Below are 112,282 nucleotides of genomic sequence, written 5' to 3'. Positions count from 1 at the left end.
GCCAAATCCAGAGTGCTGGTTCATCGTTCTGCCCATTCTGTCACGTGCCTGTGTCGTGGCCCTTGTTCTTGTTGCCCGTCTGCCCGGTGCGTCCTGTGGCCGTGGATCAGTTGTCTGTTCCTGTGGTCCCGGCGGCGCCAGCGTCGGGGTTGCCCCCCAGCGCCACAATCACCTGTAGGGCGCGTTGTTGCAAGTCCTGGGTGAGTTCGGCATCGACAAGGATCGCCTGATAGCGCTCAAGTGCGGCATCCGTGTCACCGGTCTCAACGTCGATCAGGGCCAGTTGCTCAACCGCCAGCAGGCGCAGCGGGTTGCCGGGCTGGGCCAGCGCCTCAAACGCGACGCGGCGGGTGGCGGCATCGGTGGTGCCGGCCTGAAGCGTCAGCGCCTTGAACTGCGCAATCTGGCGGTAGATGGCGGGCACATCGCCGTCCAGGGCAAGTGTTTCCAGCGTTGCGGCAGCCGCAGCGGGATCTCCCGCCTGCACCTGTTCGGCGGCCGTCATCAGCCGCAGAACAGCCGCCCCCTGCGGCGACGCGGCGGAGATATCCGCCAGCGCGCCTGCGCGCGTCGTGCTGTCATCCACCGACAAGGCCGCCAGCATCGCATCGCCCAGCGCCTCAGCCTCTGCGCGGGCCTGCGCCTTGCGCACCTCAAGCCAGGCCACGCCGCCGATGATCAGCGCCAGCACCAGCGCGGCAATCCAGCCATACCGGCGCAGCAGCATGTACAGCCGGTCGCGGCGCACCTCTTCGGTGACTTCATCAATAAAACTGTCGGTATTGCTCATCCGGCCTGCCCATAGGAGAGATTTTGCCCCTCATACCCCGCACACCGCGCCAAGCCAAGTCCTCCTTTGCCGCAGACACCGCAGGGTGTCGGCAGGAAAGGATCCTCTACCGCTGGCAGAAATTTGCAAAAAAACTGCGCATCTAAACTAGTCAGTTCACTTGTGATACACTACATACCACTTATGCCCCGACATTCTGCGCCGCGGCATGGATTCTGATCGAGGTTTCGACATGCGCATTTTCTCCATTCTCGCCGCAGCGGTTGTGATGCTGCTTTTGGCAATTTTCATCCTGGCCCGGCCTGAATTGACAGCCGCCATCGGCGGACAGCCTGACCCCGAAACGGTTGATGCCGCCCCGTCCGAGGCAGCGGAAGCGCCAGCCGCCAATCTGGTCAAGGTCGTGGCGCGCAAGGTGACCGCGCAGCAGGTCGACAGTGCCGTGATCCTGCGCGGGCAGACCGAAGCCGCGCGGCAGGTGGATGTGCGCTCTGAGACCTCTGCGGTGGTGGCGTCCGAACCGCTGCGCAAAGGCGCGCGGATCAGCGAAGGCGAAGTGATGTGCGAGCTCGACACCGGCACCCGCCAGGCCACGGTCGATGAATGGCGCGCCCGTCTGGAAGAGGCGAAGTTCCGCGTGCCGGAGGCGGAGGCCCGCGTGGAAGAAGCCCGTGCGCGGCTCGAAGAAGCGATGATCAACCAGAACGCGGCAGCCCGTCTCATCCAGGACGGTTTTGCCTCCCAGACTCGCGTGGCCACGGCAGACGCCAACGTCGCGGCGGCTCAGGCCGGTGTCACAACCGCCAGCTCCGGCCTGCGCGCAGCGCTGTCAGGGATTGAAGCGGCGACAGCCTCCCTGAACGCGGCGGAAAAGGAAATTGAGCGTCTGACCATCAAGGCCCCCTTCAGCGGCCTGCTGGAAAGCGACACGGCGGAGCTGGGCAGCCTGCTGCAACCCGGCGCGCTCTGTGCCACGATCATCCAGCTTGATCCGATCAAGCTGGTGGGATTTGTGCCGGAGACCGAAGTGAACCGTGTGACCCTTGGCGCGCGCGCAGGCGCACGGCTGGCCGCCGGTGGCAAACAGGTTGTCGGAGAGGTCAAGTTCCTCTCCCGCGCCGCCGATCCCGAGACCCGCACCTTCCGGGTGGAGATCGAGGTCGATAACGGTGATCTGTCGATCCGGGACGGCCAGACCGCCGAGATTGCCATCGCCTCTGCCGGGGTTGAGGCGCATATCATTCCGCAGTCCGCCCTGACCCTGAACGACGAAGGCACGCTGGGTGTGCGTCTTCTGGAGGAAGGGGACATCGTCGCCTTTGCGCCCGTCAGCATCATGCGGGACACCGCCGATGGGGTCTGGGTCACGGGTCTGCCGACAACGGCCAACATCATCACCGTGGGTCAGGAATACGTCACCGCCGGCGTCAAGGTCGCGCCGACCTTTGAGGAGCTCAGCCAATGACCGGCATCGTCGACTGGGCCGCCTCCCGCGCCCGCATGGTGCTGGCCTTTATCCTGCTCAGCCTCGTGGTGGGCGGGTATTCCTACACCACCCTGCCCAAGGAAGGGGAGCCGGACATTGAAATCCCGGCGCTCTTCGTTTCCGTGCAGTTCCCCGGCATCTCGGCCGCGGATTCCGAAACCCTGCTGGTCAAACCGATGGAGACGGAACTGTCCGATCTGGATGGGTTGAAAACCATGTCCGGCACCGCGGCGGAGAATTATGCCGGTGTGGCGCTGGAGTTTGAGTTCGGCTGGGACAAGACCAAGATCATCGCCGATGTCCGCGATGCGATGGGCAAGGCCGAGGCGCTCTTTCCCGATGGCGCTGAGACCTATTCGATCAACGAGATCAACTTTTCCGAATTCCCGATCATCATCGTGAACCTCACCGGCCCGGTGCCGGAACGCACCATGGCCCGCGTAGCCAAGGATTTGCAGGATGAACTTGAGGGCCTCGATGCCGTGCTGGAAGCCGCCCTTGCAGGCAACCGCGATGAGATGCTTGAAGTCCTGATCGATCCTTTGCGGCTGGAGGCCTACAACGTCACCGCCGGTGAACTGATCAATGTGGTGCAGAACAACAACCAGCTGATCGCGGCAGGTGAAGTGGAGACAGCCAACGGCACATTCGCGGTCAAGATCCCCTCCAGCTTTGACGAAGCGCGCGATGTCTATGCCCTGCCCGTCAAGACCAACGGCGACCGTGTGGTCACGCTGGGCGATCTGGCAGAGATCAACCTGACCTTCGAGGACCGCACCGGCACGGCCCGTTTCAACGGGGAGAAGACGCTGGCGCTACAGGTGGTCAAACGCAAGGGTTTCAACCTGATCGACACCTCCGCGCAGGTGAAAGAGATTGTCGAGGCACGCTCCGCCAGTTGGCCCGATGGGTTGCAGGCGGCGGTGACCGTGGGCACCTCGAATGACCAGAGCCGCATCGTGGATTCCATGGTGCAGCAGTTGCTGGGCTCGGTCTTTACCGCTGTGGCGCTGGTGATGATCGTGGTGCTGGCCGCCCTTGGCATCCGGGCTGCGTTGTTGGTGGGGTTTGCGATCCCCACGTCGTTTTTGTTGTGTTTCGCCTTTCTGGCGCTCATGGGCATTTCGATCTCGAACATCGTGATGTTTGGTCTGATCCTGGCCGTGGGGATGCTGGTGGATGGCGCGATTGTGGTGGTGGAATACGCCGACAAGCGCCAGCAAGAGGGCGCGGGCCCGATGCACGCCTATGTCGAGGCGGCGCAACGGATGTTCTGGCCCATCATCTCCTCCACCGCGACGACGCTTTGTGCGTTTTTGCCGATGCTGTTCTGGCCCGGTGTGCCGGGGGAGTTCATGGGTATGCTGCCGGTGACGCTGATCTTCGTTCTGTCGGCATCGCTGGTGGTGGCGCTGGTCTATCTGCCGGTGATGGGCGGTGTGACGGGGCGGTTGGAGAACCTGATCTCCAACATGATGGAGCGTTTCTCCAGACTGCCACTGTATCTACATCTGCCGCTGGCCCTTCCGGGACTCGCCGTATGGGCCGTTATCATTGTCGGGATCCTTGGCTTCATAACCAGCTTGATCACCGGGCCATCTGCAACCGCAGTTGCCGAACCAGATAGTCCAACCCCTTTCCCGTTCAGCTATATCAACAGCCTGTTTGACGCTATGGACGGCGCAAACATCGTCGGATCGGTTGCGCCAACCTTTCTGAAGGTGTTCTTAACCCTTGCTGCTACCTCTGCGGTGGTGGGCATCGTGTTGGGTATCGCCTTTGTCTGCGCTGTGGCCGCACTTGGGCTTTTGACGCGGCTGGGGCGGTTTGGGCGCTGGGTTCTGGCCAAGATCACCCCTGCCAGCCGTCAAGGCATCTCCGCAGGGTACAAACGCTCTCCCTTCGGGCGGGTCATTGCCTTTATTGCGGGCAACCCTATCATGCCGCTGGTCATGGCCGGCACCGTCTTTGTCTTTGTCGGCAGCGTGCTGATCTACTTCTCCAACAACTCCAAGGGCGTCGAGTTCTTCGTGGAATCCGAACCCGAACAGGCGATTGTCTATGTCCTTGCCCGTGGCAACCTCTCGCTTGAGGAGAAAGACCACCTGCTGGAGAAAGCCGAAGCCGTGGTCATGGCGCATCCGGGCGTGAAAACGGCCTTTGCCTTTGCCGGCGAAGGCGGTCTGGACAGCAACACCGGCGGTGCCATCGCCCCCAAGGACACCATCGGCCAGATCCAGTTTGAAACAATCGCCTGGGAAGACCGCCCCGTGCGCGAAACCCCGCTCTTTACCGTGCCTTTCGTGAACTTTGACGTGATGCGCGAAACATCCGATCCGGCCTTTGACGGCGACACCATCATTGATGAGTTGACGGCGTCCTTGCAGGACATCCCCGGCATCCGCGTCGAAATCCTCGCGCAGGACCGCGGCCCTGCCTCCGGCAAGCCGGTGCATCTGCGGCTCAAGTCCGACAGCTGGACCGACCTGCTGGCGGCCACTGAAATCGCGCGGGCGGAATATGACCGCACCCCCGGTCTGACCCTGATCGAAGACACCCGCCCCCTGCCCGGCATCGACTGGCAGATCGACGTGGATGTCGAGAAAGCCGGCCGCTATGGCGCGGATGTTGTGACCGTGGGCGCCATGGTGCAACTGGTCACGCGCGGACTGCTGCTCGATACGATGCGGGTCGATACCTCGGATGAAGAGATCGAGATCCGCGTGCGCCTGCCCGAAGAGGACCGCCTGCTGTCCACGCTGGACACGCTGAAGGTGCGCACCGCCGACGGTCTGGTGCCGCTGAGCAACTTCATCACCCGTACGCCGGTGGCCAAACTGGCTGAGATCAGCCGGGTTGATCAAAAGCGTCACCTCGATGTGAAGGCGGATGTGGCCGCAGGTCTGGTCAAAGCTGTGCGGCTGGAAAGCGGCGGCACGGATCGCACGCTGGGCATCAACCTGGCCACATTGCGGGAGACCGACGCGGAGGGTGATGTCACCGCTCCAGACGGCACAGCGTACAGGATCCTGCGCACAACCGATGCCGGTGCCCTGATCGATCTTGAACGCGCCGTGAGCGAGGGGGAGGTCAGCCTCATCCCCGTCAACGCCAACGAACGCATTGCCGAGATCACCAAATGGCTTGACACCAAACCTTTCCCCCTTGGTGTCACCTATGAATGGACCGGCGATCAGGACGACCAGGCCGAAAGCCAGGCTTTCCTCAGTTCCGCCTTCACCGCAGCACTTGGGCTGATGTTCATCATCCTGCTGGCGCAGTTCAACAGCTTCTACAACGCCATTCTGGTGCTGCTGGCGGTGGTCCTGTCCACCACGGGTGTGCTGATCGGCATGCTGGTGATGGATCAGACGTTCTCCATCATCATGACCGGGACGGGGATTGTGGCGCTTGCGGGCATTGTGGTGAACAACAACATCATCCTGATTGACACCTATCAGGAATATGAACGCTACATGCCCCGGATCGAGGCGATCATCCGCACCGCGCAGGCGCGTATCCGGCCCGTGCTGCTGACCACGATCACCACCATGGCGGGCCTTGCGCCGATGATGTTCGGCATCAGCCTGAACTTCGCCGACGGCGGCTATACCATCGACAGCCCCACGGCGCTGTGGTGGAAACAGCTGGCCACGGCTGTGGTGTTCGGCCTCGGCATCGCCACAGTCCTGACGCTGATGGTGACGCCCTCGATGCTGGCCATCCGGGTCTGGGCCACGACCTATGTGCGCTGGATCGCACGGCTGCTGGCGCGGATGTCGCTGGGCCGGGCCAGCCGCGCGGCACAGGACTGGTCTCTCGCGCGCGATGCGCGGCGCGCGCGCACGCAGGAGATCGTCTGGGATACCTCAGACCTGCCCCCCCATGCAGGCCCTGCGGGCTTCACCCCGGCGGAATGACACCGATCAAGCCATTGTGAGCGTGCAGCCCTTATGCTGCGCGCTCACCCTGCTACGCTCCGGCCATTGTTCAAAGGAGAGACCGATATGTCCCGCATGCCCACACGCCTGATGGCCGCCGCCGCTGTCACCGCCGCCATGGCCCTGCCCGCCGCAGCCGAGCTGATCCACAAGATGTCCCCCCATTCCGTGAGCGTTACCATGGACCGCCTCGCTGCTGCCGTCGAAGGCGCGGGGGCAACGGTCTTTGCCCGCGTCGATCACGCAGGCGGTGCGGCAAAGGTTGATATGGAACTGCGCCCCACCGAACTGCTGATCTTCGGCAACCCCAAACTGGGCACGCCCGCGATGCTGGACGGCCAGACCGCAGGCCTTGATCTGCCGCTGCGGGTGCTGGCCTATGCGGATGCCGACGGCATGGTGCATGTGACCTACCACAACCCCGCCACACTGGCCGCAACCCACGGCCTGCCCACAGACGCCAAATACATCCAGTTGATGACCGGCGCGCTGGACAAACTCACGTCCAAAGCCACCGCCGCCGACTAAAACAACCGCAGGCGCCGGGCCTCTCCCCTTCTCGGCCCGCGCCTGCCACACCTGCATCACAGCACAGCCCCCGCGACCCTATCGCTGCCCTGCCCCCTCTTTTTGGCCAAAAATATCCCGGCGCAACAGCACCCCAAAACGCAGCCCCCACGTTCAAGCGCTGCTAGGCTTCCTCGGATTGCTGACGATGCCACAACTGGGCATAGCGCCCGTCCTGCGCCAAAAGCGCGTCATGCGCGCCCTGCTCGACAATCTCGCCCTTCTCCAGCACGACGATCCTGTCGGCCTCCGCGATGGTCGACAGCCGGTGGGCAATGGTCAACACCGTGCGCCCCTGCCCGGCGCGGCTCAGGGCGTCCTGAATGTCGCTCTCCGTCTCTGAATCCAGCGCCGAGGTTGCCTCATCCAGCAGCAGGATCGGCGGGTCCTTCAACAGCGTGCGCGCAATGCCGACGCGCTGTTTCTCGCCACCTGACAGCTTCAACCCGCGCTCTCCCACCTGGGTGTCATAGCCCTGCGGCAGGGACTGGATGAAATCATGGATCTGTGCGTCCCGCGCGGCCTGTTCGACCTCAGCCTGTGTGGCCCCGTCGCGCCCGTAGGCGATGTTATAGCGCACGGTGTCGTTAAACAGCACCGTGTCCTGCGGCACCACGCCAATGGCGCGATGAAGGCTGGCCTGGGTCACATTCCTCAGGTCTTGTCCGTCGATCTTCAGGGCCCCGCCCTGCACGTCATAAAACCGGAAGAGCAGCCGCCCGATGGTCGATTTCCCCGACCCGGTGGAGCCGACAATCGCCACGGTTTCCCCCGGTTTGGCTTCCAGCGTCACCCCTTTGAGGATCTGCCGATCCGGGTTGTAGCCAAAGCTCAGGTTCTCCAGCGTGACATGACCGCCCGTTACCTTCAGGTCCGGCGCGTCTGGCTTGTCGGTGATCTCTGCGGGTTGCTCCAGCAGGCCGAACATCTCGCCCATGTCCACCAGCGCCTGCCGGATCTCCCGGTAAACGGTGCCAAGGAAATTCAGCGGCACGGTGATCTGGATCATATAGGCGTTGACCATGACGAAATCGCCCACCGTCAGCGTGCCATTCTGCACCCCGATGGCGGCCATCACCATCACGCCCACCAACCCTGCGGTGATGATCAGCGATTGGCCGAAGTTCAGAAAGGCGAGCGAGTAGCTGGTCTTGATCGCCGCTTCCTCATAGCCCGCCATGGCGGCATCATAGCGGCGGGCCTCACGTTCCTCGGCGGCGAAGTACTTGACCGTTTCGTAGTTCAGCAGGCTGTCGATGGCCTTCTGGTTTGCGTCGGTGTCCTGGTCGTTCATCTTGCGGCGCAGGCGCACGCGCCATTCGGTCACCGCAAAGGTGAACCAGACGTAGACCGCAATGGTCAGCGCCACGACCCCCAGATAGGACCAGTCAAAGAGCACCGTCAGGATCACCCCGATCATCACCAGTTCCAGGATCAGCGGTCCGATGCTGAACAGCATGAACCGCAACAGGAACTCCACGCCTTTCACGCCGCGTTCGATGATCCGGCTCAGCCCGCCGGTCTTGCGGGCGATGTGATAGCGCATGGACAGACGGTGGATGTGGGTGAAGGTTTCCAGCGCCAGCATCCGCAGGGCGCGCTGGCCCACGCGGGCAAAGATCGCATCGCGCAGCTGCTGGAAGCCGACATTCATCAACCGCGCCATGCCATAGGCCACGGTCAGCCCCACGGCCCCCAAGGCCAGCATCGGCGCCCCTTCGCCGGACAGCGCATCCACCGCATCGCGGTAAAACAGCGGCGTGGCGACCGAAATCAGCTTGGAGATGACCAGTGCCACCATCGCCCAGACCACCCGGCGCTTGACCCAGGGCATGTCGCGGGGCCACAGGTAGGGTACCACCTTGCGCAACACCAGCATGGCGGATTCGCGCTCTGCTGCGTCCGCCTGACGGGCCTCGGCTTCACGCTGCTCTTCGGTTTTGGGTGTATCGTCGGCGCTGGCGGTATCGGCTGGCATCTGGGGCTTTCCAAAGGTTGACCGTTACATAGCCCTCAGGACCCCGACTTGCCAGTGCCCGCATCGCTGCAACTCCGCCCTCTTCCAAATGGTTCAAAAAACCCGGGGTCTGGGGCTGGCCCCAGTCCCGTCCCATCCTCCCGCGCTGCCAGAGCCGATCCCGCACAGCCCCTTATGGCCTAGTCCGGCAAATCAAACACCTGTCCGGGATAGATCAGATCCGGATCCCGGATATCATCCGCATTGGCCTGAAACACCCGCACATAGAGCAGCCCATCGCCATAACGCTCCCGCGCAATCGCCCAGAGCGTGTTGCCGCGCTGCACGGTGATGCGTTTGAGCGGCCCGTCCTGATCGGCCGCCGCCTGCACCAGCACAGCGGGGTCTTCGCGTTTGAACGGTGTCTCCACCCGGCTGGTGACAGAGCCGTCCGCGGCCACCTCATCCACCCGCAGGGTATAGACCCCTTCGTCAATGTCCGGCAGATCACCGCGCCAGCGACCTGCTGCGTCCACCGCAAGGTCCGCGATGGGGGCGTTGTTAAGATAGACGCGCACGCTTTGGGTTTTCACCTGCGCACGGCCCGACAGCTGCACATTCCCCAGATCGGAATAGCTGATCGTGTCGAGTGCCACGCGTTTCATCACCTCAGGCGGCTGGGTGTTGAGCAGTTCCACCCCGTCAGAGGTGGATTTCAACACCACGGATGCCGTGGGCGCTGCGGGTGTGGGGCGCGCGGTTGCGCTGGGGGTGGCAGGCGGGTCGACCTGCGCGACGGCGACGTCCACCGGCTGCGCGGGCGGATCGTCAGCTGGCGGCTGGGGAGCAGATGTAGCGGTGTCGGTTGCAAGGGCCTGCGGTGCGGGCGTGGCAGGTGCGGTGGCGACTGTCGTCTGGGGGGGATCCGGCGCATCGGAGGGGGGTGCCGCCTCAGCGGTGGTGGTTTGCGTGCGCGGCACCTCAACCGCTTCTGCAACCACCTCGGCGGGGGGGGCTTCCTCTGTTGGCCGTTCTTCGGCGGCGACAGCGGGCGTCTCGGGGGCGGGTGCCGGCTCAGGGGTCGCTTCGGCAAGGGCGACGTCTTCTTGCGCAGTGTCCTCTGCCGGTGCTTTTGCAACAGCAATCGGCGCAAGGATGATCTGATCATCAGAGGCCAGCACCTGCCCGTCCACGATCTGCTCAAGGCTCAAAACATGGCCCTCGCCACTGGGCGGGATCATCAGGAAGGTGGCAAATTTACCGCTGCTGTCGGCAGTGACACGTGTCACCTCCACTCCGTTTTGCAGCACGCTCAGGACCGCACCGGGGGCGGCCCGACCGGCGATGATGGTCATCCCGTCGCCTTCGCGGCGGACCTCATCAAAGGCAGGCAGGATCGGGTCCGGGACTGGAGCTGGGGCGGAGCGGGCCATGTCTTCCGCAGGGCTCACATCCTCTGTGGCGGTGGTTTCGACAGGCGGCTCGGCTTCTGCCGATTCTTCACGCTCCACCACGGGGTCCGGGGCAGGCGCCGCTGCCACCGGGGGGGCCTGGGTCGGGACAAGAGCGGCTTGAGACACATCCGTGGACCGGCCCAAGCTGTACCACGCGGCACCGCCCACGATGACGACGCTGGCGCCCGCCGCCAGCCACAGGCCGGCCGCACCACTCAGACCTGATCCGCTTCCGCTCATGCCAACACCCCCCACAAGGTTGAGGCTTTCTATCAGCGGCGGTAACAGGGGTCAAAAGACCCGCTGCTCTCAGTCGATGATTTCTCCGTGAAAGGCGCTGTAATGACCCAACCTGCCCCCCAAAAATCGGTCTGCGTCTATTGCGGCTCGCGTCCCGGCGATGATCCGGCGTTCACCCGCGAGGCCGAAGCGCTGGGAGCCGGGCTGGCGGCGGCGGGGATGCGGCTGGTGTATGGGGCGGGCGATGTGGGTCTGATGGGGAGCGTGGCGCGGGCGGCGCAGACGGCGGGCGGGACCACCTTTGGCGTCATCCCGCAGCTTCTGGTGGATTGGGAAGTCGGCAAAACGGACCTGACCACCTATGTGGTGACCGAGACGATGCACGAGCGCAAGAAAGTCATGTTCATGAACTGCGACGCAGTGGTGGTCTTGCCGGGGGGTGCAGGGTCTTTGGACGAGTTGTTCGAAGCGCTGACATGGCGTCAACTGGGGCTGCACGAGAAACCTATTTTTATCGTGAATACAGATGGATACTGGACGCCTTTCATGCAGCTTCTGGCGCATGTGGTGGCGCGGGGCTTTGCCGATGCAAGCCTGTTGGGATTTGTGCGCGAAGTGCCGGATGCGGCTGCGACACTGACCGCTTTGAAAGCGCACTTTGGCTGAGGGGAGCGCAGAATTTTTCAAAAATTCTGACCGGAAACTTTCAAAGTTTCCGCCCCCCGTTGCAAAAAGGAAAGCGCCCCGCCGTGAGGCGAGACGCTTGATGTAGGCATCGAATTCTTCGAAGAATTCGGGCCGGAAATTTCGAAATTTCCGTGGCGTTGTTTACAGACGCGAAGCGACGTTTTCCCAGTTCACCCAGACTGCCACACAACGGCGGGCGTAGGTGACTGGGAGAGCAACGCTGGCCGTTACAGCCTCGAAGCGACGTTCTCCCAGTTCACCCAGACTGCCGCACAGCGGCGGGCGTAGGTGACTGGGAGCGCAACGCTGGCCGTTACAGACGGGAAGCGACGTTCTCCCAGTTCACCAGATTGTCCAGGAAGTTCGCCAGATACCCCGGCCGGGCATTGCGGAAATCAATGTAATAGGAATGCTCCCACACATCACAGCCCAGCAGCGCCGTCTGACCAAAGCACAGCGGGTTCACGCCGTTTTCAGTCTTGGTGACCTTCAGCCCGCCATCCGCGTCCTTGACCAGCCACGCCCAGCCAGAACCGAACTGGCCCGCGCCTGCGGCTTTGAAGTCATCCATCATCTTGTCGACAGAGCCAAAGCTCTCCACGATGGCTTTTTCCAGCTCACCGGGCATCTTGCTTTCACCGGGGCTCATCATCTCCCAGAACTGGTTGTGGTTCCACAACTGGCTGATGTTGTTGAAGATCCCGTTCTGTGCGACGGCAGAGGCGTCATAGGTGCCAACGATGATCTCTTCGAGGGATTTGCCAGCCCATTCGGTGCCTTCAATCGCCTTGTTCCCGTTGACCACATAGGCGTTGTGGTGCTTGTCGTGGTGGAATTCCAGCGTCTCCGCGCTCATGCCGTTGGCGGCAAGGGCGTCGTGGGCGTAGGGAAGATCGGGGAGTTCAAAAGCCATGGAGAGGGCCCTTTCGGTTATTTTGCATGTGCCTCACACATCGACCGAAACGGGCTGAAGTCAACCCCTGAGGAGACGATTCACCTCTTTATCAGAAAGGTTTTTGCGCAGTGCACAAGTGCCGTTGCCCCGCACCGACTCGCTATATCGCTGAGGCTTGCCGCGCACTTTGATCTTGCCTGTTTTGGTGTCCAATGTGCCCGAGAATATGAACGAGGGAATGGGGTTATCATAGACATCAGCCATCATCCCGTAAGACCAACGCAACTTGAGCGCATCCCCCTTTTGGCGCACACGGACAGGCCGGGGGGCGGCTTTATAGCCCCGCGTATGATCGTCGACGATTTTGGCACTGCCCTGTCCATCAAACACCATTGTCAAATCGCGGGGCACCCACCCGCCCGGTCCGGCGGTTTGCTTGATCGTGCAATTATAAGCCATCCCGCCCGCCAACGCTGGCGGAGCAAGCAAAATCCCCGATACGATGGTTGCGGCCGCGAGGCCGGGCATACGACTTTTCATCATTGCACTCCGATCAGGTTGTTACCGCCCCAGAACGCCGGGCATCCCGGCGCTTCAAGGCGTAAGGGTCGTCGCCAAACCGCCGAAGCGGTTTGTGTTAGCTGGTGCGCTTGCGGCAGGAGCCGGGGCTGCGCAGGCCCGTGTCGTAGTGGCCGGGGCGCAGGGTCAGCTCAATGCCGCCGCTCGATTTGGAGATCGAGGCGCGGTACTGAAAGTTGTTGAACGTCTGGCCACTGTCAGCGCGTGCATTGTTGATGGTCCAGGTGATCACCAGCCGTTTGTCATTCTCCCGGACGATCGTGCCGGGCAACGGCTCCTTGTTGAAATGGAGCGTGACAGCATCGACCACCTTTACGGTGCCGTCTCCGGGCAGGACAAAAGCGATCTTGGGGGATACCCAGCCCTTGCCCTGTTTCACATAAGTCATGTCACAATCGTACATGTAGCCGGGCGCGGCTTGGGCTGCGGAGGCGGTGAGGGCCAGAACGGCAGACAGCAAAATCTTTTTCATCAAACAAACTCTCAAAAACACACAAACTCAACACCAATGAACATAGAGCTCATTTGACGATCACACAACCAGACGGTGTAGACTTATCCGTAGTAATTGACCTCAGACCCCGGCATTGCGGAAACGTTGAGCAGGTCAAAGACGTATTGTGCCACGGATCGGAAACAGACGATGCGGAAGCAATCCTCCTGCGGCATCCAGAGTGCTGCCGCGACCTGGGCGAGTCGGGTGCGGCGGAACATGCCGGGGGTGAAGGCGCTTGGGTGCAGGTCGACCGGGGCGAGTTTGGCCATCACGTCGCGGGCGTGGGGGCCTTTGAGTTCAAACACCACGCGGGCGTCGGAGACGTTGACGGCCAGCGCGAACTGCCCCGCTACGGCCGCTGCCAGATCGGCGGTGCGGTCCTTGGCTTCCGCGTAGGGGCACAGGATCAGCAGCTCATCGGGGGACATCCACGCCATGCCGCGGTCGCCTTCGGTGTTGATGCGGCGTTGTTCAGGCAGGTTCACGCCGCCTGCGGCAACCGCGGCTTTGATCAGCGCCTTGTCCGCCAGATCGCCGCGCAGGGTGATCATACCAGCGGGGCCAACTTCGGAAATCTGAACGATTCCAGTGCTGTCCGAGGCGTTCTTGAGAGCAGATACAGGATCAGACATTCTGCTTCTCCCCTTCCTTGTCATAGAAAACCGGGTCAACGATGCGGGCCTGATAGGTCTTGCCATCGGTACCGGGGAAGTCGATCACCTCCCCCATGCGGTCCGGGCCATGCAGGACCAGCCCCATGGCAATGCCGCGGTCCAGCGTGGGGGAATGGTAGGTCGAGGTCACCCGCCCGATCATGTTGCGCTGGCCGTTCTCGTTGGTGCCCGCGCCCACCGCATAGGCCCCATCGGGCAATGTGCTGCCGTCCACGGTCTCAAGCCCGACCAGTTTCCAGCGGTTGGGATCAGCCATGTGGCTGCGCGCCTGCGCGCGTTTGCCAAGGTAGTCGTCTTTCTTTTTGCTGAGCGCCCAGTGCAGGCCCAGATCCTGCGGGATCACCGTGCCGTCGGTCTCATCCCCGATCATGATGAAGCCCTTCTCCGCCCGCAGGATGTGCAGGCATTCGGTGCCGTAAGGCATCACGCCCAGATCCGCACCAACGGCCATCAACGCATCCCAGAACGCCTGCCCATGGCTCGCCTCTACGGCGATCTCATACGACAACTCACCCGAGAAGGAGATGCGGTAGACGCGCACGGGAAAGCCGCCCAGCGTGCCGTCGGTCCACTCCATGAACCCCAGTGCCTCGCGTGAGACATCCATGCCGCCGAGGTTTTCCAACGCGGTGCGTGCGTTGGGGCCGACCACGGCGACCTGCGCGTATTGCTCGGTCAGGTTGGCGACGTGGACTTTCCAGTCCCACCATTCGGTTTGCAGCCATTCCTCCATATGGGCATGGATGCTGTCTGCACCGCCCGTGGTGGTGTGGCAGAGCCATGTGTCCTCATCAATCCGCGCGACAACGCCGTCGTCGATGAGGAAGCCGTTTTCGGAGCACATGAGGCCATAGCGGCATTTGCCGGGTTTCAGGGTCGACATCATGTTGGTGTAGAGCATGTCGAGGAACCGACCTGCGTCAGGGCCTTTGACCAGCAGTTTGCCCAGAGTGGAGGCGTCCAGAAGGCCCAGCTTCTCTCGGGTGTTCTTCACTTCGCGCATCACGGCGTCATGGGTGCTTTCGCCTGCGCGTTTGAAGGCATAGGGGCGGCGCCACTGGCCGACGGGTTCGAATTCCGCGCCGTTGGCTTCGTGCCAGTTGTGCAGGGGCGTGCGGCGGATGGGCTGGAACACATCGCCGCGCGCTTCGCCCCCGATGGCGGCCATGGCGATCGGGTGATAGGGCGGGCGGAAGGTGGTGGTGCCGACGCTTGGAATGTCCGTGTCCAAGGCACCCGCGAGGGTCGCCAGACCGTTGATGTTGCTCAGCTTGCCCTGATCAGTGGCCATGCCCAGCGTGGTGTAGCGTTTGGTGTGCTCAACCGAGACGAAGCCCTCCTGCGCGGCCAGCCGCACGTCGGAGACCTTCACGTCATTCTGATAGTCGAGCCAGGCCTTTTCGCGCAGTTTGACGGACGCGCCCTGGGGCATCATCCAGACAGGCATGAGCGGCGCTTCTTCGCGCCGGGTGGCTTTGGGGGCGCTGTCCCCCTTGGGCAGTTTGAAGTCGAGCGTGGTGGCCACGCCATCGCCCGCCGCATGGGCATCGCAGAGCACGTCATCCAGCGCAAAAACGCCGGAGGCCGAACCTGCGGTTGTCACAAACCCCATGCCGTCCGCGCCTTTGGGCGGGTTATCCACATCTGGGCTAAAACAGGCCTTTTCGGCGTTCCAGACCAACTTGCCGCCACAATGGGACCACAGGTGCACCACCGGGGACCAGCCGCCGGACATGGCGACGGCATCGCAGGGGATCTCTTCCAGCACCGCACCTTCGCCGGCCTGGCTGCAAATGGCGACACCGGTCACGCGCTTGGTGCCTTTGACGGATGAAATGGCGTGGCCCATCAGGATGCGGATGCCCAGCGCGCGGGCCTGTGCGACCAGTTCGCTGTCCTGCGGCAGGGCGCGGGTGTCAAGGATCGCAGGCACGTCGAGCCCAGCATGCTTGAGCGAAATTGCCGTTAGGTAAGCATTGTCGTTGTTGGTCACGACCACCGTGCGGTCGCCCGTAGAGACCCCGTAGTTGACCACATAGTCGCGCATAGCAGAGGCCAGCATGACACCGGGGATGTCGTTGCCCGCAAAGCTGAGGGGGCGCTCAAGCGCACCCGTTGCGGTTACCACATGTGCGGCGCGCACACGCCAGAGGCGATGCCGCGGCCCCGGCGTATCCGGCGCATGATCGCGCAGGCGTTCGTAACAGGTGACATATCCGTGGTCATAGACACCCGCGCCCATGGTGCGTGTGCGAAGCTGGACATTGTCCAGTGATTTCAACTCGGAGAGGATTTCTTCCACGAAGTTATCCACAGGCTTGCCGTCGATGCTGCCGCCGTCCACGGGGGCACGACCGCCCCAATGTTCGGTCTGTTCGACCAGCATGACCTGCGCCCCTGCCCGCGCCGCTGTCCGCGCCGCCGTGAGGCCCGCCACACCGCCGCCGATGACCAGCACATCGCAGAAGGCGTAGAAATGTTCATAGGTATCGTCATCGCGTGCCTGCGGCGCTTTTCCCAGGCCCGCGGATTTGCGGATGATCGGCTCATAGACGTGTTTCCACGCCGCTTGGGGGTACATGAACATCTTGTAATAGAACCCGGCGGGCAGGAAGCGGCTGAGCTTGGCGTTGATCGCACCGACGTCGAATTCGAGGCTGGGCCAGTGGTTCTGGCTTTCGGCTTTAAGCCCCTCGAAGAGTTCGGTGGTGGTGACCCGCGCGTTGGGTTCGAATTTCCCTTCGCTGCCGAGGTTGACCAGCCCGTTGGGTTCTTCCGCGCCTGAGGCCACCAGCCCGCGCGGGCGGTGATATTTGAACGAGCGGCCCACCATCATCTGGCCGTTGGCCAGAAGCGCAGAGGCAAGCGTGTCGCCTGCGTATCCGCGCATCTGTTTGCCGTTGAAGGTGAAATTCAGCGGCCTGTCGGTGTTCAACAGGCGACCGCCGTTGGCGAGGCGTGTGCTCATCTCAGCAGACCTTTCGCACGAAGGAAGACGGAGTGGATTGTGCGGGCAAGCCCGCGTTCGATTTTATGATTTTTGCTTTGGCAAAAATGGGCGAGACGCTGTCTCGCGCTCTGGGATATTTTTGGAGAAAAGAGGGGGGTGGTCATGGGTGTGGGTTCCAGTCCGGGCGGCGTGCGCGGATGCGGTCGAGGATGTCCTGTGGCGGCTCGGTGGTCTGGGCGCTGTAGGTGCCGAAGATTTCGAGGGTCATGGTGCAGCGGGCCATGTGGAACCACTTGCCGCAGCCGTTCTGGTGGCGCCAGCGTTCGAAGTGCACGCCTTTGGGGTTGGCGCGCATGAAGAGGTAGGATTCAAAATCGTCGTCGGACGCGCCGGGGCCGAAGCGGGTGAGATGCGCTTCGCCGTGGGCGTGGAATTCGGTTTCCTCGGCGGTGACGCCGCAGTTGGGGCAGTGGATGTTCAGCATGTCAGGCCTCCCTGCGGGGTTTGGAGCGGGTCGGTCATCAGTGTGCCACCCCCGCTGCCACGCTTTCATCGATGAAGCGGCCTTCGCGGAAGCGTTCCATCCCGAAGGCGTCGGTGAGCGGCGAGCGGCCTTTGGCCATCAGTTCGGCCATGGCCCAGCCGGAGCCGGGAATGGCTTTGAAACCGCCCGTGCCCCAGCCGCAGTTGATGAAGATGCCATCGACGGGGGTTTTGCTGAGGATCGGCGAGCGGTCACCGGTCACATCCACGATGCCGCCCCATTGGCGCAGCATTTTCAGGCGGGAGATCATCGGGAAGGTCTCGACCAGCGCGCGCACGGTTTCCTCGATGTGGTGGAAAGACCCGCGTTGGGTGTAGTTGTTGTAGCCATCCGTGCCGCCGCCGATGACCATTTCGCCCTTGTCGGACTGGCTCATGTAGCCGTGCACGGTGTTGGCCATCACGACGATGTCCATGCAGGGTTTGATGGGTTCAGAGACCAGTGCTTGCAGGGCAACGGATTCCACCGGCAGACGGAAGCCTGCCATGTCGGCCAGATGGCCGGAGTGGCCTGCGACCACCATGCCGAGTTTGTCGCAATCGATGTCGCCGCGGTTGGTGGAGACGCCGACGACTTTGCCACCCTCCGCGCGGATGCCGGTGACTTCGCATTTCTGGATCACGTCCATGCCCATGTCGGAACATGCCCGCGCATAGCCCCATGCGACAGCGTCATGCCGGGCGGTGCCGCCACGGGCCTGCCAGAGCCCCCCCAGTACCGGATAGCGCGGCCCGTCGATGTTCATGATCGGGCAGAGTTCCTTGACGCGCGCCGGGGTGATCCATTCGGTCGTCACACCTTGCAACGCATTGGCATGGGCCGTGCGTTTGTAGCCGCGCACTTCGTGTTCGGTCTGGGCCAGCATGATCACGCCGCGCGGCGAGAACATGACGTTGTAGTTCAGATCCTGGCTCATCGTTTCATAGAGAGAGCGGGATTTTTCGTAGATCGCCGCAGAGGGGTCCTGCAGGTAGTTGGAGCGGATGATCGTGGTGTTGCGTCCGGTGTTGCCGCCGCCGAGCCAGCCTTTCTCAAGGATCGCCACATTGGTGATGCCGAAGTTCTTGCCCAGATAATAGGCCGTGGCCAACCCATGGCCCCCTGCCCCGATGATGATCGCATCATAGCGTTTTTTCGGCTGCGCATCACGCCACGCCCGCGTCCAGCCGGTGTGGTGGCGCATCGCCTCACGGGCGACTGCAAAAACGGAATACTTCTTCATATGCGTCCCTGTGGCATGGCAAACGGGCGGATTCGGGGTGTGGTATGCCCCTGAACTCTTCTGAACGGATGCTCAGATAAGAGGATACTCCCCACGGCATTCCTTAGCAGTTTTGCGACATGGGCGGCAATTGAGCGGCGCAGATGGAGGGTGCGACACATTTGGCCCCTTTTGCAGCGGGCGCGCAGCGATTAGATACCGGGCAGGGAAAACCGAACGAAAAGGGCGCGAGCGCCGATGTTATTCTGGATCATCACCGTGGCGATGGGTTCCGCTGTCGCCTTCTTGCTGGCGCGCGCCATGATACGCGGTGCCGCAGACCCGGTGGAGGATGCCGCGGATTACGATTTGCGCGTCTACCGCGACCAGTTGGCAGGGGTCGAAAAGGATGTGGCGCGCGGCGTGATCTCGGCCGAGGATGCCGCACAGGCCAAGACAGAGATTTCCCGGCGCATTCTGGCAGCGGATGCTGCGGTGAAAGAGGCGGACGTGACCGGTGGCACGCCGCAGGGGTTGTTTGTTGCCGCCCTTGGTCTGGCTTTGGTGGGCGCGTCGGCGGGGCTTTATGCGGTGCTGGGTGCGCCGGGGTATGGCGACATGTCCCGCGCGGACCGGATCGCCTTTGCCGAAGAGCTGCGCGAAAACCGCCCCAGCCAGCAGGCCGCCGAAGACAGCCTGCCCGAGATGCCCAATGCGCCCGAACCGGCTGAGGAATTCATGGTGCTGGTCGAACAGCTGCGCACCGCCGTGGCCAACCGCCCTGACGATGTAGAGGGCCATATCCTGCTGGCCCAGACCGAAGCGCGCCTTGGCAATTTCGCCGCCGCTGCACGGGCGCAGGAACACTTGGTGCGCATGCGCGGGGAAGAGGTCACGGTCGCGGAACTGGGCGACTACGGGGAGCTTCTGGTGCTGGCGGCGGGGGGCTATGTCTCTCCGGAAGCGGAGCGGGTGTTTCGCGCCACGCTAGATCTGGATGAGACGGACGGGCGCGCGCGCTATTACATCGGGTTGATGCGCATCCAGACCGGGCGGCCGGATATTACGTTCCGCCTGTGGGATCAGCTTTTGCGCCGGGGGCCACCGGAGGCCGCGTGGATCGGCCCCATTCAGCAGCAGATCGGACAGGTCGCGGCTCTGGCCGGCGTGCGGTACGAGATCCCGGCGGTGGGCTCAGGTGCGCCCGGTCCGTCACAGGAGGACATTGATGCCGCAGGCGACATGAGCGTGGCGGAGCGGATGGAGATGATCGGCGCCATGGTCGAGGGCCTTGCCGACCGGCTGGCCAACGAAGGCGGGCCGCCCACCGATTGGGCGCGGCTGATCACCTCGCTTGGGGTGTTGGGCCAGCCCACGCAGGCGCGCGCGGTCTTTGACAATGCGATGGTGGTGTTTGACGGGGACGCGGGTGCGCTCGACATTATCCGCGATGCCGGATCGCAGGCCGGGGTGGCGGAATGATCCATGAGGAGGCCGCAGACTTCGCGGCCAGCCTGCCGCCGATGCAGGCGCTGATCGGGCTTGATCTGGGTGAAAAGACCATCGGCGTCGCGGTGAGCGACAGTTTCGGCCATGTGGCCACGCCATTGGAGACGATCAGGCGGCGCAAGTTCGGGCTGGATGCCGCCCGGCTGGTGGAGATCATTGGCGCGCGGTCCATTGGTGGGCTGGTGCTGGGCCTGCCGCGCAACATGGATGGCTCGGAAGGGCCGCGCTGCCAGTCCACGCGGGCCTTTGCGCGTAACTTCGACCAGCTGCATCCCCTGCCCATCACCTTCTGGGACGAACGCCTGTCCACGGTTGCGGCGGAGCGTGCGCTGCTGGAAGCGGACGCCTCACGCAAACGTCGGGCGGAGGTCATTGATCACGTGGCGGCGGGGTATATCTTACAAGGGCTGCTGGACCGTCTGGCAGTGCTGCGCAGTCAAGAGGTATCTGATGAGTGACGAGGTCTGGAAACGGCAGGAGATCGAAAGCCCCTGCGTGAAGATCTGCGTGATCCATCCCGAGACGCGGCTGTGTACGGGCTGCATGCGCTCGATTGATGAGATTGGCAGCTGGGGGCGGATGTCACCGGAGGTGCGCCGCGCCATCATGGATGAACTGCCCAGCCGTGCGGGTCTGCTGACCAAGCGCCGGGGGGGCCGTGCGGCACGTCTGGCGCGCAAGCCCTGAGCCTTGTTTGATGCGCTTAACGCGCGCCCGCGATGCTAAAAAGGAAATCGAGCCCCAGATCATGGGTGATCGCGCCGCCCAGCCCTTCGGGGGCGTAGTTGGCGTTGGCGGCATAGCCGGAAATCGTGGTGAAGCCGAGCATGTCAGGCTGGCGAAAATTGCCTTTCATGCCAAAGGCATGCTGCCCGCGCATGGGTGCGGTTGCGTTTGTATACATCACGTTGCCCTGCCCTGCGGTGTTCGGTCCCGTCATAACAATCATCATCGTTCAATACCCCGTCCCTACGGTTTGATACCCGTCCAAGTATCCGCGAAGAGATGGCAAGAATGGGGCACTGCGGGGGTCATGATGGGGAAATCAGGCGACAATGCGGGGGCAGACTTGGTCTTTGTCTGTGGATCAGAGCCAATCGGCGGCATGCGTCTGGGGACGGAAGTAGGCGATCATCCGGCCTTCGGGCGGTGCGGTCTCGTTGTCGGCCCAGGGGGCCACGCCATGCAGCAGGTGACGGTGGAGCAGGATCGACTGGCCCGGAGTGGCCTGGACGGGCTGCGGCGTGATTTGCGCGAAGACGTCGCGGCGGGCGGCCTGGTAGTCTTCGGTCAGGTCCACGGTTGCCGGATCCCGCGTGCCAATCGCCGCACGCAGGGCGTCGCCCATGATCCGCTGGCTGCCGGGCCAGACCATCAGCGGGGCGGCGGTGCAGGCATTCAGGGGCAGGCCGAGGATGAAGGCGTGTGGCTCCCGCAGAAACCGCCGCCGCGCGGGCCCTTCGGGCAGCAACCCGTCCACATGGGCCGCGTGCCGCGTGATGCGGTAGCGGTGGTTGGCGTCTGATTCCCCCACGTCCTGTCTGGGGTAACCGGGGTAGACAATCGACAGCTGTGCCGCGTGCCAGTGATCCGGCGCAGTGATGTGGTCCTGCCACGGGCCATGGAGCGGGACGCCGTTGATCGCCCCCGCGCCATCATTCGGCAAGGCATCGACGCCCACAAACCATGTCTCGCCATGGCGCAGGTTGGCCGCGCGGATCTGTGGATCAGACGACAGCGCCCTGCCCGCCTGCACCGCAGCCGCCGCCCAGCGGGCAACATCTGCTTCCGCCTCAAAGACGACAAAGCCGTCATCGCTCAGCCCCACAGCGCTTTTCTCAGCATGTTGAGCGCCACGGCGATCAGAAACACCGCAAAGACGCGCTTGAGCGGTTTGGGATCCATCGCATGGGCCAGCTTCACGCCCAAGGGGGCGGTGATCAGCGTCATCGCGATCACGATCCCAAAAGCCACCAGATTGACCGTGCCAATCGTCAGCGGCGGCTTGCCTGCCTGCATCTCGACAAAGAGAAACCCGATGACCGCAGGCACGGCAATCACCACGCCAAACCCCGCCGCCGTCGCCACGGCCCGGTGAATGGGCGTGTTGAACAGGCTCATCAACGGCACCCCAAAGCTGCCCCCGCCAATCCCCATCAGCACAGAGGCAAAGCCCACCGCAGGCGACAACGCCAGCCGCCCCGCGCCGCGCGGCATCCTTTGCCCCAGCCGCCATTCCGCGCGGCCAAAGCCCATGTAAAGCCCGACAATCAGCGCCAGAATGCCAAAGATCGCCTGCAAGGTCTGCGACCGCAATCCGGCCACCACGAACATGCCGATCACCGCCCCCACCGCGATCCCCGGTGCCCAGCCGCGCAGGATCTCCCAATCCACCGCACCTTTCCTGCTGTGCCCATGCACCGACCGCAGCGAGGTCACGATGATCGTCGCCAGTGAGGTCGCCAGACACATCTGCATCAGCTGCGGCCCGTCATAGCCCAGCGTCTGAAAGGCATAGAAAAACGCAGGCACCAGCACGATGCCGCCGCCCACGCCCAAGAGCCCCGCCAGCACGCCGGCAAACGCACCAATGGCGGCCAGCAGCAGGGCCATGCTGATCAAAAGCGTGGGATCGGGCATTCAATACGTCCTTCGTCAATCGCGCCGCTACATCTGCCCTGAACGCCACGCGGCCACAATGAAAAAGGGCCAGACCGCGATGATGAACCCAAAGACCGCCACCGGCCCCACAGGGATCCCCCCCTCAGCCCGCCCCAGCCAGATCGGGACGACCCACAGCAGCACAAAAAACGTCTTGTAGACCACCTGAAACAGCAGCACCGGCCAGAACCGCAGCGGATCCATCAGCGCAAGGGCCGACACCACCAACACGCCCGCCCAAAGCGACGCCACCAGCATCCGCAACGCCGGCGCATCCGCAATCCCGCCAAATGCGGCCAACGCCTCTCCCACCGGATGCCGGATCAACCCCGCCACCACAGGCACCAGGATCAGAATGTTCAGAACATATGGAATGTGATGCACTGCGCCCTCCTTTTAAAAGACCTACGCCAACCCCTCCCCATTGGATCAAACAGCAGGACAGGTCTCCCCCCTCTCCGCCCCTTCCAAATGGTTTAAAAACCCCCCCGGAGGGTTAAAATCTCTTCTGGTGCCCGCCTTCGGCTATTCCGCCGCCTGTTGCCGCCCCAAAGCCAAGACCTCCTCCAGTGCCGCCAGAACCAACTGGGGTCCCGCGCCCGGTTTCGCCACGCCTTCCGACAAGGTCCGCCGCCACACCCGCGCGCCGGGCCGCCCGGTGAAGAGCCCCAGCATGTGCCGGGTGACCTGATGGAGCCTGCCGCCCGCCACCAGATGCGCCTCGATATAGGGCAGCATCGCGCGCACAGCGTCTTCGGCGGTGGTATCCGTGCCCTGTCCGAAAATCCGCCGGTCGGCGGTGCTGAGGATCTCTGCGGGGCTGTGATAGGCTGCGCGGCCGATCATCACCCCGTCCAGACCCGCATCCAGCAGCGCCTCCGCCTGATCCAGCGTGGTGATGCCGCCATTGAGGGAGATGTGCAGATTGGGAAAATACTGCTTCATCTGCATCACCAGCGGATAATCCAGCGGGGGAATGTCGCGGTTTTCCTTGGGGCTGAGCCCCTGCAACCATGCCTTGCGCGCATGGATCGTCACGCGGGTGCAGCCTGCGGCGATGATCTGGGCCAGAAACTCCGGCAGGACCTCGGCAGGCTCCTGATCATCCACCCCGATGCGGCATTTCACGGTCACATCCACATCGACCGCCGCGCGCATCTCGGCCACGCAGGCGGCCACCAGCGCAGGACGTTCCATCAGCACCGCGCCAAAGCAGCCCGATTGCACCCGGTCTGACGGGCAGCCGACGTTGAGGTTGATCTCATCATAGCCCGCCGCTTCCCCCAGCTTTGCGGCTTGGGCCAGTTCCACCGGATCAGAGCCGCCCAGTTGCAGCGCCACAGGATGTTCCGCCTCGCCATGGTCCAGCAGATGCAGCGCCCCGCCCCGCACCAAGGCAGGGGCCGTGACCATCTCCGTATAGAGCAACGCCCGCCCGCTCAGCAGCCGGTGCAGATACCGGCAGTGGCGGTCGGTCCAATCCATCATCGGCGCCACAGACAGGCGGGCGGCCTGTTCAATTGCTGGGTTGGGCATCGGGACGTGTCCTTGGCGGGTTGGGTTTGGTTGGGCTGTTAGCAGCCTTGGGCGTTTTGGGAAAGGTGCCTGCGTTGACAGCGATTTGGGCGCTGCTTACGGTTTTGGCAGGCAGGAGGGACGATGTCAGCGCAATTGATCAGCGATTTCTGGGCGGCGATGGGGACCAATGATTTCGGTCATGCCAGCACGTTCTTGCATGCCCAATATGAGTATTTCATGCCGCAAACCGGGGAGTATCTGCGCGGGCGCGACGCCTTTGCCGCGCTCAACAGCGGGTTTCCGGCGGAGGGGCTGTGGCAGTTCAATGTCGTGCGTCTTGTGGCGGGGGACCATGACGCGGTGTCCGACGTGGAGGTCAGCGATGGCACGCGGCATGACCGGGCGGTGACGTTTCACACGATCGAAGACGGGCTGATCCGGCGGCAGGTGGAATACTGGCCCGACCCCTACCCGGCCCCTGCCTGGCGGGCGCCTTTTGTGACCGTGCTGGACAAGCCGCCATTCTAGTCTTCGTCGAGCGACCCGTGAATGGCGAATTGGTCCAGACCCGCATCGCGGGCCTCCACGATGCGCACGCTTTCCTTCACCCCGGCCTCTGTCAGCTCGCGTGAGATCAGCAGCAACGTGTTGGCAGGCTGGCCGTCACAGGTCTCCACCATGTGCATGAGTTCCTCGCGGGCCACGCCTTCGGCTTCCGCCACGGAGGGCGCGCCGTAGATGTCGACGAAGTGTTGGGCGAGCGCTGTCACGAGGGTGTCGAGTTCGGCCTGTTCGATCTGGGTGATCGCCACCACCGACACCCTGCCAAAGGTTTCCACCCCCAGCCAGCCGTTTGAAAACGCCTGCCGGGCCTTGCCGGTCAGGTCGGCCTCAGACCAGTTGGAGAATTCAAAGCCGCCCGAGATGCACCATTCCCCGGTGCGGGCGGGTTTGTGGAAGATGTTCATGTCACTTTCGTCAAAGTGGATCGCGCGGGCGAGCATCATGTCAGGACCCCTCCAATAGGGTGGTCAGGGGGATGAGGTGGGTGGTGTCACTGTCGCGCAGCAGCATGCCAAAATCTTCGTCGATGCCGAGGAAGGTGCCGCTCATCGCCCCCTGCGCGGCGTCTTCGCCGATGCCATAGGCCAGCGCGCGCCAGTCGCTGTGCAGCGTCGCGGGGCCTGCGTCCTGCCATGTGTTGATGCCCACAAGGGTGTGTTTGACCCAAGCCTCCAGCAGATCAACGGCATTCACATCCGCGCAACCTTCGGCATAGAGCGCTGTCTGGTCCGGGGTTTCGCCGGGGTTGTCGCTTTCGGGCCAGAGCGGCAGCGTCAGGCCAACAACCAGCCAGTCGGGTTCCGCTTTGGGATCATTGGTAGACGCAGCCACACGCAGCCCGCCGCAGGTGGCTCCATTGATGCGGATGCCGCCGTGCCAGTCGAGGTGTACGGCCACTTCCGGCGGTGCCAGCGCGCCGAGGGCGTTTTGGAACCCCACACCGCAGAGCGGCAGCATCGCCATCGCCTTGTCCAGCGTCACGTCAGGGGCGAAGACCAGAGCGGCGCGCAGGGCGTTGGCGCTGAGGTTGTGTACGACGAGGCCAGCATCACAGCCACGGGCGGCTTCCACGCAGGCCTTGTCGAAAGGATCCACATGACCTTCGACCGCCAAGCCGCTGAAAAGAGGGGGAAAGGTGGGCGTCGTCATGCCTTGCCCGCCGCGATCAGGGATTTGGCGACGTTGCGGAAGGCTTCGGCCTGTGCGCTCTCGGGTTTGGAGACCACGATGGGTGCGCCGCCGTCTGCGGCCACACGGATGTCGAGATGCAGGGGAATTTCAGCGAGAAGTGGCACGCCGAGTTTCTCCGCTTCCGCCTTCACGCCGCCATGGCCGAAGACGTGCTCTTCGTGCCCGCAGTTGGAGCAGATGTGGGTGGACATATTCTCGATCATGCCAATCACGGGCGTGCCCATCTGGTTGAACATGTCGATGCCCTTGCGCGCATCCAAGAGCGCCACGTCCTGCGGGGTGGAGACGATCAGCGCGCCGTCGAGTTGCGCCTTTTGCGCGAGCGTCATCTGCACGTCCCCGGTGCCCGGCGGCAGATCCACGATCAGCACGTCCAGCGCGCCCCATTGCACCTGTCCCAGCATCTGTTGCAGCGCGCCCATCAGCATCGGGCCGCGCCAGACCACAGCCTGATCTTCGTTTGTCATCAAGCCGATAGACATCATTGTTACACCAAAATTCCGCAGCGGCAGGATGATCTTGCCATCGGGACTTTGGGGCCTGCCGGAAACGCCCAGCATGCGCGGCTGGGACGGCCCGTAGACGTCTGCATCCAGCATCCCCACCCGGCGGCCTTCGGCAGCCAGCGCACAGGCGAGGTTGGCCGCAACGGTGGATTTGCCCACGCCGCCCTTGCCGGAGGCGACGGCGATGATGCGGTCGATGCCGGGGACTTTTTCGGGGCCTGCGGGTTCGGCCTTTCGGCCTGCTTTCAGATCGGGGGGTGGTTTGGGCGTGCTGTGCGCTGTCATCACGATGGAGACGGACGCAGCCCCAAGGGCGGCCAGTTTCTCTTCGGCCTCTGCCTTGGCGGGCAGGAAGGGATCGGGGGCGTCCACTTCCATCACGAACCGCACGGCGCCGGCGTCAACGCTAAGCGCGCGGACAAGACCCGCTTCGACCAGATCCACGCCGGAGGGGGCTTTGACCGTTTTCAAACAGGCCAGAACGTCTTCTCTTGAGATGCTCACTTATGCGCCTTCGATCTTGCCGGTGACTACATGCTCAAGGTCGATGCCGTCCACGGTCAGGACCATTTTTGCCTCAAAGCTGTTGCCGGCGGTGTCGCCTGCATTGCGCATGGCTTCTTCGATGGCCTGCTGGGAGGTCACGCCCACCTGCTTGAGAAATTTGCGCATCGACATGTTGAAGTCTTCGCTCATCTGATGGTCCTTTGTGGATTTGGAAAAGTTGACGGAAACACACTAACGCCCCTAGGCTGACGTGCAACCTGAGCCGGGTGTGAGAGGGGTGCAATGTTGAAGAAACTTATTGGTGTGGCGCTGCTTATGGCCAGCCCGGCGCTGGCGCAGGAGAAAGCCTTCACCCTGCAAGCCCCGCAAAGTCTGGTTGAGACCGGGTTGATGAAACACATGCTGCCGCGGTTTTCGTTGAAGACGGGGATACGGATCACCGTCAGCGAGGGGGCGGGTGACGCGGCCTTCGGGCCGGACGGCACGCCGGTGTTTCGGCAGGGCGATACCGTCTGGGCGCTGAGCAAGACGGACGGGCAATACACGGATGCGTTTGAAACATGGCTGCTGTCGGACGTGGGCAAACGCACGATTGAGGCTTTTGCGCCCGATGGGGAGGCAATGTTCAGCGCGGATGTCAGCGTGCAGGCCAAGGTGCAGGTGGCGGCGGTCACAGGCGATCTGGTGTTGGGCGAGGAATCGAGCCTCACCAAATGCGGACGCTGTCATGTGGTGAATGAGAAGAACCGGATGAACGCCATCGGCTCGACCCCGTCGTTCGCCCTGATGCGCACCTTCCCCGACTGGCAGGAGCGGTTCGAGACGTTTTTCATGCTGCGCCCCCATCCCGCCTTCACGCAGGTGGCGGAGATCACGGAGCCGTTTCCGGAAAACCTGCCCTCTCCCATTGCCCCGATTGAGGTCACATGGGAGGAGATTGAAGCAATCACGGCCTATGTCGGCTCCATCGCGCCTGCCGATCTGGGGGCAGCGTTGCAAACTCAGTGATCCTTGCGTTTGGAGAAGTAGTCCTCGGAGGTGCGCACGCGGGGGCGTTCGCCGCCCTGAAATGGGTTGTCGGTGGAATGGTACTGCGCCTGAATGCGGCAGTTCTCGCACATCTGGATCATTTTGGCCGCGTCTGAGGTGGCGAACATCGCGTGTTTGCCCGCGAGCTTTTCGGTGATCTTCGCAATGGTGGATTTGGAGCCGAAGAGGCTGCCGCATTCGATGCAGGCAAAGGGTTCCTCTTCGTTGATGACCTGCTGGGTGAAGGCGGCGTCGGTCAGATTCATCTGAGGTTTCAGGGTGATGGCGTCTTCGGGGCAGATGTTGCTGCACAGCCCGCATTGCAGGCAGGCGTCTTCCTGAAAGCGCAGTTGCGGAAGATCAGGGTTGTCGCCCAGCGCGCCGGAGGGGCAGAGGGAGACGCAGGAGAGGCAGAGCGTGCAGGCGTCTTTGTCCACCAAGATCGCGCCATAGGGCGCGTTTTCGGGGAGGTCGAGGATTTCGGCCTCCGGCTGTAGCGCCTTGGCGGCGAGGCGCGCGACCTGACGGCGGGTGCCCATCGGCAGGACCGGGGCGCAGGTGCGCGTTTCGGGTGTTGTGTCATAGAGCGTGTCGCACAGCGCATCCGGGTCAGCGGGGTACAGCAGGCGGACGGCCTCTGCCCCGGCCATGGCGGTGGTGAGGGCGGCTTGGATGTCCAGCACCTCCCTTTCGGTTTTGGGGGACATCAGGATATCGACATGCTCAAACCCGGCGGAGAGCGCGGCAAGCATTTCCGCGTGGCCGAAGCCCGACAAAGCATCCACTTCCAGCGGGATCACATGGGCGGGCAAGCCCCGGCTGAAACGGGCCGCGAGGGAGATCATTTCCACCCCATGTGTCGCGTCATGGACCAGCAAGTGCGGCGCGGTACCGCCCGATTTGCGGTAGGTAGACGCCAAAGTGGTGAGCCTGCGGAAGATCGCATCGACGGGCGGCGCGTCATAGCTGATGGCTCCGGAGGGGCAGACGGCGGAGCACGACCCGCAGCCTGCGCAGATCATCGGGTCGATGGCGACATGTTCCCCGGCGGAGGTGATGGCCCCCGTGGGGCAGACGTTGAGGCAGTTGGAACAGGCCGCTTGTTCCGCGCGGCTGTGAGCGCAGAGGCTGGGCTCCAAGCGCACGTAGAGGGGTTTCTCAAACGTGCCGACGAGTTGCGAGGCTTCCAACACGGCTTTGGCGATGGAGGGCGCGTGGGACGGATCGGCGCGCAGGTAGCCTTCGCGCTTGTCGGGGGCGGGGACGAGGGCGGAAGCGCCAGAAAGATCAAGGATGATGTCGCAGCCGGAGACCGCGCCGTTTTGGGGATCGCTCAGCGTGAAGGCCCCGCGCCCGCCGGGCTGGATCTGTTGCAGGGCGTCGAATTTGACGGTGAAATCACCCAATGCACCCGCGACGGTGCGGATGGTGCCGACGACGCAGTCGAAGGCGCGGCTGGCGGGGATCAGGTCGGGGTCGCTCAGCAAAACGGTGATGGCGAGGGTTTCGCTGAGGTCAGCGGCCGCGGCAAGGGCGGCCTCCCCCCCGATGATCAGGCAGGTGCCGTCAGAGACCACGTCCACGGATTTGCCAATCGGCAGGGCAAGGGCCGCTTCGGCGGCGAGGGCAGCCATCTTGGGCGCGGCATTGCCTTCGCCCCAGCCCGCGCGGTCGCGCAGGTCGACGAAACCGGGGGTGTCGATGTCGAGTTCAGCCGCGAGGTCTTCGAAGGTCTGGCGTTCCTGCTGGCAGGCGATGAGTGCCTCCCCCTGCCCCAGTTCCTTGGCCGCCTGTTCGATCTGCGTGGTACAGAGCGCGGTGTACACCCTGGAGCATGCCACCCCCGCACCTTCCGCGATGCCTTCTGCATTTACAGACTGGCTGCCTGCGCAGTCACATAGAATAAGCCGTTTGGCCATTTTTGCCCCTCGATCTGTCTGCTGCAGGTGCAGCGCGCCCGGTAGGCTAGCCGCGATTCACCCTCAGCGTAAACCACATTTCTGGCGGTGCGCACCCTGATCCGGCAATGCTGCATGTGCGAAGGAAAAATTTGTCCTGACACGTTGGCGCGCCCGGATCACGCATGGGTCAAGCCCTGTTGACCGAAACGAAATGCAAGCGCTTGCCGCGCCGCAGCACAATGGAATTTGACGGTCTGAGATGGCAAAAACTTCTTTGAAAATACCCCTGAATCAGACAATCATGGCAGCAGCCAACAGTTGACCTCGCCAACGCCAGACCCAGGGACACCTTGACCAGCCAAAGCCCCAAATCCATCTCGATGCCGCTGGGCGTTGTCATCCGCCGCGTACCGGGGGTGACCCGCTGGGCTGCGTATGTGTGGAAAGCGGTGGCTGTGCTGCCCGGCGCGGGCAAGGCGGACTGGAAAGAGCTGCGCACAGATGGCGACGCGGTGGAGTATCATGCCGCCACCCTGCCGCTGGAATTGTTCCGTACCGATACGGAGGCCTATCTGCATGGGTTGTCGGCCAAGGTGCCTGCCATTTACGTCGTGATGCGCCCGTCCGAGGGGGACAATCCGCTGGATGTGACGCTGGTCACGGCCTCTCCTTACGAGGCGCAGGATTATGCGGATACGGGCGAAGAGCTGGTGGAGAAAGTGCCGATGCCCGAAGGGCTGGTGGCCTGGATCCGGGATTATGTGGAACTGCATCACGAGGATGAGGTGTTTATAAAGCGCCGCCGTGACAAGAGCCGGGTCGACCGCAAGGAAGACGGCATTGGCGATGCGCGCATCCGGCAGGTGGCGGATGTGTACCGCGCGCCGTCGACCAAGGAGACGGTGCATTGACCGCGCGCGGTGATTTCTGGGCACGCCGCCGCGCCGGGGTCGTTGCAGAGGCGGAGGCCGAGAAGGCTGCCGTTCAAGCCGAGGCGCTGGCAGAAGAACACGCGGTCTATGAAGAGATGTCAGAGGCCGAAGTGCTGGAGGCGTTGGAACTGCCGGACCCGGACACGCTGGTGCAGGGCGATGATTTCAGCGTGTTCATGGCCAAGGCCGTGCCGGATCAGATCCGCCGCCGCGCGCTGCGCACCTTGTGGCGGTCGAACCCGGTGTTGGCAAACGTCGATATGCTGGTGGATTACGGTGAGGATTTCACCGACAGCGCCATGGTGGTGGAAAACATGCAGACCGCCTATCAGGTGGGCAAAGGCATGCTGAAACACGTAGAGGAAATGGCCCGTCAGGCGGAAAAAGCTGAAGCGGCCCCGGATGTGGAAGAGGCGCCGGAGGAGGCGCCGGTCGAGGAAGAGGTGCTGGTCGCCACGGCCGAGGAGACCGCGCCAGAGGTCGATGAGGCCCCCGCGCCGGAAGAGGAAGAGATGGCCTATGCCGCCCCTGCCCCGCGCCGGATGAAATTCGTAACTGAGGAAACCGCGTGAACGCTGCCGAAGATATCACTGTCGCCTCCGAGGACCGCCTGCGTGCGGACCTCTATAACTTTCTGGGGCTGATGTTGTCCGGCCCGCCGGATCAGCTGTTGCTGGATCAATGTGCGGGCCTGTCCGGCGATGAGAGTGAATTGGGCAAAGCCATTGCCGGTCTGGCGCGGGTCGCCAAAGCCAGCAAACCCAAGACTGTGGAAAGCGAGTTCAACGCGCTCTTCATCGGGTTGGGTCGGGGGGAGTTGCTGCCCTATGCGAGTTATTACCTGACCGGGTTCCTGAACGAAAAGCCGCTGGCGACGCTGCGCACAGACATGGCCGCGCGCAGCATGAGCCGTGCGCCCAATGTGTTTGAGCCCGAAGACAACATCGCCTCCCTGATGGAGATGATGGCGGGCATGATCGTGGGGCGGTTTGGGCAGGTTGCCACGCTGGACGACCAAAAGACGTTTTACAACAAGCACATCGCGCCCTGGGCCGGACATTTCTTTTCGGATCTGGAAGCGGCGAAGAATTCCATTCTCTATGCGTCATTGGGCGCTGTGGGGCGGGAGTTCATGGACATCGAACGCGAAGCATTTCGCATGACTGCTGCATAAGCGGCAGAAATCATCGGTGGGGATGCCCACCACAACAAGGGAGGGAGACATCCCCAATGACCAAGAAAGAGACAGGCACCAATCGCCGCGACTTTCTGAAACTGGCCGGGACCACCGCGCCGGTTGCTGCTGTGGCTCTGGCCGCCAGCACTGACACGGCTGAGGCCAACCCAGTCGATCCGACATCTGAAAAGATGCAGGACACCGCGCACACCCGCGCCTACCTCGACAGCGCCCGCTTCTAGGACGCCATCACAAGACGACACAACGATGACGATCCTGGGACGACTGGTTGCGTGACGCCCGACTGTCTGAGGACACAATCATAACCAAGCAAGCGAGGGGCTGGCCCCGAGCACGCAAGGGAGGAACTAAAATGCTTAGGAAAAAGACCAACGGGGTTGCGCGACGCCCCCAGCGGACCGGCATACTTTCAGACATCGCAGAAAAATCAGTAGACCGCCGGGCGTTCCTGCGCGGCTCGGGTCTGGCCATTGGTGGTCTGGCTGCGATTTCGGCCACGGGTGGCACGGTCACTCAGGCCTCTGCCGCAACGGCCGTGAATGGCGCGGTCGAAACGATCAAATCCGTCTGCACCCACTGTTCTGTGGGCTGTACGGTGGTGGCTGAGGTCGCCAATGGTGTCTGGACGGGTCAGGAACCCGGTTGGGACAGCCCCTTCAACCTTGGTGCCCATTGCGCCAAAGGGGCCGCTGTGCGCGAGCACGCCCATGGTGAACGCCGCCTCAAGTACCCGATGAAGAAAGAAAACGGGGAATGGAAGCGCATCTCATGGGATCAGGCGATCAATGAGATCGGCGACGGCATGATGAATATCCGCGAAGAAAGCGGACCGGATTCCGTCTACTGGCTCGGTTCTGCCAAGCATAACAACGAACAAGCCTATCTCTTCCGCAAGTTTGCTGCCTATTGGGGCACCAACAACGTGGATCACCAGGCGCGGATTTGTCACTCCACCACGGTGGCGGGTGTTGCCAACACCTGGGGCTATGGGGCGATGACCAATAGCTACAACGACATCCACAATTCCAAGGCGATCTTCATCATCGGCGGCAACCCGGCAGAGGCGCACCCCGTCTCGCTGTTGCACTTGCTGAAAGCCAAGGAGCAGAACAACGCACCCGTCATCGTCTGTGACCCGCGCTTTACCCGCACGGCGGCCCATGCGGATGAATATGTGCGTTTCCGTCCCGGCACCGACGTGGCGCTGGTCTGGGGTATCCTCTACCACATCTTCGAGAACGGCTGGGAGGACAAGGAGTTCATCCGCACCCGTGTCTGGGGCATGGACCAGATCAAGGAAGAAGTGGCCAAGTGGACACCTGAAGAAGTCGAGCGTGTGACCGGTGCGCCCGGTTCGCAGCTCAAGCGCGTGGCGCGGACCATGGCCAACAACCGTCCCGGCACCGTGATCTGGTGCATGGGCGGCACCCAGCACACCAACGGCAACAACAACACACGTGCCTATTGTGTGTTGCAGCTGGCGCTTGGCAACATGGGCACCTCCGGTGGCGGCACCAACATCTTCCGCGGCCACGACAACGTGCAGGGCGCGACGGACCTTGGTGTTCTCAGCCACACGCTGCCCGGTTACTACGGTCTGTCCGCAGGCGCATGGGCCCACTGGGGTCGCGTCTGGGAGGAAGATGCGGACTGGCTGAAAGCCCAGTTCGCGATGACCAAGGATGCCGAAGGCAAGGACAAGTCGTTGCAGAACCTCACCGGTATTCCGGTGTCGCGCTGGATTGACGGCGTGCTGGAAGACCCTGAAAACATGGACAATCCTGACAAGGTGCGCGCCATGGTGCTCTGGGGTCACGCGCCCAACTCACAGACCCGTATGAAGGAAATGAAGACCGCGATGGAGCAGCTTGATATGCTCGTGGTCATCGATCCTTATCCAACGGTGTCTGCGGTGCTGCATGACCGCACCGATGGCGTCTACCTGTTGCCTGCCTGTACGCAGTTTGAGACGCGCGGCTCTGTCACCGCCTCGAACCGGTCGTTGCAGTGGCGCGACAAGGTGGTCGATCCGCTGTTTGAAAGCCTCCCCGATGAGGTGATCATGGCGAAGTTTGCCAACAAGTTTGGCTGGGGCGACCGTCTGTTCCGCAACATTGAGATGGAAGATGCGGAAACACCCGTGGTCGAAAGCATCACGCGGGAGTTCAACCGCGGCATGTGGACCATCGGCTATACCGGTCAGAGCCCAGAGCGCATCAAGATGCACATGGCCAACCAGCACACGTTTGACCGCACCACGCTGCAAGCGGTGGGTGGCCCGGCGGATGGCGATTACTACGGTCTGCCATGGCCAAGCTGGGGCACGCCAGAGATGAACCACCCCGGCACGCCGAACCTTTACGACATGTCCAAGCGTGTCTCTGAAGGTGGCCTGACCTTCCGCGCCCGTTTCGGCGTGGAGCGGGATGGGGAGAACCTGCTGGCCGAAGGGGTCTACAGCCTGGGATCGGACATTCAGGATGGCTATCCCGAGTTCACGATGCAGATGCTGATGGACCTTGGTTGGGACAGCGAGCTGACGGCAGAGGAACGCGCCGCGATTGATGCGGTGGCGGGGCCCAAGACCAACTGGAAGACCGACCTGTCGGGCGGCATCCAGCGGGTTGCGATTGCGCATGAATGTGCGCCCTTTGGCAACGCCAAGGCCCGTGCGGTTGTCTGGACCTTCCCGGACCCGATCCCGGTTCACCGCGAGCCGCTGTACAGCAACCGTCGCGATCTGGTTGCGGATTACCCCACCTACGAGGACCGCAAGTTCTACCGCTTGCCGACCATGTATGCCTCTATCCAGAAGCAGGACTTCTCAAAGGATTATCCAATGATCCTGACGTCCGGTCGTCTGGTGGAATATGAAGGCGGCGGGGATGAGACACGCTCCAACCCGTGGCTCGCTGAGCTACAGCAGGACATGTTCGTTGAGATCAACACCCGCGACGCCAACAACCTTGGCATCCGGGATGGCGAACAGGTCTGGGTGGAAGGCCCCGAAGGCGGCAAGGTCAAAGTGATGGCCATGGTCACCCAACGGGTTGGCGAAGGCGTGGCCTTCATGCCGTTCCACTTCGGCGGGCATTTTGAGGGCGAAGACCAACGTCACAAATATCCCGACGGTGCGGACCCTTATGTGCTGGGCGAAAGTACCAACACCGCACAAACCTATGGCTACGATTCAGTCACCCAGATGCAAGAGACGAAAGCCACTCTTTGCAAAATCTGGGCAGCGTAAGGAGGACATAGACAATGGCCGCAAGAGCAAAGTTTCTCGTGGATGCCGAACGCTGCATTGAATGCAATGCCTGCGTGACAGCATGTAAGAACGAACATGAAGTGCCCTGGGGCATCAACCGCCGGAAGGTCGTCACCATCAATGACGGCTCTCCCGGAGAACGGTCGATTTCCGTGGCATGTATGCATTGTTCGGATGCCCCCTGTATGGCGGTCTGCCCGACAGACTGCTTTTACCAGAACGAGGAGGGGGTGGTGCTCCACTCCAAAGACCTCTGCATTGGCTGTGGATACTGTTTCTACGCGTGCCCTTTCGGCGCGCCGCAGTTCCCGCAGGCGGGCAATTTCGGATCCCGTGGCAAGATGGACAAATGTACCTTCTGCGCCGGTGGTCCGGAGGAGACCCATTCCACCGCGGAGTTCGCCAAATACGGCAAGAACCGCATCGCGGAAGGCAAGCTGCCGATCTGCGCTGAGATGTGCGCAACCAAGGCACTGCTGGCGGGTGACGGGGACGTTGTTTCCGGCATCTACCGCGAACGTGTGGTGGCGCGGGGCTTTGGCTCCGGTGCCTGGGGCTGGGGTTCAGCCTATGGTCAGCGCGACGGTTAAACCGCTCTGACGTGAGACACAAATCAGGGCGGCTCCCACGGGGGTCGCCCTTTTTCGCTGATATGAAATTCACAAGGATACCCCCATGCGCGCGCTGATCGCCCTGCTGCTGACCCTGACGTTTCTGACCACGGCCCATGCGCAAGAGGCGGAGGCCCCTGCCCCGGACCGGTCCGCGACCGGTGGTGCGCAGTCGCTGGAGGATATTCTGGCCCGCCAGCGGGGGGAGACGGTGGACAACAGCTTCCGCTCGGACGCGGTGGGCAATCCGGATTCGGCTGCTGGTATGGCCAATCAACTGGGCACTTTGGGCGGCTCATCGGACCCGGAGCTGTGGCGCGCATTGCGCTTTGGGTCTGCGGACATCACCTCCACCTATCGCGGGCCTGCGGCCACAACGCTGGTGCAGGACGGTGGCATGAAGTGGCTGACTTTCCGCGAAGGGCCGCTGTCGACCTATGGGGCCTATCTGATGGGTGGCACCTTGGTGCTGCTGGCGCTGTTTTATCTGCTGCGCGGGCGCATCCGCATCGACGGGGAGAAGACGGGCCGCCGGATTGAGCGGTTCAAGGCGATTGAGCGGTTTGGCCATTGGTTGCTGGCAGGGTCGTTCATCCTGCTGGGCATCACCGGGTTGATCACGCTATTCGGGCGCAAAGTCCTGATCCCGGCCTTTGGGCATGAGGCATTCTCCACCATCGCGATTGCATCGAAATGGGTGCACAACAACGTCTCATGGGCGTTTATGATCGCACTGGTGATGATCTTTGTGATGTGGGTCATTCACAACCTGCCGGACCGGACGGACATCAACTGGCTGCTGAAAGGCGGCGGGATTTTCACCAAAGGGCATCCACCTGCGAAGAAGTTCAATGCGGGGCAAAAACTGATCTTCTGGTCGGTCATCCTGCTGGGCGGGTCAATCTCTGTCTCCGGCCTTGCGCTGCTGTTCCCGTTCGAGATGAACATGTTTGCCGCGACCTTTGCCAAGATGAACGCCTGGGGCATATCGGGTGCGCTGGGGCTGGGTGAATTGCCCACGGTTCTGGCACCGCATCAGGAAATGCAGTTTGCCCAGCTGTGGCACGCCATTGTCAGCTTTGTGCTGATGGCGATTGTGCTGGCGCATATCTACATCGGATCGGTGGGCATGGAAGGCGCCTATGACGCCATGGGCTCCGGTCAGGTGGAAGAGCAATGGGCCAAGGAGCACCATTCGCTTTGGGTGGAAGAGGTGCAGGCCAAGCAAAAGGCCGCCCCTGAAAGCGCGACGCCCGCTGAGTGAATGCTGCGGGCGCTGGTCATAGCGGCGGTCTGCGCGGGGTCTGTGGTGGGGCCTGCGTCCGGGCAGGCGTTCTTCACGCTCAAGGGCCATGGCGGGCCGATCATGGATATTGCGGTGTCCCCTGCGGGCCAGATTGCCACGGCGAGTTTTGACAACTCGGTTGGCCTGTGGGACGGGACCGCGCCTGCGTGGTTTGAAGGGCACCGGGCGGCGGTGAACACGGTTGGGTTCTGGTCTGACGATGTGTTCGCCTCCGGCGGGGATGACTTCAAGGTTTGGCTGTGGTCGACGGCTGAGGGGGCGGGTCGGCCCGTGGCGGAACATACCGCCAAGGTCACGGATGTGGCCTTTGGCCCGGATGGGCAGACCATGGCGACCGCGTCCTGGGACACGACGATTGGATTGACGCTGGTGACCGGGCAAGATGGGCCGATGGCGGATTGGCAGGCCACCCGGCGCAAGCTCACGGGGCACAAGGCGGGCGTGAACGCGGTGACCTTCTCAGGCGATGGCAAGACGATCTATTCGGCCTCTGTCGACGGGACGATCCGGTCGTGGCGGTTTGACGGGCCGCAGGTGGTGTCAAACGTGATCGTCAAACATGGCTTCGGGGTGAACGAGCTGATCGTGAATGATGCCGCAGGCTGGCTGGCTTACGGGGCCACCGATGGCGGCACGCGGATCATTGATCTGGAGACCCGCGCGCAGATTGCCGATTTTACCTTGGGGCGGCGGCCCATTCTGGCGATGGCCTATAGTGATGTGACGCAGACCCTCGCGGTGGGGGACGGTCAGGGCTATATCATGCTGATCGACACCGAAGCACGCAAGATCACCCATGATTTCCGCGCCTCGCGTTCTGGCCCGGTGTGGGCGCTGGCGTTTTCGCCGGACGGGCGATCCATCCACGCGGGCGGGATTGAGGACATCATGTATTCCTGGCCCGTCGACACCATGAGCGCGCTGGAACCGATGGCCGGTGGCACGCGCAGTTTTCTGGAAAAGCCTGAGAGCCTGCCCAACGGGGAACGTCAGTTCAAACGCAAATGTTCGATCTGTCATACGTTGACGGCGGGGTCTGCGCGCAAGGCGGGGCCGAGCCTGCATGGGCTTTTCGGGCGCAAGGCGGGGACGGTGCCCGATTACAGCTACTCGCCCACGCTGGATACGTCGGAAATTGTCTGGTCAGCAGAGACGATCAATGGTTTGTTCGATCTGGGGCCGGATCACTTTATACCGGGGTCCAAGATGCCGATGCAGCGCATTGTGAAAAAGCAGGACCGGGACGACCTGATAGACTATCTGCGGGTCCACACGGCACAGGGAGAGGACTGATATGAAAGCCATGCTTGTTGCCTTTGTGGCGATTGCGGTCATCGCCGTGGGATCAAACGCGGTGCTGGATCAGGTGGGTTTCTCTGCGCAGGAGCGGACCTCCGGTCCTGCCGTGCGGTTGGACTAACGGGCGCGGCGCGGCGGTTAGGACAGATTTCCAATGAATGAGATTTGGGCCGGCATGCTGGAAGCCTTCCGGCTGATCGTCACGCTGGACGGGGATCTGGTGGAGATCACGCTGCGGTCCTTGCAGGTCAGCCTGTCGGCTTTGGTGATTGCTTGCGGTGTTGCCCTGCCCCTCGGCACATGGCTGGCGATCCGGCGGTTTCGCTACAGGCGGGCGGCGATTGCGACGCTGAATGCGCTGATGGGGCTGCCGCCGGTGGTGGTGGGGTTGATTGTCTATCTGCTGCTGTCGCGGTCGGGGCCGTTCGGGGTGCTGGGGCTGCTCTTCACGCCTACGGCGATGATCATCGCACAGGTGGTCATCATCACGCCGCTCATTGCCTCGATCACCCATCAGGCGATGCGGGAATTGTGGGCGGAGTATCATGATCTGTTGATCTCCCTCAACACGTCGAGCCGCCAGCGGGTGGTGACGCTGATCTGGGACGGGCGGCGGGCGTTGCTGACCGGCGCGCTGGCGGGGTTTGGCCGCGCGATTGGGGAAGTGGGGGCGATCATGATCGTGGGGGGCAATATTGATCACGCCACCCGCGTGCTGACCACGGCGATTGCACTGGAGACCGGCAAGGGGGATTTCGCGCTGGCGCTGGGATTGGGGTTTGTGCTGATCGCGCTGGCACTGATTGTGAACTTCGCCATCCACACCCTGTCCCGGACAGAGCGGGAGGGGACATGGTAGGGCCTTCTGTTGAGTTGAGAGAGGTGTGCGTGACGCGGCGGGGCAAGGCGATCCTTGGGCCGATCACCCTGACCTTGGGCGGCAGCGGTTTCACCATTGTGCTGGGGCCAAACGGCGCGGGCAAGACGACGCTATTGAAGGTGCTGCACGGGGTGGAGCGGGTGTCCTCGGGGACGGTGGCGTGGTCCAGCGGGGACGCGGCGGCACGGCAGGAGCAGGCCTATGTGTTTCAGCGCCCGATCATGCTGCGCCGGTCGGTGCGGCAGAACCTGGCTTACCCCTTGCAGTTGCTGGGCATGCCGAAGGCGGAGATTGCGGGCAAGGTTGTGGATTGGGCGGCGCGGATCGGGCTGGAAGAGATGCTCGACCGCCCTGCCCCGCGGCTGTCTGGCGGGGAGAAGCAGAAGCTGGCGTTGGGGCGGGCGCTCATCCGCGCGCCGCGTGTGCTGTTTCTGGATGAGCCCTGTGCGAACCTCGATGGGCGCTCAACACGGGAGATTGAAGCGGTGTTGCAGGCGGCCCATGCGGGCGGTACGCGGATCGTGATGACCACCCATGATCTGGGTCAGGCGCGGCGGCTGGCCACGGATGTGGTGTTTGTGCTGAACGGGCGGTTGCATGAGCAAGGCGGGGCACCCGGCGTGTTTGAAGGGCCGCAGACGGCGGAGGCTGCGGCGTTTTTTCAGGGCGATATTGTGGAGTAATCAGCGGGGCGTTTGGGGCTGCTGGGGTGCAAGGATATTTCTGGCCAAAAAGAGGGGCCAGGGCGGTGGCTTGGTGGCGACGGGCGCGCGGGATCTGCGCGCGGCAGGCACCGGGATTGAAGGGGTGAGGTTTGCCATGCCCGGCGTGAGGGGCGCGGGCATGGCGTTTGGGTTTTATCCGGCCAGTGACGGGAGCCAGAGCACGATGCCGGGGAAGGCCACCAGAAGGGCGATGGTGATGGCGTCGGCGATGAAGAAGGGGGTGACGCCCTTGAACACGTCCTGCACGTTGAGGTCATCCCGCACCCCTGCCACCACAAAGCAGTTGAGGCCGATGGGCGGGGTGATCAGGCAGAATTCGGCCATTTTGACCACAAGGATGCCGAACCAGATCGCGCACATGGGGCCCGACATGCCGAAGGCGCTGTCTGCGGCGGAGACCATCTCACCGCCGTTCAGGGCCATCACCGCCGGGTAGACCACGGGCAGGGTCAAGAGCAGCATGCCGATGGCGTCCATGAACATGCCCAGCACCGCATAGGCCAGCAGGATGCAGATCAGGATCGACAGCGGCGACATCTCCAGCGTGGTGATCCATGCGGCGAAAGCATCGGGGAGTTCGGCGAAGCCGAGGAACCGGACGTAGATCAGCACGCCCCAGATGATGGTGAAGATCATCACGGTGAGCTTGGCGGTTTCCAGAAGGGCTTCTTTCAGCTGGCCCCAGCGCATGCCTTTGTAGAGCGCCATCAGGAAGACGATGAAGGCGCCCACCGCGCCGCCTTCCGTGGGGGTGCCCCATGCGTCACCGAATGGGTTGTAGACGAAGAAGATGATGATCACGACCACCGCCACGATGGGCAAGGCGGGCGGCAGGGAGGCGAAGCGTTCGCCCCAGGTGAAGCCGCCCACCGGCGGGCCCACGGATTTGAAGACCATCGCGATGCCGATGATGATGGTGGCGTAGACGATGGCGGAGAACGCGCCGGGGATAAAGCCTGCGAGCAGGAGCATGCCGACGTCCTGTTCGACGATGATCGCGTAGATCACGAGGATGGCGGAGGGGGGGATCAGCGAGGCGAGCGTGCCGCCTGCGGCCACGACGCCTGCGGCGAATTGTTTGTTGTATCCGACTTTGAGCATTTCCGGGATGGCGATGCGGGCAAAGACGGCGGCGGTGGCGACGGAAGCGCCGGAAACGGCGGCGAAACCTGCGGTGGCGAAGACCGTGGCCACGGCGAGGCCACCGGGCACCCATGCGACCCAGCGTTTGGCCGCCTCAAACAGCGCCATCGTCAGTTTGGCGTGATAGGCCAGGTAGCCGATCATGATGAAGACGGGGATCAGGCTGAGCACCTGGGCGGAGACTTTGGAGTGCGGGGTGAGGCCTGCGATCTTGGTGCTGATCTCAACCGCTTTCCAGAAGCGGTCGGGGTCGTAGTCAAAGCCGTTCCAGCGCAGCCAGACGAGGCCTACGAAACCTGCCAGACCGGCGGCAAAGGCCACGCGCATGCCCAGCACCACCATCACCAGCATGCCGCCCGAGACCCAGAGGCCAATTTCAATCGGTTCCATCAGTCAGACCCTTCCAGCGCTTTGGCTTCGGCCATGGCCTGTTCTTCGATTGTCAGTGACAGCGGCACCGCCACGGGGCTTTCCAGCCCCAGCACCAGCGCGCGGCCAAAGCCCCAGGCCTGCAAGAGCAGCCGCAGCACCAGCACGGCGAAGGCGAAAGGCACCACCAGTTTGCTGGGCCAGATCGGCAGGCCGATGTCGATGGAACTGTCGCGGCTGCACAGCGGGCGGGCGCAGTCAAAGGAGCGGTCGAAGTGCTCCCACGCGCCCCAGGTGAGGAAGACGATCAGCAGCAGCATCAGCAGGACGGAAATGAGTTCAAACAGCCACAGCAGGCGGCCCTTGAGTTTGCCCACCAGCATGTCCATGCGGATGTGGGTGCCGTCACGCTGGACATAGGCCACGCCCATGATCGCGATGATCGGCATCGCGGCTTCGATGTAGTCCACGTAGCCTGCCAGCGGCGAGGCGAAGAATTTGCGGCCTGTCACGGAATAGGCGGCGAGGAACATCAGCGAGAAGGTCGCGAGGCCGGAGATCAGCGCGCAGAACCGCTCCAGCGGGAGAAGCGCGCGGTCGAGGCGGCTGAGGAGGCTTGAGTCCTCCAGGACTGCGGCGGAGCCTGCCATGGGTATGTCCTTTTACGTGGGTGCGATGGGTGCGAGCACCCATCCTACGGGGTGTGTCAGGTCGCAAAACGGGCGCGCGAGACCCGCGCACCCGTAGGATGGGTGATCTCACCCATCAATGCGATCATTCAGCTGCCGCTTTTTGCATCCGCGAGTGTCTTGGCCACCAGATCATAGAGCTCCTGACCCGGCAGGCCCTGTGCTTCCATGTCGGCAATCCACTTGTCGCGGATCGGATCGGCAGCCTTGGCGCGGAATTCGGCGATCACGTCATCGGCGATCTCGACTTTCTGCACGCCCTTCTCTTCCAGCACGCTGTCCCAGCGCTCCAGCAGTTCGGCGTAGTTGGCCAGATAGTGATCGAGCGCTTCGTCCACCGAGCTGTCGAGCGCCTCACGCTCCGCGTCCGACAGGCTCTCATAGGCGTCGATGTTCACCACCACGGGGCAGTTCACGGTGCCGGGGTTGAGGTTGGCGGTCCACCAGTCGGCTTCATTGATCGTGCCGAAGCTGAGGTGGGCGTGCTGGGCGAAGGCCACGGTGTCCACAACGCCGGATTCCATCGCCTGGAAGGCTTCGGTTGCGGTCACAGAAGTCGGCACGCCGCCAACGGCTTCGAACGCCTGACCCAGACCGCCCGTGGCGCGCACGCGCATGCCTTCGAAGTCAGCCAGATCATCGCGCGGCTCTCCGGTGCCGACAAGGTTGTACTGCGGCATGGGTGAGGTCATCAGCAGACGCGCATTCCACTGCGCCATCTCTTCGGTGGCGGCAGGGTGGGCGTAGACGGCTTTGGACACGGCCACTTCCTGCTCAAGGTTCTCAACACCGAGGAACGGCAGTTCCAGCACGGTGATCACGCGGTTCTTGTCGCGGTGGTAGCCGGCACAGAACTGCGCCATTTCAAACGCGCCGATGGAGATACCATCGAGGTTTTCGCGGTTCTTGGACAGGCCGCCGTAGCTGACGTTCATGGTGAATTCGCCGCCGGTTTTCTCCGACACCAGTTCCGCGATTTTCTCAACATGTTCGGTAAACGCACGGCGTTTGCCCCAGACGGAGACGTTCCATTCGGTGGCTGCGGCTTCGCTCACAAAAGCGAAGCTGATTGCGCAGACGGCGGCGCCGCTCAAATACTTGGTCATAGGTTTCTCCCTTATCAAAGTGCCATGGGGCACATCCAGTTTTGGCGCACGGTGGGTCTTTGTGCAGGGCGGCTTTATTGCCGCCTTCTGTGCCCGGAATCGCGCGCGTTACGTCGCCAAGGAAAGCCTGCGGCGCGAAGGGTTGCAAACATTTATCGGGAAATGCCTTATTGGATTGGATTTTTATTCTTTAACAGCGTGTTATGGCGCGACCTTAACCCACGTCGATTTGACCATCCACGATCACTGTGCGGAATTTCGCACAAATCCTGAGACATTCGTCGGTGTCGCAACCGGCTTCAGCCTGCTTCTGGCAGGACGACGATATTGCCGATATGGGCTTTGTCCATGAATGCCGTTTGCGCGGCGGGAAGCTCAGAGAGGGGGTAGGTGCCTGCGACCAGCGGTTTGATCTCTCCCCGTTCGATATACCCCAGCAGGTCGGTGAAGATATGTGGCGGCACCACGGTGGAGCCGTGGAAGGTCAGGTCGCGCAGGTAGAGCGTGCGCAGATCGAGCGTGACCATCGGGCCTGCGATGGCGCCAGAGCAGGCAAAACGCGCCCCGCGTGCCATCACCTCAATGATCTGCGGCCAGTCGTCGCCGCCAACCACGTCGCAGACCACATCGACGGTGGCCCGGCCCGTTGCAGCCTGCAGGGCGGCGGCAAGATCGGGCGGGGCGCGGTCCAGCGTGACATCTGCGCCAAGCGCCTTGAGCGCGTCCTGTTTCGCGGGGGATGACAAAGCGATGACAAAGGCGCCCCGCCGCTTGGCCAGTTGCACAAGCGCAGATCCCACGCCGCCCGAAGCGCCTGTGATCAGCACATGATCGCCCTGCCCGGCTTCGGCGCGCGCCAGCATGCCCTCGGCGGTGGAGTAGGAACAGCTGAAGGTGGCAAGCTCCGTATCGGTCATGGGGCTGTCGATTGCATGGGTGTTGCGGTAATCGGCCGTGGTGTACTGGGCAAAGCCACCGTCCCGTTCGGACCCGAAGTACCCGGTCTTGTCCCGGTTCAGCGGGTCGGACCAATCGCGTTGCCAGCAGTCCAGCATCACCCGCTTGCCCAGCAGATCCGAAGGCGCATTGGCCCCCAGCGCCACAACGCGGCCCACGGCGTCCGCGCCCTGAATGCGCGGGAACCGGATCGGGCTGCCGCCCCATGCGGGGTCGTCCTGCCCTTGCACTGTCTGCGCCGCAGCACCATCCGTCGCAGTCGTCACCGATTTGGAGTACCAGCCGGTGCGTGTATTGATGTCGGTGTTGTTGCACCCGCAGGCCCCCACCCTGATCAGCACATCATCCGGCCCCGGTTGCGGCACAGGCCAGTCGGTGTGGAACTGCTGGGCCTCCATGCCGCCATGCTGGTGAAGGACGAATGCAGCCATCGTTTGGGGCAGTTCGGTCATGGGAGGCTCCGGTTGTGGATAACGCCGCAGAGCCTGACGGGCGATGTGACAAAGGGCAAGAGCGACTTGTTCGCCGCTCCTCGCGCCATGGTTGAAAATTGGACTAAAACAACCATTTCCGGAGTGGCCCGCTTGCATGAAATGCCGAATCCATAGTATTTCTTGCGCTGCATGGGCGGTTCTGACCGTTCGACGGGTGGCTATGACCGGGCCGGGATTTCCGGATTTGTCGTTATTCTTGGGCTGAATTGCATGACGCAAGACATTGCTGCAGAGAGCGTGGCGGAGGAGATCCTGTACCTCACCGGCAAGGCGATTCTGGAGAATGACGACAGCATTTTCATCTCATGTGTCGCGCTGCCGCTGTTGATGGAGACCATCAACGGTCAGCGGGTGTTCGTGTCAGATCAGGAAATTCGCCAGTCGCTGGCCGGGGTGCGGCAGTACATGAAAGACAACGGTTTTGTCGATTTCGTGCGCACCGTGGTATCGTCGGAGTTTCTGGATGAAGGCACCATCGGCTCAACCCATGTCTGCCAGATGCTGCATCGCGATGGCACCGCGGAACGCGCGCCTTTCCCGGTTTATTCCATCTTCCGCCGCTATGGCGGGTCATGGAAAATGACCTCCTGCATCTATGCCATTCTCGACAGTCCGGAGCATAACAACGCGCTGCTGCCGGGACGTTTGCTGGGCGAGAAAACGACCTGAGCCTGGCACTGGCTTGGCCAGGCCATGCACCTTGTCCCTTATCGTCCGGCCCAACATGCAAACGCATCACCCCGATCCGGCAGGCAGAGGTCTTTACACCTTTTCGGCCTTGCGGAAAAAACTTTACAGAAGGTCTGCGCGGTCTTCGTGTTGCGTGTTCCCTTCATCCGCCGATGGCCATAAGCTTTGCCCAAACGACCGGAGCGCTGCGCAATCCAAGACGCAGGCCCACCACCGGAGGAGACCCGACCTATGTCCGATGCCAAGACCTACCCGCCCAGTGCTGACTTTGCGGCCAAAGCCCATGTGAATGCGGATCGCTACCGCCAGATGTATGACGCCTCTATCGCTGATCCCGATGCGTTCTGGGCGGATCAGGCGGGCCGCGTGGATTGGATCAAGCCGTTCACGCAGGTGAAAGACGTCGATTACACGCTGGGGAACGTGAAGATCAATTGGTACGCGGATGGGCAGTTGAACGTGGCGGCCAATTGCGTGGACCGTCACGCCGCCGCAACGCCGGACCGCACCGCGATTATCTGGGAGCCGGACAGCCCGCATGATGACGCGCTGCACATCACCTATGCGGAACTGCGCGGCCATGTCTGCAAGATGGCCAATGTGTTGAAAAACCTTGGTGTCGGTAAAGGCGACCGGGTGGTGATCTATATGCCGATGATCCCTGAGGCGGCCTATGCCATGCTGGCCTGCGCGCGGATCGGGGCCATTCATTCCATCGTGTTTGCGGGGTTCTCTCCGGATGCCCTTGGGGCACGGGTGAATGGCTGTGACGCGAAACTGGTGATCACCTCTGACGGTGCGCCGCGCGGCGGGCGGGTGACCAACCTGAAGGACAACGTCAATCAGGCGCTGCTGAATGACTTTGACGAAGTGAAGTGCCTTGTTGTCAAACGCACCGGCCAGCAGGTTGCGTGGCGCGGGGATCTGGATTTCTGGCTGCATGAGCAGTTGGAAGAAGTCAGCGACGACTGCCCTGCGGAGCCGATGAATGCTGAGGATCCGTTGTTTATCCTCTACACCTCCGGCTCCACCGGGCAGCCCAAGGGGGTGGTGCATACCACCGGCGGCTATCTGGTCTATGCGGCGATGACCCATGAGATCACCTTTGATTACCACGAGGGCGATATCTTCTGGTGCACGGCGGATGTGGGCTGGGTCACGGGGCACAGCTATATCGTCTATGGTCCGCTGGCCAATGGGGCCACGACGCTGATGTTCGAAGGGGTGCCGACCTATCCGGATGCGAGCCGGTTCTGGCAGGTGTGCGAGAAGCACAAGGTGAACCAGTTCTACACCGCGCCGACGGCCTTGCGGGCGTTGATGGGGCAAGGTGACGACTGGGTGAAAAAGGCCGATCTGAGCAGCCTGCGCCTGCTGGGCACCGTGGGGGAGCCGATCAACCCCGAAGCCTGGAACTGGTACAACGAGGTTGTCGGCGGCGGGCGGTGTCCCATCGTGGATACCTGGTGGCAGACCGAGACGGGTGGCCATCTGATGACCCCCCTGCCCGGTGCCCATGCCATGAAGCCCGGTGCGGCGATGAAGCCCTATTTCGGGATCAAGCCACTGGTGCTGGAGCCAACCTCGGCCGAGGTGCTGGACGGCAATCCGGCGGAGGGTGTGCTCGTCATTGCCGACAGCTGGCCCGGTCAGATGCGCACGGTCTGGGGCGATCACGAACGGTTCGAAAAGACCTATTTCAGCGACTATCCGGGGTATTACTTCACCGGCGATGGCTGCAAACGCGATGCGGATGGGGATTTCTGGATCACGGGCCGGGTGGATGACGTGATCAACGTCTCCGGCCACCGGATGGGCACGGCGGAGGTGGAATCCGCTCTGGTGGCCCATGCCACCGTCGCAGAGGCCGCGGTTGTGGGCTATCCGCATGACATCAAGGGTCAGGGCATCTACTGCTATGTGACGCTGATGGGGGGGCAGGAGCCGTCAGACGCCCTGCGCAAGGAGCTGGAGACCTGGGTGCGGACAGAAATCGGGCCGATTGCGAAGCCCGATCTGATCCAGTGGGCACCGGGGCTGCCCAAGACACGGTCGGGCAAGATCATGCGGCGTATTCTGCGCAAGATTGCGGAGAATGATTATGGCGCGCTGGGGGATACCTCAACGCTGGCGGATCCATCGGTGGTGGATGATCTGATTGAGAACCGGATGAACCGGGGATAGTCGCGCGCGTCTGGCCCTTCGGGACCGGTTTGACTGGTGCAGGTGGCAGCGGATTGGTAGGCGTCTCGGGATTGATATGCACCTAACCCCGGAGGGCTGAATGCGCTGCCTCGCGATCCTGAGTTTTTATCTTGTCTGGACCTGTTATGCGGTTGCTGATGGGACCGTCGGTGTACGGACGTTGATGATTGAGGGTGAGAGGCCGCTGTCATTGACACTCTGGTATCCGGCTGAGGGGGGCACCGCGCAAACCGTTGGGGGAAATGCCGTCTTTGAAGGGGTTCAGGGCGTGGTTGATGCGCCTCTCCCTGATGCTCTTTTGCCGGTGGTTCTTGTTTCACATGGAGGGCTGCGATCCGCGACAGACTCCGGTGCCTGGCTGAGTTCAGCACTGGCGCGCACAGGGTATCTTGCGATTGAGGTCAACGCCCCGCGTCCGGCAAATGCCACGCAGGCGATCGACGAAATCTGGCAACGGCCAAGGGATATCGTTCGGGCACTGGATGCCATCAGTGCGGCCCCCATTTGGCATGATGTGGCCGATATGACGGCAGTGTCAGCGGTGGGTTTCGCGCTTGGTGGGACGGCTGTTTTGTCCATCGCCGGAGGCAGGCTGTCCCGGGATCACGTGATGACCAGTTGCACAGGGCCAACCAAAGGCCCCGATTGCGCCTGGTTTGCAGCGCAAGGGGTCGGTTTGGACAGCATGGATGTCGATGCGCTTGCCAGCCTGCGGGGGGATCGGCGGATCAAGACGGTCATCGCCCTGTCGCCGGAGTATCTCAGCGCTTTCGGGCACCCCGTGTCTTCCATGTCCGCAGCAGCACATGTGCTGACGTTTGGACAGAAAGACGGGCCGTTTGCAGCGCTGACCCCCTTTGACGCCTTTGGCATCTGCACGCCCAAAGGCCCTGCAATTCTGGCCGAAGACGGTGGCCCGCCTGCGCTCTGCGGCACATCTGCACAGGGGCGCAGCGCCGCGCATGACGTCGTCCTCCAAAGGATACATCCTTTGTTGTCCGACAAGTGATGAAACAGCCTTTCATGTTCTACAAACGCCCTATCTCTGGACAATTCCCCGGCCCCATGGCACCGCTTGCCCCATGAACGCCCATGACGACATGATCCCCTTTGCGCCGGCCGAGAACGCCGAAGCCCTGCGCTCTGCCTTTGGGCGGTTTGGCACGGGCGTGATTGTTATCACAACGCAGAGCGAGATTGGCCCCATCGGCATGACGGCGAATTCGTTTACGTCCGTTTCGCTTGATCCGCCGCTGATCCTCTGGTGCGCTGCACTTCGGTCCAAGCGGCATGACGCCTTTGCCCAAACCGATCACTTTGCCATCCATGTGCTGGGCATGGACCAGCAGGGGGTCGCGCAGCATTTTGCGCGGCAGGGAGAAGGGTTGGACACGCTCGACTGGGCCGAAGGGCCCAGGGGTGCGCCGATGATTGGCGGGTGTCTGGCCGTGTTTCACTGCGACCGCTACGCGGTGCATCCGGGCGGGGATCATTCGCTGATTGTGGGTCGGGTGACCCATGCGGCGGAGCGGAAAGGCTCGGGCGCGGGGTTGCTGTTTGACCGGGGGCGGTTTGGGCATTTCAGCGCGGGCGCTGAGGGATAAGCGCAGGCCGGGCGTCCGGTTGCGCCGGGGTGCAGGATATTTACAGCCAAAAAGAGGGAGCGGGGGTGGTATGGTGGCTGCCGTCAGCACGCGATGCAGGCAGCGCATCTGTTTGGGGCAAAAGGCGGGCGCGCTGATGGAGGGCTGTGTGGGTGCGTCAGTAGTCTTTTTCGAAGAAAATCCCGATGCCGGTGTCACCGTCCGAGCCGAGCGTGGCTTTGCCTTTGAGGTTCGGCGTGAGGTCGATGTTCAGGGAGACATCCGCTGTACCATCTGACGCGGCGGTCACGTCGGAATAGATGTTTTCAGAGATGTATTTGCCCGCCCGCACCGCTGTGGCGCCATTGTCGGTGGTGGTCACATCCAGATCGTCCAGACCAAATCCGTCGCGCAGGTTGGAGATCACGCCGGCGCCGCCCCGCCCTGCTAGGGTTGCCACCGCACTGGCCAGTTGCAGCGCCTGAAAGGCGGAGATGTCGCCGATGTTGCGGCCAAACAGAAGCTGGGCGAGGACTTCGTCCTGCGGGGCTTCGGGGGTGGATTCAAAAGTGACTTCAGGCGCGTCAGCGGGGCCTTCGACGATCACGCGCACTTCGCCTGTCCGGGTGCCGGTGGCAGAGACAAAGCGGATGAAGGGGACCAGATCGCCCTGAAACTGGATGGCCCCTTCGGTCAGGTCGAACCGCTGGCCGAGGATGTCCAGCCGCCCGCGCAGCAGGGAGAACCGCCCGGCAGAGATCACCCTGTTGGTGCTGCCCGTCAGGGTCAGCCCGCCGCCCAGTTCCGCGTCCAGCCCGCGCCCGCGCACGAAGATGCGGTTGGGGGCATTGACGCGCAGATCAAGGCCGAAGCCCGGACCGCTGCTGCCGTTTGCGGCGTCGGCGCGGCTGGCTTCATCAACGCCTGCCTTGCGCCGGGTCGAGATCACCGGGCGCGTCGCACCGATATGGGTGATGGCGGGAATATCCCCGATGGAGGTGAGGCCGGTGGAGGGCACATTGACTTCCGTCTCACCCACCTCGATGGCACCGCTGATCCGCGCGCCGCCCGTGAGGGGCCCCGCCAGCCGCAGCGCGCCGTTGAGGGTGGTGGCGTAGAGTTTGGGGTCAATCAGCGCGAGGTTTTCCAGACCGATCTGGATGTCAGCAGGCAGCGATCCGGTCAGGGTCACAGCACCGCCCACGCGCAGCCTTCCGCCGGTCACGGCGTTGCCTGTGATGTCCAGTTCGGCCCGGTTGCGGGCCAGTTGGATGGTTGCGGCGATGCCGTTCAGCGCAACCCGCAGGTTCGGCGCAGACAGCGAGGCGCTGTCCGTGCGGATGGTGCCGGTGACGGAGGACAGGGCCGCAGGGCCGTTCACGCGGAGGTCAAAGCGCGCCTGCCCTTGCAGGCTGCGCGGCGCGATGAAAGGGGCGCTCAGCCCCAGCGGGGCGTTGCCTGCGATGTCGAGGTTCAGGGCGCCGCCGGGGTTCACGCTGCCCGCGATCTGGGCCTGCGTGCCCGAGGGGCCGTTTGCGCCGGTGTCGATGCGCCAGGCATCGCCCTGTTTGCGCGCTGTGCCATCCACGGCGAGGGGGCCGTTCAGACCGGGGACGAGGGCTGCGAGGTTGGGCATGTCGATGTCATAGGTCACATTGGCTTGCGGGCCGGTGACAACACCCGCGATGGCCGCCGTGCTGCGGTAGGGGCCGGTTGCGTCGGTCTCCACCGCGATGCCATCCGGAGTCTGGCGCACAACGCCCGTGGCGGCGAAGGGTCCGTTGATCCCCGGCGCCAGCGGGGCGACGTTGGGCAGGCTGGTGTCAAAACGCAGCCGCATCTTGGGTCCGGTGGCCAGCCCTTCGACAGCGGCGCGCAGGCCGTAGGGGCCTTGGGCTGTGGTGTCGATGACGAAGCCCTGATCTTCCTGACTGAGTGTCCCTTGAGCGCTGAGCGCGCCGGTGAATTGCGGCGCAAGCGGTTGGACGTCCGGCAGGGTCAGGTCGTAGGTGATGGCGATCCTGGGGGTGATCTGGCCTGCGACCGTCGCGCGGACGCGGTAGGGGCCGGTGGCCCGGGTGGCGATCTCAAGCCCGTTCTGGGTCTGGCGCAGGCGGCCTGTGGCGGCGAGCGGGCCGTTCACATGCGGCACCAGCGGGTTCACATCGGGGGCCGAGACATCAAAGGTGATGTCGAGCGGGGAGATCAGCCCTTCGATGGCGGCTTGGGTCTGGTAGGGACCGCTGGCGTCGGTGTCCACGCGCCAGCCGTCGGGGGTTTGGTGCAGGGTGCCGGTGGCGTTGACCGGGCCTCCGATCTGGTCGGCAAAAGGTTTCATTTCGGGCACATCGGCGGTGAAAGCGATGCGGGCGTTTGGCCCCGTGGCGAGGCCTTTGGCGGTGAGAGCCGCGTCGTAGGGGCCATCGGTGCGGGCATCCACGCGCCAGCCTGCCGCATCTTGAGTGGCGGTGGCGCTGACCGTGACGGGACCTTCGTACTGGGGCACGACGAGGGCGATGTCATTCAGTTTAAAGTCGGCGCGTACATCGCTGTTATCGCTGCGTAAAGCGGCTTCCCCGGTCAGGTTGAGTGCGGCATTCTGCAAGATCAGGTCGCGCAGGAAAGTACCTGTTTCATCACGCAGGGCTTGCAGGGAAACTGTGGTGCGCCCGGCCAGCACTGCGTCGGCCTGTGCGATGCCCAGCTTCAGATCATCGGTGCTGCCATCGGCGGTCAGGTCAAAGGCGCCATCCAGCGGCGTCACTGTACCGCGCAGGTCGAGGGCGGTGCGCCCGTCCATCTCCCGCCCGGCCAGTGCGGAAAAGCGGCTGAGGTCACGGGCTTCGAGCCGCGCGTCGAGTTCGGTGCGCAGGCTGTCTTCAATCCCCGCGATCACGGCGTTGCCGGTCAGGCCATAATCCGCGCCGGACAGGTCAAGGTTGCTGATCCGCGTCGGCTGCCCTTCGGTGTAGGCGATGGTGGCGCGGCCAGCGATCGCCTCCCCCAGCGCCTCTGACAGGGCCGTGTCGGTGAGGGCGAGGCCATTTGTGGCAAAGGTCACATCGCCTTCGAAAGCCCCGACCCTGCCCACGTCTCCCATAAGCGTACCATCAAGGCCCAGTTGCGTGCGGACGATGGCGACACCGGGCATGGCAAGGGCGGTGATGTCGAAATCCGCGTTCAGCGCATCGCCATCAGCCGCATCGTAGGCGATGCGCAGGTCCATGGCTTCGACGGTCTTCGCCTCCCCGCTGAGGGGCAGCAGCACGGGCGTGCCGTCCGGGCTGGTGATGGTGCCTGTGATGTCGATCAGGCTGGGCCATTTGTCCGCGTTCAGGGTAAGCGCGCCGGCAATCTGGGCGGATTGGGCGGTCAGGTCGAAGGTGCTGACTTCGACCGCGCCGTTGCTTTCCAGCAGTGTGTCGATGCGCAGGCGGACGTCATCGCCGAAGAAATCCTGAAACCGGGGGGCCAGAAGGGCCGTGACATCGCCGCCGATGTCGGCCTGAATACGGCGGTCCGGCTGGCTGTCGTTGCGGCGGGAGGGTTGCACGGAAAGCGTGACCTGCCCGCCCAGCCGTTCCTGCCCGTCGGTGGCCAGTTGCAGGTCCGTGACCAGATCGGTGAGCGGGCCTGCGCCCTTGATCGACAGGTCAACAGCGGGCTGATCGGGGATTTGCAGCAGGCGCGCAACCAGACCTTCCTGGCCTTCCGACAGGCGCAGGTCGAGGTCGAGCAGATCGTCGTCGCGTTTCAGGTCACCCTTGATGATGAACGCGCCCCGTTTGGCATCTGTGCGCGCGGCGGTGAGGTTGATGGTAAACCCCTCCCCGTCCAGACGCGCGCTGGCTTTGAGTTGCAGTTGCGCCGCCTCTCCGAGAAGCGGCGCGCCGAGGGTGATCTGATCAATGGCGAAATCGGCAAGGTTCACGGAAACCGGCAGGTCCGGCAGGCTGAAGGGGGTGGCTTCGGCGTCGGGCAGCTCCGCGCCTTCCTCTGCCTGCGGCAGGCGCGGCAGATCAAGACGGGCGGCGGTCAGGTGCTGGACTTCCAGCCGCCCGCGCAGCAGCGCGCCCCGGTCCCAATCCAGCAGGACGTCTTCCAGCGTCAGCCAGATGCCGTCGTCATCAGCGATGGTCATCCGTTCAAATGACGCGCGGGAGCTGAGCGCGCCGGCAAAGCCGTCGATGCTGACCGTGCGCCCTGCCCCGCTGAGTGCGTTCTGGATGGTGCGCGTGAGGAAGTCCTTGTCCGCGTCCTGGGCCATGGCAGCGGACAGGGAGAACGCCCACAGAAGGGCAACAGCGGCGATATGGATCAAGATCCGCATCAGAACGCCTGCCCGATGCCGATGTAGATCTGAAAGTTCTCGCCCGTGTCCGGGCCGGAGGTGGGCACGGCAAGGTCCAGTCGGATGGGACCAATCCCGGTGTCGTAGCGCAGGCCGAGACCCGCGCCGGAATGCCACTCACCGGACCCATCAATGAATTCCTCAGACCCGATGTAGCCTGCATCGGCAAAACCCACGATGCCGATGGCGTCGGTCATCTTCACCCGCGCTTCGGCTTGCAGGCCGACAAAGCTGCGCCCGCCCACGACGTTGCCGCCGCCCAGATCAACGCCCAGCGCCTGATAGGGCTGCCCGCGCACGGTACCACCGCCGCCGGAGTAGAAAAGGTAATCCGCTGGCGCCACGTTCAACGCGGGACCGATTACGGATCCCAGCTGTCCGCGCAGGGCAAAGGTCACAGGACGCTCCGTGCCAAAGGTGCGATAGACGCGGGCATCCACAAAGCTGCGCACGCCATTGTCGGCCCCATCGATGGCGAGGAAAGGCGTTGCGCTGACTTTCAGGAAGTATCCATCCGTGGGGTTCAGTTCCACGTCGCGGTAGTCAAACTCCGCCTCCAGCGGCAGGGTCAACAGGGTGTAGCGGTTGGTGCCAAAGGCATCCTCCGTCTCTGCTGTGCGCAGGCCGAGGCCCAGACGGTAGGTGCGGTTTTCATTGGCGATGCGTTCGATGCCTGCTTCGATGTCGAACTGGCGGGAGAAGAAATTCACCTCATCCAGCTGCGCCAATTCTGCCAGCGCGTAGAAATTGGTGTCTTCGTTGAAGGTGGCGGGGCGTTCAAACCGGGCGGAGAGGGTGTAATCCTCACCGCCTGAATTGCCGCCGATGCCGCCGATCTCTGCCTCCAGCCGCAGGCGTTCAGCCCCGCCCAACAGGTTGCGGTGCATCCAGAACGTGCTGACCGTCAGCCCTTCGAGCGATGAAAGCTCTGCCCCGAAGCCAAAGCGGCGCTGGGGCGCGTCGGTGAGTTGCGCGGTGATGGGCAGGGTATCATTCGGGCCGATCTGGTCCGCTTCGAGCAGGGCCACAGCGTTGAAGGCCCCCGTGCGGCGCAGGCGGGTCTGGGACAGCCGCAGTTCTTCGGGAGAGAACACCTGCCCGGTGGGCAGGCCTGCGATTTCGAGGATGCGTTCGGTGCGCACTTTGCTGTCACCCTTCACGCTGAGCGGGCCAAAGCGCAGCCGTTTGCCGGGGGCCAGTGTGATGTCCGCATCAATCGTCTGATCACGGTGGCGCGCGGTGAGGTCCTGACCTGCCAGCGTGGCTTTGGCGTAGCCTCGCGCCCGCCAGCCTTCGATCCCCGCCGCCGCCGTGTCTTTGAGCACGCTCAGGCTGGCGGTCTGCCCGGTGGCGAAACCTTCGGGCAGCTCGGTTTCGGGGGCGATGGGGCCGATGCGGGCCGTGCCAAAGCGGAACTGCGGACCGGTATCAACGGTGATGACCGCAGTGGAGATGCGGCTGGGGGGCTGCACGGGCGGAATCGTCGTGGCATCCCTGCCGTCCAGTGTGATCGTGATGACCGGGCCGAAGAACCCCTCATCATAAAGCACGGCCAGCAGCCGCCCGTAGTCCGCCTGTGCGGCGGCGACCAGTTCCTGCGTCGATGGGGTTGCGTCTTCGGCCGTTTGCTCTGCCAGAAGCGAGCCGCCCAGAAGCGTGGCATAGAGCGCACTGTCCGGATCAATGCCTTTCAGGCTGAGATCCGCAGCCAGCCCGATGGACCCTGTTGCACAGCCCATTGCGCAGGCAAGCGCCAGTTGCCTGACGCGGACCCCGATTGCTGCTCTTTTCACACCTATCCCCTGCACACCCATACACCACACAGTCAGACCGGTCGTTGCGATCTGGTTCTTTTTAGGTGATCTAACGTCTTTCGGGCGGAACCTGCAATGGAGCGTGGTGTTTTGGAAGGAATTGTGAACACGGCTGATCCGGATTTTAAGGGGGGCTGCGCCCCTCAAAGGTCGATTTCAACCACGCCGTCTTTGTCCAATGCGCGTGACTGGCACAGGATCAGGGCCGTTTCCCGTTGCGTTTTGGACAGCACGAAGTCGCGGTGCTCCACCTGTCCGGAGAGCAGACCGCATTTGCACACACCGCAGATGCCATCGCTGCATTTGACGTCCACCTGTATGCCGTTTTCGGCCAGCACGTCTGTTGCGGCCTTGTCGGCGGGCACGGTGAGCGATTTGCCCGACCGGGCCAGTTTCAGCGTGAAGGGGTGGTTTACATATTCCGGTTGCTCCGGGACGGAGAAATATTCCAGATGGCGGGCTTCCTCGGGGAAGCCCGCCTGTTCTGCCGCCGCCATGACCGAGGCCATGTAGCGGTCTGCCCCGCAGGTGTAGACATGGGTGCCGGGTTGATAGGTGCCGAGAACTTCCGTCAGATCGGCACGGCTGCCTTCGTCGGTGATGTGAAGCTGCACCTTGTCGGACCAGTCAAAGCCCGCGATGTCCTCCAGAAGCCCCATCGTCGCGCGGCTGCGGCCAGAGTAGTGCATGGCAAAGTCGCGCCCCTGCGCATGCAGGGTATGGGCCATGGCCACCATCGGCGTGATGCCGATGCCGCCGCCCAGCAGGATCGTTTTGCGGGCGGACGGCTCAAGCGGGAAATGATTGATCGGGTGAGAGATGAACACCCGCCGGCCTTGGGTGAATATGCGGTGCATCAACAGCGACCCACCCCGGCCTTCGTCCTCCCGCAGGACGGTGATCTGATACTTGGAGCGATCCGCCGGATCGCCGGACATGGAATATTGCCGCAGGAACTCAGGTGCGACCACGATATCCAGATGCGCGCCTGCCTCCCATGCGGGCAGATCGCCCCCCGCCACGGGTTCAAATTCATACTTCATCACGCCGGTCGCGGTTTCCTCGGCCTTGGTGACAGTGACCTGAATGACCGGGCTTTCGCTTTCGGGCAGGACGTTGTGGACAACGCTGGTGTCCCCCTGCGCCAGACGGCGCTGGTATTCCTCTGCCGTGACCATCTGCTGATATGCTTCGATCCCCGCTTCGCGGTCCATCGGGAAGGGATAGGGATAGGGGTGCGGGGCCAGCGGCGCGGGGTAGACGGCGAGGGTCTGGTCTTCGTACTTCAGATCAAGCTCCTTTTGCAGCCCCCGTTTGTTCACAGGTTGCTTGGTCGGGCGGTAGCCGCCATCTTCCTCAATCTCCAGATCCCACCACCACTTTTTGACCGGGTTCAGCGTGCCATTGTCGACCAGATCATCAAGTTTGGCCAAAGCCGGGGCCAGTTTCGGTACATTCATCGCTGCCCAGCGGAAGGGTCTCTCCTTGAAGATGCCCTCAAGGTTCCAGGGACAGGTTTTCATACAGCGCCCGCACATTGCACCGCCGGGGGTGGTGACACGGTAGGTGGCGCATTTCTGGCTGTCGGATTTCCAGATCTCATAGCCGTTGAACATCAGTTTGGGGCCCAGCGTGATCGCCCCTGACGGACATTCCCGCGCGCATTTGTTGCAGCTTTCGCAGAAGGTTTGCAGGCCAAAGTCAATCGGCTTGTCATGGGCCATGGGCAGGTCGGTGGTCACGGTGCCGGATTTGAGACGCGGGCCCAGATAGGGGTTCAGGATCACCTCTCCGATCCGGCTGACTTCGCCCAGACCGGACAGAAGCAGCAAGGGCGGCTGCAGGACCTCTCCGTCCATCACGGTGTGGGCTTTGGCGCTGTAGCCAAGGTTGCGGATCTGCCGTGCGATCACCCCGCCCAGCAGCGAAAAGCGCAGATAGGCGCGCATGGATTGGGCCACGGCAATCCAGTCGTCGCCGGACGATCCGTCCATCGTCTCATACCCCTGATCAATGATCATGTTGAGCGCCTGATCATGGGGCGGATCAATGACCTCTCCGCGTGCGTCGTGGCTGTACCATGCCCAGTCGGGGCAGCGCGAAATGCCAACGGCATCCGCGCCGAGGTAATAGCTGGTCGCTTTGACCAGTGCGGCCGCCTTACCTGGGTCGAGGGTTTGTTGTTCCGGGGCAGTCTCCCCGTCCTGAAGCAGCACAAAGGCACCCAAGGCCCGCCGTTGCGCCATCGAGGGGGCGGCCTTGCGCACGTAATGCCCGCCTTTGGCGGCGTCCTGCATTTTCTTGCCCATGTCACCGAATTGTGCCCGCGCAAACATGTCCGTGCGTTTGGGGACGCGGGCGACGTTGGGTTCATCAATGTAGGTCGTGGGTGTCTCCACCCGTTTGAGGTTCTCAAAGGGATGCGCGCCATCGACAAAGCGGCGCTTGGCATAGGGCAGCGCGTTCAGTGCGTTCTTGGCCGATGCGGTGCCCCAGGTCCAGGCGGCGCCGAAGGCGGATTTGGGTTGTTGCGCCATGGGGGCAAGGGGGTGGTCGGGGGCGACTTCGAATGTGGTGGTCACAGCCGCCAGACCAAAGCGCGCGCCGATGTAGGGGTGCGAGAGGGTCGCGCCTTCAACCGTGGCAAGGCCTGCGGCAACGGCCAGTCTGTTCAGATCGACATCCGCGCTGGAAACCGTGTGGCCGCGGGCATCATAGCCCAGCAGGCGCAGGTAGTTGGCCAGCACCACAGCGGTTTCGGCCGCCAGAAGCCCGGCCCGGTGGGCCTGCGCGTCCTTGATCCAATCGGTGCCTTCCTCCCCCGGCTCCGGATCGCGGGGGTTTTCATAGAGGAACACAAGCGCGTGGGTGTGGCCGTCAATCCCGGTGTCGGGTGCCTCCACCGATTCCTTGAGGTCCGCCATGATCATGTCGATGCCGGAAGCCAGCGTTTTGGTCTGCCGGGTTTGCAGGTCCTGCGCCAGCCGCGCCACATCCGGGTTGCGGTGTGGTGTGTCCAGCGCGGCAGCAGCGGGCAGCAGACAGGTCCCGACAAGGGCTGCATCGGAGAAATACCCAAACGCCTTGAGGTGGTTGGCGCGTTCCTGCGGGTCTGTCGGCGCCTGCGCCACGGCCTTGTTGATCAACCCATCCCGGATCGCATCCAGCATCGCCTGATGTTCGCGCATCGCATTGACGATGGAGCGCGGGTCAGAGGGCCTGTCGTAGGACAAATGCACGACAGGCGGTACGGAGGTGAGGTCAGGCACATCAGCAATCCGCGCCAGACGTTCGGTCGGGTAAGGCCCCATGTGGACAGGGCGTTTTGCGTCTGAAAAGAACCGTATTGTCATTGTTGCAAGGCCTCACTCCACGCCGTCACGGGTACAGGTAGATCAGATCAACACCCGGATAAACACAATCCACAACCCGCCCAGAATAAGTGCAACACGCAACACCCCATTCAGGTTTGAGATGATCCCGAGGGACAGACACCCCAACCCGGCAGCCATTTGCACAAAGGCCAGACCCGCCCCTGCGGCATTCAGCTTCAGCCGGATGATGTCCGGGTTTGCAATCATGCCCAGCGGAATGACGTAAAGCCCGATCCCCAGCGCCATCGCGCTGAGCGCGACGCGCAGCCAGTTCTCTCCGATCATACCGGCCGCGATGAAAACCGCGCCGCAGACCGGTGGCGTGATGGTGGACAAAAGCGCAAACCAGAACACAAAGAGATGCGCCTGCAAGGGCTCCAGCCCCAGATCAATCAGCGCAGGTCCCGCGACAGACACACAGATGACGTAGGCCGCCGTGGTGGGGACTTCCATCCCCAGCAGCAGGCAGGCCAATGCGGTCAGCAGCAAGGAGGGCCAGAGCAACCCGCCGGACCCCGAGACGATAAAGGAGGTCAGCTTGACCCCCAAACCGGTGATGCCCAAGACCCCGATCACAATCGACGCGCAGATGATGATCGATCCGATCATGGCGATCTGTTTGCCGGCATTCAGGCAGGCATCGCCCAGGCGGCTCAGACCCAGCGGGATGTCCAGTCCGGTCTTGCCATTGAACAGGAGCGCCACGAGGCCCACGAAAATCGCCAGTGCGGCGGCATATTGCGGGGTGTATTTGAGCGCGAACATCGCCAGCAGCAGCACGGTGAAGGGCACGGCAAAGAACAGTGACGTCACAACCACGTCGCGCCGCGCGGGGCGTTCGTGCGCTGGAATGCCCTTGAGTTCATACCGCGTGGCATAGGCGTCGATCCCGAACCAGACGGTGGTGAAGAACAAAATGGCGGGCAGCAGGGCCGCGAACATGATGTCGGTGTAGGGCACGCCGGTCAGTTCGACCATGACAAAGGCCCCTGCCCCCATCAGCGGCGGCATGATCTGCCCACCCGAAGACGCCACCGCCTCAACCGCGGCGGCCAGTTTCCTGGGGTATCCCAGCTTGGTCATTGCAGGCAGCGTGATCGCCCCGGTGGAAGCGACATTGGCCGAGGCCGAGCCGGAGATCGAGCCAAAGAGCGCCGAGGAGAGCACGGAGACCTTCGCCGCCCCGCCCCGCAACCGGCCGGCGGCGGCGGAGGCGACGTTCATAAAACCCTGCCCCGCTTCACCCGCATTCAGGACCGCGCCGAAGATCACAAAGACGGAGACGACGCCCACCGATACCCCTGTCAGACTGCCCCAGATGCCGCCTTCGGCAATCACCAGCGTACCCAGAAAGCTGCCCAGCGGGGTGCCGGAATGGCCGAACTCTCCGGGGATGTGTTGGCCGAAGAGGCCATAGGCCAGCATCAAAAGCGCCACCAGCGGCAGCGGCCAGCCGATCATCCGGCGTGCGCCTTCCATCACCAGCAGCAGCAGGAACACCGCCATGACGGTTTGCCCCTGCCCTTCGATAAATCCGTATTGATTGCGCAAGACTTGATGGTTCAGCGCAATCCACACGCAGCAGGCAATGCCGATAAGGGCCACAGCACCGCCCAGCACAGCGCGGGGCACGGACGAGGCGCCGAACACAAACACCCAGGGCAGGATCAACGCCAGATGCAGCGGCCGTGACACGAGGTTCGGCACCAGACCATAAAAGATCAACCCGAGGTGGGCCGCGATGGTCAGCAGTCCCAACGCGATCCACGGTGTCCGCATCTGTGTCATGTCAAAGCCCGATGGTCAGCGCCCCGGCCACAGGCTGGCGCGCTGATGTCCTTAGCGATGGGCGTCTGTCAGGGGCGCGCCCACTTCTTCGTAGTAGCGGATCGCACCGGGGTGGATCCGGGTGCTGATGTTGCCGATCATGCCTGCATCCACGCCGTTCCACCATGCCGCAGCTGAACCAAGGTTTTCCTTCTGCTCCCAATAGGTCTTGGTCAGCAGGTAGGCGGTGTCATCGCTCATCTTGTCGGTGGTGTAGGCCACCACGGGCAGCGATGTGGTGGAGATGTCCGCGTCCTGCCCGGCATAGGTGCCTGCCGGAATGGTCAGCGGCGTGCGCTTGGTCTTGGCCACCTGGTCATCGCTCAGTGACAGCACTTTGACACCGGTCGAGGCGGCGGCCTCGATCACATTGGGTGCAGGGAAAGATCCCGCCGTCACAAAGCCGTCAATCTGGCCGTTCTTGAGCGCGCCCACCGCGTTGGACAGTTCGGAATCCGCAAGGGTCACCTTGCCCTCAAGCCCGAAGAGCCCGAGGTATTTCGCCCCTTCCCGCGCCCCAAAGGACCCGGAACCGAGCAGGATCGTCTTGCCTTCCATTTCATCGAAGGAGGTGATCCCGCTCGCCTCTGACACGACAAAGTGCATGGTCAGGGACGGAATGGGGAAAAGCGCACGGATCGTGTCAAAGGCCGGATCGCCCTTGTCCTTGAACATCGCCTTGCCGTCCTGCGCCAGCCCGACCAGCGCAGGCGGCGTGGTAAAGACGTAATCGCCGCCACGGGCGCGGACTTCCATCACGTTCTGGACGGAGCCCTGGCTTTCTTCCACAGTCACCACAACATTGCCGTCCGTGCCTGCGCGCATCGCTTCGGCGATCTGCACGCCCATCTGGTAGTAGGACGACGTCGATTTGGCGGATTTATAGGTGATCCGGTCCTGCGCGGTGGCAGTGGTGGCCAGCAGCGCCAGTGTGGATGCTGCAACAAGCGATTTGATCAGTGTTTTCATTCGGTTTTCCCTCCCAAAGATACGGTCTGTTACGGGGACAGTATCAAGCGTGGCGGTGACGGCAAGGCGCGCTGTGCGACCTCTCCTTACGCGGGAAATCAGGGGGCACCAGACACGGTCAGATGACCACATCCGCCACCGGACGACGCAGGGACATTGGCAATGCCGGGGCATAGCCAAATCGCACAATCAGGTCTGGACGGATTGTGGCGTCCCCAAGCCAGCCTGCAAAGTCGCGGCGCAGTTCAGGCACCTCGATGGGCTGATTGATATGGGCGTTGCGAATGCCGAGCGCTGTGGATTGCAGCGCGAACCGCTGAAAGCTGCGCCCTACATTGATCCAGTGCGCTGCATCCTGTTGATCGGCCGTGAAGACGGCGATCCCGGCAGAGGATCTGATGTGCCGACGGTATTTGTCGTTCTCGCTCTCTTTCTGGAAGAACAGATCAAACAGACGCGCCGCCATCCATTCGGGTACGACCGGGTTGCCGCTGCACGCTGAAAAGAGCCCGTCCCCGGTGGCAATCGCCTGGTCCGGTGTGAACCGGATCCAGTCGCGCAATTCCTGAATGAACGCAGGGTTGTCCATCTGGACGCCGTTGCCCGCGACCACCAGATCTGCAATCGCATCCATGTCAGAAGGGTCTGTGACAAACCGAACCGACACGCCCTCCTGGGCTGCGGCCGCCGCCAGCGTGTTCAGGTCCTGTGTCGGCACCGCCCGCCCGTCATAGTCCGACCGGGTTGATTGCCGCAAGGGGATCGCCTGATAGAGGTAAGAGGCTTTCGCACCGGTGCTGTCGAGGTCGATGGAGATCGCGGTTTCCGCCCCGCGCACAACGGAAAGCGCCGGCTGCCATCCATGGGTGCGGGCCGCGATAGACAGGTTTTCAGCAGCACATCCCAGACTGATGTAGAGGTGATGATCCTCCGGATCGACAACAGCCGTGCGCCGGGTCAAATCCGGACGGATGATCACGCGGCGGTCTTCCAGTTGGAAGGTCCACGGCTGGGTGTTGTGGCTGTTGGCGGCCAGTGTGGACATGCGGATCAGATCCGCCCGTTCCGGGTCAGCTTCCATCAGCCGTCTTTGGCGGGCGACTTGTTCATTGTAGGCATCAAGGCGGGGCCACATGCTGTAGCCAACGGCGCAGAGAGCGGCGGCGGACAGACCCGTGGTCAGCAGTCGTCGACGTGACAGCATATCATCGTCCTTTCAGGCGCAGGTGGGTGTCGCCCCATCGCTACAGCGCTTTCGCCCGTCCCGCCTGATCTGGATCAATGCCGTTCCGCTTTCGCTGCCGGTCCCCGCTACACCCGCACAACCGCCCAATCGGCGATTGCCGGCAACACAGCATCAAGGATGGCCTGAAACGCGCCGACGATGGTCGCTGGCTGATCATCTGGAATCCGGGCGGTGTCCTGAAAGCGGCGCGATGCAACGACGGTCTGGTCCCGGTCGTTGAGGATCGTCAGGTCCATATCCACCGCAACAAGGTAGCCGCCGGCAGGTACCTCCTGAACTTCAAACGCATCTATACGGACAAGCATCGCCTTGTCCGGCACCGGGCCCGCATCACTGCGCCCCACATATCCGATGCGCCCGGTTTCAGAGATGCTGCGGATCAACAGGGACTGCACCACGGCAGGGAGTTCGTCCCCCCATCGCGCGTCCGGCAGGTAGGTGACGGTTGCGGGATCCGGTTTGACCAGAATGCGGTCTGTTGTCAGCACCGCGGTGGCTTGCGGGCGGGCGACCAGCAAGGTGCGCGCGGTCCGCCGCCCCTGTTTCGACCCGGAAGCCGGGGTCAGATCGTAGGTGTCCAGCACTTCACTTGCGCTGCTGAGCGCGCTGAGCGTACTGCATCCTCCGAGGGCGAAGAGCGCCCCTGACATGGCAACACGGCGGGTCAGATCGGGCATGGGACTACCTCCTGTATTCGGGCACGCGCCCGTCGAGAATGAAACGCGCGGGGTCACGCTCAATCCGGCGCACCAGATCACCAAGGGTTTTGACCAGCGTGCGTGCCTCAGCCGCAAGGCGCGTCATTTCCGGCAGGCCCCGGTTGGCAAAATCATTGATGCCGGGTCTGGACTGGGCGACGGTGCGCTGCACGTCCTGAACCACAGCGTCACTGCGCGCGATCAGGGCGCGCAGGTCTTCGGTCACGGCGGGCATGTCCGCGGTCACCTCCGTAATGGCCCGGCTGATCTGGTCAGATGCTGTGCGTAGATCGGTCATCATTGGTTCAAAATCCGTCTCCAGCACCCCTGTTGCGGCATCGAAGGTCGTCTGGGCAGCGCCCAGCGCGCCTTCTGCCACCTCCAGTGTCGTATCGAGGGTCGTCAGACTGCCTTGCGCCTTGGCAAACAACGTATTGGCAGAGGCAATCGCCTCTCGCATCTCATCGGTCATGGGGGCGAGATTGTTAGACACGCCGGTCAGGTTGGCGGCGACGTCATCAACGGCCTGCCGCGCGGTGCTGATCCCGTCGCGTATATCGGTCATGATCACGGGCACATCATCGCGCATGACCGTTTCGATTGTTGCGATCGCCGCCCTTGCGTCAGCAAGGACAACGCGGGCCTCCGCCACCAGTTGCGCGCCGTCCCCCACGACCAGCGTATCAAAGCTGTCTGAGGCACCGGTGACCGCCAGAAACGCGGTGTTGGCCTCTTGCAGCGTGACTTCGAGTTCCTTGAGGCGGCTGTTCAGCAGATCGGAGGTTTCGGTGAACCCCTCCAGTGTCGCGCCGGACCGCGCCTGTAGATCGGCAATCGCCGCGTTTGTCTGTGCTGCGGCCTGGGATATCTGCGCGAGGATGTCAGGCACCTGTTCCGCAAGGATAAGCTGCCCCTGATCAAAGACGCCTTCGGCGCTGTCTATTGCATCCACGGAACGGGTCAGCGCGGTTTGCGCTTCCTCAAAGGCGCCTCGTGCCGCGGTCAGCGTGCTGTCGGCCTGCTCAAGCGTGGTGGTGACCGAGGCGCCGATGGTATCAAGGCGGTCCGTGAAACCGCTGATCTGGGCGGTTGCATCGCGCACGGTGCCGGAGATTTCGGAGAAATCGTTCAGCGCCTGATCCAGACGCCCTGATGAGCGGTCCAGATTGCGCAGGATGTTGCTGACGTAGGCCTGGTTTTCCGGCCCCGTGAGCACCTGAAACTGTTCCAGCAGTTCGGTCGCTTCTTCCAGCAGGTTCGGGGCATCCTCCACAAGGGATTGCACGGTGGAGCGGCGGGAGGGGATGATCAGCCATCCGTTCTCATCCGCGACCAATGGCGGTGCGGAAAGTGTACCGCCAGACAGGGAGATAAATGCGACGCCTGTGACCCCCTGCGCCTGCAATTGCGCGATGGTGTCAGACCGCACCGGCGTGTCCGCTTCGATTTCGATGGTGGTGAAGACCTTGGAGGGATCCTGTTCCGCAATGCGCAGCCCGATCACGCGCCCCACCGAAATGCCGTTGAACAGCACGTCTCCCGACGGATCGAGGCCCGAGACGTCCTCAAGCAGGATGCCATAGGTCTGATATTGCTTGTTGATCTGCACGCTTGCCAGCCAGACAAAGAATGCCAGCGTGCCCAGAATGGACAACAGGGTGAATAGCCCGATCAGGATGAAATTCGCGCGGGTTTCCATTACCTTACCCCGTCAGGTTGGGCTGTTGACAAAGCCGCGCGGGCGCGCGGGCCGTGGAAATATTCGTGCACCCAGGGGTGATCTACTTTCAGCATGTCCTCCATCGTGCCCACTGCCAGCACCTTTTGATCCGCAAGGACCGCAATACGGTCGCAGATGGCATGCAGGCTATCGAGATCGTGGGTGACAAGAAAGACGGTGAGCCCAAGAGCGGCCTGAAGTTGCTTGATCAGGATATCAAACGCGGCCGCGCCGATGGGATCAAGGCCGGCGGTGGGTTCGTCCAGAAAGACGATCTCGGGGTCCATGGCGATGGCGCGGGCGAACCCTGCCCGTTTGCGCATGCCGCCGGACAGCTCAGAGGGGTATTTCTGCATCGCGTTTTCCGGCAGGCCGACCATGCGCACCTTGATCCCGGCAAGGGTTTCGCGCATGCGGTCGTCAAGCTGTAGCTGTTCGCGCATCGGCGCTTCGACGTTCTGGCGCACAGTCAGCGAGGAAAACAGCGCGCCATCCTGAAACATCACCCCCCAGCGGCGGCGCAGCGCGCGAAACTCCGCATCTGATGTGGCGCGCACGCTTTGTCCGAAGACCTCAATCTGGCCGGCCTGGGGTTCGAGCAGACCGACGATGGCGCGCAAAAGCACCGACTTGCCCGTGCCGGAGCCGCCGACCACGCCGACGATCTCTCCGCGTCTGACGTCCAGATCCAGCCCATCGTGCACGGTATGGGTGCCAAACCGCGTGACCAGCCCCCGCACCCGGATGATGGGGTCTTCTGCGGGGGCCATCACACACCCACCACGGCAAAGAAGATGGAAAACAGGGCGTCCATCACGATGACCAGAAAGATCGAGAGCACCACAGATGCGGAGGTAAGCCGCCCCAGCGATTCAGCGTTGCCGCCGACTTTCATACCTTCATAACATCCGATGATGCCAATGATCAGCGCAAAGAAAGGCGCTTTGATCATGCCAACGCCAAAGTGCCAGACGTCCGTGTTGCTGACCAGACGGGTCTGGAAGACCGCCGGTGACACGCCCAGTTCGATCCAGGACATCAGCATACCGCCGATCAGCCCCGATATGTTCGCGATGAACCCCAGCGCAGGCAGCATCAGCATCAGCGCCAGCACCCGCGGCACCACAAGGATTGTCACTGGATCAAGGCCAAGCGTGCGCATGGCGTCAATTTCCTCGCGCATTTTCATGGAGCCGATGGCGGCCGTGAAGGCCGACCCCGACCGCCCCGCCACGATGATAGAGGTCAACAGGATGCCCAGTTCCCGCAGGATCGAGATGGCGATCAGATCGACGACAAACACCTCTGCACCGAACTGCCGCAACTGCGCGGACCCCTGAAACGCGAGCACGACACCAATGAGAAACGCCATCAGTGCCACGATGGGCACCGCGCTCACACCGATTTCCTGACAGTGATGGACAACGGAGGTCAGGCGCAGTCGGCCGGGGTGCCGGACGATCCCGCCCAGCGTGGCGACCACCTGTCCCAGAAAAGACGTGAGTTCCAACATCATGCGGTAACCCCGCATGATTTTTTGGCCAAAGGCCTCCAGATGGTCGGCAAGGGACATCGGCCTGTCTGAGGGGCCGTCAGTGGGTGGCATATGGCGCCGCACGGTTTCAATGAGTTGTGCCTGCACATCCGTCGCGCCCGTGATCTGTGCGGGCGGCCCGCTCTGTGCTGTCCGGTTTTGCTGTTCGATCAGGAACCACGCACCCGCCGTGTCAATCTGAGACAAGCCGGAGACATCAATGGCAGACACGTTGTCATGGGGTATGGAAAGGATGTCCCGTGGCAGTTGGGTCAGGGTATCAATCAGCAGCGCCCCCGTGAGAACCAGTCGGCCCTCCTCGATGAACGTATTGATCGTCCTGTTGGAAATTGGCTGTGCGCGTACCACGTTGGACCACCCTGTTCACTGGACTCTGATCGCTAGGGGCCCGTCTACCCTCTTGGTCATTGCTATCCCTAGGAAGTAGGGAAATGACTACTTTGATTCAGATCAATTAGGAACCTCTCAGATCGTGAGAGCTTTGCAAGCAGGCGCCCGCCATGGTGCCCGTTGCGCCGCAATCCAGTCAGGCAGGAGAGAACCAGCAGAATGCAAATCCGGACTTCATTCAGTTTCCTTTTCGCGCTGACTGCCTTGGTCGCGTGTTCGGGCGCATTCACAGACGCTGAAACGGGCGCTGAAACGGGCGCAAAGCGGGGCCAGGTGATTTACGCCAAGGAATGCGCACAATGTCATGGCGCCGCAGGCGCAGGCGCGGGGCCTGCCTCACTGGGGATGGGGGTGCCAGCGCCGGATCTGACCGGCCTCAGCCAACGCAACGACGGGTATTTCCCGCGTGAGTTTGTCAGGCGGTTCGTGATGGGCCTGCTGGAGAAAGACGACCCCGATGCGGCGATGCCTGATTTTGCCTCCGTCGGGTTGCGGCATGTCTACCCGGAGGGAGGTGCCGATGGGGAAGTGCTGGAGGCCGATTTTGAAGACCTGCTGGATTATCTCGCCTCCATACAGCGTTAGTCCCCGCAATTTGCGACCTCCCGTGCAGCACCGGTTCCGCCTGACATGATTGACCCATTCGCCCTTCTGACCCTTGGTGTGCTCTTCGCCGTTGGTCTGGGCGCGGACCAGTTGGGGCGGCGGACACGTATCCCGCGTGTCACCCTGTTGCTGGTCTGTGGGGTGATTGCGGGCATGATGGGTTTGCTGCCGCAGAGCATGGCCGTGCTAACCGAGAACGTGACGGTTATGGCGCTGACGCTGGTTGCGATACTGCTGGGTGGGTCCCTGAAGGTTGCCACCCTCAAGGCCCATGGGCGCGAGATCCTCACAATTTCGATTGCGATTGTCCTGATCACGCTGGTCATCGTGACCGCCGGGCTGGCTCTGCTTGGTGTGGATTTTGCACTGGCGCTGGTTCTGGCCAGCATCGCCACGGCCACGGCCCCTGCCGCGACGCTGGATGTGCTGAGGCAAAGCGGGGTTTCCAACAGTTTCACCGAGATCATCAAGGGTATCGTTGCCCTTGATGATGCCTGGGGGCTGTTGGTTTTCAGCCTGTGTCTGACCCTGGCTGCGCTTTTGACGGGGAACGGTGAGCCCGTTGTGCTGCCCGCCCTATACGAGATCGCGGGCGCGCTTGGGCTGGGGCTGATGATCGGCTTGCCCGCGGCCTTTCTGACCGGCCGGATTGAACAGGGTGAGCCCTTGCAGATTGAGGCGCTGGCCATCGGGTTTCTGACGGCAGGCCTTGCGGTCTGGATGCATGTGTCATTCCTGCTGGCGGGCATGATGGCGGGGGCGTTGATCGTCAATCTGGCCCGCCATCACAGCCGCGCGTTTCATGAGATTGAGCATATCCAGTGGCCCTTCATGATCGTGTTTTTCATACTGGCGGGCGCATCGCTGGATCTGGGCACCTTGGGTGATCTGGGCTTTCTGGGGCTCACCTTTGTGCTGTTGCGGATTGCATCGCGCTTGCTGGGCGGATGGCTTGGTGCTGTTGCAGCGGGCAGTGCGCCGGGTGAGCGCCAGCTGTTTGGCCTTGCGCTTTTGCCCCAAGCCGGTGTTGCAATCGGGATGGCGTTGCTGGCAGGGCAAACCCTGCCACAGTGGCACGATCAGATCATGAGCCTGACCATCGGTGCCACCGTTATCTTTGAAGTGATCGGTCCGTTTGCCACCATGTGGGCCGTCCGGCGCAGCGCCTGAGACATGTTGCACCCCACATCATACGCGGCCTGTTTCAGCCACCCTGGGCGCAGGTCTTGCACAATGGCGCATACAGCACCGCTGCAAGCCGCGCATCGGAGATTGGCTCCTCGCATTTTTGGCAAATGCCGTAGGTGCCGTCTTCGATCCGGGCCAGTGCCAGGTTGAGCAAGGCGATCTCCTTTTGCGCAGCGGCACCCAGACTTTCCAGCACCTCATCATCTTCGATGTCGATGGCCTGCTCGTTCAAATCGGCTGACTTCGGCTCTGCCAGCTCATGGTCAACGTCGTGAACCCGCTCATCAAGCTCTCCGAGCCGCGCTTTGATCAGTGTTTCGTAGTGGGTGAGGTCTGGCATGGTCTGTCCTTCGTTGTGGATGGACAGAGCCTAGCCTGTTGCAGCGGCCCTCGCATTGACCGGGATCAATGACACGACAGCGTTCTGCGCTACTGCGCGGCGCTGGTCGGTGATTGCTGGCGCGCCAGTGCGGAGGAGACAAACCGCGTGGCGAGCATACCCGCGATCAGCGCCAGCACGAAGAGGATCACCTGCGTATTCAGCGTGCCCAGCGCCGGCAATGCCCCGCCGGGGCAAAAGCCCGCGATGCCCCATCCGACCCCGAAGATGCCAGCACCTGTCAGCAGGCGTGCATCAAGTGTGGTTTTCTGAGGGATATCAAAAGTCGGTTCATAGATCGGTGCCGCACGGCGCCAGACAAGGCGGTAGCCGATGAAGGCCGTCACCACCGCACCGCCCATGACAAAGGCAAGACTTGGATCCCACGTTCCTGCCACGTCAAAGAAGTTGATCACCTTTGCAGGGTTGGCCATGCCGGAAAAGGCGATACCTGTGCCGAAGATCACGCCAATGAAGAAGGTCCAGAGTGTACGCATGGTTCATGCTCCCCAAAGATGGCGCAGGGCGTAGACTGTCAGACCGGTGGTCAACATGAACATCGCCGTCGACGCAAATGACCGGGATGACAGCCGCGCCATCCCGCACACCCCATGGCCAGAGGTACAGCCGCTTCCCAGCGTCACCCCGACCCCGACCAGAAAGCCGCCGACCAGCAGCATCGGCGTGGCCGCAGGCACCTCGATCTGGGGCAATTGGCCCTGAAGGGCGAAAAAGACCCAGGGGCCTGCAAACATCCCGGCAAGCAACGCGGCCCGCCAGGTCCAGTCATAGCGGCTGGCAGGCAGCATCGCGCCTGCAAGCACACCGGTGGCGCCCATGATCCGCCCACGCAAGAGCATCAGGAGCACGGCCGCCAACCCAATCAACACCCCCCCGGCAAGGGAGGCAAATGGTGTGAATTCTGTTTCCATAGGTCAGAGCTTGCAGGTCGAGATGCCGAAGACCCGGTACAGCGGGCAAAACCGGAAAAGCGCGGTCAGGATCAGCACAAGGCCAACGCCCATGCTGCCATAGGCAAATGTGGCGCTGGACCAGATCGCAGGCAGGTTCAGTAGCGGCGCGAACAGCAGGATGAGGCCGACAGCGGCCCTGAACAGGCGGTCAAAGCTTCCCAGATTGGCAGACATGTCTTCTTCCTTTCACGGTTGTTGGTTTCAGTATGACCCGTATTTGCCGCGCGGTCTGTGATTTTGTCACACGGCACCGCGCGTGGGCCTATGGCAGTTTTGCCAGCCGATCGATGGCCGCCATGTCCTGCAATTCGATCTGGCCACGGCCAAGGGTCACCCACCCCCGACGCTCAAATTCCTTGAGTTGCCGGGAAATCACCTCCCGCGCGGTGCCAAGTTCCACCGCCAGTTGCTGGTGGGTGAGATGCAGGACACTGTCTGACCCTTTGAGTTCGATCAGCTTTTGCGCCACGCGGATGTCCATCCGTTTGAACGCAATCTCTTCGATGACCATGAACAGCTCCGTGATGCGCTTGGAGTAGGCTTCGAACACAAAGGCGCGGAATTCCTTGGAGACGGACATCATCTCATCAAAGGCGTCGCGGGGGATCAGGATCGCTTCGACATCGGTTTCGGCGATGCCTTCGGCGGAGTAATCCTCAAACGCCAGAAGGCAGGCGGTGGTCAGAACGCAGCTTTCCCCGGCATGGCCCCGGTAGAGCACGATCTCACGTCCCGCGTCGGACAGCTGTTGCACCCGCACCGTGCCGGACACCAGCAACAGCAGGTGTTGCGCGGGTTTGCCCGGTCCGAAGATCAGCGACCCCTTGGACAGGTGCGCGGATGTCGCCCGCCGGTCCAGCAGGTCGGAGACAGCATCCGACAGGCCGGTCAGTCCGGGAAACCGATCTCTCCATGGTGGGTTCTTGAGCATTGTTTGCATCCTCTTTGTGGTCTTTTAGGTCAGAAAACCCCCGCGCCTATTGATCTGTATCAACCCGGCTCTGCCTGTCCTGATAGATTTGCCTGCATATGCCAAGGGGACATGATCATGGATGCAAGGACTTCCCAAACCGCTGTCGTCTTCTATTCGCGCACGGGCCATTCAAGGCGACTGGCCGAACGTCTGGCCCAGCAGGTGCAGGGCCAGTTGCTGGAGATCGCGGCCCCCGCATACGGTGGCATCTTTGGCTACATGCGCGCGGGATACAACAGCCTGAAACAGAGTGCGGGCGCAGGGCGCGTCGCGCTGCCATCCCTTGCGGGATTTGACCGTGCGATTGTGTGCGGGCCGGTCTGGACGTCCTATCCAAGCGTGCCGCTGCGCAATCTGCTGCGCGCGATGCAGGATCACGCGGGGGGCGTCGCCCTGTTCCTGACGAGCGGCGCGCATTCCCCGCCGGACAAGGCGTTTGAAACAGGCGCGGCGGATCTGGGACGGGCATTTGTTGCCACGGCCTGCGTGCCGAACGGGGTCGAAGGCACGGATGAAGAGGACCGGATGGTCGGGGAATTCCTGCGACAGTTTCGCGCAAGTCAGCCTGCACATGCGCAGGATTGAGATTGATCAATCCCCCCCTGACCCCCGCGCCTAAAACGGGCCCAAGCAGGAGAGCGCCGTGGCCGACATCATCTTCAGAACCGAAGGCATCACCAAGGTCTATGAAACCGGTGAGGTGAAGGTCTATGCTCTGGCGGGCGTTGACCTTGCGCTTTACAAAAGTGAGCTGACCGTCCTGCTTGGCCCGTCGGGCAGCGGGAAATCGACGCTGCTGAACATACTTGGCGGGCTGGATCATGCCACGGACGGGCGTGTCTGGTTTGAGGACACAGAGCTGACGGATATGTCGGACCGGGGTTTGACGAAATATCGCCGGGACCACGTGGGGTTTGTCTTTCAGTTCTATAACCTTGTGCCCAGCCTGACCGCGCGGGAGAACGTGCAACTGGTCACGGATGTGGCCCCTGATCCGATGCCTGCCGAAGAAGCGCTGGATCTGGTGGGGCTGGGCAAACGCATGGATCACTTCCCTTCCGAGATGTCGGGGGGCGAGCAGCAGCGCGTGGCGATTGCGCGTGCCATCGCCAAGCGGCCGCAGATCCTGCTGTGTGATGAACCCACCGGTGCACTTGACAGCACCACAGGCGTACAGGTGCTGGAGGTGCTGCGCGACATCAACGAACGGTTCGGCACCACCACCGTTGTCATCACGCATAACGCCGAAATTCAGCGCATGGCGCATCGGGTCATTTTCTTTCAGGACGGCAAGATCAGCGAAACGCGGGAAAACAAGGACCGCCTCGCCCCGTCCGAGATCGTGTGGTGAGGCAGCATGCAGGCCATTGACCAGAAACTGCTGCGCGACTTCAAACGCCTCTGGGTGCAGGCCGTTGCCATTGCGCTGGTGCTGGCATGCGGTGTTGCGATCCTGCTGACCTCCGTTGGCATGTACAACGCCCTGTCCGAGACGCGGCTTGCCTATTACGAGCGGAACCGCTTTGCCGATGTCTTTGCCGAGACGACCCGCGCGCCGCTGTCGCTGTTGCCCGAGATTGCGCAGATCGACGGGGTGCAGAGCATCGAAGCGCGCATATCGGGGTTTGCCATTCTGGACATTCCCGGCCGAACGCGGACGGCAGTCGGGCATATCCTGTCCTATCCCGAAACCGCGGAGCCGGTTCTGAATGTGCCATTGCTGCTGTCGGGACGCTTTCCCGACCCGGCGAGCACCGATGAAGTTGTCGTCAACGCCCCCTTTGCGCAGGAGCACGGGTTTGCCCCCGGCGATACGTTCAGCGCCAATCTTGAAGGGCAGAAACGCGAGTTGGTCATCGTCGGCACGGTTCTGTCGCCTGAGTTCATCTACACCATCGGTCCGGGCGCCTTGATGCCGGACAATGCGGCCTTCGGGATCATCTGGATGTCCGAACGGGCCGCCGCTGCCGCCTTTGACATGACGGGGGCGTTCAACAATATCACCCTTTCGCTGACAGCGGGTTTCAGACCGGAACCGGTTATTGATGCGCTTGATACGTTGCTTGAACCCTTTGGCGGGCGGCGCGCCTATGATCGCGCCACGCAGGTGTCAGACGCTTTTCTGGATGCAGAGATCAACCAGTTGAAAGGCATGGCTGCCATCCTGCCGCCAATCTTCTTTGGCATATCGGGGTTTCTGGTCAGCATGGTGATGAGCCGGATCATCACGCTTGAACGCAGCGAGATCGGATTGCTGAAGGCCATCGGCTATTCCAACACCGAAATCTGCCTGCACTACCTGATGCTTGCCGGGTTGATCGCGGTTGTGGGGGTTGGACTTGGCTGGATTGCCGGGACGGCACTGGCCCAATCCACCGCACGGCAATATGCGGAGTTCTTTGATTTTCCGTATGTGATCTTCCGCGTTTCATACTGGGTCTATGCAGCAGCAGGTCTGGCGGGGATTGCCACCACCAGCCTTGGGGCCGCGCAGGCGGCGATGAAGGCGGCGCGGCTTGCCCCTGCGGTCGCGATGCAGCCCCCTGCCCCACCGCGGTTCAAGCGGTCCCTCATTGACGATGCAATGGCGCGGATGCGTCTGGCACAGTCCACGGTGATGATCCTGCGCTCGCTCCTGCGGTGGCCGTTGCGCAGTTTTCTGACCTCAATGGGGTTGGCGCTGGCTGTGGCGTCGGTGATTGCGGCGACCTTCATCAATGACGCACTGGATGAAATCGTCGAGCGGGCGTTCTTTCAGACCAACCGGCAGGATGCGATGCTGCTGTTTGCCGAAGACGTGCCCGAAGCGGTTCTTGAGGATGTGCGCAACCTGCCCGGTGTCCTGCAAGCCGAAAGCCAGCAGTTTCACGCAGCCATCCTGCGGCATGGCTACCTGAGCAAACGCTCCGCTGTCGAGGCGCGCCGCGCCGGGACGGATCTGAGCCGCGTGCTGGATTCCGACGGCCTTCCGGTCGATGTGCCGCCCGGTGGGATCGTCTTGTCCGACCGGCTGGCCGCCCACCTTGATGTCCAGCCCGGAGAGAAGATCGAAGTCGCGTTTCTGACGGGCAAGCGGGAGACCTTCGACATCACCGTGACAGAGCTGGTGGGACTGCACTTCGGCCTTGGTGCGTATATGGATTTTGAATACATGAACGCGCTCTTCCGGCAGGCGCCGCGTGTCTCAACCGTGAATGTGACACTGGACGAGAACGAGACGGACGCCCTGCATGCCGTCATCAAGGAAACGCCCCGCATCACCGGCATCGTTGAGATGAACGAGAACCGGCGGTCCTTTCAGGAGACGATTGAGGAAAACATTGTGGTGATGAATTCCATCTATATCGCCGTCGCGGTGCTGATCACGATTGGTGTGACCTACAACGCGGCCCGCATTCAGTTGTCGGAGCGCGCCCGCGAACTGGCCAGTCTGCGCATCCTGGGATTTGGGCGGGGGGAGGTTTCCTACATTCTGGTGGGGGAAATGATGCTGATCGCGCTGGTTGCACAGCCCTTCGGCTGGGCAATCGGAGCCTATATCGCCTTCCTGATGAGCAGCAATTTCACCAGTGACCTCTATCAGATCCCGCTGGTTTTGAACCCGGCGCGGTTCTCGTTCGCCAGCCTTGTGGTGCTGGGTGCAGCACTCGGCTCTGCACTGATCGTGCGGCGCAGGCTCGACCGGCTTGATCTGGTGGCTGTTATGAAAACAAGGGAGTAACCCAATGGCTTATTCAACCCGCACACTTGTCCTGATTGGCATTGGCGTAACGCTGGTGGCAGGGCTGTCCTACGTCAGCTTTCGCGCCGATCCGGTCGCAGTCGATCTGGCTGCGGTCCGCAGGGGTCCGCTGGAAGTGACAATCAACGCGGATGGCCAGACCGAGGTGCGCGAACTTTTTGAGGTGGCCTCCCCCATTTCGGGCACGGCATTGCGGTCGCCGGTGTCAGAGGGGGACGTCGTCGTGGCAGGCGAAACAATTGTCGCGATTGTGCAGCCTGCCTCTTCGGGATTGCTTGATGCGCGGTCGCAGTTGCAAGCGGAGGCGTCCTTGCAGGAGGCCATGGCCGCACGACACGTGGCACAGGCGGATCTCAAGCAGGCGCAGGAAACGGCCCGCTTTGCCCAATCCCAGTTCGACCGCACGCAGGCGCTTGTGTCCCGCGGGGTTGCGTCGATCACTCGGATGGAGGACGACACCCAGAGGCTTGCCGTGGCACAGGCCGCCATCGAAGCGGCACAGGCCCGGATCGAGATGGCCAATGGCACGATTGAACGGGCGCGCGCGACCTTGCTTGTCCCGACCGATGCGAACCCGACGCCCGACGGCTGCTGTGTTCAGGTCACCTCGCCCACGGATGGGGTGGTATTGTCGGTGGAGACGATCAGCGAGCGGCCGGTCACAATTGGCGCACCCCTGGTGAGCATTGGCGATCCCGGTCAGCTTGAGCTTGTGGCCGACATCCTGTCCAACGACGCTGTGCGCCTGTCGCCCGGCGCAAAGGCCTATGTGGAACGTTGGGGCGGCGATGAGGTGCTGGAGGCCCGGCTGGAGCGCATTGATCCCAAGGCCCGCACCAAGGTGTCGGCACTGGGGATCGAGGAGCAAAGGGTCGATGCCTATTTCACCCTTACCACCCCGGCAGAGGCGCGGCCCAGTCTGGGGGATGGATTTTCCGTCTTTCTGCGGATCATTGAATGGCGCGTTGAAGACGCGCTTCAAATCCCGTTGAGCGCCGTTTTTCGCCAAGGCAGTGAATGGGCGGTATTCGTTGCGATTGAGGGGCTTGCTGAGCGGCGTGTCGTCACGCTTGGCAAGCGCAATGACCGCATGGTCGAAGTCCTCAGCGGGCTGGAAGTGGACGAACGTGTCATCACCCATCCCAGCGATGCAATCGCGGCTGGTGTGCCGCTGGTCGAAAGATCTCAGTTATGAGCAGATCTGACCCTCCGAAACCCGGTGTGGACGCGCATTGGCATGCGGCCCTTGGGCGGCTGACCGCAGGGCTTTCGCCGACGGCCCTTGCAACGGCATATGTGGATTGGGCGATGCATCTGATGGGGTCACCGGAGAAACAGGCGACACTTGCCAAACGCGCATGGGCCGAAACGGTTGAACCGAAGGAACGGCATGATCGCCGGTTTGCCGACCCTGCGTGGGCCGCCTTTCCCTACAACGTGATGGCCCAGAGGTTTCTTGCAGCACAGGATTGGTGGGAGGCGGCGACAACTGGACTGGCGGGCGTTGATCCCAAACACGCGCAGGTCGTGAACTTCACCGCGCGTCAGTGGCTGGACATGTTCTCGCCCGCCAATTTCGCGCTGACGAACCCGCAAGTCCTTGACCGCACCCGCAAGACGGGCGGACAGAACCTGATGTTGGGTGCCCAATATTGGGTGGAAGACTTTGGTCGTTTGATGCGCAAGGAACCTCGCGCCTCGGGCACATTCAAAGTGGGAGAGACACTGGCTACGACACCCGGCGATGTGGTGATGCGCAATGAATTGGCCGAACTGATCCGCTACCGCCCGACAACGGATCGCATCCACCCTGAACCGATCCTCATCGTGCCCGCGTGGATCATGAAATTCTACATTCTCGACCTGACCGCCCAGCGTTCGCTGGTCGCGTATCTGCGCGATCAGGGGTTTGAGGTGTTTATCCTGTCGTGGAAAAACCCCGATGCCAGCGACGCGGACCTGTCGATGCAGGACTATGTCGATCTGGGCCCACGTGCTGCGATTGAGGCCATCAACTCAATGGGTCACGACCGGATCCACGCAGCCGGGTATTGCCTTGGCGGCACGTTGCTTTCCATCACGGCGGCCGCACTGGCGCGGGACGGGGATGAGACCTTTGCCAGCGTCAGCCTGCTGGCGGCGCAGGTCGATTTCTCCGAACCGGGGGAGTTGGGGCTGTTTATCAATGAAAGTCAGGTGGCCTTTCTTGAGGACATCATGGCCACCACCGGATACCTCAAGGCCGATCAGATGGCGGGCGCATTTCAACTGCTCCGCTCCAATGATCTGATCTGGAGCAGGGTCATCCGCCACTATCTGCTGGCAGAGCGTACCGCTGACAATCCGCTGCTGGCGTGGAATGCGGATACCACGCGGATGCCTGCGCGCATGCATGCCGAATACCTGCGCCGCCTGTTCTTGAAGAACGATCTGGCCAAGGGCCGGTTCAAGGTCGATGGAACCGCTGTCTCCCTGAGCGACATTCGGGCGGATGTGTATTGCGTGGCCACCGAGACCGACCACGTGTCACCGTGGGTTTCCGTCTACCGGCTGTCGCTGCTTACCGACACGGATGTGACGTTTGTGCTGACCAATGGCGGACACAATGGCGGTATCCTGTCTGAGCCCGGACATCCGGGCCGCCATTTTCGCAGCGCCCACAAGACCGAAGGTGACAAACACAAGACGGCAGCGGCGTGGATTGCAGAACATGCGCCACAGGACGGCTCGTGGTGGCCGCACTGGGCGGCATGGCTCAAGAAGCGCAGCGGTGCCCGGACCAAGCACACCCACGCCCTTGAGACCGTGATGGGCGCGGCACCGGGCCGCTACGTTCTGGGGTAACCTCAGCTGTCGGTTGTCTTTGGCGCAAAGGCCTTGCTTGTCATTTCGACCAGCTTGCCGGTTTCGGCCTGATACTGGTCAATCGCCTTTTGCATGAATTGCGCCTGAACATGCTGTAGTTCGGTCACGTTCTTGCAATGCAGGATCTCATGCTGGGTTTTGACATCCTCCTTGATCCGTTCCGCGACGAAACCGGCCACCTCTGCGCCCAGATCGCTGATGGCTTCGACCCATGCCGTCCCCATCCCCATCAGATTGCCCAGACCGGCCTCCTGAAGCTGGGTGAAAGGGTTGAATGCTTCTGCGTCGGGCTTGGCTGTACTGTCCTGCTTTTGTGGCGTGTTGGCCATTGTAGATCCTCCAATGTGTGAAGTTACCCGCAAAGAATAGGCGGCGCAGGGCGCGTTTGGGTTGATATTGCTCAATCACTGACTGTGTTTTCGCCTGATACCGACACAAACATTCAAAGGATGAGGGTGTCACGTGTCAGAGAATGTGCAGCAGGCTGGTTTGACGCCAGAGGAGGTCGAGAAGGCCCGTGAAGAACACGGCTGGAACGAGCTTCCTGCCATCAGGCAGACAAGCGCGCTGTGGGTGCTTTTGCGTCAGTTTTCCAGCTTTCTGGTCTTGATCCTGGTTGCGGCGGCGGCGGTCGCTGTGGCGCTGGGAGAGATGATGGATGCCGTCACCATCGCCCTTGTTGTGGTGCTGAACGCGGCCCTCGGCTTTGGTCAGGAATGGAAAGCAGAAACCGCGTTGACCGCGTTGCGCAACCTTCTGTCGCCGCAGGCAATGGTGCTGCGCGCGGGGCAAGAGCAGGTCATCCCCGCACGGGAAATTGTGCCCGGCGACATTTTGGTGCTGACCCCCGGCGCGAAGATCGCGGCGGATGCCGTGGTGCGGCGATCGGTTGAACTGGCGGTGGATGAAAGCGTCCTGACAGGGGAATCGGTGCCTGTCGCAAAGGATCGCGAGGAGGGCCGACTGGATGTCTTTGCCGGGACGTCTGTCACGGCGGGGCGCGCCGAAGCGGAAGTGACGGCAATTGGGGCCCGGACGGAGTTTGGCAAGATCGCTCATCTGACCGGGTCGGTGGGGACCAAGACGACAAACCTTCAGAAGAAGCTGGGGCAGCTTGCGCGCCAGCTTGGCATCGCAGCACTGCTGGTTGCGGCAGGGGTCGCCGGATTGGGGCTGTATCTGGGGCGTGACCTGACAGAGATGGTCATGACCGGGCTGTCCCTGTCGGTGGCCATGGTGCCCGAGGGGCTGCCCGCCGTTGTCACCATCACGCTGGCGCTGGGGGCCACGGCGATGGTACGGCAGAACGCTCTGGCGCGCCGGTTGCAGGCGGTTGAGACGCTGGGCGCGGCATCGGTGATCTGCACGGACAAGACCGGTACGCTGACCGAAAACAAGATGACCGCCACGCATGTCTGGACGCTTGACCGCCGCTATGACGTGACCGGCACAGGATATGACCCGGCCGGGCACATTGAACTGGATGGCAGCCGGATACGGGCCGCAGATGATGTGGTTCTGGACGCCTTGTTGAAGACCGGGCTCTATTGCAGCCATGCGCGTCTGAACCGCGAAGGCTCGGAGTGGCGCATGGTCGGCGCCCCCACCGAAGGCGCGTTGATCACGTTGGGGTACAAGGGCTGGTGCAGCCTGCCGGAAGAGCGCAACCTGCTTGCTGAAATCCCCTTCAGCAGTGCGCGCAAACGGATGAGCGTGTTGTATCAGGCGGACCGTGGGACTGTTGTGCTGACCAAAGGCGCACCTGAACAGGTGCTTGAGGTCTGTAGCCAGATCATGACTCAGGCCGGGGTGCGCCCTTTGCGTGCAGAAGTCCACGAAGAGATCACCCGCGCCTATACCCGCCTTGCCGCAGAAGGGCTGCGCGTGATGGCATTTGCCCACCGCGATGCGCCTGACAAGCAGATCATCGAACAGGACATGACCTTTGTCGGGCTGGTCGGCATCATTGATCCACCGCGCGCGGAAGTGCGCGATGCCATCCGCTCTGCCCGTGCGGCAGGCATCCGGGTGGTCATGATCACCGGCGACAGTCCGATTACCGCAGGCGCCATCGCAGCGCAGCTTTCACTGGACGTCACAGAGCATCTGACCGGTGCGGATCTTGATGCGCTTGACGACACGGCCCTTGCGGGCGTGCTGAAGGAGGATGTCCTTTTTGCCCGCACGAAACCTGCGCAGAAGATGCGCATTGTCTCTGCCTTGCAGGCACAGGGGCAGATCGTCGCGATGACCGGAGACGGGGTGAATGACGCCCCGGCCCTCAAACAGGCCGATATCGGGGTGTCCATGGGCATCCGCGGCACGGACGTGGCACGCGATGCCTCCGATCTGGTGCTCCTGGATGACAACTTTGCCACCATCGTGCGGGCCATCGGCGAGGGCCGCAGGCAATTCGCCAATGTGCAGAAATTCGTGCGCTACCTGCTGTCGTCCAACGCGGGTGAGGTGATTGCCCTTGTCGTGAACATCGCCATCGGCGGGCCGCTGGTCTTTCTGGCCACGCAGATCCTGTGGATGAACCTTGTCACAGACGGGGTAACGGCCGTCGCACTGGGGGTAGAGAAATCCGAGCCGGATCAGATGCAGAAGCCCCCCCGTGACAAACATACCGCCATATTGGGTCTGCATGGCATCCTCACAATCGTCCTGCTGGGCACCTACACCGGGTTGTCGAGCCTTTGGATCTTCTTTCACCTGATGGAGTCTGGTCTGGAACTGGCCCGCACCACTGCGTTCACCGCCATGGTGGTGTTTGAGAAAGTCAGCGTTTTCGCCTTCCGCTCCCTGCGGCTGACGGGGTGGCGGATTGGCTGGCTCAGCAATCCGTTCCTGCTGATCGCGCTTGCCGTGACGTTGGGTGCTCAGGTCGCGGCAGTCTATTGGCCGCCTTTGCAAGTCCTGTTGCGCACAGTGCCCATGGGTGTTGACCAATGGCTGATGATTGGCACCTTCGCCCTGCCCATCCTTGTTGTTCCAGAGGTTCTGAAGGCCGCAGTGCTGCGCTTTCAACGCGCGAAGTAATAGGCCGCGAGGCTCGCCATGAAAGTCAGCATCACCAGAATGGAATCAAGCCCGACATCCCCCACACGCGGTTTGCGCCGCACGATCAGACCGATCAGATAGATGGCCGTGACCGCCAGGCCGAAGGACAGCGCAAGGCTGACCGTGCGCGACGTGTCTCGCAGGATCGGGCCACTGCGAAACAGGATGTCCGCCGGGAACACCAGCACCAGCATGATCAGGTTGCTGCCGAAAATGTTGGAAATCGCCATCGTATAGGCCCCGATCCGCACCGCCGCGATGCTGGTGGTCAGTTCCGGCAGAGAGGTCGCCAGCGCCAGCAAGGTCACCCCGATGAACCCCGCACCAAGCCCCGATTGAACCGCAATGCGGTCCGCAGAGAAGACCAGCAGCAGGCCAAAGATCAAAATGGCGATGCAGGCTGCGGCGGCTTGGGCGATCAAAGCCCGGTTGCTCTTCACGGCCAGGCCGGTCGGGGCGGGAAAGGCCAGCGGGTCCGGATCGGGCAGATCAACCGGCACCCAGTCGCTGCTGTCATCATACCGGCGCAGCAGCCAGATCGCGCCACCATAGACCACAGCAATACACACGCTGCCCAGCCCCACCCCGGCAAAGACAAATGTTTCGCCCAGATTGGTGATGATCAACGCCACCGACAGCAACAGCACCAGCAACGTCGCCTCCAGCGCGTGATTGGCCTTGCGTGGATAATTCGTGATCGGCCCCCGCGCCCAGAAATCCGACATCGCCAGAATTGCCGTTTGCAGGGTGATGCCACCAAAGAGGTTGTTGAGCACCAGATCACGGGCCTGCCCAATGGCTGCACCCAGCGTTGTCGCCACCTCGGGCAAGGAGGTGGCAAGCGACAGGATCAGCAGCCCCATCAGCGATTTGGCGAGCTTGAACCGATCGGCAAGTGCGTCCGCCAGATAGGCAAGCCGGGCGCCTGCGATCCAGACACAGATGGCGCTGAACAAGAAGATCAGCGCGCTTTGCCCCAGCGTGGTTGCGGGAATATCCATGGGGTCCGCCTAACAAACCTTCCATGCCGTTTCTTGATCTGGCTCAATTACGAAGGGCAAAAAAAGCGGCAGACTTGCCGGATGACCCAGGAACACAGCCACAGCCCCCAGGACATCACCCGCCGCCTTTCGGAAGGACAAAAGCAGAGCCATCTCAAGGACATGATCTATGGCGGGATCGACGGTGCGGTCACCACCTTTGCTATTGTTGCGGGGGTTGAGGGTGCGGGACTGTCCCACACGATCATCGTTGCCCTTGGATTGGCGAACATTCTGGCCGATGGCTTTTCGATGGCGGCCAGCAACTACTCCGGCACCAAGGCAGAGCTGGATGACCGCAAGCGCATCATTCAAATCGAGGAGCGGCACATAGAAGAACACCCCGAAGGGGAGCGGGAAGAGTTGCGGCAAATTCTGGCAAGGCGCGGCTTGTCGGGGGATGTTCTGGAGCAGGCCACGCAGGCCATCACCCGGAACAAGCAGAACTGGATCGACCTGATGCTCAGCGATGAATACGGGCTTGCCCGCGAAGAGCCGAACCCGATGCGCGCGGCGCTGGCCACGTTTGCGGCGTTCATGGTTGCGGGTGCGGTGCCGCTTTTGCCGTTTTTGCTTGGCCTGCCCAATCCCTTCGCAACCTCGGTTCTGGCGACCTTGCTGACCTTCTTCCTGATCGGCACCGGAAAGAGCCGTTGGTCATTGGCGAAATGGTGGCGTTCCGGTCTGGAAACGCTCTTGATCGGGGGGGTCGCGGCCCTTCTGGCCTACGGTGTGGGCGGGCTTTTTCATCCCGCCTGACACGGCTTGCGGAAAATCAATTCGATCTGCAACGCCATTGCTATCCTTAGGGCAAAGATGGAGGGCGTATGTTCTCAAATGCCGTGAAAATATGCACCATTAACAATTTTGAGATCAGGGTTGATCCAAGCTGGCTGATCATCGCAGGGCTTGTCACCTGGAGCCTGTCGCAAGGGTATTTCCCGGATGCGCTGCCCGGCCGAACCGGTTCGGTCTATCTGGTCATGGCGGTTGTGGCGATGTTGGGATTGTTCGCCTCACTTCTGCTGCATGAGCTTGCCCATTCCGTTGTGGCGCGGCGGTTGGGTGTTCCGATCAAGACCATCACTCTGTTCCTGTTTGGCGGCGTGGCCGAGCTGGAGGCAGAGCCAAAATCCGCGCGCACAGAATTCTGGATCGCAATCGCGGGGCCTGTCATGTCTGCGGGCCTTGGCGTCGGGTTCTGGACCCTGAGCCTGATCGTAGCTTTCGGTGGCGCTGCGGCGGCAAGCGTTGCGGTGCTTTCCTATCTGGCGCTGGTCAACATTGTGCTGGCCTTGTTCAATCTGGTGCCGGCATTTCCGCTGGACGGCGGGCGCATCCTGCGTGCTTATCTTTGGCATCGGACGGGGGACGCTCTGGCTGCGACCAAAGCGGCCTCGCGATCGGGCGCGTTCTTTGGGTATCTGCTGATGGCTCTGGGTGTGTTGGCGTTGTTTCAGGGCAATGTGCTGGCGGGCATCTGGTACGTGCTGATCGGTGCGTTTGTACTGGTTGCTGCACGCTCCAGCTATGCGATGCAACGGGCGCAGGCGGCGTTTGAGGGCACATCGGTGGCCGCATTGATGTGCCGCACGCCAGTGACGGTCAGCCCGCAGGTGACGCTTTCAGAACTGCTTCATCAGGTCTTTCTGCCCCGCAACATCAGCTTTGCCCCGGTGATGGAAGACGGGGTTCTGCTGGGTCACATCGACCGATCTGTCTTGTCCCGGATTGATCAGGAAAACTGGGTCACGACGCGGGTCGGGGATGTGTTTGTCGGATTGAACGATCAGGTCATGATTGGTCCGGATGTGGGGATAGACGCCCTGTTCGAAACCATCCGCAAAACCAATCGCCGCAAGATCCTTGTGGTGCAGGACCATCACCTTCTTGGGGTCATCACCCTGTCGGACCTGACGCGGCACCTCAGCCTGACACCCCTCTCCCCATCCAGCGGTCCCAGGACGTCGTGAATCGCGCGCGGGATGCGGTCAACTGCCGTGCCAAAGACGCCGCTAGATGACGGAGAGACAGGCGCATTTTGCCAGATGGCTGATGCGGTGGGTCGTGCTGCCCAGAACGAGGCTGGAGATGCCGCTGAGGCCACGCCGCCCGGTGACGATCAGATCAGCGCCAATTTCATCGGCATGCAGGAGGATTTCGGTTGCCGCATCTCCATGCGGCATATGGGTCTTGATCCTTTCAAACCCCATGTCAGCGGCGATGATCAGCGCCTCATCCAGAACCTTCTGCCCTGCCCTTTCGATTTCATCGAAGGTGGGGCTGGTGAGGCCGGAATGATATCCTGCCATGGAATCAAGGACAAACGCGGCGGTTTCCGCGTGGGGGACGTGAATCAGCGTCACCTGCCCGGAGTAGTATCTGGCCAGGTCGATGCCAACATGTGCGCCCTTCCTGGCCTTCTCTGACCCATCAAGGCCCACGATGATTTGTCTGAACATGCCGTTTTCCTTCGGTACGCCGTCAGGCTGCGGTCAGATGGCGATCAATTCGCCAAGTTGTGCTTCGAGGCTGCTGAGCGGCTGGTTGGAGAAATCCTTGGGGATCTCTCCCAGCAAGGCCGCGCTCAGCGGGGTGTCGAGGTTCGTGCGCAGCAGCCCCAGCATATGAGGCCCGGCGACAAGGATCAGGCGGTCAAACGACTTGTCCAGATAGGCTTTGGACAAATGACCGATCACCTCCTTGGCAAACTGCGCATCGTTCAGATCCCGCAGGTGGGTCTGTTCAACAGCGCGAATGCCGGGACCTGCGATGCTGTGGCCAACCCCGGCCCTGTCACGGTGGGTGCGCAGCGGTGCTGCGTGCCAGGTCTTGCCTTGCCGCGCGGTCAGCCCCTTTCCGGGGCCTGCGTGTTCATACACCCGAGCCACGCGCGCGTTGGCCAGGACGACCCATGAAATGACTGCTTTCATTGCATGCTCCTGTGTCAATCACCACCAAAAGTGACAGATTGGGCCAGCCCACCGTTGATGCAAATCAATCGCCCCTTGCACTTGCGGTGCACCATTTGGCAGGCTGAACACAGGAGGACATGCGCATGACGGACATCCCAGCGGACAGCGCCATTCTGGACGCCGTTATGAAAGCGACGTCAGACGCTGTGATTGTGTCAGATGACGCAGGCAAGATCTTGCGCAGCAATGTCGTTGCGGAACGTTTCTTTCAGGCTGGAACCGGTCAACTGCTGGGGCAGGACATCAGCACGCTGATCCCCGGCGCACCGCAGCTCTTTCAATCGTTTGAGACGGCGGATCATCCGTCAGGCGCGGGGCGCAACGGAACCGGCAGGGACGTGGAAGGCCGACGGAAAGACGGCACGCTCCTGCCCCTGCACTTGTCCGTTGGAAAGACGCAGGCAGACGGCATTCAGGCCTATGTGGCGATCCTCCACGATCTGACACAGCGCAGAACAACCGAACAGGCCCTTGCGCGGTCGCAACGGATGGATGCGATTGGGCAGATGACTGGCGGGATTGCGCATGATTTCAACAACCTGCTGACTGTCATCATTGGCAATCTGGAACTGCTTGAAATGCGCGGTGCCGATGATCGGCAACTGCCGCTTATACAGGACGCGCTTGGGTCGGCGGAACTGGGGGCTGACCTGACCAGCCGCCTGATGGTCTTTGCCCGCCGCAGCGACCTCAAACCAGTGAGCGCGGATTTACGCGATCTTTGCGTGGATACGCTGAAACTGCTGGGCCGCACGCTGGGCTCGAGCTTTCGCATCAAGACGGATTTCGCGTCAGACGTTGATCCTGTGATGATTGATCCTTCGCAGTTCCAGTCTACGCTGATGAACCTAGCGCTGAACGCCCGCGACGCCATGGGCACCGGGGGAGAGCTGTTGGTTTCCATCGCCAATGTCACGATTGATGACACCTATATGGCGCAGGAGACAGACATCACGCCGGGCCGCTACGTCCGCCTGTCGGTCAGCGATGATGGTGCCGGGATGAGCCTTGAGGCACAGCGCCGCGCGTTTGAGCCGTTTTTCACCACCAAGGCAAAGAGCGGCGGCACGGGGCTGGGGTTGGCCATGGTCTATGGCTTTGTGCGTCAGTCCGGCGGGCATGTGACCCTCTATAGCGAGCTTGGTCTGGGCACCAGCTTCGGCCTGTACTTCCCCGCCCATCTGCAGGCAGGTGGACAGGATGATCCCGGCACAGCCCCCGCCGATGCTGCCAGGAACACACCGCTGGGCAATGGCGAAGTCATCCTGATCGTCGAAGACAACCCGATCGTGCGCAAACTCTCTATCGAGCGGATACGCGATCTTGGATTTGAGACATTGGAGGCGGAAAGTGGCGATCAGGCCTATCAGATGCTCAAGGACGGCGCTGAGGCGGATGTTGTCTTTTCCGATCTGGTGATGCCGGGGCGGCTGAACGGCTATGACCTTGCCGAACTCGTTCACAGAGAGTTTCCGAAGCTGAAGGTTCTGTTGACGTCCGGCTATGCGAGCGATGTTGTCACCGGATCAATGTCGCATGGGCAACCCTTTGATATCCTGCACAAACCTTACCGTCAGGCAGAGCTTGTGAAACGCCTTTCTGCACTGCTGGCAGAGGCGCCCGGCCCCTAAAGCACCTGCACCTCGCAGGCAAAGGTATAGCCCACGCCGCGCACGGTCTTGATCAGCTTGGGGTCTGCGGGGTCGCGTTCAATCTTCTTTCGAAGCCGGGCGACCTGATTATCGATGGTCCGGTCCAGCGGGCTCCATTCCATGCCGCCGGTCATGTTCATCAGCTGATCCCGTGAGAGAACACGTTTCGGGCGCTTCAGAAACACATCCAGTAGTTTGAAATCACCGCTTGTCAGCGCGCAGCTGACGCCTGCGCGGTCGATCAGTTCCATCTGATCGGGGATCGCGGTCATGCCATCAAAACAGAAATGCGCGCTTTCCCCATCTGTTGCGTCCGCAGGGCGCGTGCGATCCCTCTGCTTGGGGTCAAGAGATGCCCCATCGGCGCGGCGCAGCACGCTTCTGATCCGCGCCAGCACCTCGCGGACGTGGAAGGGTTTGGTGATGTAGTCATCCGCCCCCACTTCGAGGCCCACCACCCGGTCAATGACGTCATCCTTGCCGGACACCATGACAATCGGAACGGCAGAGGTGCTTCTGATCTGGCGTGCCAGGTCAATACCGTTTTCAGACCCCAGGTGCACATCCAGTGTGATCAGGCTGATCGGTGATGCCGCAAGGGCATCAAGGACGCCTACCACGGTTTCAGCCTCAAGCACGGCAAATCCATCATCCTCAAGAACGTTCCGCAGCAGGCTGCGGATCTTGGGATCATCATCGACGACGAGGATTGATTGGTGTTTCATACCTTCCTGTCCTGCCATTCAGCCAACAACCTGTGGTAGCGATTTGTATCAAATCCGGGGCGATGAAAAGAAGCGATACAAAATGATACAAGAGCGCGCAAATCTGTAACAACACGGGTTACGTTCCGGAGCCACAATAGCCTCTCCCAGCAATTGGAGGCCAGCCGAATGTATGTGACAATACCAACAGATCACCGCCGCTCCAACCCGATTACACCCCTAAAGAGCGTCATGACCAAAACGGCTGAAGCCCGTTTAAAACCAGGCTCTTACCTCTATTTCGAAGGGGATGAGGTCGAATGGCTGTATCAAGTGATGGTGGGTGTGCTGCGGCTGACCCGGTTGCTGGCGGATGGCCGCCGACAGGTGATTGCCTTTGCCTATCCCGGTGACATTGTCGGCTTTCCTGCCAATGGCTTGCATCACACCGATTGCGAAGCCCTGACGGACGCACGGCTACAGCCCTTCCGCCGGGCCGCTCTGGAGAACGGAGAGGGCGATGCAGAACTGCACGCGGCGCTGTTGCAATCCGCCTTGCGGGAGATCAGCGCAATGCAGGACCATTTCATGATGCTTGGGCGCAAGTCGGCTTGCGAGAAGCTGGCGTCGTTTCTTTGCGTCCTGACCGAACGGGTGGGCGAAGAGGTGGGCGGCTACATGCAGGTGAGCCTACCCATGAGCCGCTCTGACATTGCTGACTTTCTTGGCCTGACAACCGAAACCGTCAGCCGGACCTTCACGCAATTGCGCAAGAGCAATGTGATTGCCATCGACAATATTCATACGATTATCATTCGGCGCCCCACAGCGTTGCTGAGCCTGTCCCTGGGCGACGGCGACTAAAGGGGGCCGCCGTTTGTGGCGGGGCCGCGATTACCCTGCGCGGTCCCGTCTACGTTCCCAGGGTCTGTTGACATTCATCACAATTCACCAGTTTCAGTCCAAAATTGCTCAGGTCTAGGAACGGGAGCGCAGCAATAACGGGTTATTTCAAGCTCGCGTGACGACGCCCTGGGCAATTTCGGCGAAACCGCTTCGCGGCGCGGCAGATTTTGCCCCCAGCGTCGCAGATTTGCCCTACCGATGGCCCGCATCGCTGCGGTCAAATCAGCTCACTGAAGGCGAAATCCGTCTCGCGCTGGTGAACTGTGATGAATGTCAACAGACCCTATGGAGCGGGCCACATGTCACGCAGTTGTTCCGGCAGGCTGGCGCGCACATCTTCCACCTCTCCCCGGCTCAGCCGCCCGTTCAGCAGATCAAAGACGCATTTGATGTCATCGCGGCCACGGTATTCTTCGTTCTGGCCCATATGACTTGCGACAAAGGCAAGGAAATCAGCCGCGCTGCGTTCCTTGATCGGTGTCTTCTTGGGTACCCAGCCTTCAAAGAAGAACCCCCGGATCAGGATCGGCAGTTGCGCCGACAATTGCGCAAGCTCATCAGGCTGCAAGTGATCGCGGATGCGGTGGAGCACCACACGCAACAGACGCAAGGCGCTGCGTCTTGAGACATAGCCCAACCGATCCGCAAGCTCTCCGATCCATTCGTGGGCCAGATGTACGCTGTGATCGATCACTTCGAGACCTTGTGCAGACATCTTGTTTCTCCTTCTTCAGGGTCAGTCTTCAATGGGTTTCATATCAACGTCGAGGACCACGTCGGGGCTGCCGATCAACGACTGAAAAACCGCGCGGGTCATTGCGCCGATGCCCAGCAGAACAAGGGCGTAGTTCACCACCCACCCGACAAACGGGATGAAGTTCAGCAGTGCAACGCAAGTGATTGCCGCTGCAAGCACCATCAGGCGGATGCCATTGCTGGGGTCATCCGCGCCGCCCAGCCCCGTCCAGACGCGCATTGCAACGCTGTAGGCGCCCAAGGCGTAGCCAAGCGTCCAGGCAACCACGATTGCCAATATGACAATCAAGACAAATGGCAGCCCGACAATGGTCATCGCCGTGATCGGCACCATGCCAATCAACATCGACAGGCCGATCACCCCAAGAATAAGGGTCTGGCCGGGCGCCTCAGCAATGCTGCGCCGCATACGGCGCAACCGTTTGGGCATGAAGGCCAGCATGATCGCGCCCAGAACCAGAAAGAAAAACAGGGAGATGAGAAAACCGAAAAACATGGAGGCAAAGGTTGGAAAGACCGGCATGTCCTCACCAACGTTCTGCCACTCTTCCCAGACACGCCCACCGGAGAATTTCTCGAATTCGACCCGGTTCGCGGCTGCCACGCGCGTGGGCACAGACATCTTCTCTTCCGTGCTATAGGTCAGGGTGCCATTGACAACTGCGTCCGGCCCGAATGACAGGGTCTGGGCAAGCACACGCACATCTCCATTGATTTCGGCGTTCAGGATGACATCGCGCCCCATCACCGAAAGTGCGCCGCCGACAGGTCCCTCCACCGTGACCGAGTTGGCCATCAGACGGGCATTGCCTTGCGTCCGCGAGGTGCTCTCTGTCCGCAGGGAAAAGGCAGCGGCGGTCAGATCCTCTCCGACAGAGCCACGGATGACCACACTCGCCCCTGCCGCATAGAGATCTTCATTTGCATCCGCACTGACCGAGACATCAAACCCCGAGACATGCAGATCCCCCTGCGACGCACCGCTCACTTTCGCGGACCGGGCAGAGATGAACGTGTCCCCGCTGGTATTCACCGCCTGATTAACCTGCGCGCCGGCAAAGAAGGTATCGTCCCCGTTTTGCGCGGAAACCGTGTCCGCAAAGGATGCCTGGGCAACGCCGCAACATATCAAAACGGCAATGATCTTGGGTAGAATGGGCATCACGGTCCCCTTTCCTGAACAATTCCTGTTGGGGGCTGACCTACGCCAAACCGCGCGCATTCGATTGATCGGGATCAATCCGAACCCCCAGTGATTTGCTAGGCAGCAGAAGACACGCATTGGTGTCAGCTGTTCAGAAAGGAGACTTCAGATGTCACGCCACTCGCTTACGCCACGCCAAGGTAACGGAGGGGAAAGCGCCTTCTTTCCTTCCTTCCAGAGAGAGATGAACCGTCTGCTGGATCAATTCAAATCCGGCTTCCCTTTGTTGGACGATGACGCGCAATCGGTTTTCTCAGGTGCTGCCTTTCCCGCCATAGACGTCCGCGAAAACGACGATGTGTTTGAGGTCAGCGCGGAAGTGCCGGGTGTCAAAGAGGACGATCTGGACATCACGATTTCGGGTAAGACCCTGATCCTCAAAGGTGAGAAGAGCGCGGATCACGAGGAAAAGGAAGACGACTATCATCTGATTGAACGCCGCTACGGCAGTTTCCGCCGTCAGATCCCTCTTGGCTTTGCGCCAGAGGAAGGGGCCGTTGATGCACAGTTTGACGATGGAATTCTGAAACTGAAGATCACAAAGCCCGCTACGGCCAAAGAAGACGTGCAGAAAATCAGCATCAAGAAAGGCTGACCTGCGCCGGGGCACCTCCGGGTGCCCCGCAAGGATAGCAGTTGAAGGAATACGACCATGGCACCCAAGACCATTCTGGTTTGTCTGACCACACCCGAACATGCCGCAACATTGCTCAGGGTTGCGGTCCCGCTGGCGCGAAAGCACGGGGCGCATCTGATCGGGCTGCACACGGTTGAGGCGCTTGTCGTCTATCCCGGTATCGCGATGCACATTCCCGAACCGGCCTTTGCCGCCTTTAACGAAAGCCAGAAACAGGAATCCGAAGCCATCAAGGCGGTGTTCACAGATCACACTGCGCAGGAGGATTTCGTCAGCGAATTCCGTCTGGTCAAGGCAGAGGCGCAATCCGCCTCGGAGCGTATGATCGAAAGCGCGCGTGCGGCGGACCTGGTGATCATGGCGCATGAGGACAAGAACAGCGACCGGTATGACCAACGCCATGCACAGTCACAGGTGATCCGCGAAAGCGGGCGCCCTGTTGTTGTTGTGCCGCTGGACTACGACGGCCCGGAAATCGGCAATAACATCCTGCTGGGCTGGAGCGATACCCGCGAAGCCGCCCGCGCCGCCCATGACATGCTGAGCATCGCCTCGGAAGGAACCGAATTGACGGTGCTGCGCGTCGGCAGCAGCGGTCAGGATGCCTTCAAGGACGCTGATGCCATTGATATGGTTGAGATGTTCGCCCGCCATGGTCTCAAACCCACGCTGGAGCACCGCGATCCCATGGGCGACAGCATTGCGGATGTTCTCAATGAGGTGGCTTTTGAAAAGGGCGCTGACCTGATTGTTACGGGGGCCTTTGGCCATTCGCTGGCCTATGACTTCGTGATTGGCGCGACCACCTACGCGCTGCTGCGCGACCAGCGTTTTCCGGTGCTGTTCAGCAAGTAGCGGCGGGCACCGCGATGTCGGACCAGATTGGCAGATGGTCTGACGCCACGCGCGCCACTGCGCCCTGCTCAACCCCTGCGTCCCGCAGGTCCAGACCAAAGGACAGCGCAAACCGGTCAAGGGCCGCAACGGGCCGTCTGGCGTGAAACGATTGGCCGGGGCTGTGAATGTCGAACCGTTCCTGCAACGGCTCCGTGCCCTTTCGGTGCGACCATTCGTTGAAATCGCCCGCGATCACGCAATGTGCGTCTTTGGCTGTTGCCGCGTTCAATACGTCAAACTGCGCGCGGCGGTCACGGCGCATCAGACCCAGATGCGCCCCCACCACTGTCAGCCCGGCGCCGATGTTCAGCTTCACACGCACTGCGCCGCGTGGTTCCAGCCCCGGCAGGTCGAGCCTTTGTATGTCGTCAACCGCAATGCCCCTGCGCAGCAACACCGCATTGCCGTGCCATCCCAGACTGAGTTTGTTTTCCGACAGTTCCAGCAGCTCAAAATCACTCTCCTCCGCGATCATCGCCCGAGGCAGCGCGGGGCGGCGGGATCCAAGCCGCCTGTCGGCTTCCTGAAGCACGACGATATCTGCCTCAAGCCCGTTGATGACCTTCAAGATCCGCTCTGGCTTGCGCTGTTGATCAAGGCCGCGGGCCTTGCGCACGTTGTAACTGACAATACGTATCTGGTGATCCTTCATCCCTGTTATATAGGGACAGGACCGCTGGAATTTAACACGCGACCGGCAAAACAGATATGAGACTGATCAAGGAAAACGGCATCACCATGTTGGTGATCTGGGCACTGCTGCTGTCGACAGGGCTGGTGGCGCTTGGACTTGCGCGCTGGTCGCTTGCCTTTGTCAGCATCGCTACGCTGGCGCTGTCCCTGGTGCCGCCGCTGCTTGCTGCGCGTTGGTCACTGGCCCTGCCCCTGCCATTCCTGCTGTTCACCACATTGTTCTTTTTCGCCTCGATCTTTCTGGGGGAGGCGTTCGATTTCTATGAGCGTCTCTGGTGGTGGGATCTGGCCCTTCATGGCTCTTCCGCTATGGGGTTTGGGCTGATCGGGTTCCTGTTTGTCTTCATGCTGTTTGAAGGCGACCGGTTTGCGGCCCCGCCGTCCGCGATTGCCTTCATCAGCTTCTGTGTCGCCATGACGGTGGGCGCGACATGGGAGGTTTTTGAATTTGCGATGGATGTGTTTTTTGGCCTGAACATGCAGAAATCAGGGTTGGATGACACCATGGGAGACCTGATCGTGAATGCGGTTGGCGGGATGGTGGCAAGCGTGACCGGCTATTTCTATCTGCGGCGCAATTCCGCAGGAGTGCTGGGCCGGGGTCTGGAGCAGTTCATCCAGATGAACAAACGGCTCTACCTAAAATACAAGCAGCGGCTGAAAAAGTGACATTGCGATTGACCAATCTCAATCGCCGCTGAGCAAGACCGCCCATGATCCAGCGCAGAGCAATCTGACAGCAGGAGGGCTGACCGATGGTACTGCCACCGCAATACGGATCACCCGAGCCAGCCCCGAAACAGGGCTGGTTTCCAACCGCCTATACGATCCTGTTTGTCCTCGTCATCGTCATGGCCGCTTTGACATGGATTATCCCCGCTGGCGAATATGAGCGCGCGCCCAACAGCGCCCTGGGCAAGGATGTTCCCGTGCCCGGCACCTATGCGCAGGTCGAAGCCGCCCCGCAGGGGTTTGTCGAGGTGATGCTGGCGCCCATTGCGGGGTTCTATGACCCTGCGAGCTATAGCGCCAATGCGATTGATGTCTCTCTCTTTGTGCTGATCGTCGGGGGGTTTCTGGGGGTCGTGACGGCCACCGGTGCGATCAACACAGGGGTGGCGCAGGCCATGCGCAGGCTCGAAGGGCGGGAGAAATGGATGATCCCGATCATGATGGCGCTTTTTGCGGCGGGCGGAACGACCTACGGTATGGCGGAGGAAACGCTGGCCTTCTACGTGCTGCTGATCCCCATCATGATTGCGGCGGGCTATGACGCACTGACCGGGGTGGCGATCATCATGCTGGGTGCCGGTGTTGGCGTGATCGGTTCCACCATCAATCCGTTTTCGACGGCCATTGCGTCAAACGCCGCGGACATCCCCTTTACCGATGGCATGCCGCTGCGATTTGTGATCCTGGGCCTTTCATGGCTGGCCGCCGTCGCCTTTGTGATGCGCTACGCCGAACGGGTGCGGCTGGACCCCACCCGGTCGCTGGTGGCTGCGCTGAAGGAAGAGAACGAAGCGCATTTCCTGCAAAAACACGCCCCGGAAGCGGGCGCGCATCTGACGGCGATGCAGATTGTGATCCTGATCCTCTTTGCAGCAACCTTTGTTGTGATGGTTTGGGGCGTCTCGTCCCAGGGATGGTGGATGGCGGAAATGTCGGCGCTGTTCCTCACCTCCTCCATCCTGATCGGCACACTTGGGTGGCTGGGAGAGAAGGTGTTCACCAACGCCTTTGTCGAAGGAGCGCGTGATCTGCTGGGCGTGGCACTGGTGATCGGGTTGGCGCGGGGCATCGTGATCATCATGGATCAGGGCCGCATCACCGACACCTTTCTGCACACGTTTGAGGGATGGATCACCGGCATGTCGCAGGTTGCATTCGTGAACGCGCTTTTCGGGATCGAGGCCTTGATGAGCTTTCTGGTCCCGTCCACCTCCGGCCTTGCGGTATTGTCCATGCCGATCATGGCACCGCTTTCCGACTTTGCAGGCGTTGACCGGGATCTTGCGGTCACCGCCTTTCAAACCGCGATCGGGATCACCAATCTGGTGGCCCCCACCTATGCGGTGGTTGTCGGCGGTCTGGCCATCGGACGGGTGCCTTACAACACCTGGCTGCGGTTCATCTGGCCGCTGCTGCTGATCCTGACGGTGATGTCGATGGCGCTGCTCAGCGCGGCGGTGATGCTATGAACGCGCCCCTTGGTGTCCATTCTGAGGTTGGGAAACTGCGGAGCGTTATGGTCTCTCGCCCCGGTCTGGCGCATGAGCGCCTGACCCCCAGCAATTGCGACGCGCTGCTGTTTGACGATGTGTTCTGGGTTGACGAGGCGCGCAAGGATCACTTCGCCTTCTGCGACAAGATGCGCGACCGGGGGGTGGAGGTGCTGGAACAGCACGACCTGCTGACTGAAATTCTGGATCAGCCGGAGGCGCGCGCATGGCTTTTGGACCGCAAGATCACCGAAGACCACATTGGTGTTGGCATGATGGAGGACCTGCGCGGCTGGCTGAATGAACTGCCCTCCACCGCGCTTACCCGGTTTGTGACAGGCGGCATCACGGTGCAGGACCTGCCCTTTGCGCCGCACAGCATGTTTGGACGGTTCCTTGGGCCGGATGGGTTTGTGCTGCCGCCCTTGCCCAACCTGATTTTCACCCGCGATACCTCGTGCTGGATCTATGGAGGGGTGACGCTGAACCCGATGCACTGGCCCGCGCGCCAGCAGGAGACGCTGATTGCCGCTGCCATCTACCGGTTCCATCCCCGCTTTGCAGGCAAGACAAAGGTCTGGTGGGGCAACCCCGATCAGGACTTTGGCCCCGCGACCCTTGAGGGCGGCGATGTGATGCCCATCGGGCACGGCTGTGTTCTGGTGGGCATGGGTGAACGCACGACACCGCAGGCCGTGGGGCAATTGGCCGTCTCCCTGTTTGATCAGGGCGTGGCGGCGCGTGTCGTCGCCTGCCAGATGCCGGCCTCCCGCGCGGCGATGCACCTTGATACGGTGTTTTCCTTCTGCGCGCAGGACACTGTCACCAGCTTCACGCAGGTGGCTGATCAAATCAAATGCTACTCCCTTTATCCCGATGATAAACAGGCCCTGCGCGTGGTCGAGGACCCCGGCCACATCTTCGATGTGGTGCAGGAAGCGCTGAAAATCGACAGCCTCCACATCATCGGCACTGGCGGCGATGCCTTTGAGCAGGAGCGGGAGCAATGGGACGATGGCAACAATGTCGTCGCGTTGGAGCCCGGTGTGGTGCTGGCCTACGACCGCAACGTTCATACCAACACGCTGCTGCGCAAAGCAGGGATTGAGGTGATCACCATCCGGGGCGCGGAACTGGGCCGCGGCCGCGGCGGTGGGCACTGCATGACCTGCCCCATCTCACGCGATCCGGTGGAGTAACCGATGTCCTACAACCTCAAGAACCGCTCTTTCCTGTCCCTGCGCGACTTCACCCCGCAAGAGATCAGGTTCCTCCTGAAGCTCGCGGCTGATCTGAAGGCCGCCAAATACGCAGGCACCGAACAACAGAGCCTGAAAGGGCGGGAGATCGCCCTGATTTTCGAGAAGGATTCAACCCGCACACGCATCGGCTTTGAAGTCGCCGCCCATGATCAGGGCGCGCATGTCACCTACCTGGGCCCCTCAGGCAGTCACATCGGCAAGAAGGAAAGCGTCAAGGATACCGCGCGCGTGCTGGGCCGGGTTTATGACGCCATCGAATACCGTGGCTTTGGTCAGCAGATCGTGGAGACCCTCGCCGCGTGGTCAGGCGTGCCGGTCTACAACGGTCTGACGGATGAATTTCATCCCACGCAGATCCTCGCCGATGTGCTGACGATGCGCGAACATGTGGACAAACCACTGGGTCAGATCGCGTTCTGCTTTCTGGGCGATGTCGGCAACAACATGGGCGACAGCCTGCTCATCGGTGCGGCGAAACTCGGCATGGACGTGCGGCTGTGCGGCCCGAAAACGCTCTGGCCGGACAAGAAGATCGTGCATGCGGCACTTGCCGAAGCGAAAGCCACCGGCGCGCGCATCCTGCTGACCGAAGACGTGCAGCAGGGCGTTAGCGCATGTGATGTTGTCTACACCGATGTCTGGGTGTCCATGGGAGAGCCGGAGAACGTCTGGGCCGAGCGGATCAAACTGCTGATGCCCTATCAGGTGAATGCCGATGTCATGGCCATGACCGGCAATCCGCATGCCCGGTTCATGCACTGCCTGCCCGCGTTTCATAATACCGAAACAGAGGTGGGCACACATATCCGCGACACGTTTGGACTGGACGCGATGGAGGTGACGGAGGAGGTTTTTGAAAGCCCCGCCTCCATTGTCTTTGATCAGGCGGAGAACCGGATGCACACCATCAAGGCCGTTCTGGTCGCAACTTTGGGGTCCTGAATGCGCATTGTCGTTGCTTTGGGTGGAAACGCCTTGTCAAAACGGGGCGAAGCCCTGACCGCTGCGGGTCAACGCGCGAGTATTCGCGTTGCGGCCAAATCCCTCGCCACCCTGCTGGAGGCGGGCCATGAGGTGGTGATCACCCACGGCAACGGTCCGCAAGTGGGGTATCTGGCCTTGCAGGGCGGACCGTTCCCGCTTGATGTGCTGGGGGCAGAGACGGACGGCATGATCGGCTATGTCCTGCAACAGGAGCTGGACAACGCCTATGTGCCTGCGGCGAAATACGCGACCCTGCTGACCCAGATCGAAGTGGATCCGCGCGATCCGGCCTTCCGGACCCCGACCAAGTTCATCGGCCCGATCTATACCGAAGAAGAAGCCGTTCAGCTCAGCGCGGAGCGCGGCTGGACGATTGGCCGGGACGGTGCGCATTTTCGCCGCACGGTCCCCTCCCCCCGGCCGCAGCGCATCCTGGAGATCGACGTGATCAACCTGCTGTTGGATCAGGGGGTGATCGTGATCTGCGCAGGCGGGGGCGGCATTCCGGTTGTGCAGAAACCCGACGGGATGATGGTTGGCGTTGAGGCGGTGATCGACAAGGACCACGCCAGCGGCCATCTGGCGCGTGCGTTGAACGCCGATGCCTTCCTGATGCTGACGGATGTCGAAGGGGTCTTTGATGGATGGGGCACGCCGGACCAGCAGGTGATCCGTCACGCAACACCACAGGCGCTGAGCGAAAAGACCTTCCCCGCAGGCTCCATGGGGCCAAAGGTTGAAGCCGCCTGCGACTTTGCCCGCGCCACAGGTGGCTTTGCAGCCATCGGAAGGCTGGCGGATTGCATGGCATTGGTTGAGGGGACAACGGGCACGCGGGTCAGCATGGATACGCCAGCGGGGTGATCAATCCGCACAACGACGTGACCCAACCTTGGTGACCGGGCTGAGATTGAGCCATTTGACAAAGGCGTCACGCGCCCAATTGTCGCCAAGCACCTCGACCCGGTCGGTCTCCATCGCGCGGGACGGGGTGATATCGCCCCGGATGAGGTAGATTGCGTCCCGAAGCGTCGATGCCAGATAGAGGTTCACCTCGCCCCCCGGATCTTCGAGGCACAGCTCGCACCGGCCCTTCTGGTTAAGAAACCACCACCACCGTTTCGCCTCTGTCTGGTCGGTCAGTTCCAGCCGGACAAGGCAGCGCTTGCCAGCAAATGCGTTCGGGTCGGATGCGCTTTCCAGGCTCCAGACCAGCAGTCCCAGATCAACTTCATGCGCCTTGAGTTCCCTGCGGGTCCAGCGTTGCCCCCAGACGCCCAATGCCTCAACCAGCGGGACAAACTCCTGCCCCGCTTCGGTCAGCGCATAAGCCGGGTGCCGGTCTCCGACATCCTGGCGCGCGATGACCCCTTCCTCCACCAGCCACTTCAACCGGGAGGACAACAACGATGGGGACATGAGCGGCACGCCGCGCTGCAATTGAGAGAACCGGCGCGGCCCGGCCGCCAGATCCCGGACGATCAGTGCATTCCACCGTTCGCAAAAGACTTCTGCGGCTTTGGCGACGGGGCAAAACTGGCCGTAGGACTTCATACTAGACTTCCTCCGTATCGCTACAGATTTCGAACTATACCCGGCAATGGCTTTTGGGTCACGATCTGGCTGATCACAATTGAACAGACGGAGGATACCCATGAGCAAGGCAGCAGCAGACACCGGACAGGTTTCGGCCTCAGCCGCAGAAATCTATGATGATTTCTTTGTCCCCGCACTTTTTGGCGCATGGGCCGGGCCGCTTTGCGAGGCCGCAGAGGTGGGCGCGGGGCATGCCGTGCTTGACGTCGCCTGCGGGACCGGGGCAACGACCCGCGACGCGGCGCGGCGGGTTGGGCAGCAAGGGCATGTTGTCGGGCTCGACCTGAATGAGGGAATGCTGGATGTTGCCCGGTCCCGCGCGCCCGACATCGCATGGACCCAGGCACCGGCAGAGGCGCTGCCTTTTGCCGACGAGACGTTTGACCGGGTGCTGTGCCAATTCGGCCTGATGTTCTTTGATGACAGGTCAAAAGCATTGCGGGAGATGATCCGCGTGCTGCGTCCGGGGGGGCGGCTTGCCCTGAGCGTGTGGGATGATGCCGATACCTCTCCCGGATATGCGGCGATGATCGCGCTGATTGACAGTATGTTCGGGTCCGAAGCCGCAGATGCGCTGCGGGCCCCCTTTGTGCTGGGTGACAGGCAGACACTGCGCGGGGTGCTGGACGGCGGCGGGCTGGCAGAGGCGGACATTCAGACTGTGCAGGGCACCGCACGGTTTGCGTCGATCCGGGAATGGGTTCGGCTGGACGTGCGGGGCTGGACGCTGAGTGACTACATCGATGACGCAGGTTTCGAAGCCCTTGTCGCCGCTGCGGAAAGCCGATTGCAGCGCTTTGCGTCAGAGGACGGTGCGGTGGCCTTTCCAGCGCCTGCCCATCTTGCGGTCTGGCAGAAACCGGCCCCTTGATGGGGCACAGGTCGGATTGGCACTTACCGTGTCGAGGCGTTCCTCTCCATTCAGCTCAACCCATCATATTGCGCCAGCCGCCTCAGCACTGCGTCCCGCTCTTCCAGCAGTTCCAGCACCAGCGCCACACCTGCGGTGTTGATGCCCAAATCACGGTTCAGGCGGCGCGCTTTCTTGGCGCGCACGATGCTGCGGCCCATGAACTGCCAACTTTCCACGCTGTTGCCTTTGGGTTCCAGCACCCCGTGTTGCACCAGTTCCATCACCCAGGCTTCATCCGCCTGACAGAAGCGGCACAGGTCCTGTAGGGACAAGGCGGTCACAACCGTGCTGTGCGGTTTGGTCTTTTTCATCTCCTATCCTCCCAGATGGGCGCGCGGGTCAAAGGGCATCTCCTTTGACATCTTCTCGAAAAAGGCGCGCGCTTGCGCGGTTTCGACTTTCGGGTTCACAATCTTGAGTGTGGCATAGATGTCGCCTGCGGGCGTTCCCGGCAGGCCCTTGCCCTTCAGCCGCATCTTCTGACCGGTCCGCGCGTTCCTGGGGATGCGCAGATCCACCTTGCCTCCGGGGGTTGGCATCACGACATGCCCGCCCAACGCAGCTTCCCAAGGGGCGATCGGCAGATCCAGATGCAGGTCCCTGCCATCGGGGCGGTAGACCGGATGGGGGGCAAAGCTGACTTCGAGAAACAGATCACCCGCAGGTCCCTGACCAAATCCCGGCTCCCCCTGCCCTGCCAACCGGATATGCTGGCCTGCGCCAATGCCCTTCGGGATGGTCACAGCGATGGTCCGGTGCTTCAGCGTGACAGTGCCGTCAGGCCCGACCACGGGAGATCTGAGGCTCAGCTGCCGGGTCGCGCCGGTAAAGGCATCCTCCACCGCGACCTCGATCCGGCCATGGCTGTCGGCCCCGCGCGCGGCCCCCATGCCGCCCCTCGGGGCGCGGTCACGCCGGAACAGGGTTTCAAAGAACTCGCTGAATGCCGCATCGTCGTGCCCGCCGCTGTCTGAGAACGCAAAACCGCTGTCCCACCCCGGCGGCGGGCTGTAGCCCGCGCCCCCTTGCGGAGGCTCCTTGCCCAATTGGTCATAGGCCGCGCGGCGTTCGGGATCCTTGAGAACCTCATAGGCTTCATTCACATCCTTGAACTTCGCCTCCGCTTCAGCGCCCGTGTTGATGTCAGGGTGATAGGTCCGCGCCAGCTTGCGAAAGGCTTTCTTGATCTCTGCCGCATCCGCCCCGCGCGATACGCCAAGCACGTCATAATAATTTTTGAATTCCATCTGCCGAGGTCCGCGCCTTCCAGTTTCGCGCAGAATGGCACGCGGCCAGAGGGTCGCGATTGATCTGTATCAGTTGCTCCAACCGGGCGGTGTGACATCCTTGGCAGACGGCCCGGACGGCTATCCGGGTGAATGCTCAGCAAATGGAGACTGCGATGAACCGCCGGACGATACTCTTTGTGATGAACGCGGCCACCCCCGACGCCCAGATCAGCGATGCGGCAGAGGCGGCGGCACGGGATGATACCCATCTGACCTGCCTTGTTCTGGCGCTTGCACCGATTCTGCCCATGTATGCCTATGGTGTGCCGCCCTATGGGGGAATGAACATCCCTGACAATTGGTCTGAACTGGTGGCCGACGCGCAGAGCGCGCAGAAAGACCGGGTGAACGCAGTGGAACGGCTGCTGGCCAAAAGCAACACATCGGGCGCTGTCGTGTCAGCGCTGTGTGTCACGCAGGACATCAAGCACCACGTCGCACGGGCGGCGCGGGTCAGTGATGAGGCGTTCTTTGCCGCCAACCTGCGCGACACACCGGAATTCATGCGGGAAGCGGCGTCCGGTGTTCTGTTCCATTCCCCCATTGGCTTTCGCATCAACGGATCGCTGGCCAATGCAAACGAACGTATCTACATCGCATGGGACAGCAGCGACGCCGCAGCCGCAGCCACCCATGCCGCCCTGCCCCATCTGAAAGCGGCCAAGGAAGTGCTGATCGGCTGTATCGACCCGGTGATGACATCCGAACGGGATGGACAGGAACCCGGTGCTGATCTTGCGGCATGGCTCAGCCATCACGGCTGCACTGTCACCCTTTCCCAGTTTCCCAGCGGCGGGCGTGAGGTCGGCCAGTGCATTCAGGAGCGCGCACAGGAGTTTGGCGCCGATCTGGTCGTGATGGGTGCCTATGGCCATTCCCGCATGGTGCAGACCGTTCTGGGCGGCACCACCCGGTCAATGGTCGAGCAGACCGCGCTCCCGGTTCTTCTGAGCCACTAAACCCCTTTGATGCGACCCTGCTCAGGACGCCGGGGCGCATCCATTCCCATGCCAGACGTCAGGTTATCTGGAGTCCAACCAAATGGCGCTGAGGCGATCATACATCCACTCAGCTTCCCTTTCGGTCAGTCTGGCATGGTCCAGCAGAAAACGCTGTGTGTCAAAACCGGTGTAGCGCCCGATCAGAACACCGTCCCGCTGGATCAGGTTCAGCCGCACGAACGTGTAGGCCCTGCCGTGACAGGTGTAGCACCTGTCCTGGAAGAAACTCTCCGAACTCAGTTGGGTTTTGAAAGTATCAAGGAACAACGCGATTTCGGTGGTTGAAAGACCGCCCTGATGTCGCTCCAGAAAAGGGCGCAGATGCTGTTCCTCACCGCCAAGGACGTTCCCATCCTTCAGTGTCAGCATCCTGCGTGCAAAGTCGCCCGAATGCCCATGGCACTTCATGCAGCGCGCTTCGAAGGTCTGGTGAAAATCATCTGCGGAAGTGCCACCAGCCCAGAAAACGCTGAACAGAAATGCACGAACCACGGTCTTAACAGTCATGCTGTACTTCCTTCCATACTGCGGTCTATTGCGCCCACATTGCCCTCGGGGTCTACGTCCAAGTCCATGCCGGACAACGCCTTGAACGCTTCGAATTGGGACAGGAATACCTCCCCCGTAAGCCGATCCAAAAACGCGCTTTGCTTGAGCCTGTCCATCACCGGCCCCTTTACTTCTGACAGGGACAGATCAATCCCGATCTCCTTGAGCCGGATGTTGATCAACTCCAAGGTCTCAAGCGCGCTCAGATCGATCTCATTCACCGCAGAACACATCAGCACCACGTGTCTGCGGCCCTTGTCCTCGACCACACGGTCATAGATGTAATCCTCCAGAAACCGCGCGTTGGCGAAATAGAGGCTTTGATCAATGCGCAAGGTCAGGACCTGTGGGTCCGTTTTGACGGCATGGCGCAGGATATTGCGGAAGTGTTCTGAGCCGGCGACCTGCCCCACCTCCGCCACATGTGGGCGCGAAGTGTCATAGAGGAACAGCAGGATCGACAGGACCACGCCGGAGGTCACGCCGATCTCGACCCCGAAGGCGAGCGTCAGCACCATGGTCGCGGCCACCGCGCCAAAGTCGCGTTTGGAATAGGCCCAGCTGTGCCGCAGGGTCCGGAAATCGACCAGAGACAGCACCGCAACGATGATGGTCGCGGCCAGTGTTGCTTTGGGCAGAAAATAGATGAGTGGCGTCAGGTACAGCGCTGCGATGCCAAGCCCTGCGGCGGTGAAAGCCCCCGCCGCTGGCGTCTCAGCACCGGCATCGAAATTCACCACCGATCTTGAAAAACCCCCGGTGACGGGAAATCCCCCCGTCAAAGACGCGCCAATATTGGCCGCCCCCAGACCGATCAACTCCTGATCCGGGTCGATCCTCTGGCGTTTCCTAGTGGCAAGAGTTTGCGCCACGGAAATGGATTCAACAAACCCGATGATCGAGATCAGCACAGCAGGCACAAACAGCGCCGCGATCAGGTCCAGAGACAGATCCGGCCATGTCAGCGGCGGCAGGCTTTGCGGGACCGCTCCGACAATGTTGACGCCGCTTGCGTCCAGATCGAATTGCCAGACCGCAAGGGTTGTCGCCACAACGGCCAGCACCGGACCCGCTTTCGCCAGAAAATCCGCCGCACCGGGCCTGAGCCCCGCGCGGATCAGCACAGGCCTCAACCCCGTCCTCACCCAGAACAGAAACGCCGTTGCCGCCAGACCAATCGCGAGGGTCAGGCTGTTCACCGCATCCAGATGCGTCCAGAGCGATGCCAAAAGCGCCACGAGGGTATGACCCTCAGCCTCCACGCCCATGATATGTTTGAACTGGCTCACGGCGATCAGGATGCCGGAGGCTGTGATAAAACCCGATATCACCGGATGGGACAGGAAGTTGGCCACAAACCCAAGCCTCAGCACCCCCATGGCCAGCAGAATGCCGCCCGACAGACCCGCAAGGGTCAAGGCGGCAGTGGCGTACCCCACATCAATTGTGCGCGTCACCTCTCCAATTGCGGCGGCAGTCATGAGGGAAACGACAGCGACCGGGCCGACGGCCAGCGACCGACTGGTGCCAAACACGCTATAGAGCAGGATCGGCACGATGGAGGCGTAAAGCCCTGCTTCGGGGGGCAGTCCTGCCAGCATCGCATAGGCCAGTGACTGCGGGATAAGCATGATCGTCACGATCAGCGCCGCCGTCAGATCGTTGACCGCCGCCCCGCGATCATAAGCGCGGCCCCAGACGACAATCGGGAGGTACCGCGCCCATCCCCTCCGCTGCTGTGAACCCTGTTGCCCCGAGGTCATTGTACCGGTGTGCCGGCAATGGGGCCCAATGGCGTATCGCTGGCCCGGATCATGCCTCAGCGGCTCCGGTGAAAGATCGCAAGACCTCTATCATGTCATATCCGGCCTGCTGCGTTGCCCGCAGGATATCGGCCAAGGGCATCGCCTTGGCTTGCGCCAAAGACCACAGCGTGGCGGACGGGTGCCAGAGCGGCAGTAGGCAAGGATCGGTTTGGGCAGATCACCCAGCGCGTCTTTGAACAGCGCCACATCCGCATCCTGCACCGTCCCGCCGGAAACCGGGATGTGCCGCATGTGCAGCCCCAGATGTTTCGCGGTGACGGACATCTCCTCAAACGTGGGTTGATCGGCCTCCTCCCCATCCGGTCTGTTGCAAATCACCGACCGGATGCCCTTGGCCTTGACCAAGGCAAGATCGGCCTTGCTGATCTGAGGGGCGACCAGAAACTGGTCTGAAAGCATGCGAAGGTCCATCATGTCTCTCCAACGGGTGTCCATCACAGCGCATTGACGGGCAGCTTGAGCATCGGCTTGCCGTTGTCAGCTTTGGGAATGTCACCCGCGCGCATGTTGACCTGAAGCGAGGGCAGGATCAGCTTGGGCACATCCAATGTCGCATCCCGCGCCTCGCGGAATGCGATGAATTCCGCGCGGGTCTTGCCCTGGCCCACATGGATGTTGCTTTCCTTCTCAGCAGCGACCGTGGTTTCCCACATGATCTCACGCCCGCCGGGGCCGTAATCATGGCACATGAACAGCCGCATCTCATCGGGCAACGCCAGCACTTTCTGAATGGAATCGTACAATTCTCCTGCATCGCCACCGGGAAAATCCGCCCGCGCTGAACCGCCGTCCGGCATGAACAGCGTATCACCCACGAAGGCCGCGTTCCCGATCACATGCACCATACATGCCGGCGTATGACCCGGTGTGTGGATCGCAAACCCTTGCATTCCACCGATCTGGTAGGTGTCGCCGTCCTTGAACAACTGGTCAAACTGCGACCCGTCTCGCTGGAACTCGGTGCCTTCGTTGAACACCTTGCCGAAGGTATCCTGCACGATGGTGATCTTCTCCCCGATCCCGATCCTGCCGCCCAGCTTCGACTGGATGTAGGGCGCAGCCGACAGGTGGTCGGCATGGACATGGCTTTCGATCAGCCACTCAAGTTTCAGGCCCTGCGCCTCAATATGGGCGACGATCTCATCTGCGTGCTCATAGGTGATCCGCCCTGCCGCAACATCAATGTCCATGACGGAGTCGATCACCGCGCAGGCGGTCGAGTTGGGGTCTTTCACCACATAGCTGATTGTATTGGTCTGGGGATCAAAGAAAGGCGCGACGTCGGGATGAACATCCATGCGTATGGGATACTGTGTCATTTGGTTCTCCATTCTGAGGTTGGCCGCAGACATACGGCAGCCCACCGGACAGGTCAGTGACTTGGTCACATTGGTCCGGATCGCACGGAGGACCCTTGAGAAAAATCAATGAAGGCGCCTAGGTCAGTCGCGCAGGCCGCGCATCAGGGTGATCGCGCCGGAAATGAAATCTCATCCACCTCAGCGTGGTAGAATGCGAAATACTCATCCGTTCCAAAGAAGTTTCCGGCCGCCACCCGCGTCGGGAGCCGGTAACCCTGAAAGTCCTGAAATGCTGAAAAGGTCCCACCGAAAGGCTGGAATTGGTAGGTCTTTCTTGGGTTTGCATCGCTCCAGCGGTCGAAGACAATCTGGGTTGGCTGACCCTCCTTCGACACCGTCAGATCAACACTTTGCGTCAGATCAGCATGGTGGACTGTCACCCGCGCCGTGTCTTCATCAACCGCCTGCCATCTGACATTCGGGCCGGGCAGGACCGCAGCCGGAGACCAGAACACCGCCTCAGCCACATAGCGCCCAAAGGCCGCGCGCCTGTGGTCTGCATCCCCACCACGTCGTGCAACGGGCCAGATTGATCCAATCCAGAACCGGGTCCATTTGGCGCTGTCAGATCCTGACAGACGCATGACACCGGCGCCCGCTTTCACTTTCCAGATAAAACCCTCAGGTGCAGCCAGTATCTGGGTTGCCTGCATCGCCAAGTCGTTGGGCGCGTCCTTGTTGCCGATGCTGAACCGCCCGTGCATCCGTATGGTCACAACAGGCAAAAGCGGCGTGCCCTCGGCAATCGAAAACCGGAAAAACCGCTGTGCTGGTTCCGGCAAACCGGCAATCATGTCATATCTGAATGGTACAGGGTCTGAGGGTTGCAGCGCAGACAGACGCGCCATCTCGGCCCGGTCTGCCCGGTGGTTCCACGCCCGCCACAGCGCAAGCCCTGACACCACCGCAAAAATCAGGCCGGCACTCACGACAGCAAGGCGCATCATGCCTTCCTTTGCGCTTTCCCGCTACGCGGCACGCTAGACCGGGAAATTCCCGTCATCAAACGGATCGGGCGGCGGGTCTTCTGCTGGCGGTGTGGTCTGCGGGATTTCAGGCGTTTGGGGATCGCGGGTTGGATCCATCGGTTGCGGGCTTTCCGGAGCAAGCGGCGCTTCACCGGGATCAACCGGCATCGGCGCTTCCTGCGGGGTCTCTCCTGGCGGGTCGGCTGTGTCAGATGTTGCCATTGTCGGTCCTCGTGGCTGAGATGGCTCAGGCTACCGTTCACCAGCCCTGAGGGATTGATCCGCATCAATTGGTCAGCGCATGACCGTCGCCCGCCCTTTTCCGCCAATCGCCAGCGATAGATCCTCTGCCGCTGCCACAACGAAACGGCTCAACCGGTCAGTATCCTCTGCGCTGACGCGGCTGACCGGGCCGGACACGGAAATGCCTGCAACCGCCTCTCCGGCGACATCGAACACCGGGGCCGCGATACACCGCATGCCAAGGTTCTTTTCCTCACCGTCGATTGAGAATCCCCGCGCCCGCACGGCTGCCAGATCGTCGCGGAGCGCTGCGAAATCGGTGATCGTGTGGTCGGTGAAGGCTTCCAGCACCCGCCCTTCCAGCGTGCGCTGCAACCGTGCATCGTCCATCTCTGCCAGCAAGGCCTTGCCGATACCCGATGCGTGCATGGGCGACAGCGTACCGGGGGGAAAGAACGCGCGGATGGTGGCGTGGGTTTCCACCTGACTGAGAAACAGTACGAACCCTTCCTTCTCCACCCCCAGATTTGCTGTCTCTCCGGTCTGCTCCATCAGCTTGCGCATGACGGGGCGGGCGCGGTCCACGAGGCTGGTGCGGCGCAGGAACCGCGCGCCAATGACAAAGGCCTGCGGGCCGATGTGCCAGACTTGTTCAACAGGGTCGAACTCCACCAATCCCCGGCCTTCAAGCGTCACCAGAATACGGTAGACGGTCGCGGGGGACTGCTTCATCTCGGCGGCGATGGTGCTCAGCGCCTTGCCCTGCGCTTCGCTCAGGAACTCAAACACCTGCATCGCGCGGTCCAGCGATTTGATGGTGTTTTGCGCAGTCTTGTCGTCCCAGCCGCGGGGCCGGCCCCGCGCGCGGCGGGGGCTTTCGTCAGCGGTATCAGGTGATTCCATCGGAGTCCTCTAAACGTAAATGAAATATCAATTCACAATATGAAAAATATAAACCCATGACAATGCTATATTTTTCTACATTTCTCACTTCTGAAAAACGATTTCAAAAAAATATACAGCATAGGAACGGCCCCTTATACAGACCTCAACATCACCAAGGAGATGGATCATGAGCTTTCAGAACCCCGTTTTCATTCCGGGCCCCACCAACATCCCCGAGGCCCTGCGCAAAGCCTGCGACATGCCAACCATCGACCATCGCTCGCCTCTGTTTGGTCAGATCCTGCATCCGGCACGGGCGGGCGTTCAGGAGATCCTGAAAAGCGGCAGCGCGGAAGTGTTCATCTTCCCCTCCACCGGCACCGGCGGCTGGGAAACAGCGCTGACCAATTGCCTCAGCGCGGGTGACAAGATTTTGGCGGCCCGCAGCGGCATGTTCTCCCATCGTTGGATCGACATGTGCCAGCGTCACGCCTTGGACGTCGAAATCGTGGAAACCCCCTGGGGCGAAGGCCTGCCTGCGCACCGCTATGAGGAAATCCTGACCGCCGACAAAAGCCACCAGATCAAAGCGGTGCTGGCCACGCATAATGAAACCGCCACGGGCGTGAAATCCGACATCGCCGCCGTGCGTACCGCACTGGATGCCGCAGGCCACCCTGCCCTGCTGTTTGTCGATGGCGTGTCCTCCATCGGCTCCATGGACTTCCGTTTCGACGAGTGGGGCGTGGATGTTGCCGTGACCGGCTCTCAGAAGGGTTTTATGCTTTCTGCCGGGCTCGCCATCGTGGGCTTCAGCGACAAGGCGATGCAGGCCACCAAGACAGGCACCCTGCCCCGCACCTTCTTTGACGTGCACGACATGGCCAAGGGCTATGACAACAACGCCTACCCCTACACGCCTGCCGTGGGTCTGCTGAACGGGTTGAACATGGCTTGTGACATGCTGCTGAAGGAAGGGTTGGAGAACGTCTTCGCCCGCCACACCCGCATTGCCACAGGTGTACGCGCCGCTGTCGACGCCTGGGGGCTTGAGCTCTGCGCCGCCTCCCCTGAGGTCTATTCCGACACCGTCAGCGCGATCCGCACGCCCGATGGCTTCAACGCCACTGACATCGTCACCCACGCGGCCGAGACTTATGGCGTGGCCTTTGGCGTGGGTCTGGGTGAGGTTGCGGGCAAAGTCTTCCGTATCGGTCACCTTGGCAGCCTGACAGATGTGATGACGCTTTCGGGCATCGCCACAGCAGAGATGTGCATGGCTGATCTGGGTCTGGACATCAAACTCGGCTCCGGCGTGGCGGCGGCACAGGAGTTCTACCGTGCCAACCCCGCCACAACACTGAAGGATGCTGCATAATGCTCGGCAACCCGATGTATATCCCGACGTTTGACGACATGCTGGAAGCGCATGCGCGGATTGAACCCTATATCAACCGCACGCCTGTCCGGACCTCTGCCTACCTCAATGAACTGACGGGCGCAGAGCTGTTCTTCAAATGCGAGAACTTTCAGGAACCGGGTGCGTTCAAAGTGCGCGGGGCCACCAATGCGGTGTTCGGGCTCAGCGATGAGAAGGCCAAACTGGGTGTGGCCACGCATTCGTCGGGCAACCACGCCTCCTGCCTCAGCTACGCGGCCAGCCGCCGCGGCATTCCGTGCAACGTGGTCATGCCCACCACGGCCCCACAGGCCAAGAAGGACACCGTGCGGCGCTATGGCGGGCAAATCACCGAATGTGAGCCCTCCACCACCTCCCGCGAAGCGACTTTCGCCGAGGTACAGGCGCGCACGGGCGGTGATTTCGTGCACCCCTACAACGATCCGCGTGTGATCGCCGGCCAAGGCACTTGCGCGCGGGAGTTTATGGAACAGACAGACGGCCTCGACATCGTCATGGCCCCCATTGGCGGCGGCGGCATGATCTCCGGCACCTGCCTGACGCTCTCGCATCTGGCACCAGAGGCGCAGATCATCGCGGCAGAGCCGGAACAGGCCGATGACGCCTACCGCAGCTTCAAGGCGGGTTACATCATTGCCGATGACGCGCCCAAGACCATCGCGGACGGGTTGCTGGTGCCGCTCAAGGACCTGACATGGCATTTTGTTTCCAACCACGTGACGGACATCATCACCGCGTCTGAGGAAGAGATCATCGACGCGATGAAACTGACCTGGAAACACCTGCGCGTCGTGATGGAGGCCAGCTCCTCCGTCCCACTCGCCACGATTCTGAAAAACAAGGACCGGTTCGCAGGCAAGCGCGTCGGCATCATCATCACGGGCGGGAATGTCGACCTCGACAAACTGCCTTGGACTCTTTGAAGGGAGATAAGACCATGAACGTACAGTCAAAATTTGAAGGTCTCGAAGTCGGTTTCGACGTCCCTGCCCTGCCCGGCATGGACGAAGCGGATATCCAGACACCTTCCCTCGTGCTCGATCTGGACGCGCTGGAGCGCAACATCAAGAAGATGGGCGATTACGCCAAGGCCCACGGCATGCGCCACCGGGTGCATGGCAAGATGCACAAGTCCGTCGACGTGGCCAAGCTGCAGGTTGAGTTGGGCGGTGCCTGCGGCGTGTGCTGCCAGAAGGTGTCTGAAGCGGAGGTGTTCGCCCGTGGCGGCATCAAGGACGTTCTGGTCTCCAATCAGGTGCGTCAGCCCGAGAAAATCGACCGTCTGGCGCGGATGCCCAAGCTGGGCGCGCGGACGATCTGCTGTGTGGATGACGTGGCCAATGTGGCGGATCTGTCAGCTGCTGCGCAAAAGCACGGCACCCAGATCGAATGTCTGGTGGAGATCGACTGCGGCGCGGGCCGTTGCGGTGTGACCACCACGCCCGAGGTGGTCGAGATCGCCAAAGCCATCGACGCCGCTGAAGGTCTCAAGTTCGCCGGTCTGCAAGCCTATCAGGGCGCGATGCAGCACATGGACAGCTATGAGGACCGCAAAGCCAAGATCGACATCGCCATCGCCATGGTGCGTGACGCGGTGGACACGCTGGCAGCAGACGGCATTGAATGCGACATCGTCGGCGGCGGCGGCACGGGCTCCTATTACTTTGAAAGCAACTCCGGCGTGTTCAATGAGCTGCAGTGTGGCTCCTACGCCTTCATGGACGCGGATTATGGCCGCATCCTCGACAAGGACGGCAAGCGGATTGATCAGGGCGAGTGGGAGAACGCGTTCTTCCTGTTGACCTCCGTGATGTCCCACGCCAAGGCGGACAAGGCGATTGTGGATGCGGGCCTCAAGGCGCAATCCATCGACAGCGGTCTGCCGGTGATCTTTGGGCGCACGGATGTGGAATACGTCAAATGCTCGGATGAGCATGGTGTGGTCATGGACCCCGAAGGGGTGCTGAAGGTCAACGACAAGCTCAAGCTGGTGCCCGGTCACTGTGACCCCACCGCCAATGTGCACGATTGGTACGTCGGCGTGCGCGGCGGCAAGGTTGAGACGTTGTGGCCTGTGTCCGCCCGCGGCAAAGCGTATTAAAATCAACGTGGTGCGCGGTACACGCGCACCCTTCCCTCCAAACACCACATCGGAATCCCAAAATGTACATCGTCCCCGAACGCGAAATCGCTGACCTGATCACCCGTGAAGCCTCCTTTGACGCGGTCGAAAAGGTCTTTGCCGCCATGGCCGCCGGAGACGCCTACAACTTCCCCGTCATCCGCGAAGCCATTGGCCACGAAGATGCGCTGTATGGCTTCAAAGGCGGGTTCGATCAGGCGGGGCTGACCTTGGGTCTCAAGGCCGGGGGGTACTGGCCAAACAACCTCGAAAAGCGTGGCCTGATCAATCACCAGTCCACCGTGTTCCTGTTTGATCCCGACACCGGCATGGTCAAAGCCATGGTGGGTGGCAACCTTCTGACCGCCCTGCGCACCGCTGCGGCCTCGTCGGTTTCCATCAAACACCTCGCGCGTGACGACGCCAAGGTCATCGGCATGATCGGTGCCGGCCACCAGGCCACCTTCCAACTGAGCGCCGCTTTGGAGCAGCGCGATTTCGAAAAGGTGATCGGCTGGAACTATCACCCTGACATGCTGCCCAACATTGAGAAAGTCGCAACAGAGGCTGGCCTGCCGTTTGAGGCTGTCGACCTGCCCGGCATGGTAGAGGCAGACGTGATCATCTCAATCACCTCCGCCTTTGCGCCGTCGTTGATGGCTGACCATGTCTCCCCCGGCACCCACATCGCCTGCATGGGCACCGACACCAAAGGCAAGCAAGAGGTCGAGGCCGAACTGCTGGTTCGCGCAACTGTGTTCACCGATGAAGTCGCGCAATCCATCTCCATCGGCGAAGCGCAACACGCCATTGCCGCCGGGCTGATCAAGGAGACGGATGTGGCGCAACTGGGCGCTGTCATCAACGGCACCCATCCGGGTCGGACCTCTGCCGATCAGATCACGTTGTTTGATGGCACAGGTGTGGGTCTGCAAGACCTCGCCGTTGCGTCTGCTGTGGTCGATCTGGCCATCGAAACCGGCAAGGCGATTGAAGTGGATTTCTGAAGCACCCGCCCCTCTGCGCCTCCCTTCAGACCCGCACCGTGAACCCCCGCGACAGGTGGTTGCGGACAAACCAGATCATCACCAGCCCCGGTACCAGCGACAGGCTGGTCATGGCCATGACCAGCCCGATGTCG

108 protein-coding genes (2 of these 108 only partly in view) are annotated in these 112,282 nt (G+C 61.9%); 49 read left to right on the top strand and 59 right to left on the bottom strand.

Features of this window, described 5'->3' with window-relative positions; genetic code table 11:
• Both Q1A91_RS15600 and Q1A91_RS15595 read right to left on the bottom strand, forming a co-directional pair.
• On the bottom strand, positions 1–24 hold the 5' portion of the coding sequence (locus tag Q1A91_RS15600; RefSeq protein ID WP_299879330.1) for a PQQ-like beta-propeller repeat protein. The gene continues 1,332 nt to the left of window position 1, outside the view; 24 of the gene's 1,356 nt are visible here — the first part of the coding sequence; its start codon is at positions 22–24; its stop codon lies beyond the left edge, outside the window.
• An 82-nt stretch (positions 25–106) separates the two neighbouring features.
• Positions 107–790 (bottom strand): hypothetical protein, encoded by a 684-nt coding sequence (locus tag Q1A91_RS15595; protein WP_299879327.1) that lies wholly within the window; start codon positions 788–790, stop codon positions 107–109.
• 232 nt (positions 791–1,022) lie between these two features.
• Here Q1A91_RS15595 and Q1A91_RS15590 point away from each other — a divergent pair, with 232 nt between their 5' ends.
• The 3 genes from Q1A91_RS15590 to Q1A91_RS15580 all read left to right on the top strand — a co-directional run bounded on the left by Q1A91_RS15590 (position 1,023) and on the right by Q1A91_RS15580 (position 6,745).
• Complete coding sequence (locus Q1A91_RS15590; RefSeq protein WP_299879491.1) at positions 1,023–2,255, top strand: efflux RND transporter periplasmic adaptor subunit; 1,233 nt, start codon at positions 1,023–1,025, stop codon at positions 2,253–2,255.
• Positions 2,252–6,196, top strand: coding sequence for an efflux RND transporter permease subunit (locus Q1A91_RS15585; RefSeq protein ID WP_299879326.1), 3,945 nt, complete (start codon positions 2,252–2,254; stop codon positions 6,194–6,196). Before Q1A91_RS15590 ends, Q1A91_RS15585 begins: the two co-directional genes overlap by 4 nt.
• A 96-nt stretch (positions 6,197–6,292) precedes the next feature.
• Positions 6,293–6,745, top strand: coding sequence for a DUF302 domain-containing protein (locus Q1A91_RS15580; RefSeq protein ID WP_299879488.1), 453 nt, complete (start codon positions 6,293–6,295; stop codon positions 6,743–6,745).
• Between the two features lie 163 nt (positions 6,746–6,908).
• Here Q1A91_RS15580 and Q1A91_RS15575 read toward each other — a convergent pair whose 3' ends face one another.
• Together Q1A91_RS15575 and Q1A91_RS15570 are read right to left on the bottom strand one after the other, a co-directional pair.
• Positions 6,909–8,663, bottom strand: a complete 1,755-nt coding sequence (locus Q1A91_RS15575; protein ID WP_299879485.1) for an ABC transporter ATP-binding protein/permease — start codon at positions 8,661–8,663, stop codon at positions 6,909–6,911.
• Between the two features lie 278 nt (positions 8,664–8,941).
• Positions 8,942–10,435 carry a LysM peptidoglycan-binding domain-containing protein gene (locus Q1A91_RS15570; RefSeq protein WP_299879325.1) on the bottom strand — a complete coding sequence of 498 codons (1,494 nt, stop codon included), beginning with the start codon at positions 10,433–10,435 and terminating at the stop codon, positions 8,942–8,944.
• A gap of 102 nt (positions 10,436–10,537) precedes the next feature.
• Here Q1A91_RS15570 and Q1A91_RS15565 point away from each other — a divergent pair, with 102 nt between their 5' ends.
• Positions 10,538–11,101 carry a TIGR00730 family Rossman fold protein gene (locus tag Q1A91_RS15565; RefSeq protein WP_299879323.1) on the top strand — a complete coding sequence of 188 codons (564 nt, stop codon included), beginning with the start codon at positions 10,538–10,540 and terminating at the stop codon, positions 11,099–11,101.
• A 334-nt stretch (positions 11,102–11,435) separates the two neighbouring features.
• Here Q1A91_RS15565 and Q1A91_RS15560 read toward each other — a convergent pair whose 3' ends face one another.
• The 7 genes from Q1A91_RS15560 to Q1A91_RS15530 all read right to left on the bottom strand — a co-directional run bounded on the left by Q1A91_RS15560 (position 11,436) and on the right by Q1A91_RS15530 (position 18,482).
• Positions 11,436–12,035 (bottom strand): superoxide dismutase, encoded by a 600-nt coding sequence (locus tag Q1A91_RS15560; protein ID WP_299879320.1) that lies wholly within the window; start codon positions 12,033–12,035, stop codon positions 11,436–11,438.
• Positions 12,036–12,095: 60 nt separating this feature from the next.
• Positions 12,096–12,560: a hypothetical protein gene (locus tag Q1A91_RS15555; protein WP_299879318.1), complete on the bottom strand. Its 465-nt coding sequence runs from the start codon at positions 12,558–12,560 to the stop codon at positions 12,096–12,098.
• A gap of 94 nt (positions 12,561–12,654) precedes the next feature.
• Positions 12,655–13,068: a hypothetical protein gene (locus Q1A91_RS15550; RefSeq protein ID WP_299879316.1), complete on the bottom strand. Its 414-nt coding sequence runs from the start codon at positions 13,066–13,068 to the stop codon at positions 12,655–12,657.
• A gap of 83 nt (positions 13,069–13,151) precedes the next feature.
• On the bottom strand, positions 13,152–13,724 hold the full coding sequence (locus Q1A91_RS15545; RefSeq protein WP_299879314.1) for a sarcosine oxidase subunit gamma: 573 nt from the start codon (positions 13,722–13,724) through the stop codon (positions 13,152–13,154).
• Positions 13,717–16,734, bottom strand: a complete 3,018-nt coding sequence (locus Q1A91_RS15540; protein WP_299879312.1) for a sarcosine oxidase subunit alpha family protein — start codon at positions 16,732–16,734, stop codon at positions 13,717–13,719. The genes Q1A91_RS15545 and Q1A91_RS15540 overlap by 8 nt, the downstream gene beginning before the upstream one ends.
• 142 nt (positions 16,735–16,876) lie before the next feature.
• A complete protein-coding gene (locus Q1A91_RS15535; RefSeq protein WP_299879309.1) occupies positions 16,877–17,200 on the bottom strand; it encodes a sarcosine oxidase subunit delta in 324 nt (107 codons plus the stop codon).
• Between the two features lie 37 nt (positions 17,201–17,237).
• Entirely contained in the window at positions 17,238–18,482 is a 1,245-nt protein-coding gene (locus tag Q1A91_RS15530; RefSeq protein ID WP_299879306.1) for a sarcosine oxidase subunit beta family protein, read from the bottom strand.
• Positions 18,483–18,719: 237 nt separating this feature from the next.
• Between Q1A91_RS15530 and ccmI the strand changes: the two genes are divergently transcribed.
• From ccmI to Q1A91_RS15515, 3 genes are read left to right on the top strand one after another with little or no spacing between them, the layout of a single operon-like run.
• On the top strand, positions 18,720–19,943 hold the full coding sequence (ccmI, locus tag Q1A91_RS15525) for a c-type cytochrome biogenesis protein CcmI (protein ID WP_299879303.1): 1,224 nt from the start codon (positions 18,720–18,722) through the stop codon (positions 19,941–19,943).
• The gene (gene ruvX / locus Q1A91_RS15520; RefSeq protein WP_299879300.1) at positions 19,940–20,428 is read left to right on the top strand and encodes a Holliday junction resolvase RuvX; all 489 of its coding nucleotides are present in this window, start codon (positions 19,940–19,942) and stop codon (positions 20,426–20,428) included. Before ccmI ends, ruvX begins: the two co-directional genes overlap by 4 nt.
• Entirely contained in the window at positions 20,421–20,657 is a 237-nt protein-coding gene (locus Q1A91_RS15515; protein WP_299879297.1) for a DUF1289 domain-containing protein, read from the top strand. Before ruvX ends, Q1A91_RS15515 begins: the two co-directional genes overlap by 8 nt.
• 16 nt (positions 20,658–20,673) lie before the next feature.
• Here Q1A91_RS15515 and Q1A91_RS15510 read toward each other — a convergent pair whose 3' ends face one another.
• The 5 genes from Q1A91_RS15510 to dusA all read right to left on the bottom strand — a co-directional run bounded on the left by Q1A91_RS15510 (position 20,674) and on the right by dusA (position 24,167).
• A complete protein-coding gene (locus Q1A91_RS15510) occupies positions 20,674–20,922 on the bottom strand; it encodes a hypothetical protein (protein ID WP_299879294.1) in 249 nt (82 codons plus the stop codon).
• A 135-nt stretch (positions 20,923–21,057) separates the two neighbouring features.
• Entirely contained in the window at positions 21,058–21,798 is a 741-nt protein-coding gene (locus Q1A91_RS15505) for a hypothetical protein (protein ID WP_299879291.1), read from the bottom strand.
• The gene (locus tag Q1A91_RS15500) at positions 21,789–22,610 is read right to left on the bottom strand and encodes a sulfite exporter TauE/SafE family protein (RefSeq protein ID WP_299879287.1); all 822 of its coding nucleotides are present in this window, start codon (positions 22,608–22,610) and stop codon (positions 21,789–21,791) included. Before Q1A91_RS15500 ends, Q1A91_RS15505 begins: the two co-directional genes overlap by 10 nt.
• Before the next feature lie 27 nt (positions 22,611–22,637).
• On the bottom strand, positions 22,638–23,015 hold the full coding sequence (locus Q1A91_RS15495) for a hypothetical protein (protein ID WP_299879284.1): 378 nt from the start codon (positions 23,013–23,015) through the stop codon (positions 22,638–22,640).
• A 141-nt stretch (positions 23,016–23,156) separates the two neighbouring features.
• Complete coding sequence (dusA, locus tag Q1A91_RS15490; protein WP_299879281.1) at positions 23,157–24,167, bottom strand: tRNA dihydrouridine(20/20a) synthase DusA; 1,011 nt, start codon at positions 24,165–24,167, stop codon at positions 23,157–23,159.
• Between the two features lie 123 nt (positions 24,168–24,290).
• Here dusA and Q1A91_RS15485 point away from each other — a divergent pair, with 123 nt between their 5' ends.
• Complete coding sequence (locus tag Q1A91_RS15485) at positions 24,291–24,677, top strand: nuclear transport factor 2 family protein (protein ID WP_299879278.1); 387 nt, start codon at positions 24,291–24,293, stop codon at positions 24,675–24,677.
• Here Q1A91_RS15485 and Q1A91_RS15480 read toward each other — a convergent pair.
• From Q1A91_RS15480 to Q1A91_RS15465, 4 genes are read right to left on the bottom strand one after another with little or no spacing between them, the layout of a single operon-like run.
• Positions 24,674–25,156 (bottom strand): DUF6505 family protein, encoded by a 483-nt coding sequence (locus Q1A91_RS15480; protein WP_299879275.1) that lies wholly within the window; start codon positions 25,154–25,156, stop codon positions 24,674–24,676. The genes Q1A91_RS15485 and Q1A91_RS15480 overlap by 4 nt on opposite strands.
• Position 25,157: 1 nt before the next feature.
• Complete coding sequence (locus tag Q1A91_RS15475) at positions 25,158–25,862, bottom strand: biotin/lipoate--protein ligase family protein (protein WP_299879272.1); 705 nt, start codon at positions 25,860–25,862, stop codon at positions 25,158–25,160.
• Entirely contained in the window at positions 25,859–26,914 is a 1,056-nt protein-coding gene (locus Q1A91_RS15470) for an Mrp/NBP35 family ATP-binding protein (protein WP_299879269.1), read from the bottom strand. Before Q1A91_RS15470 ends, Q1A91_RS15475 begins: the two co-directional genes overlap by 4 nt.
• Entirely contained in the window at positions 26,915–27,106 is a 192-nt protein-coding gene (locus Q1A91_RS15465) for a DUF6494 family protein (protein WP_299879266.1), read from the bottom strand. It lies immediately after the preceding gene.
• 93 nt (positions 27,107–27,199) lie between these two features.
• Here Q1A91_RS15465 and Q1A91_RS15460 point away from each other — a divergent pair, with 93 nt between their 5' ends.
• On the top strand, positions 27,200–27,925 hold the full coding sequence (locus Q1A91_RS15460; protein ID WP_299879263.1) for a hypothetical protein: 726 nt from the start codon (positions 27,200–27,202) through the stop codon (positions 27,923–27,925).
• Here Q1A91_RS15460 and Q1A91_RS15455 read toward each other — a convergent pair.
• Complete coding sequence (locus Q1A91_RS15455; protein WP_299879260.1) at positions 27,919–29,865, bottom strand: 4Fe-4S binding protein; 1,947 nt, start codon at positions 29,863–29,865, stop codon at positions 27,919–27,921. The two genes, Q1A91_RS15460 and Q1A91_RS15455, sit on opposite strands and share 7 nt — an antisense overlap.
• Positions 29,866–30,227: 362 nt before the next feature.
• Here Q1A91_RS15455 and Q1A91_RS15450 point away from each other — a divergent pair, with 362 nt between their 5' ends.
• The 11 genes from Q1A91_RS15450 (at position 30,228) to Q1A91_RS15400 (ending at position 40,024) form a co-directional block, all read left to right on the top strand.
• Positions 30,228–30,758 carry a DUF3305 domain-containing protein gene (locus tag Q1A91_RS15450; protein WP_299879482.1) on the top strand — a complete coding sequence of 177 codons (531 nt, stop codon included), beginning with the start codon at positions 30,228–30,230 and terminating at the stop codon, positions 30,756–30,758.
• Entirely contained in the window at positions 30,755–31,351 is a 597-nt protein-coding gene (locus Q1A91_RS15445) for a DUF3306 domain-containing protein (RefSeq protein WP_299879257.1), read from the top strand. Before Q1A91_RS15450 ends, Q1A91_RS15445 begins: the two co-directional genes overlap by 4 nt.
• Entirely contained in the window at positions 31,348–31,953 is a 606-nt protein-coding gene (locus Q1A91_RS15440) for a molecular chaperone (RefSeq protein WP_299879254.1), read from the top strand. Before Q1A91_RS15445 ends, Q1A91_RS15440 begins: the two co-directional genes overlap by 4 nt.
• A gap of 56 nt (positions 31,954–32,009) precedes the next feature.
• Positions 32,010–32,198 (top strand): twin-arginine translocation signal domain-containing protein, encoded by a 189-nt coding sequence (locus tag Q1A91_RS15435; RefSeq protein WP_299879251.1) that lies wholly within the window; start codon positions 32,010–32,012, stop codon positions 32,196–32,198.
• 131 nt (positions 32,199–32,329) lie between these two features.
• Positions 32,330–35,224 (top strand): formate dehydrogenase subunit alpha, encoded by a 2,895-nt coding sequence (locus tag Q1A91_RS15430; RefSeq protein ID WP_299879248.1) that lies wholly within the window; start codon positions 32,330–32,332, stop codon positions 35,222–35,224.
• A gap of 14 nt (positions 35,225–35,238) precedes the next feature.
• Positions 35,239–35,835: a formate dehydrogenase FDH3 subunit beta gene (gene fdh3B / locus Q1A91_RS15425; RefSeq protein ID WP_299879246.1), complete on the top strand. Its 597-nt coding sequence runs from the start codon at positions 35,239–35,241 to the stop codon at positions 35,833–35,835.
• 85 nt (positions 35,836–35,920) lie between these two features.
• Positions 35,921–37,120 (top strand): formate dehydrogenase subunit gamma, encoded by a 1,200-nt coding sequence (locus Q1A91_RS15420; protein WP_299879244.1) that lies wholly within the window; start codon positions 35,921–35,923, stop codon positions 37,118–37,120.
• The gene (locus tag Q1A91_RS15415; protein ID WP_299879241.1) at positions 37,121–38,455 is read left to right on the top strand and encodes a c-type cytochrome; all 1,335 of its coding nucleotides are present in this window, start codon (positions 37,121–37,123) and stop codon (positions 38,453–38,455) included.
• Between the two features lies 1 nt (position 38,456).
• Positions 38,457–38,582, top strand: a complete 126-nt coding sequence (locus tag Q1A91_RS15410; RefSeq protein WP_299879238.1) for a hypothetical protein — start codon at positions 38,457–38,459, stop codon at positions 38,580–38,582.
• Positions 38,583–38,615: 33 nt separating this feature from the next.
• Positions 38,616–39,320: an ABC transporter permease gene (locus tag Q1A91_RS15405; protein ID WP_299879235.1), complete on the top strand. Its 705-nt coding sequence runs from the start codon at positions 38,616–38,618 to the stop codon at positions 39,318–39,320.
• Positions 39,314–40,024, top strand: a complete 711-nt coding sequence (locus Q1A91_RS15400; RefSeq protein ID WP_299879232.1) for an ATP-binding cassette domain-containing protein — start codon at positions 39,314–39,316, stop codon at positions 40,022–40,024. The genes Q1A91_RS15405 and Q1A91_RS15400 overlap by 7 nt, the downstream gene beginning before the upstream one ends.
• Before the next feature lie 174 nt (positions 40,025–40,198).
• Here Q1A91_RS15400 and Q1A91_RS15395 read toward each other — a convergent pair whose 3' ends face one another.
• The 4 genes from Q1A91_RS15395 to Q1A91_RS15380 all read right to left on the bottom strand — a co-directional run bounded on the left by Q1A91_RS15395 (position 40,199) and on the right by Q1A91_RS15380 (position 44,782).
• Complete coding sequence (locus Q1A91_RS15395) at positions 40,199–41,599, bottom strand: TRAP transporter large permease (protein WP_299879229.1); 1,401 nt, start codon at positions 41,597–41,599, stop codon at positions 40,199–40,201.
• Entirely contained in the window at positions 41,599–42,228 is a 630-nt protein-coding gene (locus tag Q1A91_RS15390; RefSeq protein WP_299879226.1) for a TRAP transporter small permease subunit, read from the bottom strand. The genes Q1A91_RS15395 and Q1A91_RS15390 overlap by 1 nt, the downstream gene beginning before the upstream one ends.
• 128 nt (positions 42,229–42,356) lie before the next feature.
• Positions 42,357–43,373, bottom strand: a complete 1,017-nt coding sequence (locus Q1A91_RS15385) for a C4-dicarboxylate TRAP transporter substrate-binding protein (protein ID WP_299879223.1) — start codon at positions 43,371–43,373, stop codon at positions 42,357–42,359.
• A gap of 299 nt (positions 43,374–43,672) precedes the next feature.
• Entirely contained in the window at positions 43,673–44,782 is a 1,110-nt protein-coding gene (locus Q1A91_RS15380) for an alcohol dehydrogenase family protein (RefSeq protein ID WP_299879221.1), read from the bottom strand.
• 171 nt (positions 44,783–44,953) lie between these two features.
• On the opposite strand from Q1A91_RS15380, the gene Q1A91_RS15375 reads away from it, so the two are divergent.
• The 4 genes from Q1A91_RS15375 to Q1A91_RS15360 all read left to right on the top strand — a co-directional run bounded on the left by Q1A91_RS15375 (position 44,954) and on the right by Q1A91_RS15360 (position 49,323).
• Complete coding sequence (locus Q1A91_RS15375; RefSeq protein ID WP_299879218.1) at positions 44,954–45,493, top strand: hypothetical protein; 540 nt, start codon at positions 44,954–44,956, stop codon at positions 45,491–45,493.
• Positions 45,494–45,745: 252 nt separating this feature from the next.
• Positions 45,746–47,698 carry an acetate--CoA ligase gene (gene acs / locus Q1A91_RS15370; protein WP_299879216.1) on the top strand — a complete coding sequence of 651 codons (1,953 nt, stop codon included), beginning with the start codon at positions 45,746–45,748 and terminating at the stop codon, positions 47,696–47,698.
• Between the two features lie 100 nt (positions 47,699–47,798).
• Positions 47,799–48,728, top strand: a complete 930-nt coding sequence (locus tag Q1A91_RS15365) for a hypothetical protein (RefSeq protein WP_299879213.1) — start codon at positions 47,799–47,801, stop codon at positions 48,726–48,728.
• A gap of 73 nt (positions 48,729–48,801) precedes the next feature.
• Positions 48,802–49,323 (top strand): flavin reductase family protein, encoded by a 522-nt coding sequence (locus Q1A91_RS15360; RefSeq protein ID WP_299879210.1) that lies wholly within the window; start codon positions 48,802–48,804, stop codon positions 49,321–49,323.
• A gap of 157 nt (positions 49,324–49,480) precedes the next feature.
• On the opposite strand, the gene Q1A91_RS15355 is transcribed toward Q1A91_RS15360, so the two are convergent.
• The 10 genes from Q1A91_RS15355 to Q1A91_RS15310 form a co-directional block, all read right to left on the bottom strand.
• Positions 49,481–53,632, bottom strand: coding sequence for a translocation/assembly module TamB domain-containing protein (locus Q1A91_RS15355; protein WP_299879207.1), 4,152 nt, complete (start codon positions 53,630–53,632; stop codon positions 49,481–49,483).
• On the bottom strand, positions 53,632–55,446 hold the full coding sequence (locus Q1A91_RS15350) for an autotransporter assembly complex family protein (RefSeq protein WP_299879204.1): 1,815 nt from the start codon (positions 55,444–55,446) through the stop codon (positions 53,632–53,634). The genes Q1A91_RS15355 and Q1A91_RS15350 overlap by 1 nt, the downstream gene beginning before the upstream one ends.
• A 164-nt stretch (positions 55,447–55,610) precedes the next feature.
• Positions 55,611–58,820, bottom strand: coding sequence for a reductive dehalogenase domain-containing protein (locus Q1A91_RS15345; RefSeq protein ID WP_299879201.1), 3,210 nt, complete (start codon positions 58,818–58,820; stop codon positions 55,611–55,613).
• Positions 58,821–58,862: 42 nt separating this feature from the next.
• The gene (locus Q1A91_RS15340) at positions 58,863–60,620 is read right to left on the bottom strand and encodes a TRAP transporter permease (RefSeq protein ID WP_367278683.1); all 1,758 of its coding nucleotides are present in this window, start codon (positions 60,618–60,620) and stop codon (positions 58,863–58,865) included.
• Between the two features lie 60 nt (positions 60,621–60,680).
• The gene (locus Q1A91_RS15335; protein WP_299879195.1) at positions 60,681–61,637 is read right to left on the bottom strand and encodes a TAXI family TRAP transporter solute-binding subunit; all 957 of its coding nucleotides are present in this window, start codon (positions 61,635–61,637) and stop codon (positions 60,681–60,683) included.
• A gap of 118 nt (positions 61,638–61,755) precedes the next feature.
• Positions 61,756–62,841, bottom strand: a complete 1,086-nt coding sequence (locus tag Q1A91_RS15330) for a Tat pathway signal protein (protein WP_299879192.1) — start codon at positions 62,839–62,841, stop codon at positions 61,756–61,758.
• A 107-nt stretch (positions 62,842–62,948) separates the two neighbouring features.
• The gene (locus tag Q1A91_RS15325; protein WP_299879189.1) at positions 62,949–63,560 is read right to left on the bottom strand and encodes an ABC-type transport auxiliary lipoprotein family protein; all 612 of its coding nucleotides are present in this window, start codon (positions 63,558–63,560) and stop codon (positions 62,949–62,951) included.
• Between the two features lie 4 nt (positions 63,561–63,564).
• On the bottom strand, positions 63,565–65,280 hold the full coding sequence (locus tag Q1A91_RS15320) for an MlaD family protein (RefSeq protein ID WP_299879187.1): 1,716 nt from the start codon (positions 65,278–65,280) through the stop codon (positions 63,565–63,567).
• A complete protein-coding gene (locus Q1A91_RS15315; protein WP_299879184.1) occupies positions 65,280–66,071 on the bottom strand; it encodes an ABC transporter ATP-binding protein in 792 nt (263 codons plus the stop codon). Before Q1A91_RS15315 ends, Q1A91_RS15320 begins: the two co-directional genes overlap by 1 nt.
• Positions 66,071–67,204, bottom strand: coding sequence for an MlaE family lipid ABC transporter permease subunit (locus Q1A91_RS15310; RefSeq protein ID WP_299879181.1), 1,134 nt, complete (start codon positions 67,202–67,204; stop codon positions 66,071–66,073). Before Q1A91_RS15310 ends, Q1A91_RS15315 begins: the two co-directional genes overlap by 1 nt.
• A 201-nt stretch (positions 67,205–67,405) precedes the next feature.
• On the opposite strand from Q1A91_RS15310, the gene Q1A91_RS15305 reads away from it, so the two are divergent.
• Together Q1A91_RS15305 and Q1A91_RS15300 are read left to right on the top strand one after the other, a co-directional pair.
• On the top strand, positions 67,406–67,831 hold the full coding sequence (locus Q1A91_RS15305) for a cytochrome c (RefSeq protein ID WP_299879178.1): 426 nt from the start codon (positions 67,406–67,408) through the stop codon (positions 67,829–67,831).
• 45 nt (positions 67,832–67,876) lie between these two features.
• Positions 67,877–69,022, top strand: a complete 1,146-nt coding sequence (locus Q1A91_RS15300) for a cation:proton antiporter (protein ID WP_299879175.1) — start codon at positions 67,877–67,879, stop codon at positions 69,020–69,022.
• A 34-nt stretch (positions 69,023–69,056) separates the two neighbouring features.
• On the opposite strand, the gene Q1A91_RS15295 is transcribed toward Q1A91_RS15300, so the two are convergent.
• The 5 genes from Q1A91_RS15295 to Q1A91_RS15275 all read right to left on the bottom strand — a co-directional run bounded on the left by Q1A91_RS15295 (position 69,057) and on the right by Q1A91_RS15275 (position 71,324).
• Positions 69,057–69,380, bottom strand: a complete 324-nt coding sequence (locus Q1A91_RS15295; RefSeq protein WP_299879172.1) for a TraR/DksA family transcriptional regulator — start codon at positions 69,378–69,380, stop codon at positions 69,057–69,059.
• A gap of 89 nt (positions 69,381–69,469) precedes the next feature.
• A complete protein-coding gene (locus Q1A91_RS15290) occupies positions 69,470–69,916 on the bottom strand; it encodes a DUF6691 family protein (protein WP_299879170.1) in 447 nt (148 codons plus the stop codon).
• 3 nt (positions 69,917–69,919) lie between these two features.
• The gene (locus Q1A91_RS15285; RefSeq protein WP_299879167.1) at positions 69,920–70,351 is read right to left on the bottom strand and encodes a YeeE/YedE thiosulfate transporter family protein; all 432 of its coding nucleotides are present in this window, start codon (positions 70,349–70,351) and stop codon (positions 69,920–69,922) included.
• Positions 70,352–70,354: 3 nt separating this feature from the next.
• A complete protein-coding gene (locus Q1A91_RS15280) occupies positions 70,355–70,567 on the bottom strand; it encodes a DUF2892 domain-containing protein (protein WP_299879164.1) in 213 nt (70 codons plus the stop codon).
• Between the two features lie 88 nt (positions 70,568–70,655).
• Complete coding sequence (locus Q1A91_RS15275) at positions 70,656–71,324, bottom strand: Crp/Fnr family transcriptional regulator (RefSeq protein WP_299879161.1); 669 nt, start codon at positions 71,322–71,324, stop codon at positions 70,656–70,658.
• A gap of 117 nt (positions 71,325–71,441) precedes the next feature.
• Between Q1A91_RS15275 and Q1A91_RS15270 the strand changes: the two genes are divergently transcribed.
• Genes Q1A91_RS15270 through Q1A91_RS15250 form a run of 5 tightly spaced genes read left to right on the top strand, consistent with a single transcriptional unit; the run spans position 71,442 to position 77,952 of the window.
• On the top strand, positions 71,442–71,951 hold the full coding sequence (locus tag Q1A91_RS15270; protein WP_299879158.1) for a hypothetical protein: 510 nt from the start codon (positions 71,442–71,444) through the stop codon (positions 71,949–71,951).
• A 58-nt stretch (positions 71,952–72,009) separates the two neighbouring features.
• The gene (locus tag Q1A91_RS15265) at positions 72,010–72,717 is read left to right on the top strand and encodes an ABC transporter ATP-binding protein (protein WP_299879155.1); all 708 of its coding nucleotides are present in this window, start codon (positions 72,010–72,012) and stop codon (positions 72,715–72,717) included.
• Between the two features lie 6 nt (positions 72,718–72,723).
• Complete coding sequence (locus tag Q1A91_RS15260; protein WP_299879152.1) at positions 72,724–75,087, top strand: FtsX-like permease family protein; 2,364 nt, start codon at positions 72,724–72,726, stop codon at positions 75,085–75,087.
• Positions 75,088–75,091: 4 nt separating this feature from the next.
• Entirely contained in the window at positions 75,092–76,303 is a 1,212-nt protein-coding gene (locus tag Q1A91_RS15255; RefSeq protein WP_299879149.1) for an HlyD family efflux transporter periplasmic adaptor subunit, read from the top strand.
• Positions 76,300–77,952 carry an alpha/beta fold hydrolase gene (locus Q1A91_RS15250; protein ID WP_299879146.1) on the top strand — a complete coding sequence of 551 codons (1,653 nt, stop codon included), beginning with the start codon at positions 76,300–76,302 and terminating at the stop codon, positions 77,950–77,952. Before Q1A91_RS15255 ends, Q1A91_RS15250 begins: the two co-directional genes overlap by 4 nt.
• Positions 77,953–77,954: 2 nt before the next feature.
• On the opposite strand, the gene Q1A91_RS15245 is transcribed toward Q1A91_RS15250, so the two are convergent.
• A complete protein-coding gene (locus tag Q1A91_RS15245) occupies positions 77,955–78,302 on the bottom strand; it encodes a phasin family protein (protein WP_299879143.1) in 348 nt (115 codons plus the stop codon).
• A 133-nt stretch (positions 78,303–78,435) separates the two neighbouring features.
• On the opposite strand from Q1A91_RS15245, the gene Q1A91_RS15240 reads away from it, so the two are divergent.
• The gene (locus Q1A91_RS15240) at positions 78,436–81,015 is read left to right on the top strand and encodes a cation-transporting P-type ATPase (protein ID WP_299879140.1); all 2,580 of its coding nucleotides are present in this window, start codon (positions 78,436–78,438) and stop codon (positions 81,013–81,015) included.
• Here Q1A91_RS15240 and Q1A91_RS15235 read toward each other — a convergent pair.
• Entirely contained in the window at positions 81,000–82,037 is a 1,038-nt protein-coding gene (locus Q1A91_RS15235) for a hypothetical protein (RefSeq protein WP_299879137.1), read from the bottom strand. The genes Q1A91_RS15240 and Q1A91_RS15235 overlap by 16 nt on opposite strands.
• An 81-nt stretch (positions 82,038–82,118) precedes the next feature.
• On the opposite strand from Q1A91_RS15235, the gene Q1A91_RS15230 reads away from it, so the two are divergent.
• Both Q1A91_RS15230 and Q1A91_RS15225 read left to right on the top strand, forming a co-directional pair.
• Entirely contained in the window at positions 82,119–82,835 is a 717-nt protein-coding gene (locus tag Q1A91_RS15230) for a VIT1/CCC1 transporter family protein (protein WP_299879134.1), read from the top strand.
• A gap of 83 nt (positions 82,836–82,918) precedes the next feature.
• Positions 82,919–84,049 carry a site-2 protease family protein gene (locus Q1A91_RS15225; RefSeq protein ID WP_299879131.1) on the top strand — a complete coding sequence of 377 codons (1,131 nt, stop codon included), beginning with the start codon at positions 82,919–82,921 and terminating at the stop codon, positions 84,047–84,049.
• Positions 84,050–84,091: 42 nt separating this feature from the next.
• Here Q1A91_RS15225 and Q1A91_RS15220 read toward each other — a convergent pair whose 3' ends face one another.
• Complete coding sequence (locus Q1A91_RS15220) at positions 84,092–84,538, bottom strand: universal stress protein (RefSeq protein WP_299879128.1); 447 nt, start codon at positions 84,536–84,538, stop codon at positions 84,092–84,094.
• Between the two features lie 33 nt (positions 84,539–84,571).
• On the bottom strand, positions 84,572–85,009 hold the full coding sequence (locus tag Q1A91_RS15215; RefSeq protein ID WP_299879125.1) for a host attachment protein: 438 nt from the start codon (positions 85,007–85,009) through the stop codon (positions 84,572–84,574).
• A gap of 125 nt (positions 85,010–85,134) precedes the next feature.
• Here Q1A91_RS15215 and Q1A91_RS15210 point away from each other — a divergent pair, with 125 nt between their 5' ends.
• Positions 85,135–86,682 (top strand): ATP-binding protein, encoded by a 1,548-nt coding sequence (locus Q1A91_RS15210; RefSeq protein WP_299879122.1) that lies wholly within the window; start codon positions 85,135–85,137, stop codon positions 86,680–86,682.
• Here Q1A91_RS15210 and Q1A91_RS15205 read toward each other — a convergent pair.
• Positions 86,679–87,428, bottom strand: a complete 750-nt coding sequence (locus Q1A91_RS15205) for a response regulator (protein ID WP_299879119.1) — start codon at positions 87,426–87,428, stop codon at positions 86,679–86,681. The genes Q1A91_RS15210 and Q1A91_RS15205 overlap by 4 nt on opposite strands.
• 231 nt (positions 87,429–87,659) lie before the next feature.
• Between Q1A91_RS15205 and Q1A91_RS15200 the strand changes: the two genes are divergently transcribed.
• Positions 87,660–88,271 (top strand): helix-turn-helix domain-containing protein, encoded by a 612-nt coding sequence (locus Q1A91_RS15200; RefSeq protein ID WP_299879116.1) that lies wholly within the window; start codon positions 87,660–87,662, stop codon positions 88,269–88,271.
• A 325-nt stretch (positions 88,272–88,596) separates the two neighbouring features.
• On the opposite strand, the gene Q1A91_RS15195 is transcribed toward Q1A91_RS15200, so the two are convergent.
• Positions 88,597–89,028, bottom strand: a complete 432-nt coding sequence (locus tag Q1A91_RS15195) for a DUF2267 domain-containing protein (RefSeq protein WP_299879113.1) — start codon at positions 89,026–89,028, stop codon at positions 88,597–88,599.
• A 21-nt stretch (positions 89,029–89,049) separates the two neighbouring features.
• Entirely contained in the window at positions 89,050–90,231 is a 1,182-nt protein-coding gene (locus Q1A91_RS15190) for a hypothetical protein (protein ID WP_299879110.1), read from the bottom strand.
• A gap of 151 nt (positions 90,232–90,382) precedes the next feature.
• Here Q1A91_RS15190 and Q1A91_RS15185 point away from each other — a divergent pair, with 151 nt between their 5' ends.
• Both Q1A91_RS15185 and Q1A91_RS15180 read left to right on the top strand, forming a co-directional pair.
• Positions 90,383–90,868, top strand: a complete 486-nt coding sequence (locus Q1A91_RS15185; RefSeq protein WP_299879107.1) for an Hsp20/alpha crystallin family protein — start codon at positions 90,383–90,385, stop codon at positions 90,866–90,868.
• A 57-nt stretch (positions 90,869–90,925) separates the two neighbouring features.
• A complete protein-coding gene (locus tag Q1A91_RS15180; protein ID WP_299879104.1) occupies positions 90,926–91,765 on the top strand; it encodes a universal stress protein in 840 nt (279 codons plus the stop codon).
• Here Q1A91_RS15180 and Q1A91_RS15175 read toward each other — a convergent pair.
• Entirely contained in the window at positions 91,755–92,423 is a 669-nt protein-coding gene (locus Q1A91_RS15175; RefSeq protein WP_299879101.1) for an endonuclease/exonuclease/phosphatase family protein, read from the bottom strand. The two genes, Q1A91_RS15180 and Q1A91_RS15175, sit on opposite strands and share 11 nt — an antisense overlap.
• Before the next feature lie 92 nt (positions 92,424–92,515).
• On the opposite strand from Q1A91_RS15175, the gene Q1A91_RS15170 reads away from it, so the two are divergent.
• The 5 genes from Q1A91_RS15170 (at position 92,516) to arcC (ending at position 97,832) form a co-directional block, all read left to right on the top strand.
• Complete coding sequence (locus tag Q1A91_RS15170) at positions 92,516–93,169, top strand: hypothetical protein (protein ID WP_299879098.1); 654 nt, start codon at positions 92,516–92,518, stop codon at positions 93,167–93,169.
• Between the two features lie 86 nt (positions 93,170–93,255).
• Positions 93,256–94,701 carry a YfcC family protein gene (locus tag Q1A91_RS15165; RefSeq protein WP_299879095.1) on the top strand — a complete coding sequence of 482 codons (1,446 nt, stop codon included), beginning with the start codon at positions 93,256–93,258 and terminating at the stop codon, positions 94,699–94,701.
• Complete coding sequence (arcA, locus tag Q1A91_RS15160) at positions 94,698–95,921, top strand: arginine deiminase (RefSeq protein ID WP_299879093.1); 1,224 nt, start codon at positions 94,698–94,700, stop codon at positions 95,919–95,921. Before Q1A91_RS15165 ends, arcA begins: the two co-directional genes overlap by 4 nt.
• Before the next feature lie 3 nt (positions 95,922–95,924).
• Complete coding sequence (gene argF / locus Q1A91_RS15155) at positions 95,925–96,926, top strand: ornithine carbamoyltransferase (RefSeq protein WP_299879091.1); 1,002 nt, start codon at positions 95,925–95,927, stop codon at positions 96,924–96,926.
• Positions 96,927–97,832 carry a carbamate kinase gene (gene arcC / locus Q1A91_RS15150; protein WP_299879088.1) on the top strand — a complete coding sequence of 302 codons (906 nt, stop codon included), beginning with the start codon at positions 96,927–96,929 and terminating at the stop codon, positions 97,830–97,832.
• Here arcC and Q1A91_RS15145 read toward each other — a convergent pair whose 3' ends face one another.
• The gene (locus Q1A91_RS15145) at positions 97,833–98,522 is read right to left on the bottom strand and encodes a helix-turn-helix domain-containing protein (protein ID WP_299879085.1); all 690 of its coding nucleotides are present in this window, start codon (positions 98,520–98,522) and stop codon (positions 97,833–97,835) included.
• A 100-nt stretch (positions 98,523–98,622) separates the two neighbouring features.
• Between Q1A91_RS15145 and Q1A91_RS15140 the strand changes: the two genes are divergently transcribed.
• Positions 98,623–99,435: a methyltransferase domain-containing protein gene (locus tag Q1A91_RS15140; protein ID WP_299879081.1), complete on the top strand. Its 813-nt coding sequence runs from the start codon at positions 98,623–98,625 to the stop codon at positions 99,433–99,435.
• A 50-nt stretch (positions 99,436–99,485) separates the two neighbouring features.
• Here Q1A91_RS15140 and Q1A91_RS15135 read toward each other — a convergent pair whose 3' ends face one another.
• Positions 99,486–99,788: a chaperone modulator CbpM gene (locus Q1A91_RS15135; RefSeq protein WP_299879078.1), complete on the bottom strand. Its 303-nt coding sequence runs from the start codon at positions 99,786–99,788 to the stop codon at positions 99,486–99,488.
• Positions 99,789–99,791: 3 nt separating this feature from the next.
• Positions 99,792–100,724 (bottom strand): DnaJ C-terminal domain-containing protein, encoded by a 933-nt coding sequence (locus Q1A91_RS15130; RefSeq protein ID WP_299879075.1) that lies wholly within the window; start codon positions 100,722–100,724, stop codon positions 99,792–99,794.
• A gap of 155 nt (positions 100,725–100,879) precedes the next feature.
• Between Q1A91_RS15130 and Q1A91_RS15125 the strand changes: the two genes are divergently transcribed.
• On the top strand, positions 100,880–101,725 hold the full coding sequence (locus tag Q1A91_RS15125) for a universal stress protein (protein WP_299879072.1): 846 nt from the start codon (positions 100,880–100,882) through the stop codon (positions 101,723–101,725).
• Between the two features lie 63 nt (positions 101,726–101,788).
• On the opposite strand, the gene Q1A91_RS15120 is transcribed toward Q1A91_RS15125, so the two are convergent.
• From Q1A91_RS15120 to bhcR, 7 genes are all read right to left on the bottom strand, one after another.
• A complete protein-coding gene (locus Q1A91_RS15120) occupies positions 101,789–102,274 on the bottom strand; it encodes a hypothetical protein (protein ID WP_299879069.1) in 486 nt (161 codons plus the stop codon).
• A complete protein-coding gene (locus Q1A91_RS15115) occupies positions 102,271–104,079 on the bottom strand; it encodes a SulP family inorganic anion transporter (RefSeq protein ID WP_299879066.1) in 1,809 nt (602 codons plus the stop codon). The genes Q1A91_RS15120 and Q1A91_RS15115 overlap by 4 nt, the downstream gene beginning before the upstream one ends.
• 90 nt (positions 104,080–104,169) lie before the next feature.
• Entirely contained in the window at positions 104,170–104,541 is a 372-nt protein-coding gene (locus Q1A91_RS15110; protein ID WP_299879063.1) for a TIGR01244 family sulfur transferase, read from the bottom strand.
• Positions 104,542–104,576: 35 nt separating this feature from the next.
• The gene (locus Q1A91_RS15105) at positions 104,577–105,461 is read right to left on the bottom strand and encodes an MBL fold metallo-hydrolase (RefSeq protein WP_299879060.1); all 885 of its coding nucleotides are present in this window, start codon (positions 105,459–105,461) and stop codon (positions 104,577–104,579) included.
• A 143-nt stretch (positions 105,462–105,604) separates the two neighbouring features.
• Positions 105,605–106,447: a DUF6544 family protein gene (locus Q1A91_RS15100; protein ID WP_299879059.1), complete on the bottom strand. Its 843-nt coding sequence runs from the start codon at positions 106,445–106,447 to the stop codon at positions 105,605–105,607.
• Between the two features lie 36 nt (positions 106,448–106,483).
• A complete protein-coding gene (locus Q1A91_RS15095; protein ID WP_299879055.1) occupies positions 106,484–106,693 on the bottom strand; it encodes a hypothetical protein in 210 nt (69 codons plus the stop codon).
• Between the two features lie 72 nt (positions 106,694–106,765).
• A complete protein-coding gene (gene bhcR, locus Q1A91_RS15090; RefSeq protein WP_299879052.1) occupies positions 106,766–107,617 on the bottom strand; it encodes an HTH-type transcriptional regulator BhcR in 852 nt (283 codons plus the stop codon).
• A gap of 169 nt (positions 107,618–107,786) precedes the next feature.
• On the opposite strand from bhcR, the gene bhcA reads away from it, so the two are divergent.
• From bhcA to bhcD, 4 genes are all read left to right on the top strand, one after another.
• Positions 107,787–108,977 (top strand): L-aspartate--glyoxylate aminotransferase BhcA, encoded by a 1,191-nt coding sequence (bhcA, locus tag Q1A91_RS15085; RefSeq protein ID WP_299879049.1) that lies wholly within the window; start codon positions 107,787–107,789, stop codon positions 108,975–108,977.
• Between the two features lie 14 nt (positions 108,978–108,991).
• Positions 108,992–109,942: a beta-hydroxyaspartate dehydratase BhcB gene (bhcB, locus tag Q1A91_RS15080; RefSeq protein ID WP_299879479.1), complete on the top strand. Its 951-nt coding sequence runs from the start codon at positions 108,992–108,994 to the stop codon at positions 109,940–109,942.
• 14 nt (positions 109,943–109,956) lie between these two features.
• The gene (gene bhcC / locus Q1A91_RS15075; protein WP_299879046.1) at positions 109,957–111,120 is read left to right on the top strand and encodes a 3-hydroxy-D-aspartate aldolase BhcC; all 1,164 of its coding nucleotides are present in this window, start codon (positions 109,957–109,959) and stop codon (positions 111,118–111,120) included.
• Positions 111,121–111,182: 62 nt separating this feature from the next.
• A complete protein-coding gene (bhcD, locus tag Q1A91_RS15070; RefSeq protein WP_299879043.1) occupies positions 111,183–112,148 on the top strand; it encodes an iminosuccinate reductase BhcD in 966 nt (321 codons plus the stop codon).
• A 25-nt stretch (positions 112,149–112,173) separates the two neighbouring features.
• Here bhcD and Q1A91_RS15065 read toward each other — a convergent pair whose 3' ends face one another.
• A protein-coding gene (locus Q1A91_RS15065; RefSeq protein ID WP_299879039.1) for a carbohydrate ABC transporter permease crosses the window boundary here: on the bottom strand, positions 112,174–112,282 show its final stretch. Its footprint extends 686 nt past the window's final position; only the last 109 of its 795 coding nucleotides appear in the window; its start codon lies beyond the right edge, outside the window; it ends in the stop codon at positions 112,174–112,176.

Source organism: uncultured Sulfitobacter sp. (assembly GCF_947500075.1).
GTDB lineage: Bacteria > Pseudomonadota > Alphaproteobacteria > Rhodobacterales > Rhodobacteraceae > Sulfitobacter.
This window is presented reverse-complemented; position numbering and strand designations above follow the sequence as displayed.

What these genes read in the sequence shown, in the direction of transcription:
- fdh3B (WP_299879246.1), top strand. Translation starts at nt 35,239, where the DNA reads ATGGCCGCAAGAGCAAAGTTTCTCGTGGATGCCGAACGCTGCATTGAA.
- Q1A91_RS15430 (WP_299879248.1), top strand. Translation starts at nt 32,330, where the DNA reads ATGCTTAGGAAAAAGACCAACGGGGTTGCGCGACGCCCCCAGCGGACC.
- Q1A91_RS15560 (WP_299879320.1), bottom strand. Translation starts at nt 12,035, where the DNA reads ATGGCTTTTGAACTCCCCGATCTTCCCTACGCCCACGACGCCCTTGCC.
- ruvX (WP_299879300.1), top strand. Translation starts at nt 19,940, where the DNA reads ATGATCCATGAGGAGGCCGCAGACTTCGCGGCCAGCCTGCCGCCGATG.
- Q1A91_RS15255 (WP_299879149.1), top strand. Translation starts at nt 75,092, where the DNA reads ATGGCTTATTCAACCCGCACACTTGTCCTGATTGGCATTGGCGTAACG.
- Q1A91_RS15165 (WP_299879095.1), top strand. Translation starts at nt 93,256, where the DNA reads ATGGTACTGCCACCGCAATACGGATCACCCGAGCCAGCCCCGAAACAG.
- arcC (WP_299879088.1), top strand. Translation starts at nt 96,927, where the DNA reads ATGCGCATTGTCGTTGCTTTGGGTGGAAACGCCTTGTCAAAACGGGGC.
- Q1A91_RS15565 (WP_299879323.1), top strand. Translation starts at nt 10,538, where the DNA reads ATGACCCAACCTGCCCCCCAAAAATCGGTCTGCGTCTATTGCGGCTCG.
- Q1A91_RS15170 (WP_299879098.1), top strand. Translation starts at nt 92,516, where the DNA reads ATGAGACTGATCAAGGAAAACGGCATCACCATGTTGGTGATCTGGGCA.
- Q1A91_RS15390 (WP_299879226.1), bottom strand. Translation starts at nt 42,228, where the DNA reads ATGGCAGGCTCCGCCGCAGTCCTGGAGGACTCAAGCCTCCTCAGCCGC.
- bhcC (WP_299879046.1), top strand. Translation starts at nt 109,957, where the DNA reads ATGAACGTACAGTCAAAATTTGAAGGTCTCGAAGTCGGTTTCGACGTC.
- Q1A91_RS15355 (WP_299879207.1), bottom strand. Translation starts at nt 53,632, where the DNA reads ATGCGGATCTTGATCCATATCGCCGCTGTTGCCCTTCTGTGGGCGTTC.
- Q1A91_RS15450 (WP_299879482.1), top strand. Translation starts at nt 30,228, where the DNA reads ATGCCGCTGGGCGTTGTCATCCGCCGCGTACCGGGGGTGACCCGCTGG.
- acs (WP_299879216.1), top strand. Translation starts at nt 45,746, where the DNA reads ATGTCCGATGCCAAGACCTACCCGCCCAGTGCTGACTTTGCGGCCAAA.
- Q1A91_RS15365 (WP_299879213.1), top strand. Translation starts at nt 47,799, where the DNA reads ATGCGCTGCCTCGCGATCCTGAGTTTTTATCTTGTCTGGACCTGTTAT.
- Q1A91_RS15555 (WP_299879318.1), bottom strand. Translation starts at nt 12,560, where the DNA reads ATGATGAAAAGTCGTATGCCCGGCCTCGCGGCCGCAACCATCGTATCG.
- bhcR (WP_299879052.1), bottom strand. Translation starts at nt 107,617, where the DNA reads ATGGAATCACCTGATACCGCTGACGAAAGCCCCCGCCGCGCGCGGGGC.
- bhcA (WP_299879049.1), top strand. Translation starts at nt 107,787, where the DNA reads ATGAGCTTTCAGAACCCCGTTTTCATTCCGGGCCCCACCAACATCCCC.
- arcA (WP_299879093.1), top strand. Translation starts at nt 94,698, where the DNA reads ATGAACGCGCCCCTTGGTGTCCATTCTGAGGTTGGGAAACTGCGGAGC.
- Q1A91_RS15320 (WP_299879187.1), bottom strand. Translation starts at nt 65,280, where the DNA reads ATGGAAACCCGCGCGAATTTCATCCTGATCGGGCTATTCACCCTGTTG.
- Q1A91_RS15190 (WP_299879110.1), bottom strand. Translation starts at nt 90,231, where the DNA reads ATGCCCATTCTACCCAAGATCATTGCCGTTTTGATATGTTGCGGCGTT.
- Q1A91_RS15585 (WP_299879326.1), top strand. Translation starts at nt 2,252, where the DNA reads ATGACCGGCATCGTCGACTGGGCCGCCTCCCGCGCCCGCATGGTGCTG.
- Q1A91_RS15480 (WP_299879275.1), bottom strand. Translation starts at nt 25,156, where the DNA reads ATGATGCTCGCCCGCGCGATCCACTTTGACGAAAGTGACATGAACATC.
- Q1A91_RS15395 (WP_299879229.1), bottom strand. Translation starts at nt 41,599, where the DNA reads ATGGAACCGATTGAAATTGGCCTCTGGGTCTCGGGCGGCATGCTGGTG.
- Q1A91_RS15500 (WP_299879287.1), bottom strand. Translation starts at nt 22,610, where the DNA reads ATGCCCGATCCCACGCTTTTGATCAGCATGGCCCTGCTGCTGGCCGCC.
- Q1A91_RS15290 (WP_299879170.1), bottom strand. Translation starts at nt 69,916, where the DNA reads ATGCGTACACTCTGGACCTTCTTCATTGGCGTGATCTTCGGCACAGGT.
- Q1A91_RS15195 (WP_299879113.1), bottom strand. Translation starts at nt 89,028, where the DNA reads ATGTCTGCACAAGGTCTCGAAGTGATCGATCACAGCGTACATCTGGCC.
- Q1A91_RS15460 (WP_299879263.1), top strand. Translation starts at nt 27,200, where the DNA reads ATGTTGAAGAAACTTATTGGTGTGGCGCTGCTTATGGCCAGCCCGGCG.
- Q1A91_RS15315 (WP_299879184.1), bottom strand. Translation starts at nt 66,071, where the DNA reads ATGGCCCCCGCAGAAGACCCCATCATCCGGGTGCGGGGGCTGGTCACG.
- Q1A91_RS15325 (WP_299879189.1), bottom strand. Translation starts at nt 63,560, where the DNA reads ATGCCCGATCTGACCCGCCGTGTTGCCATGTCAGGGGCGCTCTTCGCC.
- Q1A91_RS15125 (WP_299879072.1), top strand. Translation starts at nt 100,880, where the DNA reads ATGAACCGCCGGACGATACTCTTTGTGATGAACGCGGCCACCCCCGAC.
- Q1A91_RS15385 (WP_299879223.1), bottom strand. Translation starts at nt 43,373, where the DNA reads ATGACCAAGTATTTGAGCGGCGCCGCCGTCTGCGCAATCAGCTTCGCT.
- Q1A91_RS15465 (WP_299879266.1), bottom strand. Translation starts at nt 27,106, where the DNA reads ATGAGCGAAGACTTCAACATGTCGATGCGCAAATTTCTCAAGCAGGTG.
- Q1A91_RS15415 (WP_299879241.1), top strand. Translation starts at nt 37,121, where the DNA reads ATGCTGCGGGCGCTGGTCATAGCGGCGGTCTGCGCGGGGTCTGTGGTG.
- Q1A91_RS15250 (WP_299879146.1), top strand. Translation starts at nt 76,300, where the DNA reads ATGAGCAGATCTGACCCTCCGAAACCCGGTGTGGACGCGCATTGGCAT.
- Q1A91_RS15235 (WP_299879137.1), bottom strand. Translation starts at nt 82,037, where the DNA reads ATGGATATTCCCGCAACCACGCTGGGGCAAAGCGCGCTGATCTTCTTG.
- Q1A91_RS15100 (WP_299879059.1), bottom strand. Translation starts at nt 106,447, where the DNA reads ATGCGCCTTGCTGTCGTGAGTGCCGGCCTGATTTTTGCGGTGGTGTCA.
- Q1A91_RS15405 (WP_299879235.1), top strand. Translation starts at nt 38,616, where the DNA reads ATGAATGAGATTTGGGCCGGCATGCTGGAAGCCTTCCGGCTGATCGTC.
- Q1A91_RS15215 (WP_299879125.1), bottom strand. Translation starts at nt 85,009, where the DNA reads ATGAAAGCAGTCATTTCATGGGTCGTCCTGGCCAACGCGCGCGTGGCT.
- Q1A91_RS15270 (WP_299879158.1), top strand. Translation starts at nt 71,442, where the DNA reads ATGGATGCAAGGACTTCCCAAACCGCTGTCGTCTTCTATTCGCGCACG.
- Q1A91_RS15140 (WP_299879081.1), top strand. Translation starts at nt 98,623, where the DNA reads ATGAGCAAGGCAGCAGCAGACACCGGACAGGTTTCGGCCTCAGCCGCA.
- Q1A91_RS15570 (WP_299879325.1), bottom strand. Translation starts at nt 10,435, where the DNA reads ATGAGCGGAAGCGGATCAGGTCTGAGTGGTGCGGCCGGCCTGTGGCTG.
- Q1A91_RS15510 (WP_299879294.1), bottom strand. Translation starts at nt 20,922, where the DNA reads ATGATGATTGTTATGACGGGACCGAACACCGCAGGGCAGGGCAACGTG.
- Q1A91_RS15455 (WP_299879260.1), bottom strand. Translation starts at nt 29,865, where the DNA reads ATGGCCAAACGGCTTATTCTATGTGACTGCGCAGGCAGCCAGTCTGTA.
- bhcB (WP_299879479.1), top strand. Translation starts at nt 108,992, where the DNA reads ATGTATATCCCGACGTTTGACGACATGCTGGAAGCGCATGCGCGGATT.
- Q1A91_RS15105 (WP_299879060.1), bottom strand. Translation starts at nt 105,461, where the DNA reads ATGACACAGTATCCCATACGCATGGATGTTCATCCCGACGTCGCGCCT.
- Q1A91_RS15280 (WP_299879164.1), bottom strand. Translation starts at nt 70,567, where the DNA reads ATGTCTGCCAATCTGGGAAGCTTTGACCGCCTGTTCAGGGCCGCTGTC.
- Q1A91_RS15530 (WP_299879306.1), bottom strand. Translation starts at nt 18,482, where the DNA reads ATGAAGAAGTATTCCGTTTTTGCAGTCGCCCGTGAGGCGATGCGCCAC.
- Q1A91_RS15540 (WP_299879312.1), bottom strand. Translation starts at nt 16,734, where the DNA reads ATGAGCACACGCCTCGCCAACGGCGGTCGCCTGTTGAACACCGACAGG.
- argF (WP_299879091.1), top strand. Translation starts at nt 95,925, where the DNA reads ATGTCCTACAACCTCAAGAACCGCTCTTTCCTGTCCCTGCGCGACTTC.
- Q1A91_RS15260 (WP_299879152.1), top strand. Translation starts at nt 72,724, where the DNA reads ATGCAGGCCATTGACCAGAAACTGCTGCGCGACTTCAAACGCCTCTGG.
- Q1A91_RS15305 (WP_299879178.1), top strand. Translation starts at nt 67,406, where the DNA reads ATGCAAATCCGGACTTCATTCAGTTTCCTTTTCGCGCTGACTGCCTTG.
- Q1A91_RS15595 (WP_299879327.1), bottom strand. Translation starts at nt 790, where the DNA reads ATGAGCAATACCGACAGTTTTATTGATGAAGTCACCGAAGAGGTGCGC.
- Q1A91_RS15435 (WP_299879251.1), top strand. Translation starts at nt 32,010, where the DNA reads ATGACCAAGAAAGAGACAGGCACCAATCGCCGCGACTTTCTGAAACTG.
- Q1A91_RS15145 (WP_299879085.1), bottom strand. Translation starts at nt 98,522, where the DNA reads ATGAAGTCCTACGGCCAGTTTTGCCCCGTCGCCAAAGCCGCAGAAGTC.
- Q1A91_RS15230 (WP_299879134.1), top strand. Translation starts at nt 82,119, where the DNA reads ATGACCCAGGAACACAGCCACAGCCCCCAGGACATCACCCGCCGCCTT.
- Q1A91_RS15295 (WP_299879172.1), bottom strand. Translation starts at nt 69,380, where the DNA reads ATGCCAGACCTCACCCACTACGAAACACTGATCAAAGCGCGGCTCGGA.
- Q1A91_RS15535 (WP_299879309.1), bottom strand. Translation starts at nt 17,200, where the DNA reads ATGCTGAACATCCACTGCCCCAACTGCGGCGTCACCGCCGAGGAAACC.
- Q1A91_RS15380 (WP_299879221.1), bottom strand. Translation starts at nt 44,782, where the DNA reads ATGACCGAACTGCCCCAAACGATGGCTGCATTCGTCCTTCACCAGCAT.
- Q1A91_RS15575 (WP_299879485.1), bottom strand. Translation starts at nt 8,663, where the DNA reads ATGCTGGTGTTGCGCAAGGTGGTACCCTACCTGTGGCCCCGCGACATG.
- ccmI (WP_299879303.1), top strand. Translation starts at nt 18,720, where the DNA reads ATGTTATTCTGGATCATCACCGTGGCGATGGGTTCCGCTGTCGCCTTC.
- Q1A91_RS15205 (WP_299879119.1), bottom strand. Translation starts at nt 87,428, where the DNA reads ATGAAACACCAATCAATCCTCGTCGTCGATGATGATCCCAAGATCCGC.
- Q1A91_RS15095 (WP_299879055.1), bottom strand. Translation starts at nt 106,693, where the DNA reads ATGGCAACATCTGACACAGCCGACCCGCCAGGAGAGACCCCGCAGGAA.
- Q1A91_RS15420 (WP_299879244.1), top strand. Translation starts at nt 35,921, where the DNA reads ATGCGCGCGCTGATCGCCCTGCTGCTGACCCTGACGTTTCTGACCACG.
- Q1A91_RS15400 (WP_299879232.1), top strand. Translation starts at nt 39,314, where the DNA reads ATGGTAGGGCCTTCTGTTGAGTTGAGAGAGGTGTGCGTGACGCGGCGG.
- Q1A91_RS15115 (WP_299879066.1), bottom strand. Translation starts at nt 104,079, where the DNA reads ATGACCTCGGGGCAACAGGGTTCACAGCAGCGGAGGGGATGGGCGCGG.
- Q1A91_RS15340 (WP_367278683.1), bottom strand. Translation starts at nt 60,620, where the DNA reads ATGCGGACACCGTGGATCGCGTTGGGACTGCTGACCATCGCGGCCCAC.
- Q1A91_RS15475 (WP_299879272.1), bottom strand. Translation starts at nt 25,862, where the DNA reads ATGACGACGCCCACCTTTCCCCCTCTTTTCAGCGGCTTGGCGGTCGAA.
- Q1A91_RS15110 (WP_299879063.1), bottom strand. Translation starts at nt 104,541, where the DNA reads ATGCTTTCAGACCAGTTTCTGGTCGCCCCTCAGATCAGCAAGGCCGAT.
- Q1A91_RS15335 (WP_299879195.1), bottom strand. Translation starts at nt 61,637, where the DNA reads ATGAAAACACTGATCAAATCGCTTGTTGCAGCATCCACACTGGCGCTG.
- Q1A91_RS15410 (WP_299879238.1), top strand. Translation starts at nt 38,457, where the DNA reads ATGAAAGCCATGCTTGTTGCCTTTGTGGCGATTGCGGTCATCGCCGTG.
- Q1A91_RS15245 (WP_299879143.1), bottom strand. Translation starts at nt 78,302, where the DNA reads ATGGCCAACACGCCACAAAAGCAGGACAGTACAGCCAAGCCCGACGCA.
- Q1A91_RS15285 (WP_299879167.1), bottom strand. Translation starts at nt 70,351, where the DNA reads ATGGAAACAGAATTCACACCATTTGCCTCCCTTGCCGGGGGGGTGTTG.
- Q1A91_RS15345 (WP_299879201.1), bottom strand. Translation starts at nt 58,820, where the DNA reads ATGACAATACGGTTCTTTTCAGACGCAAAACGCCCTGTCCACATGGGG.
- Q1A91_RS15120 (WP_299879069.1), bottom strand. Translation starts at nt 102,274, where the DNA reads ATGACTGTTAAGACCGTGGTTCGTGCATTTCTGTTCAGCGTTTTCTGG.
- Q1A91_RS15130 (WP_299879075.1), bottom strand. Translation starts at nt 100,724, where the DNA reads ATGGAATTCAAAAATTATTATGACGTGCTTGGCGTATCGCGCGGGGCG.
- Q1A91_RS15275 (WP_299879161.1), bottom strand. Translation starts at nt 71,324, where the DNA reads ATGCTCAAGAACCCACCATGGAGAGATCGGTTTCCCGGACTGACCGGC.
- Q1A91_RS15590 (WP_299879491.1), top strand. Translation starts at nt 1,023, where the DNA reads ATGCGCATTTTCTCCATTCTCGCCGCAGCGGTTGTGATGCTGCTTTTG.
- Q1A91_RS15360 (WP_299879210.1), top strand. Translation starts at nt 48,802, where the DNA reads ATGAACGCCCATGACGACATGATCCCCTTTGCGCCGGCCGAGAACGCC.
- Q1A91_RS15485 (WP_299879278.1), top strand. Translation starts at nt 24,291, where the DNA reads ATGTCAGCGCAATTGATCAGCGATTTCTGGGCGGCGATGGGGACCAAT.
- Q1A91_RS15545 (WP_299879314.1), bottom strand. Translation starts at nt 13,724, where the DNA reads ATGTCTGATCCTGTATCTGCTCTCAAGAACGCCTCGGACAGCACTGGA.
- Q1A91_RS15185 (WP_299879107.1), top strand. Translation starts at nt 90,383, where the DNA reads ATGTCACGCCACTCGCTTACGCCACGCCAAGGTAACGGAGGGGAAAGC.
- Q1A91_RS15220 (WP_299879128.1), bottom strand. Translation starts at nt 84,538, where the DNA reads ATGTTCAGACAAATCATCGTGGGCCTTGATGGGTCAGAGAAGGCCAGG.
- Q1A91_RS15375 (WP_299879218.1), top strand. Translation starts at nt 44,954, where the DNA reads ATGGGCGGTTCTGACCGTTCGACGGGTGGCTATGACCGGGCCGGGATT.
- dusA (WP_299879281.1), bottom strand. Translation starts at nt 24,167, where the DNA reads ATGCCCAACCCAGCAATTGAACAGGCCGCCCGCCTGTCTGTGGCGCCG.
- Q1A91_RS15300 (WP_299879175.1), top strand. Translation starts at nt 67,877, where the DNA reads ATGATTGACCCATTCGCCCTTCTGACCCTTGGTGTGCTCTTCGCCGTT.
- Q1A91_RS15135 (WP_299879078.1), bottom strand. Translation starts at nt 99,788, where the DNA reads ATGAAAAAGACCAAACCGCACAGCACGGTTGTGACCGCCTTGTCCCTA.
- Q1A91_RS15580 (WP_299879488.1), top strand. Translation starts at nt 6,293, where the DNA reads ATGCCCACACGCCTGATGGCCGCCGCCGCTGTCACCGCCGCCATGGCC.
- bhcD (WP_299879043.1), top strand. Translation starts at nt 111,183, where the DNA reads ATGTACATCGTCCCCGAACGCGAAATCGCTGACCTGATCACCCGTGAA.
- Q1A91_RS15200 (WP_299879116.1), top strand. Translation starts at nt 87,660, where the DNA reads ATGACCAAAACGGCTGAAGCCCGTTTAAAACCAGGCTCTTACCTCTAT.
- Q1A91_RS15330 (WP_299879192.1), bottom strand. Translation starts at nt 62,841, where the DNA reads ATGCTGTCACGTCGACGACTGCTGACCACGGGTCTGTCCGCCGCCGCT.
- Q1A91_RS15515 (WP_299879297.1), top strand. Translation starts at nt 20,421, where the DNA reads ATGAGTGACGAGGTCTGGAAACGGCAGGAGATCGAAAGCCCCTGCGTG.
- Q1A91_RS15210 (WP_299879122.1), top strand. Translation starts at nt 85,135, where the DNA reads ATGACGGACATCCCAGCGGACAGCGCCATTCTGGACGCCGTTATGAAA.
- Q1A91_RS15180 (WP_299879104.1), top strand. Translation starts at nt 90,926, where the DNA reads ATGGCACCCAAGACCATTCTGGTTTGTCTGACCACACCCGAACATGCC.
- Q1A91_RS15550 (WP_299879316.1), bottom strand. Translation starts at nt 13,068, where the DNA reads ATGAAAAAGATTTTGCTGTCTGCCGTTCTGGCCCTCACCGCCTCCGCA.